We start from the raw sequence: 88139 nt of genomic DNA, 5'->3' as shown, positions 1-88139 counted from the left end.
CGTGTAGAAGTGACTCTAGTGGCCGTTCAGCCGGCTCAGCCCTTCGAGAGCGCCGCGAAGCGGAACTTGAACGAGGCGTCGAGCGTCGTGTCGACACCCTCGACATCGGTTCCCGCCACCGCGACCTGCGCGCCCTGGAGGTAGGGAACGGTCGAAAGGTCGGCCGCCTCCTTCTCCTGGATCTCCTCGATGAGCGCCGTGCGGGCCGCCACGTCGGGCGTGACCGCCTGCTCGAGAATGAGGTCGTTGATCTCCTGGTTCTCGTAGTGGTTGCCGAGGAAGTTGTTCGTGAGGAAGAACGGCGTCAGGTAGTTGTCGGCGTCGGAGTAGTCGGGGAACCAGCCGAGCTGGTACGCCGGGTACACGTCGGCCGTGCGGTCCTCGGAATACTGCACCCACTCGGTGGTCTGCAGGTTCACCGTGAACAGGCCGGTCGCCTCGAGCTGGTCCTTGATGAGCGCGTACTCATCGGCCGACGAGGGGCCGTAGTGGTCGTTCGAGTACTGCAGGTTGAGCTCGACCGGCATGGCGACACCGGCCGCCTCGAGACGCTCTGCGGCCTTGTCGGCGTCGGGGCCGCCCTCGCCGTCGCCGTAGAGGCCGAGCAGCGGCTCGACCGCACCTGCGAGACCCGCGGGCACGTAGGAATACAGCGGCGTGTAGGTGCCCTTGTAGACCTGCGTCGAGAGCTCGTCGCGGTCGATGAGGTCTGCGACGGCCTGGCGAACGGCGAGTGCCTTGGCCGGGTCGGCCTCAGCGGTCGTCGCACCGTAGGGCTGCGTGTTGAAGTTGAAGACGATGTAGCGGATCTCGCCACCGGGGCCTTCGATGACGTTGACCGCGTCATTGCCCTTCAGGTCGTCGATGTCGGTCGACGAGAGGCTGCGGGTGGCGACGTCGATGCCGCCCTCCTGCACGTCGAGCTTCATGTTCGACGACTCGGCGTAGTACTTCAGGTTGACCGTCTCGGTCTTCGCCTCAGCGAGCAGACCCTTGTAGTCGGGGTTCTTCTTGAACGAGATGAGGTTGTTGAAGTCGTAGCTCGCGATGACGTACGGGCCGGCGAAGGCGTTCGCCTCGACGATGTCTTCATCGGAGGTCAGCGCGTCGGCGGCGAAGACCTCGTCGTCGACGATGGCGCCCGGGAAGCTCGTGAGGATGAGCGGGAACACCTGGTCGTTCTCGGCCTTGAGGTGGAACACGACAGTCGTCTCGTCGGGCGTCTCGACGCTGTCGAGGTTGTAGAGCAGGCTCGACGCGCCGTTCGGGTCGGCGATCGCGAGGTTGCGGTCGAATGAGAACTTCACGTCGGACGAGGTGAGGTCGTTGCCGTTGGCCCACTTGAGGCCTTCGGGCAGGGTCACCGTGTACTCGGTGGGAGACGTGAACTCGGCGCTCTCAGCGAGGTCGGGAACCACCTCGGTGCTCTGGTAGTCGGTGTTGAGCAGGTAGGGGAAGACCTGCGTCTGCACGGCGAGCGAGCCGTTGTCGTACGAACCGGCCGGGTCGAGCGTCGTCACCTTGTCGGTCGTGCCGACGGTGATCGAGTCGGCGGTGCTGCTGCCGGTGTCGGTTCCGGCGGAGCAACCCGCGAGTGCGAGGGCTGCGACCGAAACCCCGGCCGCCGCGATGAGGCCGCGACGCCGGTTCTTGGATGCGGATGTCATATCCGTCTACCTCTTCCTGATCAGGACTGAAGCGCGCCACGAATCACGGGCGCGTTTCTCGTATCCCCAAGGACTAGCACACAGCCTCGAAAGGCTGCATGAGATGCCCGCTCGGCGGCGCAATGTTTACCGATCTGCAACCTTCGACGCAACCGATCCGCGTCGGAGCCGGTTCGGCGAGGATTCTGCGTCAGTCGTCGCGCAACGCCCGTCGCTCGTTCTCGAGTTCGACGAGGGCGCGCTGCAGCGTGGCGAACGTGGACCGGTCGGCGCGGTCGAGCCGCTGCAGCCTCCCGAGCAGTTCGGACTTCTGCCGCAGCAGTTCTCGATCGACGAGCGAGCTCACGACGCCACGCGCGTACACCTCGAGTTCGGCCTCGCTGCGTTGCGGCACCGGCGCGACCGCGAGTTGCTGCACAACGCCGACGAAGGGCTGCGGCACCTCGGCCATGACGCGGTCGACGCGCACGACCGGGTCGGGCGAGCCGAGCACCGACGCGATGCCGTCACGCACGACCGTGAGGGTGGGATCGCCGAATCGGCTGTCGATCGCGTGCCGCAGCAACTCATCGCCGACGCGGTCGGGATACTGCAGCATCACCTGCAGCGCGTCGCGTTCGAGTCGCGTCGACGGGTCGTTCGGCAGCGCCGTGATCGAGAACGGCCGCTCCGGGACATCGGTCGCCGGTGCGTTCGGCGCCGGGCCAGCGGATGACCCGGGCTGCGGCTTCTGCGCGCCCGAAGGCCTGCCTCGCGGCGAGGCGCCGCGCACTGCGCGAGTGACCTCGCCGAGTTCGACGCCGAGCATTCGGGCGAGCTCGCGCGTGTAGCCGGGTCGCAGGGCCGGATCGCGGATCTCGGCGACGACCGGCGCTGCCGCACGCAATGCGGCGACGCGTCCCTCGACGGTCTCGAGGTCGTAGCGGCCCACGATCTGCCGGATGACGAACTCGAACATGGGCGTGCGCGACTCGACGAGGGCGCGCACCGCGGCATCGCCGCGCGCGAGTCGCAGGTCACACGGGTCGAGCCCGTCGGGCGCGACCGCCACGAAGGTCTGCGCGGCGAACCGCTGCTCTTCGGCGAAGGCGCGCATCGCCGCCTGCTGTCCGGCGGCGTCGCCGTCGAACGTGAAGACGACCTCGCCGACCCCCGAGTCGTCGCCCAGTACGCGCCGCAGCACCTTGATGTGGTCGACGCCGAACGCGGTTCCGCAGGTCGCGATCGCGGTCGTCACGCCCGCGAGGTGGCACGCCATGACATCGGTGTACCCCTCGACCACGACGACGCGACGGCCTTTGGCGATGTCGCGCTTGGCGACGTCGAGCCCGTAGAGCACCTGCGACTTGTGATACACGGCGGTCTCGGGAGTGTTCAGGTACTTTGGGCCCTTGTCGTCGTCGAGCAGGCGCCGCGCGCCGAACCCGACGGTCTGACCGGTGACGTCGCGGATCGGCCACACGAGCCGGCCGCGGAATCGGTCGTAGATGCCGCGATCGCCCTGCGAGACCAGACCCGATGCAACGAGCTCGTCGGTCGTGAAGCCGCGACCCTTGAGATGGCCGGTCAGCGCGTCCCAGCTCTTCGGGGCGAATCCGACGCCGAAGCTCTTGGCCGCCGCGGCATCGAAGCCGCGCTCGCCGAGGAATCGCCGGCCCACCTCGGCCTCGGTCGTGCCGAGCCGCTCGACGAAGAACTCGGCGGCGGCCTGGTTTGCGGCGAGCAGGCGCGCCCGGTTGCCGTGGTCGGAGGCCTGGCCGCCGTCTTCGTAGTGCAGTTCGTAGCCGATGCGCGCGGCGAGGCGCTCGACGGCCTCGGTGAACGAGACGTGGTCCATGCGCTGCAGGAACGTGTAGACGTCGCCTGACTCGCCGCAGCCGAAGCAGTGGTAGTAGCCGACGCCCGGCCGCACGTTGAAGCTCGGGCTGCGCTCGTCGTGGAACGGGCAGAGTCCCTTGAGCGAACCGACGCCCGCGGATTTCAGGCTGACGTGGTCGCCGATGATGTCGGCGATGTTCGTGCGGGCCTTCACCTCGTCGACATCGCTCTGTCGAATTCGGCCCGCCATGGTCACATCCTATTCGTGGTCATCTGCTCGTCGGACGGTCTGGGGCGACGCGGCTCAGTGCTGCACGAGCCGCTCGGACCACGCGAGCGCCGACTGGTCGGTGAGGCTCGCGACCTGGTCGACGACGACGCGCTTGCGCGAGGCATCATCGGGTGCGGCAGCCCAGTCTTCGGCGAACCCCTGGTCGAGGTGCTGGTCGCCCGTCTTCAGCAGCACCTCGGCGAGCGAGGTGAGCACCTGCCGCTGCTGGTGGTAGATGGGCTGGCGGGTGTTCTTCGACATCACGAACGCCGCCACGATGCCCTTGAGCACCGCGATCTCGGCCTGGATCCCGCGCGGCACGATCACGTCGGCATCGAAGCGGATGAGGCTCGCGAGCGGGAACGCCGCGCGCGTGGCCACGGTCGCCTCGTGCGAGAACCTGCCGATGAGCTGGCTCGTGAGGTTCTTCAGGCGCGCCTGGTCGCGACGGCTGCCATCCCAGGAGTCCATCCAGACGTCGAGCGAGTCGAGTCGGTCGAACGCGGCGATGAGCTCGTCGTGCCCGATCGCACCACCGATCCACTCGTACATCGACGAGACGAGGTCGTCGTGGTCGACGCGGGCGCCGAGCGCCTCGACGTCGATGTAGCCGTTGACGACGGCGTCTTCGAAGTCGTGCACCGAATAGGCGATGTCGTCGGAGAGGTCCATGACCTGCGCCTCGATGCAGAGGCGGCGCTCGGGCGCGCCCGCGCGCAACCAGCGGAACACCGCGATATCGTCGTGGTAGAACCCGAACTTCTGCCGGCCAGACGGGTCGGCGACGCCCGATTCTTCGGCCCATGGGTACTTGCAACTCGCGTCGAGGCTCGCCCGGGTGAGGTTGAGCCCGTAACCGCGGCCGTCGGGGCCGAACACCTTGGGCTCGAGGCGCGTGAGCAGGCGCAACGTCTGCGCGTTGCCCTCGAAGCCGCCGATGTCGGCCGCCCAGGCGTTCAGCGCCTTCTCGCCGTTGTGCCCGAACGGCGGGTGGCCGAGGTCGTGCGCGAGGCACGCGGTGTCGACGACGTCGGGATCGAGGGCGAGGTTCGTGGCGAGTTCGCGGCCGATCTGGGCGACCTCGAGCGAGTGCGTCAGCCTGTTGCGAGCGAAGTCGAGGCCTGCCGTGGGGCTCAGCACCTGCGTCTTCGCGGCGAGGCGGCGCAGTGCGCTCGAGTGCAGCAGCCGGGCGCGATCGCGCGCGAAGTCGCTTCGGCGCGACGAATGCTCTTCGGGCAGCCAGCGCTCGGCGTCGGCGGCCTCGTAGCCGCCGAAGAGTCGCTCACGCATCTCAGCCGCCGCTCGTGTCGAGTTCGGCGCCGACGAGCGTCTCGCGATCGTCGCCGGCGAGCTCCTGCGAGGTGAGCCAGCCGTCGGGCAACGCGGGGTTCTTCGGCGTGCCGGCCCGGCCGCGCGGCCCTTCGGCGCCCTCGCCCGGGTACGGCATCGACCAGTCGAGCGTTCCGAGCAGCTCATCGAGCTGTGCAAGTGACTCGACGGTCGCGAGGCGTGCCCGCAGGTCGCCGCCGACCGGGTACCCCTTGAAATACCAGGCGACGTGCTTGCGGATGTCGCGGCACCCGCGCTCTTCGCTGTCGAAGAACTCGGTGAGCAGTTCGGCGTGCCGGCGGAACGTCTGCGCGACCTCGCCGAGGGTCGGGTGCGCGGTCGCGTCGTCGCCGCGGAACGCCGCCGCGAGATCGCCGAAGAGCCACGGGCGACCGAGGCAGCCGCGCCCGACGACGACGCCGTCGCACCCGGTCTCGGCGACCATGCGCAGCGCATCGTCGGCCGACCAGATGTCGCCGTTGCCGAGCACGGGCACACTCGTGACGGTCTCTTTGAGCTTGGTGATGGCCGACCAGTCGGCCTGCCCCGAGTAGAACTCGGCGGCGGTGCGGGCGTGCAGCGCCACTGCGGCAACACCGGCGCCCTCGGCGATGCGCCCCGCCTCGAGGTAGGTGAGGTGGTCGGCATCGATGCCTTTGCGCATCTTGATCGTGAGCGGAACGTCGCCTGCGGCCTTCACCGCATCCTCGACGATGCCGCGGAACAACCCGGTCTTCCACGGCAGCGCGGCTCCCCCGCCTTTGCGGGTGACCTTCGGCACGGGGCATCCGAAATTCAGGTCGATGTGGTCGGCACGGTCTTCGGCGACAAGCATGGTGACGGCCTCGGCGACCGTCTTCGGGTCGACGCCGTAGAGCTGGATGGAACGCAGCGTCTCGGACTCGTGGTGTGTGATGAGCCGCATCGACTCGGGCGTGCGCTCGACGAGCGCCCGCGACGTGATCATCTCGCTGACGTAGAGGCCCGCGCCGAACTCGCGGCACAGCAGGCGGAACGCCGTGTTGGTGATGCCGGCCATGGGTGCGAGCACGACCGGGGTGTCGAGCTCGAGGGGGCCGATCGTGAGCTGGCCGGGTGACAGGGTGGTGGAGGACATCACCGTCGATTCTCCCAGAGTTCGGGCCTGCCTCGCCCGCCAGCCGGTCACGCGCCTAGGATTCTCGCAGGACCGAGGCTGTGGAGGACGAGATGGCAGAGCTCACGGGTGCCGAACGAGTGCTGGCCGACGCCGAGGCGCGCGGCCTCGCAATCGAGGTCATCGAGCGACCCGCCGCCCGCAGCCTTGAAGAGGCGGCCGAGCTCATGGGCATCACGCCTGCCGACATCGTGAAGTCGCTCGTCGTGAAGCGCAGCGACGACACCTACGTGTTCGCACTCGTGCCCGGCGGGCGCAAGATCTCGTGGCCCAAGCTGCGGGCGCTGCTCAGCGTCAACAAGCTGCAGCTGCCCGACGCCTCGCACGCGCTCGCCGCGACCGGCTACGAGCGCGGCACCATCACGCCGCTCGGGTCGACGACGGCATGGCCCGTGGTCGTCGACGAGAGCGTCGTCGGCCGGCGCGTGTCGATGGGGGCCGGCGAGCACGGCCGCAGCCTCTTCGTCGACGCTGACGCGCTGATCGCCGCATTCGAGGCGACGGTGGCCGACATCAGCGATCCCGAGTAGCGCACGTCGATCGAGTAGGGCCCGACGGAGGAGGGCGCGTATCGAGGTCGTGTCACCGGGTCTCGATACGCTCGCTGCGCTCGCTACTCGACCGACGGCGTAGGGATACTCTCGCCGCGCTCGCGACTCGACCGACGGCGTAGGGATACTCTCGCCGCGCTCGCGACTCGACCGACGGCGTAGGGATACTCTCGCTGCGCTCGCTACTCGACCGACGGCGCCGGGATGTAGCAGACGTCGCCTTCGCACACCATCGCCGAGGCGTCGCCCGCGATCATCGCGAACGGAGCCGGTGCCGGGGCATCCGTCGCCGTGGTCTCAGTGAGCTCGCTCACGCGGCCTTCTCGCCTGCGACCTGGGTGATCGCCTGCGCGAACACCTCGCTCGGCTGCGCGCCCGAGACGCCGTACTTGCCGTCGATGACGAAGAACGGCACGCCGTTGATGCCGTAGGCCTGGGCCTGGGCGATGTCTGCCTGCACGGCCCCGGCGAAGCGGCTCGACTCGAGCGCCTCACGGGCTTCGTCAGCGTCGAGTCCGACCTCGGTCGCGAGCTCGACCAGCTCGTCGACACGACCTACGTGACGTCCTTCGGTGAAGTACGCGCGGAAGAGCCGCTCAGAGAGCTCGAGCTGGCGGCCCAGCTGCTTCGCGAAGTGCAGCAACTCGTGCGCCTTCAGCGTCTTGGTGTGCTGCAGCGTGTCGAAGTGGTAGTCGAGCCCGGCGTTCGCGGCGACGCCGGTGACGTGGTCGAGCATCTCGTGCACGCGCTCGGCGGGCAGCCCCTTGTGCTTCGCGAGGAAGTCGACCTCGGAACCCTCGAAGTCGATCGGCGTGTCGGGCGCGAGCTCGAACGAGTGGTACGTGATCTCGACGTCGGGCGCGTCGTCGCCGAGCGACGTGATCCCTTCTTCGAGGTGGCGCTTGCCGATGTAGCACCACGGGCACGCGATGTCGGACCAGATGTCGATCTTGATGGGTTCACTCACGATCAATGCAAACGGATGCATCGGCTCGGGTATTCCCAAACCCATTCCCCCGCGCGCAGCGCACGAGAACAGGAACTCGCGTCGGGAATCGGTCTGCGGCTCCTGTTTCTGGGGCCGTCGGGGCTTGGGCTCCTGTTCTCATGACGACGTCGGCGCGTCGACCGCGCCGCCGAAGCGACGATTGCGACCCGCGTAGAGGTCGATCGCCTGCCACAGGTCGGTGCGCGAGAAGTCGGGCCAGAGCGTGTCGAGGAACACCATCTCGGCGTACGCAGACTGCCACAGCAGGAAGTTCGAGGTGCGCTGCTCGCCCGAGCTGCGCACGAACAGGTCGACGTCGGGCAGTTCGGGCACGTACAGCCGGCGGCCGATCAGCTTCTCGCTGACCGCCGACGGCTTCAGGCGGCCCGCCGCCACGTCTTCGGCGATCGAGCGAACCGCGTCGGTGAGCTCGTTACGGCCTCCGTAGTTCACGCACATCGTGAGGGTCAGGGTGTCGTTGCCCGCGGTGAGCTTCTCGGCGAACTGCAGCTCGTTGATGACCGACGCCCAGAGTCGCGGCCGCCGCCCGGCCCACCGGATGCGCACGCCCCACTCGTTGAGCTGGTCGCGGCGGCGGTGCAGCACGTCGCGGTTGTAGCCCATGAGAAAGCGCACCTCGTCGGGCGACCGCTTCCAGTTCTCGGTCGAGAACGCGTACACCGAGAGGTGCTTCACGCCCGCCTGGATCGCTCCGGCGACCACGTCGAGCAGCGCCGCCTCACCGGCCTTGTGCCCCTCGATGCGCGTGAGCCCGCGGCGGTTCGCCCAGCGGCCGTTGCCGTCCATGACGATCGCGACGTGCTCGGGCACCGCGCCTTTCGGGTAATCAGGCGGATAGAGCCCGGTCCAGTCGACGGGCTTGTAGGGCACCGCGTCGCGGTGCGTGTAGGGCTTGGGGCTCACGTGGTGGTCGTTTCTCTCGAGACGTGCGGCAGTGAGCGCAATCCCCGTTCGAGGTGCCACTGCGTGTAGGCGGCGATGATGCCGCTCGCCTGGTTGCGGTCGGTCGTGCTCGCCGCATCGGCGAAGGCCCAGTCACCGGCGAGCAACGCACCGAGCAGCACGACCGTCGAGGCCGCGATGCGCGGGGTTCCGGGCGGGGCGCAGTCGTCGCAGACGACGCCGCCGAGTTGCACGACGACCGCCGTGTGCTCGCCGACGCGGCCGCAGCGCGCGCAGTCCTGGAAGCTCGGAGCCCAGCCGGCCAGGGCGAGCGCACGCAGCAGGTAGGAGTCGAGTGTGAGCCCGGCGCCGTGCTCGCCGCGGGCGAGCGAGCGCAACGCGCCGACGAGCAGCAGGTACTGCTGCAGCGAGCCCTCGGCCTCGGTGAGCTTGTCGGCGGCCTCGACCATGGCGTTCGCCGCCGTGTACGACGCGTAGTCCTGCGAGATCTCGGCGCCGTACGAGCCGAGCGACTCGGCCTGCGTGACGATGTCGAGGCTGCGGCCCTCGTAGAGCTGCAGATCGGCCACCATGAACGGCTCGAGCCGCGCGCCGAACTTCGAGCCCGTGCGCCGCACGCCCTTGGCGACGGCGCGCACCTTGCCGTGCTGCCGCGTGAGCAGGGTGACGATGCGGTCGGCCTCGCCCAGCTTGTGGGTGCGCAGCACGACGGCTTCATCTCGGTACACGGGCACCCTTCGATTCTCCCACCACCTCAGGTGCGAACGGCGGCAGCGGATGTCCCGGCGGGGCGCTTCTCGCATGCCCGCCTCGAGACTCGTCGGCCCGACGGCGAGCGTCTCGCCCCGGGGCATCCGCGCATGGTTCACTGATGCGGTGACCACCGCGCTCTTCGTCATCCCGCTCTGGCTCGACCTCACCGCGGTCGCCATCGGGGCCATCCAGGGTGCGATGTTCGCCGCGCGCCTCACCGGGCGGCGCATCGACCTGCTCGGGGTCGCCCTCATCGGCGTCATCGTCGGCCTCGGCGGAGGCCTCATGCGCGACCTGCTGCTCAACCAGCTGCCCGCCGCGATCAGCGACAACTGGTACATTCCGGTCGCCACGGCGGCCGCGCTCGTCGGCATGCTGCTGCTGCGCGTGTTCACGCGGCTCAACGGGCTCATCATCGCGCTCGACGCCGTGACGATCGGGCTCTTCGGCGCGATCGGCACGTCGAAGGCGCTCGCCTACGGGGTGCCGGTCGTGCCTGCCGTCTTCATCGGCGTCCTCGCCGCCGTCGGCGGTTCGATCCTGCGTGACGTGGCCCTGAACCTGCCGATCGCGCTCATGCACGTCGGCTCGCTCTACGCCGTCGCGGCGACGGCGGGCACGGTGCTGCTCGTCGTGCTGGTCGCGTTCGGCGTGAACATCGTCGTGGCCGCGAGCGCCTGCGTCGTGGTGACGACGCTCACCCGCCTCGGGTCGGTGCGCTTCGGCTGGAGCCTGCCCGAGCAGCGCGCGCTGGGCAGCTGGAGGGTCTGGCGCCGCGCCTGAGCGCGCCGTCGGTCGAGTCGCGACGCGCGCAGCGCGACGCGTATCGAGACCCCGCACCTTGGTCTCGATACGCCGCTGCGCGGCTACTCGACCGGCGAGCAGTCTCGATACGCCGCTGCGCGGCTACTCGACCGACGGGTGAGGTCGTCAGACGCTCGCGAGCGCGGCCTCGACCGGGGCGTGGCGCAGTGCCCGGTTGACCGCCGAGACCACGGCCTTCAGCGACGCGGTCGAGATGTCGGCGTCGATGCCGACACCCCACAGCACCCGACCCTCGACCTCGAGCTCGACGTAGGCGGCCGCCTGCGAGTCGCCGCTCGCCGAGAGCGTGTGCTCGACGTAGTCGCGCAGCTTGACGTCGACACCTTCAGCGCCCAGGACCGCGAGGAACGCCGAGATCGGACCGTTGCCGCTCGCATCGGCCTCGACGCGCTCGTCGCCGTCACGCAGGCCGACCCGCACGTTGACGACGCCGTCGAGCGCGCTCTCGGTGCGCAGCGACATGAGCTCGAAGCGGCCCCACTTCTCGTTCGGGCGGTCGGCCGCGGCCGGCAGGTACTCGTCGTTGAAGACGCGCCAGATCTCGTCGCTCGAGACCTCGCCGCCCTCGGCGTCGGTCTTGGCCTGCACGACGCCCGAGAACTCGATCTGCAGGCGACGCGGCAGGTCGAGTGCGTGGTCGGTCTTCAGCAGGTAGGCCACGCCGCCCTTGCCCGATTGCGAGTTCACGCGGATGACGGCCTCGTAGCTGCGGCCCAGGTCTTTCGGGTCGACCGGCAGGTAGGGCACCGCCCACTCGAGGTCGTCGACGGCGACGCCGCTGCGCTCGGACTCGGCCTCCATGGCCTCGAAGCCCTTCTTGATCGCGTCTTGGTGCGAGCCCGAGAATGCGGTGTAGACGAGGTCGCCGGCCCACGGCTGCCGCTCGGGCACGGGCAGCTGGTTGCAGTACTCGACGGTGCGCTTGATCTCGTCGATGTCTCCGAAGTCGATCTGCGGGTCGATGCCCTGGGTGAACATGTTGACGCCCAGCGCGACGAGGTCGACGTTGCCGGTGCGCTCGCCGTTTCCGAACAGGCATCCCTCGATGCGGTCGGCGCCTGCCATGTAGCCGAGCTCGGCGGCCGCGATCGCGGTGCCCCGGTCGTTGTGGGGGTGCAGCGAGAGGATGATGTTCTCGCGGTGCGCCAGGTGGCGACTCATCCACTCGATCGAATCGGCGTAGACGTTGGGCGTCGCCATCTCGACCGTCGCCGGCAGGTTGATAATGACCTTGCGCTCAGGCGTCGGCTCGAAGACCTCGATGACCTGGTTGCACACGTCGAGCGCGTACTCGAGCTCGGTGCCGGTGTAGCTCTCTGGCGAGTACTCGTAGTAGACGGTCGTGCCGGGGATCGTCGCCTCCTGCTCGCGACATTTGCGCGCACCGTGCAGTGCGATGTCGATGATGCCCTGCTTGTCGCTGCGGAACACCACCTCGCGCTGCAGGATGCTCGTCGAGTTGTAGAGGTGCACGATGGCCTGTTTGGCGCCGCGGATGGACTCGTAGGTGCGCTCGATGAGGTGGTCGCGCGCCTGGGTCAGCACCTGGATGGTGACGTCGTCGGGGATCGCGCCCTCGTCGATGAGGCTGCGCACGAAGTCGAAGTCGGTCTGGCTCGCCGACGGGAACCCGACCTCGATCTCTTTGTAGCCCATGCGCACGAGCAGGTCGAACATGATGCGCTTGCGCTCGGGGCTCATGGGGTCGATCAGCGCCTGGTTGCCGTCGCGCAGGTCGACGGCGCACCACCGCGGTGCCTGCTCGATGCGCTTGGACGGCCAGGTGCGATCGGGCAGGTCGACGCGGATCTGCTCGTGGAACGGGCGGTACCGGTGAATGGGCATCGCCGAGGGCTTCTGGGTGTTCTGCATGGGGTGCTCTTCTCGCTTGTTCGGATGTCTTTCAGCCGACGACGAACTCCGCAGCGAGGGAGGCCTGGGTTAGGACTCGCTGCGGCAGCTAAGGAGAAGCAGGCCGTGAAGCACGTGACAAGGCTAACACCGAGCTGTCACGTGCGCGCAAACATGACGAGCGAGCGGATGCCTCCCCCGGGCATCCGCTCGCTCGCCGGTCGATCACGGTGTGCGCACTCGTCGGCTACTCGACGGCGAGGGCGACCACCGGTGAGACCCGCATCGCGCGGCGCGCCGGGGCGATCGACGCGACGATCGTGAGCACGGCGGCCGCGACGAGCAGTCCGCCGAAGAGCGCCCACGGGATGCCAGGCACCACGATCGCCGGCGTGCCCTGCGCGCTGCCGAGCAGCGACTGCGCACCCGCCCAGCCGTACCCGAACCCGAGCACGACGCCTGTGAGCGTGGCGGCGAGGGTGAGCGCGGCGCTCTCGGCGACGATCATGCCGCGCAGCTGCCGGCGGTCGAATCCGAGCGCACGCAGCAGGCCGAGCTCGCGGGTGCGCTGCATGACGCTCAGCGACAGCGTGTTCACCATGCCGACCGCGGCGATGAGCGCACTGAAGCCGATCAGCACGGTGAACACGCCGACCGTGACGTTCAGCATCTCGTCGATGCCGGCGTAGGCCTCGGGCTGCGCGCGCTGTGCCTCGAGGAGGATGTCGCGGTACGAGGCCATCGTCACCGAGAACGTCGTCACGAGCGTCACGCCGATGACGAGGCCGATCGTCATGCGTGAGCTGCGCTCGGGGTGTCGCACAGCGTTCTCGGCCGCGAGCCGCGCCGCCGGGGTCGCCCCGAAGACTCGGCCGACGAGCCGCAGCACGGGCGGCATGACGACGTCGGCGCCGAGCACGATGCCGGTGAACGAGACGATGCCGCCGACGAGGCCGACCAGCACGCCGAACGGCGAAACCAGACCGAGAACGACGCCGAGGACGAGCAGCAGCGTGCCCAGCACGAAGAACACGAGCGCGGTGATGTTGCGGCCGCGTCGACTGCCGAGCTCGTCGCGGTCGTGCTCGTTCGCGTTGCCGATCGCCTGGATCGGCCGCACTTTCAGCACGCGGCGCGAACCCACCCACGAGGCGAGCCACGTCGTGAGCACGACCGCCACGGCGGGCAGCGCGATCCACGGGTTCGCGTAGCCGTAGGCGGTCTCGGGCATCAGATCGGTTGCGACCGCGACGCGCTCGAGTGCGAACGCGACGCCGGTGCCTGCCACGACGCCGATCGCAGCGCCGGCGACACCGATCACGAGCCCCTCGCGGGCGATCTGCGCACGCTGCGAGCGAGCGCTCGAGCCGATGAGTCGCAGCAGGGCGATGAGCCGCGTGCGCCCCGCCACCACGGTCGAGACCGTGTTGGCGGTGACGACCGAGCTCACGTACACGGCGATGACGATGAACACGGTGGCGACGAGGCCGAGCATCAGCGCGACCGTGGCGCTCTCGCCCGTGACCGAGTCGGCCGCGATCGCGGCGGCGAGCAGGCCCGTCACGTGCAGCAGGGCGCTGCCGAACGTGCCCGCGAGGGCGGCGACGAGCAGCGTCGGCCATTGGCCGGTGAACGTGGCGCGCATCAGGCCGCACGCTCCATTCCCAGCATGAATGCCGAGATCTCCTCGGCGGTCGAACTGCCGGCGTCGCGCAGGATGCGCCCGTCGGCGAGGAACAGGATGCGATCGGCGCGGCTCGCGGCGATCGGGTCGTGCGTGACCATCGCGATCGACTGGCCGTAGCGTGCACTCGCCGCCGCGAGCAGGCCCAGAACCTCACGGCCGGTGCGCGAGTCGAGGTTGCCGGTGGGCTCGTCGGCGAACACCAGGTCGGGCCGGGTCGCGAGCGCACGTGCGATCGCGACGCGCTGCTGCTGGCCGCCCGAGAGCTCGTGCGGTCGGTGGCCGATGCGGCCGGCCAGTCCGAGCACGTCGACGAGTTCGTCGATCCACTCCTGCTCGTCGCGGCTCGGGCGGCGTCCGTCGAGCTCGAACGGCAGCATGATGTTGCCGCGCACGTCGAGGGTGGGCACGAGGTTGAACGATTGGAAGACGAACCCGATGCGCCGCCGGCGAAGCACCGTGAGCGCGCTGTCGGAGAGCTCGGTGATGTCGGTGTCGCCGAGCCACGCTCGACCCGACGTCGGCGAGTCGAGCCCCGCCATGATGTGCATCAGGGTCGACTTGCCCGAGCCCGACGGGCCCATGATGGCCGTGAACTCGCCGCGGCGCAGGCCGAGCGACACGTCGTCGAGTGCGGTGACGGCGCCTGAGCCGCTTCCGTAGCGCTTGCCGAGTTCGGCGACGCGGGCGATGAGGCCGAGGTCTGAGGGTTGGATCTGCATGCCTACGACGCTACGGATGCCCCATGGCCCGGGTCATCCGACGGCCGGATGGTTCGCCGTCATCCTCTGGGATGACCCGCCTGTCGAATAGGCGCGCCAGCGCCGTATCGAGACCTCGGGGTCTCGATACGCGCCCTCCTTCGTCGGGCGCTACTCGACCGGCGACAGGTCGTGCTCATAGGCGAACACGACGAGCTGCACGCGGTCGCGCAGGCCCAGCTTCGCGAGAATGCGGCTGACGTGCGTCTTCACGGTCGCCTCGCTCAAGAATTCGGATGCCGCGATCTCGGCGTTCGAGAGCCCGCGTGCCGCGAGCCCGAAGATCTCGCGCTCGCGGGGGGTCAGCTCGGCCCAGGCTGCCGGAGCGGGCCGACGTCCACTGCCGCGGCCGACGTGGGCGAACAGCTCGCGTGTCGCGCTGGCGGCGATCACCTGGTTGCCCTGGTGCACCGTGCGGATCGCGGCGAGGAGGAACTCGGGGTCGGCGTCCTTCAGCACGAACCCGCTGGCTCCCGCCCGGATCGCGCGGGCGGCGTTCTCGTCGAGGTCGAACGTGGTGAGCACGATCACGCGCGGCGCGAGGCGGCCGTCGCGGTCGGCATCGACGAGGATGCGCTCGGTCGCGTGGATGCCGTCCTGCAGCGGCATCCGAACGTCCATCAGCACGACGTCGGGCCGCGAATCGGCGACCAGCGACACCGCAGCGACGCCGTCGCCGGCCTCGCCGACGACCTCGAGGTCGGGCTGGGATTCGACCAGCATGCGGACGCCGGCGCGGAACAACGCCTGGTCGTCGACGAGCGCCACCCTGATCGGTTTCACGCGGCACAGCCTTGCTGGGCCGGGATGCGCGCGCGTACGCGGAACACGGCGTCGTCGCCGGCCTCGGCGAACAACGAACCGCCGGCGAGCTGGGCGCGCTCGCGCATGCCCGGGATGCCGTGGCGGAACGCGTGCGACTCGGGCGGCGGTGCATCGGCTCGCATCGCGTTCGCAAGCGTCACGTCGACGCCCCTCTCGTCCCAGGCGAACCCGAGCTCGACCGGCTTGGTCGTGTCGCCGTGCCGCAGGGCGTTCGTGAGCCCCTCCTGCACGATGCGGTAGACCGCGATCTGGTTGCCGGTGCCGAGCTGCAGCGGCGCACCGGCCTCGGTGAACCGCACATCGAGACCGGCGGTGCGCACTTGCTCGAGCAGCACGTCGAGGTCGTCGAGCGCCGGCTGCGGCGAGTCGGATTCGGCGTGCCGCAGTTCGGCGAGCAACAGGCGCACGTCGCCCAGCGCCCCACGCGCGACACCGGCGATCGTGCCGAGCCCCGCGGTCGCCGCCTCGGGGTCGGTGCGAGCGGCGAACCGGGCGCCGTCGGCCTGCGCGATGACGACGGCGAGCGAATGCGCCACGACGTCGTGCATGTCACGGGCGATGCGGTTGCGCTCCTGCTCGACGACGTAGCGATATTCGACGAGCTCGCGCTCACGGGTCGCGATCTCTTCGCGGCGCCGGATCTCGCGGGTGTCGCGCACCGAGCGCACCAGCAGGCCGGTCGTCCACGCCAGCACGAGGACCGCGATCGACGCGACGAAGAGTATTCCCGACATCGTGAGCATGCCGATTGCGTCGGTCGGGCCCACGAACGCGGCCCCGGCGAGCGGCTTCACGATCGCGAGGTAGCCGGTCGCGACGAGCGCACCGACGCCGGCCGACGCGAGGCCGAGCCACTTGACGAGTGGCCGGCCATGCGCGGCGGTCGAGTACAGCACACCGAGCACGGCGGCATCGTAGAGCTGCAGGTCGCGCAGCATCAGCATCTGCGCGAGCGCGGCCGCCCACGCCATGCCGAGCGACCAGGCCGGCGACCACCGACGCACCGCGAGCGCCGCCGCGAAGACCGCCAGCACGATCAGGTCGGGCCAACCGCCGAGGATCGCGAACGGCAGGCAGACGACCGCGAACACGCCGGCGAGCACGATGTCGGTCGTGAGCTGGGCGCGGGTGATGGTCGTGGGCACCGATCCACCGTACGCGCTCTCGCCGGTGCGGGCCGATCGGGCGCGGCAGAATCATCCGCTGGTCGTACGGTCACGTCGCGTCGCCGGCCGACGTTGCCGCGGAGCCGCGGCGACCTCGCGTCAGAACCCGAGCCGGCCCAGCTGCTTCGGGTCGCGCTGCCAGTCCTTCGCGACCTTCACATGCAGGGCGAGGTAGACCTTGCGGCCGAGCAACTGCTCGATCTGCGCCCGCGCCGTGGCGCCCACTTCGCGCAGGCGGGCGCCGCCCTTGCCGATGATGATGCCCTTCTGGCTGTCGCGCTCGACGAAGAGGTTCGCGTACACCTCGACGAGGTCTTTGTCGTCGCGTTCGATCATGTCGTCGACCGTGACCGCGATCGAGTGCGGCAGTTCGTCGGAGACGCCCTCGAGCGCCGCCTCACGCACGAACTCGGCGATGCGCTCGGTGACGTCTTCATCGGTCAGCGTCTCGGCCGGGTACAGCGGCTGGTCGGATTCGGGCATCAGCTCGAGCAGTTCGTCGACGAGCACCTCGAGCTGTTCGCCGCGCGGCGCCGAGACCGGCACGATCGTCGCCCACTCGCGCAGCTGCGACACCGCGAGCAGCTGCTCGGCGACCTTCGCCTTCGACGTGGCGTCGGTCTTCGTGACGATCGCGACCTTCTTGGCACGCGGGTACTGGTCGAGCTGCTCGTTGATGAAGCGATCGCCCGGGCCGATCGGCTCATTGGCCGGAACGCAGAACGCGATGACGTCGACGTCGCCGAGGGTCGACTGCACGAGGGAGTTCAGGCGCTCGCCGAGCAGTGTTCGGGGCCGATGCAGCCCCGGGGTGTCGACGAGGATGAGCTGGCCGTGCCCACGATGCACGATGCCGCGGATGGCACGCCGCGTCGTCTGCGGCTTCGAACTCGTGATCGCCACCTTCTCGCCGACGAGCGCGTTGGTCAGGGTCGACTTGCCCACGTTCGGCCGGCCCACGATCGAGACGAATCCGGCACGGTACTCAGCCACGGCTGTTCCTTTCCACTGCGTCGACATCGAACGCCGAGTGGGCGTCGATGAGCGCCTGGTCGGCCTCGACGAGGATTGTCGAGATGCGCTTGCGCCGGCCCTCGGTGCGTTCGGCCGACAGGTGCAGGCCCGAGACCGTCGCCTGCTCGCCGGGTTGCGGCAGACGTCCGAGCTCTTTGGCGAGCAGGCCGCCGGCCGAGTCGACGTCTTCGTCTTCGAGGTCGAGTCCGAAGAGCTCCCCGAGCTCGTCGATCGGCAGACGCGCGTTCACCCGGTAGCGCCCGTCGCCGAGCGGCTCGACCCGGGCGGCCTCGCGGTCGTACTCGTCGGAGATGTCGCCGACGAGCTCTTCGATGAGGTCTTCGAGGGTGACGAGCCCCGCGATGCCGCCGTATTCGTCGACGACCATGGCGAGGTGGTTCGACTCGAGCTGCATCTGGCGCAGCAGGGCGTCGGCCTTCATCGAGTCGGGCACGAAAACGGCCGGCCGCACGAGCTCGCCGACCGTGAGCGCCTCGGCGTCGATCGGCCGCTCGAAGCTGAGCCTCGCAATGTCTCGCAGGTAGAGGATGCCGATCACGTCGTCGGCGTCTCGGGCGATCACGGGAATGCGCGAGTAGCCGGCCTTGAGGAACAACGCCATCGCCTGCGGCAGGTGTGCTGCGGAATCGATGGTGACCATGTCGGTGCGCGGCACCATGACCTCGCGGGCGACCGTGTCGTTGAACTCGAAGATCGAGTGGATGAGCTCGCGGTCGCCCTCTTCGAGCACGTCGAGTTCGGTGGCCTCGTCGACCATGCTGAGCAGCTGCTCTTCGCTCGAGACCCCGGCGAAGCGAATGCGCCCGGGCGTCACCCGGTTGCCCAGTGACACGAGTGCGTTCGCGAGTGGGCCGAGCAGCACGCGCAGGAAGTGCACGAGCGGCGCAGTGAGTCGCAGCACGGCTGCCGCATGCGCCCGGCCGACGCTGCGCGGGCTCGCGCCGACGAGCACGAATGACGCCGCGGTCATGATGAGCGCGGCGTACAGCAGCACCAGCCAGATGTTGTCGATGAAGAACGTGAACGCGAGCGTGACGAGCACCGCGGCCGTGGTCTCGGCGATGATGCGCACGAAGTTCACGGCGTTGACGTGTGCGCCGGTGTCTTCGGCGATCGCGATCAGTGAGCGTCGCGCCCGCGACTCGAGTGCGAGCTGGGTGACGTCGGCACGCGAGCTGACGCCGATCGCCGAGTCGACGGCCGCCATGAGGCCGCCGAATGCGACGAGCACGAAGGCTGCCGCGAGGAAGAGCCAGGGCAGCATGGTCAGCGGCGGCGCTCCTGCATCGAGAATCCGACGAGGATGTCGCGCTGGACGCCGAACATCTCTTTCTCTTCGTCGGGCTCGGCGTGGTCGAATCCGAGCAGGTGCAGGATTCCGTGCGTCGTGAGCAGCAGCAGCTCATCGATGAGCGGATGTCCCGCGGTGCGGGCCTGCGCCTCGGCGACCTGCGGGCACAGCACGACGTCGCCGAGCAGGCCCGGCGGCGTGGGCTGGTCTTCGGTGCCGGGTCGCAGCTCGTCCATGGGGAAGCTCAGCACGTCGGTGGGGCCGGGCTCGTCCATCCACTGCACGTGCAGCTGCTCCATGGCGCCCTCGTCGACGAGCACGATCGCGAGCTCGGCGTCGGGGTGCACGTGCATGACGTCGAGGGCGTACACGGCAAGCCGCTGGATTGCCGCCTCGTCGACCTCGATCGCCGACTCGTTGTTGATCTCGATGCTCACGACTTGCCCTTCCTCGGCAGGTGGTCTCGGGGTCCGGCGTGGCCGCGCCGCTCGGCGCGATTGGCGAACTCCCGGGCCTGCTCGCGTTCGAAGCGCCGCGCCTGCGCGCGCTCGTCGTACTCGGTGTAGGCATCGACGATGCGCCCGACGAGCGAGTGCCGCACGACGTCATCGCTCGTGAGCCACGCGAAGTCGATGTCGTCGACGTGGTCGAGAATCCGCGTCACGAGCCGCAGGCCGCTCGCTCCACTGGGCAGGTCGATCTGGGTGATGTCGCCGGTGACGACCATCTTCGAGCCGAACCCGAGCCGGGTCAGGAACATCTTCATCTGCTCGGGTGTGGTGTTCTGGGCTTCGTCGAGCACGACGAACGAGTCGTTCAGGGTGTTGTGGGTCACCAGGTAATCGTCGGTGACGTACAGCGAGTCTTCGGCCGCAACTTGAATGCACACGGTCTCCGCCTCCCCGAGTGGCACGATCTCGTCGATATAGCGCTGCGGTCGGCCCGCCTCGGTTGAAGCGTAGAGTTCTCGTTTGCGAGTCAACCGGAACGGCTCCACCCCTGCCGGCAAACGGATGTCCAGCACGTACGCGTCATGACGGTAGGGCACCGCGCGTCCGTTTGCGTGCCCCGGCGTCCGCCCGGCGGCCTGCCGTGTTCTCCAGTAGACGATTCCGCCCAACGAACGGACAAGCTGCACAACGTCATCGCGCAGCCTGGGCGAGGTCGTCGAGTACTGCGCGCGACAGGTGCGTCCGCGCTGCACCACCGGTCCACCGTCGGTGTCGAGAAGGCCCTGCAGAACCGCGAGCCGAACGTCGTCGGAGTTGATGAGGTAATCCGCCGGAATGAACTTCGTCGCCGACGTCGCCCCGTCGAGACCGAGTTCGCGGATGGCGGCAGTCACGGGATTCGCCACGATCACGCCGCCGCGTGCGCCATCCGTGCGCTTCAGCACATAGTCGTACCGATCCTTGTGGGTCACGGTGACGCCCGGAAGGCAGGCTTGCAGGCGGTCCACCAGCTCAAGATCGGCCGTGCTGAATGTCGGCGTGGTCTGGCACGTGATGGAGCCGTCGCCGAGCAACAGCCCGAGCGCGTATGGATCGAGCGGAACCGCTCGCGTCGGCATCTGCACAGGTTGCACGATCGGCAACTCGAACCGGTGGAAGTGGCTCTGACGGAGGCGACCGATCATATCCGTCGTCTGCACGACGCGTGACTTTCCACGCCTCTTGTCATCCCGCGTCGTCACGGTCCACAGATGCTCACCGCAGCAGCGTGTCGACGCGCCGTCCTGGGTTGTGACGCGGTATATGGGCTTGCGCCCCTGTGGAAACACCCCGAGCACAGGCGTCGGCTCGCCATTCGCACCGATCACGAGATCGCCGACCTCCAGCGACCCGATCGCGACGAATCCATCTGGCGTGAGCACTTGTGCATCGAGCGGTTGCGCGCGACCACGCATATACGCCAGCGGGGCGACCTCGACGGTGCCCGAGGCGAGCAGCTTCGGCACGAGCTCGGGGTCCATCATCTCGTTGAGCGCATCGTACAGCGGCCGCAGGTACGGGTCGATCTTGTCGGTGAGGGTGCCCGGCAGGAACCCGAGTCGCTCGCCCGCCTCGACGGCCGGGCGCGTCAAGATGATGCGGCTCACCTCTTTGCGCTGCAGCGCCTGCACCGCCTTGGCCATGGCGAGGTAGGTCTTGCCGGTGCCGGCAGGGCCGATGCCGAAGACGATGGTGAACTCGTCGATGGCGTCGACATAGGCGCGCTGGCCCTCGGTCTTCGGCCTGATGGACTTGCCACGGCTCGAGACGATGACCTGCCCGAGCAGTTCTGACGGCTTCGCATTGGGATCGGCTTCGAGCATGCGTGCCGAGCTCCTCACTTCGGTTGGGGTCGGATCTTGGCCCGAGCGCACGAGCTCGAGCAGTTCTTCGATGAGCCGGCGCACCCGCAGTCGCGACTCGGCGTCGCCGCGGATCGCGATCTCGTTGCTGCGCACATGCACCTCGACACCGGGATACTCGTGCTGGATCGACGTCAGCAGCCGATCTTGCGGGCCGAGCAGGCGCACCATGGCGATGCCGTCGATGCGCAGTAGCTCTTCGTCGACGGCGGCCGACTCGGAGGATGGGCCGAGCTGCTCAGGCTCGGCCAAGCGTGGCCTCCTCGAGACCGCCGGCCAACACGTGCGCGTGCACGTGGAAGATGGTCTGCCCTGCGCTCTCACCGGTGTTGAACACGAGCCGGAACTGCCCGTCGGCCAGTTCTGACGCGACCGACCGGGCCACTGCGACGAGTTCGGCGAGCAGCGCCGGGTCACCCGACGCGAGCTCGACGACATCGCGGTACTCGCCGGTCTTGGTGGTGACCACGACGTGCACGGGCGCCTTCGGCGCGATGTCGTGGAAGGCGATCACACGGTCGGTCTCGGCGACGATGCGCGCGGGGATCTCATGAGCGGCGATGCGCTCGAAGAGGGTCGGCTCGGCGCTGGATGAGGTCATGTCACCATCGTAGCGAGGGATGTCTCACCACCGCCCGAGCCGCGCGTTCAGCACGGCGATCGCCGCTGGGCCCGCCGTCGAGGTGCGAAGCACTGATGCCCCGAGGCGAACCGGTTCGGCACCGGCGGCGATGAGGCGCTCGAGCTCGGCGGGCGCGATACCGCCCTCGGGGCCGACGACGAGCGCGAGGTCGCGCCCGTCGGGCTCGAGATCGGTCAGCGCGGTCGTCGCGGTCGGCTCGAGCAGGAGCATCCGCACGCCTGCCAGGCGATCGGGCAACTCGGCGGTCGTCGCCAGCGACCCCACCGGCGGCAGCCATGCGCGGATCGACTGCTTGACCGCCTCGCGCACGATCGCGGCCCAGCGCAGCCGGCCCTTCTCGGCCTTCGGGCCCTCCCACCGCGAGACCGAGCGGGCGGAGGCCCACGGCACGATCGCATCGACGCCGATCTCGGTGGCCGCCTGCACCGCGAGCTCGTCGCGGTCGCCCTTCGCGAGCGCCTGCACGAGCGTGATGCGCGGCGACGGCGGTTCTTCGACGAACACCTCGTCGGCCTCGATCGCGAGCCGCTTCGGCCCCGTCTCGGTGACCGTGCCGCGCACGAGCACGCCGCGGCCGTCGCCGATCGAGACCCGCTCGCCCGGGCGGATGCGCGAGACCGTCACCGCGTGGCGCGCCTCGTCGCCCGTGAGCTCGACGGCGGCACCGGGCGCGAGCGCGGCGAGGTCGAGCGACTCGTCGAGGTAGAGGTGGCTCATCGCGACGCCGTGCTACCCGAGGAACCGATCGCGCAGGCGCGCGAAGATGCCCTGCTGGAAGTGGCTGAGCTCGGGCGCCGGCGACTTCTTCGACGACGCGAACTGCTGCATGAGGTCACGCTCTTTCGACGAGAGCTTGGTGGGGGTGACCACCTGCACGCCGATCTTCAGGTCGCCGCGCCCGGTGCCGCGCAGCCTCGTGACGCCCCGCTCGCGCACCGTGAGGATCTCGCCGCTCTGCACGCCCGGGCGCACCTCGACCGCGACGTCGCCGTCGAGCGCGGGGATCGTCGCCGTCGTGCCGAGCACCGCGTCGGTCATGGCGACCTCGAGCGTCGCGAGCAGGTCGTCGCCGTTGCGGCTGAACACCTCGTGGTTCTTGACCTTGATCTCGAGGTAGAGGTCGCCGTTCGGGCCACCTGCGGGGCCCGCCTCGCCGGAGCCCGGCATCTGCAGGCGCACGCCCGTGTCGACGCCTGCGGGGATGTCGACGGGGACCGTGCGGCGTGCGCGCACGCGGCCTTGGCCCTGGCATGTGATGCACGGGGTGGCGATGATGGTGCCGTAGCCGCGGCAGGTGCCGCACGGGGTCGAGGTCATGACGTTGCCGAGCAGTGATCGCACCGAGCGCTGGATCGAGCCCGTGCCGCGGCAGATGTCGCAGGTCACCGGTGAGGTGCCGGGCTGGCAGCACGAACCCTGGCAGGTGTCGCACCGCACCGCGGTGTCGACCTCGATGTCGCGGTGCGTGCCGAAGATCACCTCGTCGAGGCCGACCTCGACCCGGATGAGCGCGTCTTGGCCTCGCTCGCGACGCGACTTCGGGCCGCGGGTCTGCTGCCCTGCTCCGAAGAACGTCTCGAAGATGTCGCCGAACCCGCCGAACCCCTGGCCGCCGAACCCGCCCTGGCCTCCGCCGAGGTCGTACTGCTGGCGCTGCTTCGCGTCGGAGAGCACGTCGTAGGCGTGCGTGACCTCTTTGAAGCGCTCGGATGCCTCGGCCCCCGGATTCACGTCGGGGTGGAGTTCGCGGGCGAGGCGACGGTACGCCTTCTTGATCTCGTCGGGGGTGGCGTCGCGTGAGACGCCGAGGACCTCGTAGTGGTCGGCCACGGAGGGCTTGTCCTTTCGGTTGCCGGATGCCGGTCGGGTTGCGACGGGCGGCTGAGTCAGCTCTCGCCGAGGGTGCGGGAGAGGTAGCGGGCCACGGCGCGTACCGCGGCCATGCTGTTCGAGTAGTCCATGCGTGTGGGGCCGACGATGCCCAGTCGCGAGATGTCGCGCCCCGGGATCTCGAAGGCGCTCGACACGATCGAGGTCTCGCCGAGGCCGAACGCGGCGTTCTCGCGCCCGATGCGCACGGCGACCGCATGCTCGTCGGTCGCCATCTCGCCGAAGAGCTTCAGCAGCACGACCTGCTCTTCGATGGCCTCGATGACGCCGAGGATCGATCCGGCGAAGTCCTGCTCGGTGCGCACGAGGTTGGCGGCACCCGCGACGACCAGACGGTCGGTGCGCTGCACCTGCGCCTGCTCGGCGAGCGTGGCCGCGAGGGTGTGCAGCAGTGCGGCGTGCCGGCGGTCGGCCGCGTCGATCTCACCCGAGAGCAATGCCACGGCGTCGATCATGGTCGAGCCGGTGACCAGGTCGTTCAGCCGGATGCGCAGCTCGGCGAGCGTCTCGTCGTCGACGGGATGGTCGAGCTCGGCGAGTCGCTGTTCGACCTGGCCGGAGTCGGCGATGAGGATGCACAGCACGCGGGTCGGAGCGAGCGAGACGAGTTCGACGTGTCGCACCCGGGCGCTCGAGAAGGTCGGGTACTGCACGACGGCGAGTTGCTTGGTGAGCTGGGCGATCAGCCGCACGGTGCGTGCGAGCAGTTCGTCGAGGTCGCTGGATTCGCCGAGGAACGTCTCGATGGCGTGCCGCTGCGCCGCGGTGAGCGGGCGCACGTCGGTGAGCCGGTCGACGAACACCCGGTAGCCCTTGTCGGTGGGGATTCGACCTGACGAGGTGTGGGGCGCTGCGATGAGCTCTTCTTCCTCGAGCAGCGCCATGTCGTTGCGGATGGTCGCTGCGGAGACGCCGAACGCGTGTCGTTCGACGATCGTCTTCGAGCCGACCGGCTCCCGCGACGCGACGTAGTCCTGCACAATGGCGCGGAGCACTGCGAGGCTGCGTTCGGAGACCATGTCCCTCGCTTCCCGTGCCGCGCTTAGCACTCGACTTGACTGACTGCTAATCATATCGTGACAACTCTCGGTATCGGCCGTTGCCACCCGAGAGTCGGCGACGCTAGCGTATGCATGATCCGCGAGTCTCGCTGCCCTCCCCGTTCACGGCAGCTGCGGTTCATTCGAGAACCCCTCCCCGAAAGGCACGAACATGACCGACCCGAATGCCCAGAACCCCGACGCCGGTCGCCCGCCCGCCGCAGGCGCCCCCCTCTCTCATGAACAAGACGTGCAGTGGGGCTCGTTCGCCCACCTCGGCGGTGTGCTCGGTTTTCTGCCGTCGCTGATCATCTGGCTCGTGTTCAAGGACCGCGGTTCGTTCACCGACACCGAGGCGAAAGAGGCGCTCAACTTCCAGATCACGATCGCGTTCGGCTACGTGCTCTCGTTCATCCTGCTCTTCGTCGCCATCGGCGCGCTGCTGTGGTGGGCGTTCTGGATCGTCAGCGTCGTGTTCTCGATCATCGCGTTCCTGCGCGCGAAAGACGGCAACCACTACCGCTACCCCTTCGCGATCCGCCTCATCAAGTAGTCCGCTCCGGCCGCGCCCCGGGATTCCATCGCCGGGCGCGGCCGTCTGTGCCAGCATGAAGTCAACAGCTCGCCCACGGGCGACGACACCAAGGAGCCATCATGTCCGACGCACCTCCTCCTCCCCCGCCGCCGCAGGATCCGAATCAGCCGCCGCAGAACCCCTACCAGCAGCAGCCGCAGAATCCCTACCAGCAGCCGCAGCAGCTGAGCCCGGCCGATGAGAAGCTCTGGGCCACGCTCATCAATGTGGGCGGCATCTTCTTCTACTTCGTGCCGGCCCTCATCGGCTACCTGCTCCTGAAAGACAAGGGGCCGTTCGTGCGGGCGCACACCGCGACCGCGTTGAACTTCCAGATCACGATCGCCATCGCACTCGTGGTGAGCTACGCGCTGATCGCCGTCTTCATCGGCATCCTGCTCGTGATCGCGGTCGAGGTCGTCAAGATCGTCTTCAGCATCATCGCCGCGGTCAAGGCCAACCAGGGCCAGCCCTACACCTACCCGCTCTCGATCAAGTTCGTCAGCTGACGGTCGAGCCGTCGAGTAGGCGCCGCACCACGGCGTCGGCGAGCAGCCGCCCTTTTCGCGTGAGCACCAACTCACCCGAGAGGGCGGCTTTCGCGTCGACGAGCTCGTCGGCGATCAGGCCCGCCACGGCGTGACGCCCGCCCGCGTGCAGCGATTCGACGGCGATGCCCTCGCGAATGCGGGTGAGCAGCAGCACGCGCTCGATCTCGCGGGTCGGCGCATCGAGCACCTCGCGACCGACCGCGGGTGAGATTCCCGCCGACACGCGCTCGGCGTACGCCGAGGGGTGCTTGGCGTTCCACCAGCGCACGCCGCCCACATGGCTGTGTGCCCCCGGGCCGACACCCCACCAGTCATCGCCCCGCCAGTAGCCGAGGTTGTGGCGAGAGCGATGCGAAGCGTCGGTCGCCCAGTTGCTGACCTCGTACCACTCGAACCCGGCCCCGGCCAGCAGGTCGTCGGCCAGCTCGTACATGTCGGCCTCGAGATCGTCCGACGGCGTGGCCAGCTCGCCGCGCCGGATCTGCCGCGCGAGCTTCGTGCCCTCCTCGACGATCAGCGCGTACGCGCTCAGGTGATCGGGCCGCTGCGCGATGGCGTGCTCGACGCTGCGCTGCCAGTCGTCGAGCGACTCGCCCGGCGTGCCGTAGATGAGGTCGAGGCTCACGTCGAGTCCGGCGTCGCGCGCCCACCCGACGACGAGTGGCACGCGCTCGGGGTCGTGCGTGCGGTCGAGTGCCGCGAGCACGTGCGGCACAGCCGACTGCATGCCGAATGAGACTCGGGTGAATCCGCCCGCTGCGAGCTGAACGAGGTCTTCAGGGCCGACCGAATCGGGGTTCGCCTCGGTGGTGACCTCGGCGCCCTCGGCGAGGCCGAACTCGTCACGTACCGAACCGAGCATCGCGACCAGGTCTGATGCCGGCAGCAGTGTGGGCGTGCCGCCGCCGAAGAAGACCGTCTGCACCGGTCGCGACGGCACGCCCGATGCCTCGAGCATGCGGCGGGACATCCGCACCTCGCTGATCGCCTGGCCCGCGTAGTCGGACTGACGTGCACCGCGCAGCTCGTCGGACGTGTACGTGTTGAAGTCGCAGTACCCGCAGCGCACGCGACAGAACGGCACATGCAGGTACACGCCGAACGCGCGATGCTGCGCGCCGTCGGCGGCCGACGCGGGGAGCAGGCCGTCGGCGGGCGCCGGCTCACCGAGCGGCAGCGCGGATGCCACTGCTACGCGCCGCCCGCAGGGTGCAGGGCGCGGAGCTCGACGCGCGTGAGCTCGCGCCGCTTGCGACGCCGACCGGGAGCGACGATGCCGCCCCGAGTGCTCAGTATCGATCGGATGGTGAGCCAGACCGTGTCGTCGTCGCGGTGTTCCAGAATGAAGGACTCCTCACCGCTTTCGGGGCCATCGGCGGTCGTGCCGTAGGCGAAGCCGATGCGTTTGGGCTCGTCGATCACATAGACGACGAGCACGGGCGTCTTGACGGTGCCGAACCGACGCTTGCGCTGCAGGGTCGCGGTCATACCCGCGGTGATGAACTGTGTGCCGTCGGTGCCGTAGCGCACCTCGGCGCGCGGCTCGGGCTGCTCGGTGAGCGGTGTGCCGTCGGGCGCGTAGACGATGCCGGGGTACTGCGCCCCGGTGCCCTCAGAGACGTCGTGCACGGTGAAGCCCGCGCCGCGCTGGATGCCCCAGGTCATGAGCGACTCGGCTGCGCGCTCGAAGCGCTCGGCGCCCGAGCCCAGACGCACCGCGTCTTCGGCGGGTCGATAGCCCGCGGGCGGGTACCGCAGGAAGTCGGGGTCGAGCGTCGCGCCGATCGCCCCGTAGGTGACCGACTGGTCGGTGAATGTGCTTCGTCGGGTCATCCGAACCTACTTCTTCTTCGCTTCCTTGCCCTCGGTGTCGCCCGAGAGCGCCGCGATGAACGCCTCTTGGGGCACCTCGACGCGGCCCACCATCTTCATGCGCTTCTTGCCCTCCTTCTGCTTCTCGAGCAGCTTGCGCTTTCGGCTGATGTCACCGCCGTAGCACTTGGCGAGCACATCCTTGCGCATCGCGCGGATCGACTCGCGAGCGATGATGCGCGCACCGATGGCGGCCTGGATGGGCACCTCGAACTGCTGGCGCGGGATGAGCTCGCGAAGACGCCCGGTCATGAGCACGCCGTACGCATAGGCCTTCTCGCGATGCACGATCGCGCTGAAGGCGTCGACCTGCTCGCCCTGCAGCAGGATGTCGACCTTCACGAGATCGGCGGCCTGATCGCCCGTCGGCTCGTAGTCGAGGCTCGCGTATCCGGCGGTCTTCGACTTCAGCTGGTCGAAGAAATCGAACACGATCTCGCCGAGGGGCATGTTGTAGCGGATCTCGACGCGGTCTTCACCGAGGTACTCCATGCCGAGCAGCGTGCCGCGCCGCGACTGGCAGAGTTCCATGATCGTGCCCACGTAGTCTTTCGGCGCGAGGATCGCTGCGCGCACCATGGGCTCGCGCACCTCGGCGATCTTCGCCCCGGTCGGGAACTCGCTCGGGTTGGTGACCGTGACGGTCTTCTTGTCTTCGGTCGTGACCTCATAGACCACCGACGGTGCGGTGTTGATGATGTCGAGCCCGAACTCACGGCGCAGGCGCTCGGTGACGATCTCGAGGTGCAGGAGGCCGAGGAATCCGGCGCGGAACCCGAAGCCGAGGGCGACCGAGGTCTCGGGCTCGTACACGAGCGCGGCGTCGGAGAGCTTCAGCTTGTCGAGCGCCTCGCGAAGCTCGGGATAGTCGCTGCCGTCGATCGGGTAGAGGCCCGAGAACACCATCGGCAGCGGCTCGGTATAGCCGGCGAGCGGCTCGGTCGCCGACTTCGCCGCAGTCGTCACGGTGTCGCCGACCTTCGACTGGCGCACGTCTTTCACACCGGTGATGAGGTAGCCGACCTCGCCGACGCCCAGCCCCTTCGTGGGTTGGGGCTCGGGCGCACTGACGCCGATCTCGAGGATCTCGTGCGTCGCCTTCGTCGACATCATCTGAATGCGCTCGCGAGGATTCAGCTTTCCGTCGATCATTCGCACGTAGGTGACGACGCCGCGATAACTGTCGTACACCGAGTCGAAGATCATGGCACGCGGCGGGGCATCGGCGTTGCCGACGGGTGCCGGGATGCGCTCGACGACCCGATCGAGCAGTTCTTCGACGCCGACGCCGGTCTTTCCCGAGACCTTCAGCACGTCGTCGGGCGAGCCGCCGATGAGGTCGGCGAGCTCGCGCGCGTATTTCTCGGGCTCGGCCGCAGGCAGGTCGATCTTGTTCAGCACCGGAATGATCTCGAGGTCGTTCTCGAGTGCGAGGTAGAGGTTCGCGAGCGTCTGCGCCTCGATGCCCTGCGCCGCGTCGACGAGCAGGATCGCTCCCTCGCACGCCGCGAGCGACCGCGAGACCTCGTAGCTGAAGTCGACGTGCCCCGGGGTGTCGATCATGTTGAGCGCGTACGAGGTGTCGCCGAGCTGCCACGGCATGCGTACGGCCTGGCTCTTGATGGTGATGCCGCGCTCACGTTCGATGTCCATGCGGTCGAGGTACTGCGCCCGCATGTCGCGGTCACTCACCACGCCCGTGATGCCGAGCATGCGGTCGGCGAGGGTCGACTTGCCGTGGTCGATGTGCGCGATGATGCAGAAGTTGCGGATCAGCGCGGGGTCGGTGGCGGCGGGCACCGGCGGGTTTACGGCTCGTGGGGACATCCTGACGATTCTCCCATGAGTTGCGTTCCGACTTTCGACGGATGCCTCGCGCGAAGCGCCCCGGCTACGCTCGGAGGCATCATGACCGTCATCGAGCCCTTCGACGAGCGCATCGCCGCATCTGCCCTGCGCCCCGTGTTCACGGCGCTGCGGCTCGGGCTGCACCTGCTCGTCGTCGGGCTCACGCTCTTCGTGGTCGTTCGTGCGCTGCTCGCCGACGACCCTGCCGAGGTGGCGATCACCGTGCTTGCCGTCGCGTTCCTCGCCTGTTACGGCGCCGGCATTGCGGCGGCCCGCCGGCACCTTCCCACGTGGGCGCGCGTGGTGTGGCTCGTCGTGCTGCTCGGGCTGTGGGTCGGCCTGTCGGCCCTCACCCCCGATGCCGCGTTCCTCGCGTTCCCCCTGTTCTTCCTCGAACTGCAGGTGCTCGCCGCCCCTATCGCGGTGCCGCTCGTCGTCGTCACGTTCGGGCTCTCGGTGTGGGGCACTGCGACGCACCTCGGGCTCGAGGTCGGCGCCATTCTGGGGCCGCTGATCAGCGCGGGCGTGGCGATCGTCATCGGCCTCGGCTACCGTGCGATGTCGCAGGAGACCCACGAACGCCAGTCGCTCATCCTCGACCTCGTCGCTACACGCGAAGAGCTGGCGACGGCCAGCCGTGAAGCCGGCACCCGAGCCGAACGCGAGCGCCTCGCCCGCGAGATCCACGACACGGTGGCCCAGGGTCTCTCGAGCATCCAGATGCTGCTGCACGCGGCCGAGCGCGACGTGACCGACGATCAGGTGCGCGAGAAGCTCCGGCTCGCGCGCGAGACCGCCGCCGAGAACCTGAGCGAAACGCGGCGGTTCATCCGCGAGCTCACTCCCCCGGCGCTCGACGCGCAGACGCTGCCCGCAGCCCTCAGCCGCCTCGCGCGCGCCACGACCACGCAGGCTGAGCAGGCCGCGTCGCCCGTGCGGGTCGACTTCGTGGTCAGCGGCGACGCCGTCATGCTGCCGATGGCCACCGACGCCGCGTTGCTGCGCATCGCCCAGGGGGCGCTCGCGAACGTGCTGCAGCACGCCGACGCGACCGTGGCGTCGCTGACACTCAGCTATCTGGGCGACGAGGTCGCCCTCGACGTCGTCGACGACGGGGTCGGGTTCGATCCCGCGGGCACCGCGGCGCGCGCCGCAGTCGACACCGGGTTCGGCGACTTCGGGCTCCGGGCGATCCGGCGGCGGGCTGAGCAACTCGGCGGCACGCTCGAGCTCGAGACCGCGCCGGGCGAGGGCACGGCGCTATCGGTGCGCATTCCGGTGGTGGCGCCGTGATCCGGCTGCTCCTCACCGACGACCACCCGGTCGTGCGCGCCGGCATCCGAGCCCTGCTCGAGAGCGAGTCCGACCTCGAAGTCGTCGCCGAGGCCGCCACCGCCGAAGACGCCGTTCGCCTCGCACTGACCGCCGATGTCGACCTCGTGCTCATGGACCTTCAGTTCCCCGGGGCACTACAGGGCGCCGAGGCGACCCGGCGCATCCGCTCACAGCCCGGCGCGCCGCGCGTGCTCGTGCTCACCAACTACGACACCGACGCCGACATCCTCGGCGCGATCGAAGCCGGCGCGAGCGGATACCTGCTCAAGGATGCCCCGCCGGCCGACCTCATCGCCGCCGTGCGCGCCTCGGCCATCGGTGAGTCGGCGCTTGCGCCGGGCGTCTCGTCGCGGCTCGATGCCTCGCGCACCTCGAACGAACGCCTCACCGCCCGCGAGGCCGAAGTGCTCTCGCTCGTCGCCGAGGGCCGCACCAACCGCGACATCGGGCGTGCGCTGTTCCTCAGCGAGGCGACGGTCAAGTCGCATCTCGTGCACATCTTCACCAAGCTCGGCGTCGGTTCGCGCACTGCCGCGGTCGCGAGGGCCCGCGAACTGGGCGCGATCAGGGCGGGTTGACGCATGCTCCGCGCCCGCGTCGTCCTCGTGCACGGCCTGCGCACCTCGGCGACGATGTGGCGCAGGCAGGTGACCGGTCTCGCCCGGCACGACATCGACGTGGTCGCGATCGACCTGCCCGGGCACGGCGTACACCTGGGCGAGCCGTTCACGGTCGAGGCAGCGATGCACGAGATCGATCGGGCGCTGAATCCCGACGACCCCGAGCCCGGAGCGGTGGCACCCGGTGGCAGGTCGACTCCTGCGGTGCCGCGGCTGCTCGTCGGGCTGAGCCTCGGCGGCTACCTCGCGATCGAGTTCGCGGCGAGGCATCCGAATCGCGTCGACGGCCTCGTGGCGGCATCGTGCGGCACCCGGCCGCGCGGAATCGGACTCACGGCGTACCAGCAGCTGGCCGCACTCATCGGGCGCCTCCCCGACAAGGGGCGCGGCATGAACGACGCTGTGGCGCGTCTGTTCCTCTCTGCCGATGCCGTCGACGACGTGCTGGCCGGCGGAGTCGCGCTCGACGTGATGGGCCCGGTACTGCGAGCGGTCGAGCAGTTCGAACCCGAAGCCTCGCTCGCGTCGCTCGACATTCCGGTCTGGTTCGTCAACGGGCAGTTCGATCACTTCCGCACCGAAGAGCGGCGGCTCCTGAAGGCGACCCGCGATGGCCGGCTCGTCATCATCCCCGGGGCGACGCACCTCGTCAGCCTCACCCGCCCCGACCACTTCACCGCGGTCGTCGTCGGCGCGGTCGCCGAACTCGACCGCCGCTGGGCGGCACGTCGCCGCGCACGCTTTGGCACCGCCGCGACGTAGCTGGTATCGTTGCCTGTTGGCTTACGTGTGGGTCCCACCCCGCACGATCGCCGGGCGCGGGCCCCTCTACCCCGCGACGGCACATCCGGTACCCCACACGAAACGAAAGACGAACCACGTGGCAAACATCAAGTCGCAGATCAAGCGCATCCGCACCAACCGCAAGGCCGAAGAGCGCAACAAGGCCGTGAAGAGCCAGCTCAAGACGGTCGTCCGCGCCGCGCGCGAGGCCATCGCCGCCGGTGACAAGCAGAAGGCGACCGAGGCGGTGCGCGTCGCGTCGCGCAAGCTCGACAAGGCCGTGTCGAAGGGTGTCATCCACCAGAACCAGGCCGCGAACCGCAAGTCGGCCATCGCGAAGCAGGCCGCAGCGCTCTGACGCCAGCCTGAACCAGCTCGACGGCCCCGCACTTCGGTGCGGGGCCGTCGTCGTCGGTGCGGGCGGCCCGTCCGTATGCGCCGAGAGTGCACTCGGCGCCCGGCGTTGGGCACCTGCCCGCTCGAATCCCGACTTCTCCGCGGCCCCCCGTCCCTTCGCCCAGAGTGCACTCCGCGCCCCCGAGAGGGCGCGATGCGCACACTCGACAGCGGCAACCGCGGCTCGGGGCAGTGCCGAGCCGCCCCTACGCGCGGCCGCGAGCCGCGATGACGCCGATGAGCCGCTCGAGCGCGAACACCGGATCGCGCTCGGCGCCCTTGACCGCCGCATCGGCCGCAGCGAGCGCCTCGATCGCAACGCCGAGACCGGCGTCGGTCCAGCCTGCGAGATCGCGCCGAGCGCGGTCGACCTGCCACGGTGCGAGACCGAGCGACGACGCGACCTGCGGCCCTCCGCCGCGCGCACCCGACACCTTGGCCATCGTGCGCACCTTCATGGCGAATGCCGCGACCATCGGCACCGGGTCGGCGCCGCTGTCGAGGGCGTGCCGCAGGGCGATGAGCGCCTCGCCGTATCGGCCGGCGATCGCCGCGTCGGCGACGGCGAACGCGTTGGTCTCGACCTGCCCGCCGTAGTACTTCGCAACGACGGCCTCGGAGATGTCGCCGGGGCTGTCGGCGATGAGCTGCCGGCACGCCGCCGAGAGTTCGCGCAGGTCGTCGCTGAACGCCGCGACCAGCGCACGCAGCGCGCCCGGGCTGATCTTGCGGCCCGCGGCACGGAACTCGGCGACCGCGAAGTCTTGCTTGTCGGAATCGCGCTTGAGTTCGGCGCAGACGATCTCAATGCCGCCACCGGTGCCCGCGCGGATCGCGTCGAGCAGCTTCTTGCCCCGCTGCCCGCCACGATGGCGCAGCACGAGGGTGGTGGCCTCGGCGGTCTGCTCGAGGTAGTCGAGCGCGTCGAGCAGGAAGTCATCGCTCGACTTCTCGACGGCGCTCACCCGGATGAGCCGCGGCTCGCCGAACAGCGACGGGCTCGCGAGCGTCATGAGCTCGCCGCGCCGGTAGCCGTCGGCCTCGAGATCGCTCACCTCGAGCGAGGGGTCTTCGGCGCGGAGGAAATCGCGCAGCATCGTGATGGCACGCTCGGCCAGCACGTCTTCGGCACCGGTGACGAGCACGATGGGGGCCGGCCGCACCGCGTTCCACGCCAACTGCGGGATCGCCGTCTTCGACCGCGCCGAAGCCTGTGCTGTGCGTGCTGCCATCCGTGCCTCCTGTCTGCGTCAAGTCTAGGGTCGGGCACCGACGCGATCGTCGGCGCGCTCGGTCCAGAGCGTGAACCCGTCGTCGGCGGCCGTGAGCAGCGCTGTGCCCGTTCGATCGGTTCGCACCGCGGCGGTTCCGGTGCGCGCGAGCAGGTCGAGCAGGCGGTCGGTCGGATGCCCGTACCCGTTCTCTGCGCCCACCCCGATGATGCCCACCGGAGCCTGCAGTTGCGCATAGAGCTCTTCGCTCTGGTCGGCCGACCCGTGATGGGCGACCTTGACGACATCCACGGCACCGATGGGCGCCGCCGCGAGGAGGCGCCGCTGGGCCCCTTCGCCGAGGTCGCCGAGGAAGATGCCGCGGTAGTCGGGCGTCTCGACGTCGAGCACGACACTGGCGTCGTTGCCGGGCGGGGCGCCCGGCTTCGGCCAGAGCACCCGCCACCGCGCATCACCCAGCAGCCCTCGATCTCCTGCGGTCACCTCGACGGCGCGTGCTCCGCCGGCGACGAGAGGGTCGCGTGCGCGGCTCGATCGCTCGTCGTCGAGCGGACCGTGGACCACCGTGTCGACGCGGCCGACGACCGCGGATGTGCCGCCCGCGTGGTCGGCGTCCCAGTGCGTGAGCACGAGCAGGTCGATGTGGTCGACCGCCAGAAAGTCGAGGCACCGGCGCAGCGCCGCCGGATCCGGCCCGGTGTCGATGAGCGCCGTGGCACCGCCCGAGCGGAGCAGCACCGCGTCGCCCTGGCCGATGTCGCATGCCGCGATCGTCCACGACCCGGGTCGCAGCGCCCTGCCGAGCGTCGGGGCGCCGAGGCTGATGCCGACCGGAAGGGCGACGGCGATCAGCAGCACCGCGATCGCGGCGGCACGAATCCGCGGCCTCGGCGTGCGATCGAGCACCAGCCAGAGCGCGAGCGCGGTGCACGCGACGAGCAGCGCCGCGCCCGCGGCATCTGGAATCCAGGGCAGCCGCCCGAACGGCAGGGCGGCTGCGGCGTGCGCGACGAGCGCGATCCAGCTCGCGGGCACCCATGCGATCTGGAGGAACGCGAAGCCGACCGACGGCAGCAGGGGCAGCAGCAGGCAGCCGACCAGGCCCGCGATCGTGCCGACCGGCGCGGCGGGGGCAGCGAGCAGGTTCGCGGGGACGCCGTAGAGCGAGAGGGCCGGGTCGAGCAGGATGAGCACCGGCTGGCAGGCGAGCTGAGCCGCGAGCGGTACTCCCAGAACGATCGCGAGCGGCGTGGGCATCACCCGCGCCATGGCCTTCGCCAACGGTCCGGCCAGCAGCAGCAGTCCGGCGGTGGCGCAGACCGAGAGCGCGAAGCCGTAGTCGCGCGCGTACCACGGGTCGACGCAGAGCAGGGCGATCACCGCGACCGCGAGCGCGGAGACACCCCCGTGAGGTCGACCCGACGCGAGCGCGATGAGCACGACGACCGCCATCGCGCCCGCCCGCACCACGCTGGACTCGGGCGTCACCAGCACGATGAACCCGACGAGTGCCACAAGCGCCACTCCGACGCGTGTGCCGCGCCCGAGGCCGGCGGCCGCTGCGAGGGCGAACGCTGCGGCGGTGACGATCGCACAATTGGCGCCTGAGACGGCGGTCAGGTGGCTGAGCGAGCTCGCCTTCATGGCGTCGTCGAGCGGGGCCCCGACGGCGCTCGTGTCGCCGATCGCGAGCCCGGGCACGAGCGCTCCTCCGTCGCCGCCGAGGGATGCCGCGGCGTCGCCGAAACCCGCACGCAGGGCCCCGCTCCACGCGAGCCAGAACGGCGGCGCGGCATCGTGGACGTCGTCTGCGACGCGCAGCCGGAATGCCGACGCCTCGGCCGCGGGCAGCCTTGCGGCGTTCGCCTCGAACGACAACGTCGTGCCCAGCTGCAGCCGCGAAGGTGCGAGATCGACGGTCACGGTGATGGGGACCGCGCCGACCCGGGCCCCGTCGACTGCGATGACTCTTCCCTCGACCCGTTGCGGCAGGTCGGCCGCGCCCGCGTCGCTCCCGTCGAACCAGGGCACCGACATCGCCTGCGGGGCACCCGTGAGTTCGACGACCACGCTCACCGTGGAACCGCTCGACGCCGCTTCGGCGAGGGGTGACCGGTCGCGCGCGTCGAGCGCAGCACCGGCTGATGTCGCCACCACCCCGGTCGCCGCGAGTGCGACCAGCACGGCCGCACACCACCGCATCGCGACGTGCGCCGCACGCACCCGCAGCACGACGAGCATCACGAGCACCGCCAACGCAGATGCCCAGACGCCCATGACCGCCGGCCATGTCGCGATGCCGGCATCGGGTGCCGCGACGACGAGCCAGGCGCCCGCCCAGGCCGCGACCGCCGGGATGGCGAGCCGCAGGTCGGGCATCACGGTGCCACCTTGTCGGCGAGCCCTGCGAACACCGCGTCGCCGATGCCCGCGACGTCGAGCAGCTGTTCGGCGCTGGTGAAGGGGCCGTTCGCCTCACGCCAGTCGATGATTCGCTGCGCGAGTGCGGGCCCGATGCGTGGCAGCGTGTCGAACTCGGCGACATCAGCCGTATTGAGGTGCACGAGCCCGTCGGCGACGGTGCCCGTGTTCGAACCGTCGGCGGCGGTCGCCCCCGGTGGTGGAACGGCGCCGACCACGGGAACGACCAGCTGCTCGCCGTCGACCACCGGTCGTGCGAGGTTCACCCCGGCGGGGTCGGCCTCGGGCGTGAGCCCGCCGGCCGCGGCCACGGCGTCGACCACACGCGCCCCGGCCTCGAGCTCGACGAGCCCCGGTCGAGACACCGCGCCGAGCACGTGGACGAGTACCGGCGCGCCGGAGACCGCGCCTTCGACCGCTTCGCCCTCGGCGCCTGCTGCGCCACCGACCTCACCGGTGACCGCCCCGCCGATCGTGCCCTGCGCGCCGCCGCCCGTCGCGGTGAACGAGAGCACGGCGGCGACGGCGACGGCGCCGATGAACAGCGCCACCGCCGCTCCGACCGTGACGCGGAGTCGCGGCGACGCTCGTCTGGAGCCTGGGTCGAGTGCCCCCAGCGGATCGGGGCCGGGGGCTGCGGGCATACCCGCACGCTAGGCGCGGCAACGATCACCGAGGTGTCGGGTCACCCGACCTGTCGATCGTTCACCCCGGTGCGGCCTCTGTCGAGGACGAGTGGCCCCGACGACCCGCTCATCTGCGGGTGGCGATGTTCACCAGACGGGGCGCGCGAACGATGACGTTCACGATCTCGCGTTCGCCGACCGACCGCGACACGGCTTCTGACGCCCGGGCCAGCGACTCGAGCTCGTCGGGCGAGATCTTCGGCGAGACCTCGAGCCGCTCGCGCACCTTGCCGTCGACCTGCACGATGGCCGTGACCGACTCCTCGACGAGGAGCGCGGGGTCGGCCTTGCGCCACGTGACGAGCGCGATGCTCGGCTCGTAGCCGAGTCGTTGCCACATGTCTTCGGCGGTGTACGGCGCGAACAGGTCGAGGACCATGGCCGTGACCTCTGCGGCTTCGCGCACAGCCGCATCGCCCGCGCCGGCGCCCGAATCGATCGTCTTGCGCGTCGCATTGACGAGTTCCATGAGGCGGGCGACGACGACGTTGAACTTGAACGCCTCGACGAGACCCGGCGCGTCGGCCAGCAGTCGGTGCGTGATGCGCCGCAGCGCGGCATCGCCCGTCTTCCACTCGATCTCGGGCGACGAGGTCACCTCGCCCGAGATTCGCCACGCGCGGGCGAGGAACTTCGCAGCACCCACCGGCGAGACATCCACCCAATCGATGTCGTCTTCGGGCGGACCCGCGAACGCGAAGGTCACCCGCAGCGCATCGGCGCCGTGCGCAGACAGTTCGCTCGCGAACTCGACGAGGTTGCCCTTCGATTTCGACATCTTCGCGCCGTCCATGATGACCATGCCCTGGTTGAGCAGCGAGGTGAACGGTTCGGTGAAGCTCACGTATCCGAGGTCGAAGAGCACCTTGGTGATGAAGCGCGAGTACAGCAGGTGCAGAATGGCGTGCTCGACGCCGCCCACGTACTGGTCGACGGGCAGCCATTTCTCGGCCTCGGCGACGTCGAACGCCTGGGTTTCGTCGTTGGGGCTCAGGTAGCGCAGGTAGTACCACGAGCTGTCGACGAACGTGTCCATGGTGTCGGAGTCGCGCCGCGCCGCGCCGCCGCAGTTCGGGCAGGCGACGTTCACCCACTCCTCTGCTGCGCCGAGCGGGCTCGAGCCCTTGGGCTTCAGGTCGAGTCCCGCGGCGTCGGGCAGCCGCACGGGCAGCTCGCTCTCGGGCACGGGCACCTCGCCGCACTCGGCGCAGTGGATGATCGGAATCGGCGTGCCCCAATAGCGCTGTCGCGAGATCAGCCAGTCGCGCAGCCTGAAGTTCTTGGCCGCGCGCCCCTGCCCACGCTGCTCGAGCACCTCGATGACGCGTCGGATCGCGTTGGACTTCGAGAGCCCGTCGAGCGGGCCCGAGTTGATGAGGCGCCCGTCGCCGCCGAGCGCGATGCCCGTGGAGGCGGGGTCGAGCAGCGGCACGTCGTCGGGCATGATCGGGTCGCCCTGCTCGTCGAGCTGGATCACCGGGATGACGCCGGTGACGGGCGCGTTCGTGTCGACGACCACGCGCACGGGCAGGTTGAACGCCCGGGCGAAGTCGAGGTCGCGCTGGTCGTGCGCGGGCACCGCCATGATCGCGCCGTGGCCGTACTCGGCGAGCACGTAGTCGGCGGCCCAGATCGGCAGGCGCTCGCCATTGACCGGGTTCACCGCGTATCGCTCGAGGAACACACCGGTCTTCGGACGATCGGTCGCGAGACGCTCGATGTCGCTCTCGGCCCGCACCGAGTCGAGGTAGTCGTTGAAGCGCTGCTGAACTTCGGTGGATGCCCCGGCGACGAGCTCGGCGGCGAGCTCGGCATCGGGTGCCACGACCATGAAGGTCGCCCCGTAGAGCGTGTCGGGGCGAGTCGTGAACACACTGACCCGCTCGTCACGGCCCTCGATCTCGAAATCGACGTCGGCGCCGGCCGAGCGGCCGATCCAGTTGCGCTGCATCGACAGCACCTTGCTCGGCCAGGCGCCCTCGAGCTGGTTGAGGTCGTCGAGCAGGCGGTCGGCGTAGTCGGTGACGCGGAAGTACCACTGCGTGAGGGCCTTCTTCGTGACGACGAATCCGCAGCGCTCGCAGTGGCCGTCGATGACCTGTTCGTTCGCGAGCACCGTCTGGTCGTTGGGGCACCAGTTGACCTGGCCGGCCTTGCGGTAGGCGATGCCCTTCTCGTAGAGCCTCAGGAACAGCCACTGGTTCCACTTGTAGTACTCGGGGTCGCTCGTGTGCAGTTCACGCGACCAGTCGAACGACGGCGCGTACTGGCGGAAGGCGCGCTTCTGCTGGTCGATGTTCTCGTACGTCCACCCGCGCGGGTCGACGCCGCGCTTGATCGCCGCGTTCTCGGCCGGCAGGCCGAACGAGTCCCAGCCCACGGGATGCAGCACGTCGAAGCCCTGGTGGCGCCAGTACCGCGCCACGGTGTCGCCGTAGCCGAACGCCTCGGCATGGCCCATGTGCAGGTCGCCCGACGGGTAGGAGAACATGTCGAGGATGTACTTGCGGGGCCGGGTGTCGCCTGCGCGGCCGGCGCGGAACGGCTCGAGCTCGTCCCACACGGGAAGCCACTTCGCCTGGATCTCGGCGAAGTCGTACGCGCCGTTCTCGGCGGGTGCAGGGTCGTGATCGTGTGCCACGTGACTCTCAATCGTGTGTCGGTGGGAGGGTCGCCCGAGGTTCAGGGCACGCCGCATCGCGGCGCGCTCGAGCATCAAGCCTACTCACTCCTCGCGCGGCGATGCCGCCCCGAGCACCGCGAGCAGCGCCCGCGCCTTCACCCGGGTCTCCTCGATCTCCTCATCGGGGTGCGAGAGCGCGGTGATGCCCCCACCCGTGCCGATGCTCGCCCCTGCCGGTGTCAGCACGATCGAGCGGATGACCATCGCCAGGTCGGCGCTGCCGTCGAGGCCCAGGCGCCCGAACGCCCCCGAGTAGATGCCGCGCGGGCCCTGTTCGAGCTCGTGCAGGATCGACATCGCGCTGTGCTTCGGGGCGCCCGTCATCGAACCTGCGGGGAAGGCCGCACGCACGACGTCGAGCGCGGTCGCGGGCGGGGCGATGCGGGCGCGCACCGTCGAGACGAGCTGGTGCACGTGCGCGTACTCCTCGACCTCGAGCAGGTTCGGCACGCTGACGCTGCCGAGTTCGGCGATGCGACCCAGGTCGTTGCGCATGAGGTCGACGATCATGAGGTTCTCGGCGCGCTCCTTCTCGCTCGCGAGCAGTTCGGCGCGCAGCGCTTGGTCGGTCGCCGGGTCGGCACTGCGTGGCCGAGTGCCCTTCATGGGCTTCGTCGAGACGACGCCGTCAGGCTGCACGAGCAGGAACTGCTCGGGCGATGCACTCAGCAGTGCCACGTCGCCGAAGCGGATGAATCCTCCATGGTGGCTCGGGCTCGAGGCGCGAAGGGCAAGGTAGGTCGACGCCGGGTCGGGCCGCACGTCGACGTCGATGCGGTTGGTGAGGCACAGCTGGTAGGCGTCACCGCGCACGATGGCGGCCTGGCACTCGGCGATGAGCCGGGCGTACTGCACGGGACCGTGCCGCCAGCGGACGAGCGGCGGATCGGCGGCCGCGCGCGCCGGCACACCGAACGGCGATGCGGATGTCCCGTGCGCCCGCTCGATCGTCGTCGCAAGCTCCGCGGCCCACGCGTCGGTCTCGGCTCGCCCGCCCTCGTCGTCGATCCAGACGAGCCGCACCGACCGCGCCGCATGGTCGAACACGATCGCACGGTCGACGAACATCAGCGCGGCGTCGGGCGTCTCCGCCTGCGACGTCGCGACGCCGTCGAGGTGTGCGCCGAGCTCGTACCCGAACCAGCCGTACCAGCCGAGGAATCCGCGGTCGTCGCCCGTTCCGGGCTCGGCGGGGGGTACCGACATGAGCCTTGCATCGTTCAATACGTCGTCGAGCACCCCGAACACTGATCGGCTGGCGGTCCGGCCGGCACCGTCGGGCGGACACGTGCGCGTCACGGTGCCGGCGATCGCGTCGGCCGTCACGAGTTCGCTGCCGCCGTGGCCGGCGGCCATGATGCTGACCCCCGCCGAGGCATCGGCACCGCCGTCGAGCCAGACGACGTGCGAAGCGTCGAGGTATGCCGCGCGGAAGACGAGTTCGGGGTCGCACCACACCGGCAACGGGCGGGATCGCACGCGACGACGGGGCATCCTCTCAGCCTAGGACGCGAAGGGGCGGCGCGGTCGCCCGCGCCACCCCTCGCTCACCGTGTACCGATCAGCGCAGTGCCTGGTGGCCCTTGAACGCCGGATCGAACTGCACGCCCTTGCCATTACCCTTGGCCGTGCCGTTGACCGCGGAGGTCGTCTCGGCGAAGGTCAGGGTGGAGTGCGCGATCGCGTCGGACATCAGGCCCAGCGTGTCGTCGTTGATGTTGTCGAACGTGTCGCACGCCGCGTGGTAGCAGGGGTCGTACGGTTCGCCGGCGGTGCCGCCGAAGATCCCCGCCTGTTCCGCGGACTTGATGCCCTCGGCACCGGTGAAGAGGCCGCCCGCCGGGATGCCCGCCTCGATGAAGCCGAAGTAGTCGCTGCGGCCGTCGAAGTCGGTCGGCGCCGACGGCTCGCCCTGGCTGTCGAAGAAGTCGACGAAGACGTCCTCGATCAGTCCCGATCCGTTCGGGCCCGCCACACCCAGAGCGTCGCCGTCGCCGTCGTAGACGAAGTTCACCGAGTTGAGCGAGCCCACCATGTCGAAGTTGAGGTTCAGCGCGGTTTCCTTGATCTCGCGAGGCGTCAGCTGCGAGACGTAGAAGCTCGAGCCGATGAGGCCGTCCTCCTCGCCGCTCCAGAACGCGAAGCGCACCCGGTTCTCGGGCTCGATCTCGAGCTCTGCCATTGCGAGCGCGGTCTCGAGGATCGCGGCGGTGCCCGACCCGTTGTCGTTGATGCCGGGGCCTTCGGCGACGCCGTCGAGGTGTCCGCCGACGACGACCGTGCGGTCGGTGCGACCGGTCGGGGTGTCCGCGAGCAGGTTCTCGGTCGTGACCTGCACGACCTCGGCCTCGAGGTTGAGACGCATCTGCAGGCCGGGGGTGGTCGCCCACTCCTCGCCCAGCGCGAACGGCGCGCTCACCACGGGGATGTCGCGCACCGGCTCGCCGAGCGTGCCGCCGAACAGGCCGAACCGGTCGTCTCCGGGAACGTCGTTGCCCTGGTTGAACACGATGACGCCCGATGCACCGGCGGCGTCGGCGTTGTCGGCCTTCACGGCGAAGTCGCACGAGCCGCGCTGGATGAGCGCGATGTCACCCGCCGGGAAGCCGGCGAAGTCGGCCGCCTCGCAACCGCTCGTGGAGGCGCGGTCGCCGACGAGGTTCACGTCGACTGCGGTGACGGCCGCAGTGGTGTCGCCCTCGCCCGAGAAGTCCATCGGGAAGTAGTCGACGCCCAGCACGTAGACGGCGGCGTTCGGGCTGAGCTGCTGCAGCGTCGAGTCGCCGAAGTCGGTGCGCTCGTACGAGAACTCCTGTCGCGTCGTGAGGTACCCGGCTGCATCGAGCAGACCCTCGACGTAGTCGACGGAGGCGTCGTGTCCCGCCGTGCCGGCGGCGCGGTTGTCGTTGTTCGCGTCGGCGATCGCCTGGAACTCGGCGAGGTGCTGTGTGACGCCCTCGACGGTGACGGCGGCGCGGAGCGCCGAGGTGTCGGTCGCCACGGCCGCCTGCGCGGGCACGGCGATGGCGACTGCTCCGCACACGGCGGCGGCGACGAGCAGGGCACCGGCCCTCGTCGTCGTTCGGGTTCGATGGTTCACAATTGCTCCTTCGTTGGAGGTCTGTGCTCGCGACATCCGCGGTCGGACATCGCAGTGGCACCGTCTGGGGATGCCCCGATCAGTGCCGTTCCCGGTGAGGCTACCTCAGGAACGGTGCAAACGATAGGGGTTCGCCGTGCACGACGCGACCGGCCTCGAGCGTGACGATCCGGTCGACCAGGTGTTCATCCACGCCCGCGTGCGCGATGAGCACGACCGAGCGGCCCGATCTGCCCGCGGCATCGGTGATGTCGCGGATGAGCGCACCTGCGCGCGCGGGGTCGACGCTCGCTGTCGGTTCGTCGAGCACGAGCACGGGGAAGTCGGCGAGCAGCGCTCGCGCGAGGGCGATGCGTTGCGCCTGCCCACCCGATACGAGGTTGCCGCGCTCCCCCACTGCGGCGTCGAGCCCGCCGCGTTCCTCGAGCCATTCGGCCAGGCCGACGCGGTCGAGCACCTCGCGCAGTTCTGCGTCGGTCGCGGTGTCGCGGGCGAACAGCAGGTTCTGGCGCACGTCTTCATCGAAGAGCCACGGCCGCTGCTCGACCAGCCCGACGACGCGGCGGATGTCGCGGGGTTCGAGGCTCGACGCCTCGACGCCTCCCAGGCGGTACGACCCCTCGTAGTCGAGGAACCGCACGAGCACATGGGCGAGGGTGGTCTTGCCGGCACCCGACGAGCCGCGCACGAGCACCCGCTCGCCGGGTTCGATCGTGAGGTCGACGCCCTCGAGCGCGACCGGTCGCGAGTCAGCCGCACCGGCCTCGCCCCCGATCGCCGGCCAGTGCGCGCGGATTCCGCGCAGTTCGATCGCGGGCGTCGGATGCCGCGACGGAGGCGTCGCCGCATCGGCGGGCGGCACCGGCAGTTCGGCGGGCACCTCGTCGGGCACCGCACTCGCGACACGCTGGGCGCTCGCCCGCGCGAGGCGAAGTGCGCTCACGGCGAGCGGCACCGCCCCGGCGACTTCGGCGATCGCGAGCGGCACGAGGCAGAGCACCGCGAACGTCGGTCCGTCGATGCGGCCCGCCTCGAGCAGCGGCGCCGCCGCCGCGAGGCTCGCAGCCGCGGCGAACCCGCCGACGGCCGCCATCGCGGCGGAGGCGGCGCCGGTGGCCACAGCCCGTGCGCGCGTCGCCGTCGCGAGCCTCGCCCCGATGGCGTCGATACGCCGTCGGCCGGCCTCTGCGGCGTCGAAGGCGACGAGCACGTCGAGCGACTGCGCATGCTCGACGACCGCAGCCTGCAGCTCACCTCGAAGCGGCGCGAGCGTACGCTCGGCGCGTCTCGCCGATCGGTGCTGTACGAGCAGGGTCGCCCCGATGCCGACGACGAGGCACACGAGCACCGCCCACGCCGACTCGGGCGCGATCAGCGCGACTCCGACCACGGCGAGCACGAGCACGATCGCGGCGCTCACGACGGGTTGCACGACGCGCAGCGGCACGTTCTGCAGCTCGTCGACGTCGTCGACGAACCGCGCCAGCAGGTCGCCTCGGCGGCTCGCGGCGAGTCCGTCAGGCGCGATCGGCAGCAGGCGTTCGAAGACCCCGGCGCGAATCGTCGCGAGCTGACGGAATGAGGCATCGTGGCCGGTCAGTCGCTCGAGGTAGCGGAATACCGCCCGCCCGAGGGCGAACGCCCGCACCCCCACGATGCCGAGCGAGAGGTACAGCACCGGGGGCTGTTCGGCGGCCCGCGCGATGAGCCAGGCCGAGGCGGCGAGCAGTGCGATGCTCGACCCCGCGGATGCGATGCCGAACAGCACCGACGGCAATAGCCGTGAGAAGCGCGGCACAGCACGGCGCAGCGTCTCGGTCGTTCGATCAGACATGCGTCACCGCCAGGTCGATGCTGTGGTCGGCGAGGTCGACGAGCCCGGTGCGGTGGGTGATCACGAGCACGATGCGTCCGTCGTCGGCGAGTTCACGCAGGCCGCGCGCGAGCCGCGCCTCTCGGCGCGGGTCCTGCGCCGATGCCGGCTCGTCGAGCAGCAGCAGGCGGCCGTCGCGGGCGAGCAGGCGATGGATGGCCCGCGCGGTGGCCACCCGCTGCGCCTGACCGCCCGAGAGTCCGGCGCCCGCCGGCCCGAGCACTCGCTCTGCGTCGAGTTCGACGCCGGCGAGGTCGAGGGCGCGCGCCAGCACTGCGGGGTCGGCGCTGTCGTCACCCAGCCGCACATTCTCGGCGACCGTGCCGGCGAGGAGCGACGGCACTTGCCCGGCCCACGCGATCTTCGACCGATCGCCGGGTTCGACGCGGCGGCCGTCGAGGGTCGCCCTGCCCGTGGAGTCGGCGAAGCCGAGCAGGGCCGCGAACAGGCTCGACTTGCCCGAGCCGCTCACGCCGGTGATCGCGACGACCTCGCCGGTCCGCGCCTCGAGGTCGAACCGGTCGAGCACGATTCGGTCGCCCCGGCGAACCGTCAGCCCCTCGATGACGAGCCCCGCCACGACGAGGCCTTCGGCGGATGCCGCGGCAGACGGCGACTCGCGCACGTCGACGGCTCGACCGCCACGAGCATCACGCGCCGCGGCGAGCAGGTCGAAGGCGTCGCTCGATGCCGCGACGCCGGCCGCCGACGAGTGGAAGGCCGCGCCGACGTTGCGCAGGGGCAGGAACACCTCAGGCGCGAGCACGAGCACGAACAGCCCCGCCACGAGCGTCATGTCGCCCCCGACCAGCCGCAAGCCGATCGATACGGCGACGAGCGCGACCGAGAGGCTCGCGGCGAACTCGAGCGTGAAGCCCGAGAGGAACGTGATGCGCAGCACCTTCATCGTTCGGGCGCGATACTCGTCGGTGACCGCGCGGATGCGAGCCGCCTGCCGTTCGGCACGATCGAACGCCACGAGCGTCGACAGCCCGCCGACGACTTCGAGAAACCCGTGCGACAGCGCGGCGAGACTCTGCCACTGCCGCCGCTGCACCGCCTCGGTGGCCATGCCGATGAGCGCCATGAACACGGGGATCAGCGGCAGCACGATCACGAGTACGAGGCCCGAGAGCGGATCTGCGATCCAGACCGTCGCGATCAGCAGAGGCGTCGCGATGACCGTGAGCACGAGTTGCGGCAGGTACGTTCCGAAATACGCGTCGAGCGCATCGAGTCCTGCCCCGAGCAGTGTTGCGACGCGCGTGGTCGAGAAGCCGGGCACGCCAGTTGGCCTCGATTCGAGCGCCGTGAGCAACTCGGCGCGCAGTTCGGCCTTCACGCGCATGGCGCCCGACGAACCGACGAGATCCCATGCCCACGCTGCAAGGGCGCGAACGGATGCCGCGACCACCAGCACTGCGAGAAGGGGCAAGGCCTGGGGCATCCGCATGCCGTCGATGAATCCCGTGACGAGCGCCGCGAGCGCCCAGGCGAACGCGATGATCGCGGCAGCCTGCACGAGGGCGAGCGCGCCGCCTGTGACGAGGAACGCACGGGCGGACCGTGAGCGGCGGATGAGCCTCGGATCGAGTGGCTTCACGTCAGTGCACTGCCGCCTCGATCGACGCCCTCGTCACGCGCTTGCGGAACACCCAGTACGTCCAGCCCTGATAGGCCAGCACGAGCGGCATGAACACGAGCGCCACCCAGCTCATGACCGTCAGCGTGTACGTCGAGCTCGACGCATTGGCGATCGTCAGGCTGTTCGCGGGGTCGTTCGACGCCGGCATCACGTCGGGGAAGAGCGAGGCGAACAGTGCGAACACAGCGGCGGCGACGGTGACCGCGAGGAGCGTGAACGCCACGCCCTCGGCGCCGCGGGCGTTCGCGAGCCAGCCGGCGATGAGGGCGACCGCGGCGACGGCCGCGAGGATCCAGAACCAGAGGCTCCCGTAGGCGAGGCCCGTCCAGACGAGGAACGCAGCGGCCACCACGATCGTGATGATGCCCGCACGCGCGGCGAGGCGGCGGGCGCGCTCGCGCAGTTCGCCCTCGGTCTTCAGCGAGACGAACACGACGCCGTGCGTGAAGAACAGCAGCAGGGTGGTGAGCCCGCCGAGCAGCGCATAGGGGTTCAGCAGGTCGAGCAACGTTCCCGTGTAGTTGTGGTCGGCGTCGAGCGGCACCCCCTGCACGATGTTGGCGAAGGCCACGCCCCAGAGCAGCGCCGGCACGGCCGAGCCGACGATGATCATGCGGTCGAACCACTGCTTCCACCGCGACTCGGGGCGCTGGTGTCGGTACTCGAACGAGACGCCGCGCGCGATGAGCGCGAGCAGGATGAGCAGCAGCGCGAGGTAGAAGCCCGAGAAGAGCGTCGCGTACCACTCGGGGAACGCGGCGAACAGCGCAGCCCCTGCCACGATGACCCAGGTCTCGTTGAGGTCCCAGACCGGGCCGATCGTGTTGATGAGCACGCGCCGGTCGACGTCGTCCCTGCCGAGGAAGGGCAGCGACATTCCGACGCCGAAGTCGAAGCCGTCGAGCACGAAGTAGCCGACGAAGAGGAACGCGACGATCCAGAACCAGAGCACCGTGAGATCCATGCTGATTGCCTCCTAGTACACCGTTGCTGCGGGTTCGTGACGACCGGTCTCAGGATCGGGCTCGCCGACCTCGGGTGGCCCCTTCTTGATGGCTCTGATCACGAGGCGTATCTCGACGACCGCGAGCGCGCCGTAGACGAGCGTGAATGCGATCAGCGAGATGAGCACCTCGAGGCCGGTCACGTTCGGTGAGACCGCCGACTCGGTGAACATCTGGCTGAACACGATCCACGGCTGCCGTCCCATCTCGGTGAAGACCCAGCCCACGATCATGGCGGCGAGTGAGAGCGGGAAGCTCCAGATCGCGATCTTCCACACCCAGCGCTGCTTCGGAAGCCGTCCCCTGCGGGTGAGCCACAGGCCGACCACGGCGACGAGCACGTGCGCCAGGCCGAGGCCGATCATCCAGCGGAACGACCAGTACGTGACCCAGATGATCGGCGTGTAGTCGCCCGGCCCGAAGAGCTCCTGGTATTGCGCCTGCAGGTCGTTGATGCCCTCGACGCACCCATCGAAGGTGTGCGTCGAGAGGAATGACAGCAGGTACGGCACGCGGATCGAGAACAGCTCGGTCGAGCCGTCGGGGGTTCCGAGCGTGAAGATCGAGAACGAGGCATCCGCACCGCAGACGGTGTCGTACGTCGCCTCGGCGGCAGCCATCTTCATCGGCTGTGTCGCGACCATGGCGAGACTCAGCTGGTCGCCGAAGATCGTGGTGAGCAGGCCCGAACCGACCATCACCCAGAGGCCGAACTTCAGGGCGGGCCGCATCGTGTCGAGGTGCTGGTTGCGGGCCAGGTGCCACGCCGCCGCGCTGATGACAAGGCCGGCCGCGACCATGAAGCTCGCCGCGATGGTATGCGGGAACGCGGCGAGGGCGACGGGGTTCGTGAGCAGGGCGCCGATGTCGACGAGTTCGGCACGGCCCTTCTCGGCGTTGATCTGGAACCCGACCGGATTCTGCATGAACGCGTTCGCCGCGATGATGAAGTACGCCGAGACGATCGACCCGATGGCCACGCACCAGATGGTCGCGAGATGCAGGCCGCGGGGAAGCTTGTCCCAGCCGAAGATCCAGAGGCCGATGAACGTCGCCTCGAAGAAGAACGCGAGCAGGCCCTCGAGGGCGAGCGGCGCGCCGAACACGTCGCCGACGTACCGCGAGTACTCCGACCAGTTCATGCCGAACTGGAACTCCTGCACGATGCCGGTCACGACGCCCATGGCGAAGTTGATGAGGAAGATCCCTCCGAAGAACCGCGTGATCCGCAGGTACTCGGCCTTGCCGGTGCGATACCAGGCGGTCTGGAACACCGCGGCCGTCGACGCGAGGCCGATCGTGAGGGGGACGAACAGGAAGTGATAGATGGTGGTGAGCCCGAATTGCCAGCGGGCGAGGAGGAGCGGGTCGAGCAATTCGTTCACGGATGCCCCTTTCACGACCTCAGTCGTCGAAGAATCGTTCTCTACACAGGGTAGGACACCTTTCTACACGGCGTAGAACAGTTCTCTCGATGACGATATTCTTGAGGCATGGCGAACCTCGGCGAACTCGAGCGCTCCGTGATGGACGTGCTGTGGTCGAGCGTCGCCGCCCTCACCGCCAACGAACTGCGCGACGCGCTCCCCGTGCGCGACGGCGAGCCGGGCAAGACGGTGGCCACGACCACGGTACTCACCGTGCTCTCGCGGCTCGAACGCAAGGGATTCGTCAGCCGGGCTCGCGACACCCGCCCGCACCGCTACCACGCGCTGCTCTCGCGTGAAGAGCACACCGCAGAGCTCATGCACGAGGTGCTCGACCGGTCGAGCGACCGCGACGCGGCGCTCGCGCGATTCGTCGGCACCGTCAGCGCCGGTGAGGCGGCGACGCTTCGCCGGCTGCTCGACGAACACGCCCGCCGCTGATCGTGCTCCTCGCCGCCGTCCTGCTCGGAATCCTCGCCGTCGCGCTGGCGTGGCCCGTGCCGGTCGCGCTTGCCCGCGCAGCCTGGCCCGCCCGCTTCCCCGCCGGTGCACTCGCGCTCTGGCAGGCCGTTGCGGTCGCCGGCGGCGTGTCGATGATCGGCAGCCTGCTGCTCTTCGGTGCAACGCCCGCCGGGTCGCTGCTCGGCGCGTGGGCGGTGCTTGCACCAGTGATCTTCACGGGACCCCTCCCGGCGGGGTTCGGCGTCGTGCACCTCGCGGCACTCACCCTCGCCGCCGGGCTCACGGTGCATCTCGCACTCAACCTCGCCGTCACGGCGGTTCGGGCCGAGCGCGAGCGACGACGCCAGCACCAGCTCATCGCACTCCTCGGAGACCCGATCCCGGGCCAGCCTCGCACCCGAGTGCTCGCGCATCCCGTGCCACTCGCCTATTGCGTGCCCGGAATCCGCACGGCCACGGTGCTCACCGACGGCTTGATCCAAGCCCTGCGCGCCGACGAACTCGCCGCGGTGATCGCGCACGAGCGCACGCACCTCGACCAGTTGCACCATCTCGTGCTCCTCGCCTTCCGTGCCTGGCACAGTGCGCTCCCCTGGTTCCCGATCGCGAATCGCGCCGAGCGTGCGGTCGCCCAACTGACCGAGATGCTGGCCGACGACGGCGCCCGGCGCGCAACGGGCGATGACGATTCGCTGCGCCGCGCCATCGTGCAGGTGGGCCTCGCCGGTGAGCCGGGCACCTACGCCGACGCGGGCGCGGTGAGCCCCGATCATGCGATGCTCGAGGCGCGGCTCGCCCGACTCGCGCCCTCGGCCGCGTAACCCTCGGAATCCCCCCACAGTGTGACGCGGCGCACCCGCGGCGTCGATACGCTCGAAGGATGAACGAGATCCTCACGTGGATCCTCGACACCGTCGAGAGCGTCGACCCGGTGATGCGCACGCTGCTCGCCGGGATCGGCATCATGCTCGAGACCTCGGTGCTCATCGGTCTCATCGTTCCCGGCGACACCATCGTGCTCGTCGCCTCGACCGCCGTCGACGGCGTCGCCGAGTACTTCGCCCTGACGTTCGCGGTCATCACGGGGGCGCTCATCGGCGAGAGCATCGGCTTCGCCATTGGACGATGGTTCGGCCCGCATATCCTGCATTCGCGGCTCGGCCGCAAGATCGGCGAAGACCACTGGCACCGTGCCCAGCGCTACCTCGACCGTCGCGGCGGGCCTGCGATCTTCATCTCGCGGTTCCTGCCGGTGCTGCACTCGCTCATCCCGCTCACCGTCGGCATGAGCACCATGCGATACCGGCGCTTCATCGCGTGGACCGTGCCGGCCTGCGTCATCTGGGCGTTCGCCTACGTCACGGTCGGATGGCTCGCCGCGGGCAGTTATCGCGAGCTGAGCCGCAGCCTGCACTGGGCCGGATACGTCTTCGTCGGCATCATCGCCGTGTTCCTGCTCATCGTGTGGGGCGCGAAGAAGCTGCTGATCCGCTCGGAAGCGAGGCATATGACGGCGATCGACGAGATCGGCCGACGCGACGACGACTTCGGCGACGATGTCGACGAACTCGACGTCGTCGGAATCGTCGCCGACGACGAAGGGCCGGATGCCGTGGCATCCGACCCTTCGAACCTCGACGCCGAGCGCTAGAAGAGCGATTTCTCGGCAAGCCAGTCGGTCGCGATCTGGTCGGCCGACTGCTGCTCGTCGACGCTGAGCGCGTTGAGCGCGACAAGGTCTTCGGCGGTGAGCGCGGCGCTCACCGTGTCGATGACCTCGGCGATCTCGTCGGTCACCTTCTCGCTCACGACCGGCACGACGTTCGAGGCGAGGAAGAGCCCCTCGGGGTCATCGAGCGTCACGAGATCGCTCGTGGCGATTGCCGGGTTGGCGCTGAAGATGTTGACGATCTGCACCTGGTCGTCTTGGAGGGCCTTGATGGTGAGTGGTCCGCCGCTGTCCTCGATCGGCGTGAACGCGACCTCGACGCCGTAGACCTCTTTCAGGCCGTCGGGACCGTAGGGTCTGGTCGCGAGCTCGGAGTTGCCGCCCAGGGTGAGCGGCGTCGTGACGTTCGCGAGGTCGGCGAGGCTCGTGACGCCGTTCGCGTCGGAGAACGCCTGCGTCACGTTGTACGAGTCCTGGTCGGTCGCGGGCGCCTGGTCGAGCACGCGCAGACCCTCGGGCAGCGACGTTTCGAGCTCGGCGTACACGTCGTCGCTCGTCGTGGCCGTGGTGTCGGGAACGTAGAACTGCAACAGGTTGCCCGTGTACTCGGGGAACACGTCGATCGCGCCGCTCTCGATGTCGGGGATGTACACCTCGCGCTGGCCGATGCGGAACTGGCGGTCGACCGTGTGGCCGTTCGCCTCGAGCGCCTGAGCATAGATCTCGGCGATGATCTCGTTCGAGTAGTAGTCCTGCGAGCCGACGACGATCGTCTCTGATGACCCGCCGCCGTCTGTCGATTCGCCGTCGAGCGGATCGCCGGACGCACACCCTGCCAGGGCCAGTGTCGCCCCGACCGCGACCGCCGCGATGGCGACGAGCCGGCCTCTTCCTGCTGTGATCATTCTGGATTCCCTTCATGGATGGGTTGCCCCACGACCGCTCGCGACCGGGTCGGCCGGGAGCGGAGATCGGTGATACGGCTCGCGCGCACTCCCGCAGGAACGACGCGCCGCTGCGTCAATGCGAGGATGCCGTCGGCCACGAGCGCGAGCAGGATGACGAGGATCGACCCCCCGAGCATCTCGGCGTAATCACGGGTCTTCAGGCCCGCGAAGATGAATCGGCCGAGCCCGTCGTCGGCGATGTAGGCCGCGAGGGTCGCGGTGGCGATGATCTGCAGCGTCGCCGAACGGATGCCGCCGACCACGATCGGCATGCCGAGCGGAAGCTCGACCCTGCCGACGATCTGCGACTCGCGCATGCCCACCGCACGAGCCGCGTCGATCGTGCGACGGTCGACCGACTCGAATCCCGCGTAGGCACCCGCGAGCAAAGGCGGGATGGCGAGGATGACGAGCGCGATGATCGGTGCGGCGAGGCCGATGCCGATCCAGATGCCGAAGAGCGTGAGCACGCCGAGCGTGGGCAGCGCCCGGAGCCCGCCCGAGATTCGCACAGCCGGCTCGCGGCCTCGGCCGGTGTGGCCGATGAGGGCGCCCGTGGGAAGCGCGATCGCCGACGCGATGAGCAGCACCACCGCGGTGATCCACACGTGCTCCCAGATGCGTTGCGGAATGCTGCCCGGGCCGCTCCAGTTCGCGGGATCGAGGATCCATGCGATGGCGTCGATGAAGAGGTTCATACGGTGTCCGCCTGTTTCACCGGCGTCGACAACCGAGCTCGACTCGTTGCGGCATCGGCGCGCGACCACGGCATGAGCAGACGCCCTCCCACGACGCACAGCCAGTCGAGCACGAGGGCGAGCACGATCGTCGCGACGATGCCCGTGAGGATCTCGGCCTGGATGCCGCGCTGGAATCCGTCGGTGAAGAGGCTGCCGAGACTCTCGACGCCGATCACCGCGCCGACCGTGGCCAGGCTCACGGTGCTGACGACGACCACCCGCAGGCCCGAGAGCAGCACGGGCCCGGCGAGCGGCAGTTCGACGCCCCAGAAACGACCGGCCGCCGAGTAGCCGATGGCGGTCGCCGACTGTCGCACATCGGGTTCGACCGCGTCGAAGGCGTCGGCGGCGGTGCGCACGATGACGGCGATGCCGTAGAGGGTGAGTGCGATGACCAGGTTCACGGGCGAGCGCAGGGCGAGCCCGGTGATCGGCGGGAGGGCGACGAACAAGGCCAGCGACGGAATCGCGTAGAGGAGCGCGCACAGCGACAGCAGCACACCGCGCGACCAACGGTAGCGGTGCGCGAGCCAGCCGATCGGCACTGAGATCACGAAGCTCAGTATGATCGCGGGCACCGACAATGCCAGGTGCACGAGTGTCAGTTCGCCGACCAGGTCGAGGTTCGACCAGAGCCACGTCACGAGGCGAGTACCCCAGCCGCCCGGCCGTCACCGTCGACGACGACGCGCCGCCCCCCGACATCGGTGATGTGCAGCGCACGCTTGCCGCGGTCGGCGCCGACGAACTCGGCGACGAACTCATCGGCGGGGTTCGCGAGGATCTCGGTCGGTGAGGCCGCCTGCAAGATCTTGCCGCCGTGCTGCATGATGACGACCTGGTCGCCGAGCAGGAACGCCTCGTCGATGTCGTGCGTGACGAACACCACCGTCTTGCCGAGCTCGCCCTGCAGTCGCAGCAACTCCTGCTGCAATTCGGCGCGCACGATGGGGTCGACGGCGCCGAACGGTTCGTCCATGAGCAGGATGTTCGGGTCGACCGCGAGGCCCCGCGCGACGCCCACGCGCTGCTGCTGTCCACCCGACAGCTGGCTGGGGTACCGATCGGCCAGCGACCGGTCGAGTCCCACCGTGTCGAGCAGTTCGCGCGCATGGTCGTAGGCCTCGCGCTTGCGGACACCCCGCAGCAGCGGCACGGTGGCGATATTGTCGATGACCTTGCGGTGCGGCAGGAGCCCCGAGTTCTGCATCACGTAGCCGATGCTGCGACGGAGCGCGACGGGCTCGCGCGTCGCAACGTCGGTGCCGTCGATGAGCACTTGTCCGGATGTCGGGTCGACCATGCGATTGATCATGCGAAGCAGCGTGGTCTTGCCCGAACCCGACGAGCCCACCAGCACCGTCGTCGTATGGGGTGGAATGACGATGTCGACGTCGGCCACGGCGAGCGTGCCGTCGCGGAACCGCTTGGACACGCTTCGGAATTCGATCATGCTGCCCCATCCCCGCCGGGCGACGTTCGCTCGATCGGCGGATACCAGCCAAACACCATTCGAACGCCGAGGCAACGCAGGAGTGGCGGCGTGGCGTTAGGCGCCGGGGCGCGACATCAGGCGCCGTCGGGCGCCCCGTCAGGCCGCGTTGCTCTCGGTGCGCACGGCGCCGAGGTGCTCTGCGAGGTAGTCGTGCACGAGGCGGCGGGCCTCTTCGAGGTATCGCTCGTCGCCTTCCTCGTCACGCTCGAACGCGCGACTGATCAAGGCGTCGCCGACCTCCATTGCCACTCCCAGCCGGAAGCGAAGCTCGTCGGCGTCGATGTCGCCTCCGAACTCCGCTTCGATGAGGCGGGTCAGGCGGTGAGCCATCTCAGGCTCGACGTCATTCTCGGCGAGTTCGCGCTGCCCGCCGTGCACGACGCTGAACCCCGGTTCATCACGGTACATTCCAGCGCCGACCGTCATCGAGAGGTCGATGACCGACCACCACGTCTCGAGTTCGGTGCGTGCGATCTCGTCGGCGAGGCGTTCGCGGAACCGGCGCACTGAGCGTTCGCGCAGGGCGTGCAGCACCGCGACGCGGTCGGGGAAGTAGCGGTAGACGGTGCCGATCGAGGCACCTGCGCGCTCAGCGACCATCTGCGTCGTCAGTCGCTCGAAACCTGACTCGTCGACGATCTCGGCGGCCGCGTCGAGCAGCGCGTCGAGCCGCTGACTGCTGCGGCGTTGCGTCGGCTCGGTGCGGACTGCTCGCTTGCGGCTCGGATCGGCCCCAAGGATCAGGTCGACATTAGACACGAAACCTCCTCAGTTGCGGCTTCATACTACTCGGAGGCGCGGGGCGCTTCGGACAACCCGCGGTTTCGCGCCCCACGGGGCGCCCATGACAGACTGAGTGGATGCCGGCGAGCTCCCCCAACCCGACCGGATCCCCCGAACCCCCGGTACGCCACCGTGCCGCGCGCATCGAGGACTGGATCCACGACATCAGGGAACGCTGGGCACGCCGGCGCGGTCACGTGCCGACCGTCGTTCCGTACACCGGGTACGGGTCGACCGAGTGGGTGCGCGTCTTCTGCCGAGTGCTGCTGAGCCGCCCGGTCGCGCCCGACGAGCGTTCGAAACGTCGCCGACGACGCGGCGAACAGGGCATCCGCGGCTGGCGCAGCTTCACGAGCGTGCCGGTCGGCGATGTGCCGGTCGTCATCGAGATCGGCGGCGCCCGCATCGAGGTGCTCGCCGACCGCGGGGGCGTCGTCGACACCCGTATCCCCGTGGTGCTGACCCCCGGATGGCACGAGGCGCGGTTGCACACCGAGGGATCGAAGGTCGCTGAGGCACCGATCCGCATCGTCGGGCCCGATGTCGACTTCGGCATCATCTCCGACGTCGACGACACGGTCATGGTGACCGCGCTGCCGAGGCCGCTGCTCGCGTTCTGGAACACCTTCGTGCTCGACGAGCACGCCCGGATCCCCACACCCGGCATGGCCGTGCTCTTCGAACGCCTCGCCCGCGCGCACCCGGCCTCGCCGGTCATCTACCTCTCCACCGGCGCGTGGAACGTGGCGCCGACGCTCACGCGATTCCTCTCACGAAACCTCTACCCCGCCGGCCCCCTGCTGCTCACCGATTGGGGGCCGACGCACGACCGGTGGTTCCGCAGCGGCCGCGACCACAAAGAACAGAACCTCCGGCGCCTGGCCGACGAGTTCCCCGATGTGCGCTGGCTGCTCATCGGTGACGACGGGCAGCACGACGAAGACCTCTACGCGCGCTTCGCCGCCGAGCACCCCGGGCGGGTCGCCGCGGTCGCGATCCGGCGCCTCTCCGCCGGCGAGGCGGTGCTCGCCGGCGGTCGTACCAAGGCCGAGCAGCACGGCGCCGACGTGCCCTGGGTGTCGGCGAGCGACGGCTCGCGCATCGCCGATCAGCTCGCCGAGGTCGGCGTGCTCTGACGCCGCCGGCGCGCCAGCCCGCGGTTGACCTGCCTCGCCCAGAGCGGGCCGCGATAGATGAATGCCGTGTAACCCTGCACGAGGGTCGCGCCCGCATCGAGCCGCTGCTGCACGTCAGCGGCCGTCTCGACGCCGCCGACCGAGATCACGCAGAGGTCGGCCGGCACGTTCGCGCGCACGACCTGCAGCACCTCGAGCGACCGCTGCGCGAGCGGCGCCCCAGAGAGACCGCCGGCGCCGATGTCGGCGACTACGGATGCCGCTACACGGAGCCGCTCGCGAGAGATCGTCGTGTTCGTCGCGATGATGCCGTCGAGCCCGAGTCGTACGACGAGTTCGCAGATGCGCACGATGTCGGCGTCGTCGAGGTCTGGCGCGATCTTCACGAGCAGGGGCGTCGTGCCTGCGGCCGCGCGCACGGCCTCGAGCAGGGGCGCGAGCGCGTCGAGTTCCTGCAGTCCGCGAAGTCCGGGAGTGTTGGGGGAACTCACGTTCACCACGAGGTAGTCGGCATACGGTGCGAGCAGTCGAGCACTGCGCTCGTAGTCGCCGATGGCGTCGTCGACCGCGGTCACCCTGCTCTTGCCGATGTTGATGCCGAGCACCGGCCGGTGGGTGCGGCGCGCGAGCCGCGAGAGACGCCCGGCAGCGGCATCCGCACCGCCGTTGTTGAAGCCCATGCGATTGACGAGGGCACGATCGCCGACCAGTCGGAAAAGTCTCGGAGCCGGGTTGCCGGGCTGTGCGATCGCGGTGATCGTGCCCACCTCGACGTGTCCGAAGCCGAGGTTGCCGAGGCCGCGCACCGCGACGCCGTCTTTGTCGAATCCGGCGGCGATACCGAACGGCGACGGGAACGTGAGCCCGAGCGCCTCGACCGCCAACGCGGGGTCGGGCCCGGTGAAGCGCTCGACCAGGCGGCCGACGCCCAAGGTCGGAAGGGCGCGGATGAAGCGGAACGCCAGGTGGTGGGCGGCTTCGGGGTCCATTCGCGAGAGGAACGCGGAGAAGAGGAGTCGATACATGCCGGACTCAGGCTATCGGAGCCGTCGAGGTGGTGGCGTCGCTCACTCGACGGGCCGCGCCGGAAGGCGCCCGTGCTCGGCCCGCAGCTGCTCGATCGCCCCCTCGAAGTCGTCGAGCGAGTCGAACGCCTGATAGACGCTGGCGAACCGCAGGTAGGCCACCTCGTCGAGCTCACGCAGCGGCGAGAGGATCGCCAGGCCGATGTCGTTCGCCTCGATCTGCGACGCCCCCGTCGACCGGATGGTCTCTTCGACCTTCTGTGCGAGCACCGCGAGGTCGGAGTCGGTGACGGGCCTGCCCTGGCAGGCCTTCTTGACCCCCAGCACGACCTTCTCACGACTGAACGGCTCGATGACGCCGCTGCGCTTGATGACCGAGAGGCTGGCCGTCTCGGTCGTCGAGAACCGTCGGCCGCATTCGGGGCACTGCCGACGACGGCGGATCGAGAGCCCGTCGTCGCTCGTACGCGAGTCGATCACGCGGGAGTCGGGGTGACGGCAGAACGGGCAATACATGGTGCCCCCAGCCTAGCGGCGAGCAGTCACGCGAAGCGCGCCGTGACCGCCTCGCCGTGCGCGGGCAGGTCTTCTTCGGCCGACAACGCCTCGATCACGGGAGCGACCTCGCGCAACGCGGCGGCGTCGTAGCGCACGACCTGTTGCGGACGGAGGAAGGTGGCCGCCGAGAGCCCGGCCGCGTACCGGGCCTGACCTCCGGTGGGCAGCACATGGTTGGAGCCCGCGGCGTAGTCACCGAGGCTCACCGGCGAGTACGGTCCGACGAAGATGGCTCCGGCGTTCTCGATGCCGGCGAGCACCGCGTCGGCGTCGCGCACCTGGATCTCGAGATGCTCGGGTCCGAACGCGTTCGCGAAGGCGACGGCCTGCTCGAGGTCGTCGACGAGCACCACGGCCGACTGCACACCCTCGACCGATGCCCGAACCCGAGCGGAGTGCTTCGTGGCGGCGACCCTCGCCGTCAGTCGCTCGACGACGCGAGCAGCGAACTCGGGCGAATCGGTGACGAGCACGGTTGCGGCGAGCTCGTCGTGCTCGGCCTGGCTCACGAGATCGGCGGCGACGAAGTCGGCGTCGGCCGAATCGTCGGCGATGACGAGGATGTCGGTGGGACCGGCTTCGGCGTCGATGCCCGTGACGCCCTGCACAAGCCGTTTCGCGGCCGCGACGTACACATTGCCGGGGCCCGTGACACGCTGCACGGGATCGAGCCCGAGGCTCGGCACCCCATAGGCGAAGGCACCGATCGCGCCCGCGCCGCCCATGGCGTACACCTCGGTGATGCCGAGGAGCGCCGCGACGCCCGCGACCGTGGGATGCACTCGCCCGCCGAACGCCGCCTGCGGCGGTGAGGCGAGTGCGATGGATCGCACCCCGGCGACCTGTGCCGGGACGACGTTCATGACGACGCTCGAGGGGTAGACGGCCTTGCCGCCGGGCACGTAGAGGCCCACGCGGCCGACAGGCTGCCAGCGCTGCTCGATGACGGCGCCGTTGCCGAGTTCGGTCGTCTCGGGGGCAGGCACCTGCGCGGCGCTCGCGGCGCGCACACGATCGATGGTGCGCTCGATCGCGGCGCGGATCTCGGGGGCGAGTTCGTCTCGCGCACGCTCGAGCTCACCGGCGGGCACGCGCAGATGCGGCGGGCGCACCCGGTCGAGCCGCTCGGCCTGCTCGATGAGTGCCGCCTCGCCGTGCTCGCGGACGGCGTCGATGAGCCCGCGCGCCGGCTCGAGCGCGGCCGAGACGTCGGTCGCGGCGCGCGGCACGAGGGCGAGCAGCTCGCTCGGCGACGGACGGGTTGCGCGCAGGTCGATCGTTCTCAGCATGACCGCTCCAGCCTATCGAGAGGCGCGACCCGGCGTGCCGAGCGCGTCACACGAGGCAGTTCGGCCCGAGCAGGCTCTTCAACTCGCCGTAGAAGTCGGCCGTGACGCGCACCGGATACGGCAGCTCGAACAGCCGAGCCGTTCGGCCGCGGATGAGCCGCAACCGCACCTCGGTGTCGCCCGCGTGGCGGATCAGCACGTCGCTCAGGGCGGTGATCGTGCCGGTCGTGGCGCGGATGTCGGGCAGCGAGATGACCACCGGACCCGATTCGTCTCCTTGGCCGAGGTCGGGCGTGAACACGCTGTAGGCGTGCAGGTTCATGCCGTCGTCGCGCATGCTCACCCGGCCGCGTACGACCGCGATCGAGTCGGCCTGCAGACCCGGCGCGAACTCCTGGTAGGCCTTGCCCATGAACATGACCGTGATCTCACCCGAGAAGTCCTCGACCTGGATCATGCCGTACTGGTTGCCGCTCTGCCGTGCCACGCGGTGCTGCACGCTCGTGACGAGCCCGGCGATCGTCACGGTATCGCCGTCTTGCGTGGCGTCTGAGCCCATGAGCTCGGTGATCGTCGTCGACGCGTGCTTCGCGAGCGGCACTTCGAGTCCGGCGAGCGGATGATCGGAGACGTACAGCCCGAGCATCTCGCGCTCGAATGCGAGCTTGTCGCGCTTCGACCACTCGGGCCGGTCGGGAACGAGCGACACGGGCGCCGAGTCGACCTCGGCGAGCAGCGAGTCGAAATCGAATCCGGCCTGGCCCGTCGCCTCGACACGCTTCTCGCCGACCGACGATTCGACCGCGCTCTCGTGGATCTCGACGAGCGCGCGCCGTGTTGCACCGAGCGAGTCGAAGGCGCCCGCCTTGATGAGCGACTCGACGGTGCGCTTGTTCGCGACCTGCAGGGGCGACTTCTTGAGGAAGTCGTGGAACGACTCGAAACGACCCTTCTCGTCGCGGGCGGCCCGGATGGCGTCGACGACGTTGAAGCCGACGTTGCGCACCGCGCCGAGGCCGAACCTGATGTCGTCGCCGACGGCGGCGAAGTAGCCGATCGACTCGTTGACGTCGGGCGGAAGCACCCTGATGCCCATGCGGCGGCACTCGTTGAGGTAGAGCGCGAGCTTGTCACGCGCGTCGCCGACGCTCGTGAGCAGCGCGGCCATGTACTCGGCCGGGTAGTGCGCCTTGAGGTAGGCCGTCCAGTAGCTGAGCACGCCGTAGGCGGCCGAGTGCGCCTTGTTGAACGCGTAGTCGGAGAACGGCAGCAGGATGTCCCAGAGGGTCTTGATCGCGGCCTCGGAGAAGCCGTTGGCCTTCATGCCGCCCGAGAAGCCCTCGTACTGCTTGTCGAGCTCGGACTTCTTCTTCTTGCCCATCGCACGGCGCAGGATGTCGGCCTGGCCGAGGGAGAACCCGGCGACGCGCTGTGCGATCGCCATGACCTGCTCTTGGTAGATGATGAGGCCGTAGCTCGTGTCGAGGATGTCTTTCAGGGGTTTCTCGAGCTCGGCATGGATCGGCGTGATGGGCTGCAGCCCGTTCTTTCGCAGGGCGTAGTTGATGTGCGAGTTCGCGCCCATCGGCCCCGGTCGGTACAGCGCGATGACGGCCGAGATGTCCTCGAAGTTGTCGGGCTTCATCTGCCGCAGCAGCGACCGCATCGGCCCGCCGTCGAGCTGGAACACGCCGAGCGTGTCGCCGCGTGAGAGCAGCGCGTAGGCCTCGGGGTCGTCGAGTGCGAGGTCTTCGAGCACGGGCCTGAAGCCGCGGTTGGCCTCGATGTTGTCGAGGGCGTCGTCGATGATCGTGAGGTTGCGCAGCCCCAGGAAGTCCATCTTGATGAGGCCGAGCGACTCGCACGCCGGGTAGTCGAACTGCGTGACGATCTGCCCGTCTTGCTCGCGCTTCATGATCGGGATGATGTCGATCAGGGGGTCGCTCGACATGATGACACCGGCGGCGTGCACGCCCCACTGGCGCTTCAGGTTCTCGAGGCCGAGCGCCGTCTCGAAGACCGTCTTGGCCTCGGCGTCGGTTTCGATGAGGGCACGGATGTCGCCGGCCTCTTTGTAGCGCGGATGCTTCGTGTCGAGGATGCCCGAGAGCGGGATGTCTTTGCCCATCACCGCCGGCGGCATCGCCTTGGTGAGTTTCTCGCCCATGCCGAACGGGAACCCGAGCACGCGCGACGAGTCCTTCAGGGCCTGCTTCGCCTTGATCGTTCCGTAGGTGACGATCTGGGCGACCCGCTCGTCGCCGTACTTGTCGGTGACGTACTTGATGACCTCCCCGCGACGACGCTCGTCGAAGTCGACGTCGAAGTCGGGCATCGAGACGCGGTCGGGGTTGAGGAACCGCTCGAAGATGAGTCCGTGCGCCAGCGGGTCGAGGTCGGTGATGCGCATCGCGTAGGCAGCCATCGAGCCGGCGCCCGAACCGCGGCCCGGCCCGACGCGGATGCCGTTGTTCTTCGACCAGTTGATGAAGTCGGCGACGACGAGGAAGTAGCCGGGGAACCCCATCTGCAGGATGACGCCCACTTCGTAGTCGGCCTGCTTGCGCACCTCGGCGGGGATGCCGCCGGGGTAGCGCGCCGCCAGTCCACGATCGACCTCTTTGACGAACCAGGTCTCTTCGCTCTCGCCCTCGGGCACCGGGAAGCGCGGCATGTAGTTGGCGTTCGTGTTGAACGCGACGTCGCAACGCTCGGCGATGAGCAGCGTGTTGTCGCATGCATCGGGGTGATCGCGGAACACGTGCCGCATCTCGGCGGCGGTCTTGAGGTAGAAGTCGTCGGCGTCGAACTTGAAGCGGTTCGGGTCGTCGAGCGTCGATCCCGACTGCACGCACAGCAGTGCGGCGTGGCTCTTGGCGTCGTGGGCGTGCGTGTAGTGCAGGTCGTTGGTGGCGACGAGGGGCAGGTCGAGTTGGTTCGCGAGGCGCAGCAGGTCGCCCATGATGCGCTTCTCGATGCCGAGGCCGTGGTCCATGATCTCGGCGAAGTAGTTGTCGCGCCCGAAGATGTCGCGATAGTCGGACGCCGCCTTCACGGCCTCGTCGTATTGCCCGAGCCGCAGGCGCGTCTGCACCTCGCCCGAGGGGCAGCCGGTCGTCGCGATGAGCCCCTCGGAGCACTGCGACAGCAGTTCACGATCCATGCGCGGCTTGAAGTAGTAGCCCTCGATCGACGCCCGGCTCGAGAGCCGGAACAGGTTGTGCATGCCCGCTGTCGACTCCGACAGCAACGTCATGTGGGTGTACGCGCCCGAGCCCGACACATCGTCGCCGCCGCCCGAACCCCAGCGCACGCGCGTCTTGTCACCGCGGTGGGTGCCGGGGGTGATGTAGGCCTCGGTGCCGATGATCGGCTTGATGCCGGCGTCGGTCGCCTGCTTCCAGAAGTCGTAGGCGCCGAACACGTTGCCGTGGTCGGTGACCGCGACCGCGGGCATTCCCTCGTCTTTCGCGGCCTGGATGAGTTCCCCGACCCTGGCTGCGCCGTCGAGCATCGAGTACTCGCTGTGCACGTGCAGGTGGACGAAGGAATCGGCGGCCACGGGGCTCCTCATGATGCTGCGAGGTGGGTGTTCGGGGGGGTGCTCCGAGTCTACGGTGAGCGACCCACGTCGCCGGCGGGTCTGGTGGCGCGTCGGCCTCAGTCGCCGCGCAACATCTCGAGCGCCCTCGCGAGGTCGGCCGGATAGTCGGACTCGAACGTGGTCCACTCCCCCGTGCCCGGGTGCGTCAGCGAGAGCGCCTTCGCGTGCAGCCACTGCCGCTCGAGGCCCAGCCTCGCTGACAGGGTCGGGTCGGCGCCGTACATCGCGTCGCCGGCGCACGGATGCCGCTGCGCAGCCATGTGCACCCGGATCTGGTGCGTGCGACCGGTCTCGAGGTGCACTTCGAGCAGCGACGCGTACGGGAACGCTTCGAGCGTCTCGTAGTGGGTGACCGCGTGCTTGCCGTCGGCGGTGACGGCGAACTTCCACTCCGACCGCGGGTGGCGGCCGACGGGTGCGTCGATCGTGCCGACCAGCGGGTCGGGGTGACCCTGTACGACCGTGTGGTAGATCTTCTCGACCTCGCGGTCGTGGAACTGGCGCTTCAGCTCGGTGTAGGCGCGCTCGGACTTCGCGACCACCATGAGCCCGCTCGTGCCGGCGTCGAGCCGGTGCACGACGCCCTGACGCTCGGGGGCGCCCGACGTCGAGATGCGGAACCCGGCGGCGGCCAGTGCACCGACGACAGTCGGCCCATGCCAGCCGAGCGAGGGATGCGCGGCCACACCGGCCGGCTTGTCGACGACGACGAGGTCGTCATCGTCGTGCACGATGCCGAGGTCGGGCACGGCGATCGGCTCGATCTCGAGCGTGCGGGGCGGCTCCCAGCTCACCTCGAGCCAGCTTCCGGCACGCAGCCGGTCGGACTTGTCGACGGGTGCCCCGTCGACGAGCGCCCCGCCGGCTGATGCGATCTCAGCCGCGAGCGTTCGCGAGAACCCGAGCAGCTTCGCGAGGCCCGCATCGACGCGTGTACCGTCGAGCCCGTCGGGAACGGGAAGCGACCGGTGCTGCATCAGGACTCGGTCGCGAGGTGCGGGTTCGCGGTCGGCGCGGGGCCGTCACCGGGGGCCGTCTCGCCCACCGGCTCGGTGGCGTGGTCGGCGCCCTGATGCTTCGCCGCCCTGACCTCACGCGTGCCGTCGAGCCCGACGCCGCGGATGGTGAGGAGCATGAACAGCACCATGCTCGACACGATGGCGATGTCGGCGATGTTGTAGATCGCCGGGATGAGCCACGGCGTCGCGATGAAGTCGATCACGTGGCCGAGTCCGATGCTCGGTTCGCGGAACAGCCGATCGGTGAGGTTGCCGAGTACGCCGCCGAGCAGCAACCCGAAGACGAGCGCCCACGCCACGGAATGGATGCGCCGCGCGAACCACACGATGAAGGTGATCACGCCGGCGGCGAGGATCGTGAAGATCCACGTCATGCCGCTCGCGAGCGAGAAGGCCGCCCCCGGATTGCGAACGAACTGCCACTGCAGCACGTTGCCCAGCACTGGAACGATCTCACCCTCGGTGAGATTCGTGACCACGAGGTACTTGCTCAACTGGTCGAGGCCGTACGCCGCAAGCGCGGCGCCGGCCAAGACCAGAAGCGCAGTGGTGGTGCCGACCTTGGCGGCGCGCTCAGCCTCCAAAGCCCTGGAAGGTCGGTGCCGGCTGCTCGGCGCCGACCGGCGACGAGAAGCCCTGGTTGCCCGAGACCGAGACCGGTGCGGCGGTGTCGAGCTCGCGCAGCTGACCCTCGATGTAGCTCTTCAGCTTCTGGCGGTAGTCACGCTCGAAGGCACGGAGCTCGTCGACGCGCTTCTCGAGCGACAGGCGCTCCTGGTCGAGGATGCCCATCTGCTGGCGCTGCTTGGCCTCGGCCTCGGCGACGACGCGTGCGGCGGTGGCGTGGCCCTCGGCGATGAGCGCGTCGCGCTTCTCGACGCCCTCGCGGACGTGCTCTTCGTGCAGTCGGCGCGCGAGCTGCAGCAGGTTGGTGGTCGACGTCTGCTCATCGAGCTCGGACTGCGACGAGCCGATCTGCGTCGGCACGGCGACCGTGGGCGGCGGCGAGGCCGGCTCGCTGTAGACCGCGGCGGGCGCCGGGGCGGGCAGTGCGACTGCGGGCGCCGACGAGGCGTCGGAGGCCCGAGCCTCGGCTGCGGCCACGCGCTGGCGCAGCTCGTCGTTCTCTTGGTTCAACCGGCGCAGCTCGACGACCACTTCGTCGAGGAAGTCGTCGACTTCATCTTGGTCGTAGCCCTCCCGGAACTTCGTCGCCTGGAAGCGCTTGTTGACCACATCTTCCGGAGTTAGCGCCATGGCTTCCCACCCTCAAATCTGTCGAACGGTTCGATCACGTTCTGCTAACGGTAGCAAAGAGATCCTGAGAGTCGTGAGAGCCGAGTGTCTCGGTCTGTCACGAACTCAGGAGATCTTCACGCTGCGGCGGCTGCCGCGGCCAACCATGACACGACGGTCATGGCGATGATGACGACGAGCATCGCCAGGCTCCACCCGAGGTCGAGTGCAACCTGGCCGATGCGTATCGGCGGAACGAGCCGCCGGAAGAAACGCACCGGCGGATCAGTGACACTGTAGACGGCCTCGACCACGACGAGCCAGAAGCCTCGCGGGCGCCACGAACGATTGAACGTGCGCACGAGGTCGAGCACGAACCGCGCCCACATCACGAAGAAGTAGATGAGCAGCAGCGCGTAGAGCAGGTTCCAGACGATCAGCAGTGCGCCCACGGCGACTACGCGTGCGTGAAGAACGACGCCTCGACGTCGCCCTCTGCGTCACCCGTCTCACCCGAGACCACGACGTGCGCCGGCGACAGCAGGAAGACCTTGCTCGTGACGCGCTCGATCTTGCCGTGCAGCCCCTGGGAGAGCCCACTGGCGAAGTCGATGAGCCGACGGGCATCGCCGTCGGACATCTGCGAGAGGTTGATGATGACCGGGACTCCCTCACGGAAGGACTCGGCGATCACCTGCGCGTCACGATATTGACGCGGGTGGACGGTCAGTATCTCGTTCATCTCCGCCTGCGGGGTGCTCGGTTGGACTTGGTGCTTTCGCAGCGGCGTCACCGCTGCGCCGGTCTTGGGTGCGGGCGCCGGCGCGGCGTGTACGACGGGCGTGGGAGCGGGGGCCGGCGTACTCGCCTGCTGGTTCTCGTTCTCGAACTCCTCATCGGCGAGTCCGAGATAGACCATGGTCTTCTTGAGCGGGTTCGACATCGATGCCTCCGTCTGGGTTCCGTCTCTTCGAGGTTAACCGGCGACCGGCCGATTCCCGGTGATTGCGGTGCCGATCCGCAGGTGTGTCGCACCCTCCAGAATCGCATCGCGAAAGTCGTGTGACATCCCCATGGACAACGAGCTCGCGCCGGGGGCGAGCCGTTGGACGCGCTCCGAGAGCGTTCGCACTCGTGCGAACGCGGAGCGAGCCGGCTCGTCGAGCGGCGCGACCGCCATGAGGCCGAGCAGCGTGAGACCGGGTGTGTCGAGCACGCGCTCGACGAGCGGTTCGAGCGCTTCGGGCGCGACGCCGCCGCGGCCGGGATCGTCGGTGAGATTCACCTGCACGAAACAGTCGACGGATGCCTCGTCGGAGCGCAGCGCGTCGACGAGGGCCGCACGATCGACGGAATGGATGGCCGTCGCGTACGCTCGCACGTGCTTCGCCTTCTTGCTCTGCAGTTGCCCCACGAAATGCCAGCGCACGCCGAGCCCTTCGAGCTCTGCCGCCTTGGCCTGCGCCTCCTGGTGGCGGTTCTCGCCGACGTCGAGCACACCGAGCGCGGCCAGTTCGGCGACGAGCGACGCCGGCTGGAACTTCGTCACCACGATGGTGGTGATTTCGGATGCCTCGCGCCCGGCCTCGGTCGCGGCATCCGCGATGCTCATACGCACGTCGGCGAGACGGTCGGCGAGGCCGCTCATGCGTCTCGCCGCCCGTCGTCGTCGCGCCGGCTCACTTGAGGAAGTCGGGGATGTCGAGGTCGTCGTTGTCGTTGCCGAACGCGGGGTCCGAGACGATCTGGTCGGCCGTCGAGGTCTCGACCTCGCCCCAGTTCGCCGTCTCGACGAGTTCGTCGATGTCGATCTCGCCGATGACATCGGCGGCCGAGTCGCTGCCGAGCGCGGAGCCGCCGCCCCCGCCGACCGTCGCCCCGACCACCGCAGGCACGAAGTTCGTGCGGCGCGCCTCGACCGGCTTGGCGTTCGGCTCGCCGCCGTCGAAGCCGGCCGCGATCACGGTGACGCGCACCTCGTCGCCGAGGGTGTCGTCGATGACGGCACCGAAGATGATGTTCGCCTCGGGGTGCACCGCCTCTTGCACGAGGCGGGCCGCGTCGTTGATCTCGAAGATGCCGAGGTTCGAGCCGCCCTGGATCGAGAGCAGCACGCCGTGCGCGCCGTCGATCGACGCCTCGAGCAGCGGGCTCGCGACCGCGAGCTCTGCCGCCTTGATGGCACGGTCGGCCCCACGCGACGAGCCGATGCCCATGAGGGCGGAGCCGGCGCCCTGCATCACCGATTTCACGTCGGCGAAGTCGAGGTTGATCAGGCCGGGCGTGGTGATGAGGTCGGTGATGCCCTGCACACCGGCGAGCAGCACCTGGTCGGCGGTGGCGAACGCCTCGAGCATCGAGATGCCGCGGTCGCTGATCTCGAGCAACCGGTCGTTCGGCACGACGATGAGGGTGTCGACCTCTTCTTTCAGGCGCGCGACACCCTGCTCGGCCTGCGTCTGGCGGCGCTTGCCCTCGAATCCGAAGGGCTTCGTCACGACACCGATGGTGAGCGCGCCGATCGACTTCGCGATGCGCGCGACGACGGGAGCACCACCGGTGCCCGTGCCGCCGCCCTCGCCCGCCGTGACGAAGACCATGTCGGCGCCGGCGAGCGCCTCTTCGATCTCCTCGGCGTGGTCTTCGGCGGCGCGACGGCCGACCTCGGGGTCGGCGCCCGCGCCGAGTCCGCGAGTGAGGTCGCGACCCACGTCGAGCTTGACGTCGGCGTCGCTCATCAGCAGCGCCTGTGCGTCGGTGTTGATCGCGATGAACTCGACTCCGCGCAGGCCGAGTTCGATCATTCGGTTGACGGCGTTGACGCCGCCGCCGCCGATTCCGACGACCTTGATGACGGCGAGGTAGTTCTGGTTTGTCGACATGACCGGCCTTCCGTGCGAACTCTGAACCCTGAACCTCTAGTCGAAGGTTAAAGTTTTGCTGAGTATGCAATTCCTGAACTTGACGGTAGGCGCCCCGACACACCCTCCTCACAAGGCGCGCCCGCGTGTCGCGAACCGCACCGCAGACTCGCCGCCCCGAGCCGCCGATTCGGGGTTGACGCAGCGATCAGTACGTCACGGCGCTCTCGGGAGACGACACGTCGTAACCCGCCACCGAGTCGGGCGGCGCGACGGCCATGAGCCGCGAGAGCACCACCGCCTTCACCACCGACTCGCTCGCGCTGCCCCACAGCACGGGTACACCCCCTGCGAGCTCGAGCCTCACATCGTCGGCCGTCTCGGCCGAGGCCGCGACGAGTTGCGCACGCACATCAGCCGGAAGGCTGCGGACGACCGCCGCGACCGCCCGGAACCCGTCGCTCGCGGTGCCGCCGTCGACGGTGATGAGCGGCTGGCCCTCGGGTCGCTCGGCGGGTCGCTCGATCACGACGCCGGCGCCGTCGACGAGCGCCAGCCCGTCGTCCGCCTCGATCACGCCGACCGGAGTGCGCTCGACGATGCGCACGACGAGCGTGCCCGGCGGAATGGTCTCGGTCGAATAGGTCTCGATGAGCGAGAAGTCCGCGAGGGCGTCATGCACGGCATCGCGGGCGATCAGAGGCAGCGGAGTGCCGAGCTCGCCCTCGAACGCAGCGACGATCTGGGCCGCCGGGATGCGCTGCGCGCCCTCGACACGCACCTCGCGGAGCGCCATCAGCGGCGAGTACGCGCCCGCCACGACGCCGATGGTGACGAGCGCCACCGCTCCCCCGGCCACCGCCCACGCCATACGACGGCGGCGTGAGCGCTTCGTGAATCGACGCACCTCTTGGCGTTCGTAGCGGCGTCGCTCGCGCGCGGCCGCGGCGAGGGCGCGCTTGGCCGCCCTCGAGGCGCCCGGCGGGCTGGACGCCGCGCCATCGGCCGGCTCGCCCGCGCCGCCGTTCAGCGGGCCGAGCTCGATCGGTTCGGTCGTCACCCGGTCGGCATCGGAGACGCTCGCCTGATCGCGCGAGCGCACGGGCTGCGGCAGCGTTGGGATCGCCGACGAGGGCGCGGCCTCTGGCGGGACATCCGATCGCGTCGGCGACGGCGCAGACCCCGCGCCGGCGGGCCGCGGCCGTACCGCAGGCCGGTCGAATCCCTGCGGCCGTTTCACCGGCGGCTCACGGTCATTCGCGCTCCCGCTCGAGCGACGCGAGCAGCTGCGGCACGATGCGGTACACATCACCGCAGCCGAGCGTGATGACGAAATCGCCCTCGCGCGCGAGCTTCGCGGTGAGGTCGGCGGCCTGCTGCCAATCGGGCACGAATGCGACATGCGACGTGTCGGCGAACCGCTCGCTCACGAGCGCGCCGGTCACGCCGGGCACAGGGTCTTCACGCGCGCCGTACACATCGAGCACGACGGTCTCGTCGGCATACTGCTCGAGCACGTCGGCGAACTCTTGCGCGAACGCCTGCGTGCGGCTGTAGGTGTGGGGCTGGTGCACCGCGATGATGCGCCCCTCGCCCACCACGGTGCGCGCCGCAGCCAGGGCGGCGGCGACCTCGGTCGGGTGGTGCGCGTAATCGTCGTATACGCTCACGCCGCCGACGGTGCCGTGCAGCTCGAACCGGCGGCCGGTGCCGGCGAAGCGCGCGATGCCCGCGAGGGATGCCGCGGGGTCGAAGCCGAGGCCGACGAGCACCGCGAACGCACCGGCGGCGTTGATGGCGTTGTGGCGCCCGGGAATGCGCAGCGTCGCGCCATGATCGACACCGTCGTACGAGACCACGAACGACACCGGCCCGTCGGTCTCGATGGAGTGCACCCGCACCGTCGCATCGGCCGCCTCGCCGAACGTGACGACGTGCTCGTGCGAGAGCCGCTCTGCGACCCGCTTCGCCCCGGCGTCGTCAGACGAGATGACGACGAGCTCGCGGGCGCGGTCGGCGAAATCGACGAACGCCTGCTCGAACGCGACGCGCGAGCCGTAGTGGTCGAGGTGGTCGGGGTCGACGTTCGTGATGAGCGCCACCGCGGTGTCGTAGAGCAGGAACGAGCCGTCGGACTCGTCTGCCTCGACGACGAACAGGTCGTCGCTGCCTGCCGCCGACGAGACGCCGAGCTCTTCGATGACGCCGCCGTTCACGAAGCTCGGGTCGGCGCCGAGTGCCAGCAGGCCGGTGATGATCATGCCGGTCGAGGTGGTCTTGCCGTGCGCCCCCGCGACCGACACGAGGCGCTGCCCGGCGATCAACCAGGCGAGCGCCTGCGAGCGGTGCAGCACCGGCATCCCCCGCTCGAGGGCGAGCTGGTACTCGGGGTTGTCCTGCCAGAGCGCGCCGGTCACCACGAGCGCCTCGGCGTCGCCGACGTTCGCGGCGTCGTGGCCGATCGCGATCTCGGCCCCGAGTTCGCGCAGTGCGGCGATGTTCGCCGAGTCGCGCACGTCTGACCCGGTGACCCGATGCCCCGCGTCGATGAAGAGGCGCGCGATGCCGCTCATGCCCGATCCGCCGATGCCGACGAAGTGCACGGCGCCGAGCTCGGCGGGGATCTGGGCGGTGAGGTCGGGCTTGATGGTCACGTGGGGCGTTCTTCCTCGGGGTGCGGTCGCTGCGGGGGTCGGGTGGCCGGCGGGCCGATTCGTCGATCGGGCGGATATCGCGACATCCGCTCACTCCAACGTTACGCGCCTCGCGACCGGTCGCCGGCTGCCCCGCCGAGCGCGTCGTCGACGAGCGCCACCATGCGGTCGGTGCCGTCGAGCATGCCGGCGGATGCCGCGGCGCGCGCCATGCGGTCGACGCGTGCCGAATCGGCGGCCAGCGGCACGAGCTCGTCGCGCACCCACCCGGGCAGGAACCGGGCATCGTCGACGAGCACGCCGCCGCCGGCCTCGACCACGCCCGCGGCGTTGAACCGCTGCTCGCCGTTGCCGACGGGATACGGCACGTAGACGGCGGGAATGCCGAGGGCCGCGAGCTCGCTGACGGTCGCGGCGCCGGCGCGAGACACCGCGAAGTCGGCGATCGCGAGTGCGAGGTCCATGCGGTCGGCGTACTCGACCATGCGGTAGTCGGCGATGCCGGGGTCGGTCACCTCGGACTTCGCCCCCGTGATGTGCAGCACCTGCCACCCGGCACCGGTCAGCATGTCGGCGCTGTCGACCATCGTGCGGTTGATGCGGCGTGCGCCGAGCGATCCGCCGGTCGCGAGCAGCACCGGGCGAGCGGCGTCGAGCCCGAAGAACGCGGCGGCCTCGTCGCGCAGGGCGCCGCGATCGAGCTGCTCGATCTCGTGACGCAGCGGCATGCCGACGACGGTGGCGTGCGGCAACGGCGTTCCCTCGAACGCGACCCCGACGGCTGCTGCCGAGCGGGCGCCGAGCCGGTTGGCGAGCCCGGGCTTCGCATTGGCCTCGTGGATCGCGACCGGGACACCGGCGCGACGGGCAGCGAGGTAGGCCGGGGTCGAGACGTAACCGCCGAAGCCCACCACGACGTCGACGCGGCGCTCGTCGATGATGCGACGCACGTCGGCGACCGACGTTCGGAATCGTGACGGGAAGGCGACGGCCGCACGGTTCGGCCGCCGCGGGAACGGTACCTTCGCAATGGTCAGGAGCTCGTAGCCGCGGGCCGGAACAAGACGGGCCTCGAGTCCCTCGGCGGTGCCGAGCACGAGCACCTCGGCTTCGCGGTCGCGCTCGCGCAACCGGTCGGCGACCGCGAGCAACGGGTTCACATGGCCGGCGGTGCCTCCGCCGGCGAGCAGGTAGACGGTCATCTCGCCGCGCGCCCTGCCTTCGCCGCCTTGCGTGCAGCAGCGCGGGCGGCGGCGCGCGCCGGGGCGCCCGGGTCGCGCGCGACCGAGAGCACGATGCCGATCGCGAACAACGTCGTGAGCAGGGCCGTGCCGCCGGCCGAGACGAGCGGCAGCGGAACGCCGAGGATGGGGAAGACACCGAGCACGACACCGATATTGACACACGCCTGGCCGATGACCCAGACGAGCACCGCGGCCGTCGCGGCCTTCGCGAACGGCGTGCGCGCCGAGCGCAGCACACGTGCGAACGCGACGGCGAGCAGCACGAAGAGCCCGATCACGACGACCGCCCCGATGAGCCCGAGCTCTTCACCGATGATCGCGAAGATGAAGTCGTTGTCGGCAGCGGGCAGCCACGACCACTTGGCCGCCGAGTTGCCGAGGCCGACCCCGAATACGCCGCCGTTCGCGAGGGCATAGGTGCCGTGCTGGATCTGCCAGCACTCGTTGATCGCGTCGCCCGTGCCGCCCGCCTGGCAGTTGGCGTCGAGGAACGACATGATGCGGCGCATGCGGTTCTCGCTCGAGAGCGCGACAACGGTGAAGAGGGCGGCGGCGACGAGGATCGGCAACAGCAGCAGGCGCAACCGAACGCCGATGAGAAAGAGTGCGCCGAGCAGCATGCCGCCCATGATCATGACGGTGCCGAGGTCGCCACCGAGCAGCACGAGGCCGATCGCCGCACCGCCGACGAGCACGATCGGCAGGATTCCTCTCGTGAAGTCGTCGAGGTACTCCTGCTTCTTCGTCACGATGAGCCCGAGCCACATGACGAGCGCGACCTTGATGAACTCGGAGGGCTGGAACTGCACCGGTCCGATGGCGAGCCAGTTCGTGTTGCCGCCGACCTCGATGCCGAGCGGCGTGGCGACGACGAGCAACTGCAACGCGCACGAGGCGATCAGCACCGGCCACGCGATGCGCATCCACAACCGCTCGGGCATGCGGCTCGCGAGCAGCATCGCCGGCACGCCGACGACCGCGAAGACGGCCTGCCTGATGGCCTGGTCGAGGAACCCGCCGTCGACGATGTACGACTCCACGAGCGACGATGACAGCACCATGACGAGTCCGAAGACCACGAGGAAGAGCGTCGTGCCGAGCAGCAGGAAGTAGTCGGCCGACTCGACCCGGAAGACCCGGCCCAGTCGGATGCGGGCAGCCGAGATGCCCGAGGCCTCAGACTTCGCCGGGCGGGTCGTGCGGGGCGGAGTCGCCATCCGCCTCACCTCCCAGCATCGATCTGACCGCTTCGTGGAACCGCCTGCCGCGATCGCCGTAGTCGGCGAACTGGTCCATCGACGCCGCCGCGGGCGCGAGGAGCACGGTGTCGCCGTCCTCGGCGACCCCCGCGGCCAGCGCGACCGCGTCGGGCATCACCTGATCAGTGTCGGCCGCGGCGACCTCGAACACGGGCAGTTCGGGCGCGTGTCGCGCGAACGCGGCGACGAGCGCGGCCCGATCGGCCCCGATCACGATCGCCGCACGAAGCCGCGCGACATGAGCCGCGACGAGCGCGTCGACGTCGACGCCCTTCAGCAGGCCGCCGACGATCCACACGACCTTGCCGAACGCGGCAAGCGAGGCCTGCGCGGCGTGGGGATTCGTCGCCTTGGAGTCGTCGATCCAGCGGATGCCGCCGGCGAGGGCCACCGTCTCGATGCGGTGCGCGTCGAGCCGGAACTCGCCGAGCGCGTCGTGGATGACGCCTACCGGCACGCTGAACGACCGTGCGAGCGCCGACGCGGCGAGGATGTTCGCGACGACGTGCGGCGCAGTGAGGCCGCGTGGCTCGAGCTCGTCGAGCGACGTGATCTCGAGCGCTGCGTTGCGCCGGTCGTCGAGGAACGCACGGTCGCAGAGAATGCCGTCGACGACGCCGAAATCGCTCGGCCCCGGGACATCCAGCCCGAATCCGATCGCGCGGGCGCCCTCTTCGACCTCGGCGTCTTCGACCATGCGGCGCGTCGCCTCGTCGGCGCGGTTGTACACGCACGCGACCTTGGTGTTCTCGTAGACGGTCGCCTTCGCCGCCTTGTACGCGTCGAACGAACCATGCCAATCGAGGTGGTCGTCGGCGACGTTCAGCACGACGCTCGACCACGGGTGCAGCGCGCCGGGCCCGGTCTTCGGCAGGTGGTGCAGTTGGTAGCTCGAGAGCTCGACGACGAGCACGTCGAAGCCGCCCGGATCGCGCACCGCGTCGAGCACGGGCACGCCGATGTTGCCGCAGGGCGCTGCGCGCAGCCCGTTGGCGGCGAGGAACGTGGCGGTCATCTGCACCGTCGTGGTCTTGCCGTTCGTTCCCGTGACGAGGATCCACTCGGCGGTGTTCACCTTGTCGCGCACGCGCCAGGCGAGCTCGATGTCGCCCCACACGGCGACACCGGCGCCGGCCGCCCACTCGAGCGCGGGGTGGTCGGGGTGGAATCCGGGTGAGACGACCATCACCTCGGGTGCGAACGCCACGAGTTCGGCGGGCACGACGTCGAGCGGATGCCGCAGCAGGCGCGCCCCGATGACGTCGAGGATTCTCGCCCGGTCGTCGTCGACCTCGGGCGCGATGACGAGCACGTCGGCCCCGAGCTCGGTGAGCGTGTCGGCGACGGCGAATCCGGTGACCCCGAGGCCGAGCACGGCGACCCTGAGGCCGGCCCAGTCGGCGTGCCAGCTGGTCAGCGCGTCGAGCCGCGACGCGTTCGAGGCGGGCGTATCGCCCATCAGCGCTGCAGCCACTCGAAGTAGAACGCGCCCACGCCCGCGGCGACGAACAGGCCGCCGATGATCCAGAAGCGCACGACGATCGTGACTTCGGCCCAGCCCTTCAACTCGAAGTGGTGATGGATGGGGCTCATCAGGAAGATGCGCTTGCCGCGCGTGAGCTTGAAGTACGCCCGCTGCACGATGACCGAGCCGGTCTCCATGACGAACAGGCCGCCGATGATGACCACGAGCAGCTCGGTGTGGCTGACGATCGCGAGAGCGGCGAGCGCGCCGCCGAGGGCGAGTGAGCCGGTGTCGCCCATGTAGATCTTGGCCGGGTTCGTGTTCCACCAGAGGAATCCGATGAGGCCGCCGACGATCGCGGTCGCGACGATGGCGATGTCGAGGGGGTCGCGCACGTCGTAGGCGCGATAGGCGTCGCTCGGGTTCAGGTTCGGGCTGAAGAGCGACTGGTTGAACTGCCAGAAGCCGATGATGACGAACGACCCGATCGCGAGGATCGAGGCGCCGCCGGCGAGGCCGTCGAGCCCGTCGGTGACGTTCACGCCGTTCGAGGCGGCGACGGTGATCAGGCAGATCCATGCGACGTAGAGGATGATGCCGACGACCGTGCCGAACACCATGAAGTCGAGCGGCAGGTCGCGGATGAACGAGATCTTCGTGTTCGCCGGCGTGATGCCCTGCTCACTCGGGAACTGCAGCGCCAGCAGCGCGAAACCCGCGGCGATGACCACCTGCCCGAGCACCTTCGCCCAGCCGCCGAGTCCGAGGCTCTGCCGCTTGCGGGTCTTCAGGAAGTCGTCGACGAAGCCGACGAGCCCGAGCCCCACCATCATGCCGAGCACGAGCAGGCCTGACGCGGTCGGACGCTCGCTCGAGAAGAGCAGTGTCGCCCCGAAGTAGCCGAAGAGGGCGCCGAGGATGAAGATGATGCCGCCCATGGTGGGCGTGCCGCGCTTGACGTGGTGGCTCTGCGGCCCGTCGTCGCGGATGAACTGACCCCAGCCGAGCCGCGTGAACAGCCGGATGAAGAGGGGGGTCAGGAACAGCGTGAAAGCGAGCGACAACGCCCCGGCGGTCAACAGTGCTCTCACGCGAACCATTCTCCCAGTCGATCGCCCAGCAGACGCAGACCCGCCGCGTTCGACGATTTCACCAACACCGTGTCGCCCGGGCGCACGGAGGACACGACGAGGTCGAAGGCCTCGTCCTGCGTCTCGACGTAGGCGGACTCGCCGTCCCACGAACCCTCGTTGATCGCCGTGATGTGCAGGCGCCTCGCGCCCTTGCCCACCACGACGAGTTGCGAGATGCCGAGCCGCACCGCGAGCAGGCCGATGCGATCGTGCTCTTCACCCGAGAACTCGCCGAGCTCGCTCATCTCGCCGAGAACGGCGATCGTGCGCGTGCCCGGCGCCTTGACCTGCGCGAGCGTCTTCAGCGCCGCCGACATCGAGTCGGGGCTCGCGTTGTAGGCGTCGTTGATGACGGTGATGTCGTCGCGGCCGCCCATGAGCTGCATGCGCCAGCGCTCCGCCAGAGTCACCTGTTCGAGCGCGGCGACGATGTCGGCGAGCGGAACCCCGAGTTGAAGTGCCGCAGCGGTCGCAGCGAGGGCGTTCGAGACGTGGTGCTCGCCGAGCACGCCGAAACGCACACGCGCGACGGCGTTGGCATCCGCCGGCGCGGCGGGGGCGGTGATCGTGAAGTCGGTGCCGCGCGCGTGCACGACGAGGTCGGTCGCGCGAACCTCGGCCCGCTCGCCGAGGCCGAACCAGACGACCCGTGCCGCCGTGCGTTCGGCCATCGACACGACCCGCGGGTCGTCGGCGTTCAAGACCGCGACCTCGTCGGCCGCGAGCTCGGTGACCATCTCGGACTTCGCGAGCACGGTCTGCTCGATGCCGCCGAACTCTCCTGCGTGGGCGAGGCCGACCTTCAGCACGATGCCGACGTCGGGGTGCGCCATGCGCACGAGACGCGCGATCTCGCCGACCGCCGAGGCGCCCATCTCGGCGACGAGGAACTCGGTGTCGTCGGTCAGCTCGAGTGCGGTGATCGGCCCGCCGACCTCGTTGTTGAAGGACTTGCGCGACGCGACGGTGGCGCCATGCCCCTGCAGGATCGCGCGCAGCAGGTTCTTGGTCGTCGTCTTGCCGTTCGATCCGGTGACGCCCACGACCTTCAGGTGCCCGCGTGCTCGCACACGGCGCACGACCTCGGTCGCGAGCGCGCCGAGGGCGTCGACCGTGTCGGCGACCACGACCTGCGCCGCGGCGAGGTCGAGCGGGTGCTCGACGACGAGCAGTGCCGCACCGTGCTCGGCTGCGGCCGGGGCGAACCGGTGCCCGTCGTCGAACTCGCCGCGCTTGGCGAAGAACACGTCACCCGGGCCGACCTCGCGCGAGTCGGTCGTGACCGAGCCTGAGACCACGGTCTGTGGCGAGGAATCGGTGTCGACGAGGTGCAGCGTGCCGCCGGTCGCCGCTGCGATCTCTGCCAGCGTGAGGGCGATCACTCGAGCCACCCCGCATCGCGCAGCGCCTGTTTCGAGTCCTCACGCGCCGAATACGGCAGCTTGACGCCGCGCACCTCGTGGTAGTCCTCATGTCCGGGGCCTGCGTACAGGATCGCATCTCCTTCTTCGGCGAGGGCGAGCGCGGCGCGGAAGGCTTGGCGCGGGTCGGCGATCTCGTGGATCTCGCGATCGGGCACCGCTGCGCGGGCGCCATCGATGAGGGCGGCGCGGATCGCGGCCGGGTCCTCGAATCGCGGGTGGAAATCGGTGACGACGACCACGTCGGCGCCGCGCGCGGCGATGGCCCCCATCTCAGCCCGCTTCGTGGTGTCGCGGTCGCCGTCGGCGCCGAAGACCATGAGCACCCGGCCGGTGGTGAACCGGCGGATCGCGGCGAGCGTCTGCAGGAACGCGTCGGGACTGTGGCCGTAGTCGATGTAGACGATCGGACCGCGGTCGCCTGAGATGCGTTCGGCGCGCCCGGGGATGTACGCGTCGATGCCGCCATCGCGCTCGAGCACGTCGGCGATGCGGTCGAGCTCATAGCCGGTGTCGACCAGCATGACGATCGCGAGTGCCGCGTTCGCCGCCATGTACCAGCCGAGCAGCGGCACCCGCGTCTCGAGGCGACGGCCGTCGGCGGCTTCGAGCACGAACGACGTGTAGGCGGCCTCTTCGTCGAGCACGGTGAGGCGCCAGTCGGCCGCGATGTCGCCGCGGGTCGTGAGCGTCGTCACCGGGATGCCCGACTCAGCGGCCAGCCGCACGCCCCACGCCGAGTCGACCGTGACCACGCCACGTCGTGCACGACCGGGCTGGAACAGCTCGAGCTTGGCCTCGAAGTACTCCTCGAGCGTGGCGTAGTCGTCGAGGTGGTCGTGGCTCAGGTTCGTGAAACCCGCGATGTCGAAGACGAGGCCGTCGACCCGGTGGCGCGAGAGCGCCTGGGCCGAAACCTCGATACCGACCGCGCGCACGTCGACCTCGCGCATGCGGGCGAGCAGGGCGTGCAGCTCGCTCGCCTCGGGGGTCGTCAGCGAGCTCGTGACGGCCTCGTCGCCGATGCGGCGCTCGGCGGTCGACGTGAGCCCGGCGACCACGCCGAGCTGGCGCAGGATGCCGTAGAGCAGATACACGACGCTGGTCTTGCCGTTCGTGCCGGTGACGGCGAAGAGCGTCGCCGGGTTGTCGGCCGTGCGGTGGATCCACGCGGCGACATCGCCGAGCGAAGCCCGCGCGTCGGCGGCCACGAGGATCGGCAGGCCGGCGTCGGCCGCGAGGGCGGCACCGGCCTCATCGGTGAGCAACGCGACCGCGCCCGCCTCGCGCGCGGCTGCGGCGAACTGCGCGCCGTGCGCATTGCGGCCGGGAACGCCCACGTAGAGGTCACCAGGGCGTGCCGCCGACGACGAGAGGCCGACGCCCGTCACCTCGAGGTCGCCGAGGTCGCCGCGCACGTCGAACCCGAACTCGTCGGCGAGGCCGCGGAGGGGTCGGGGGCTCGGGTGCTGCGGCCGGAGGGCCGTGGGAGGCGATCCGGTCACGAACCCAACTTTCTCACCAGGTGGCTGGCAGTTCAGGCGCCGGGGCGCCGGATGGAACGGTCCGATACTTCTTCAGCACCTGGCTCATCACCTCTTGGAAGACGGGCGCGGATGCGGCGGACGAGTTCATCTTAACGGGATTCATGATGCTCACCGAAACGACGAACTCGGGGTCGTCGGCCGGGGCGAAGCCCGACACCGACACGAGATAGCCGCTCAGGTAGCCGCCCTGCCCATCTGGAACCTGGGCCGTGCCGGTCTTCGCGGCGACCCTGTAGCCCGGAATGTTCCACTTGTCGGCGAGCCAGCCTTCGAGGTGCACCCGCTCGAGCATCTGGCTCGTCTCGTCTGCGGCCTTCTCGGAGACGACGCGAGTTCCCTCGGACGCGGTCTCGGTGGTCTCGCCGTCGGCGGTCTCGCACCCGTCGACGAGCGACACCGGCATGCGCACGCCGCCGTTCGCCAGAGTCTGGTAGACGCTGGCGATCTGCACCGCGGTGGTGGTGAGGCCCTGCCCGAACATCGTCGCGTACTTGGTCTGGTTGTCCCACTCGGCCGGGTCGCCGTGCAGATCGCCGGGCTCCTCCCCGGTGAAGCCGACCTCGGTCTCGGCACCGAGGCCGAACTTCACCATGTCGTCGTAGCGCGCCTGGTCACTCAGCCGCTCGCCGAAGATCGACATGCCGGTGTTCGACGAGTCGATGAGCACGCCGGTCAGGGTGTACGGAGTGGGGCCGTGGAAGAAGCTGTCGTTGATGTTCGCCCCGTTGGGCGGCAGGTACCGGTAGTCAGCGGTGATGCGGCTCCGCGGGTCTGCCTTGCCTGCATTGATGACGGATGCCGCAGTCAGGGCCTTGAAGGTCGAACCCGGCTCGAACGGTGCGGTGAACGACCGCGAGCCGCGGTCGCCCTCTGCCGTCGCGTCGCGGTTGTTCGGGTCGACCGTCGGCACGTCGGCGACGGCGAGCAGGCGCCCGGTCTTCGCCTCCATGACCGTCACGGTCGCCCAGTCGGCGCCGACCGCGCGACGCTGCTCCTCGGCGATGCGCTGCACGAAGAACTGCAGGTCGGCGTCGATCGTGAGCCTCAGCGTGCCGCCGTCGTGCGCCTGCTTGTGCACGACCTCGGTGCCGGGGATCCGCACCCAGTCCTTGAGGCTGTGCAGGTAGCTCACCTCGCCGTTCTCACTCGCCAGGCATTCATTCTCAGAGAGTTCGAGACCGGCGAGCGGTTCGCCGTCGTCTTCTTGCACGAAGCCGAGCAGGTTGCCCCCGACCGCGCCGTTCGGATAGCGGCGGCTCGGGTGCTCGTATGGCACGACCCAGGGGATGTCGAGCTTCTTGACCGCCTCGTAGGTGGCCGTGTCGACGAGTTTCGCGACATAGGCGAAGTCGGAGTCGGGGTCGTCGGCGAGGGCGTTCGCGATGATGCCCTGCACCTGGTCGCCGCTGAGCCCGACGACGGCGCCCAGTTCGGCAGCGACCTGCTCGAGCGGCACATCGACGTCACGGGTCTTGTCGGGGTCGGCCGGATCGGGCTCCTCGCGTGATACCGGTCCCTTCATCGCCTGCTTCGGCGAGAGGGCGATGTCGTATCGCATGACGGTGTCGGCGAGCACCTGGCCGTTCGCGTCGACGATGTCGCCGCGAGCTCCGTAGACCTTGACCGGCACCGACCGGGCGTCTTGCGCCTGCACATTGAGTTCGGACGCCCGCACGATCTGCACGTCGACGAGTTTCACGACGAACACGCCGACCAGTACGACCATCACGACCGCGAAGACGAGGATGCGCCGCATCGGGTACCGGCTGGTTCGGTTCATCCGCGTCAGGTTCCTTGCTCGTGCTCGTTCTCGTTCTCGGTCGTCAGTGCGTCGCGGGGGTCGGCAGCGCCCCATCGACCGGTGGCGGTACCGGTGCCACGGCGGGAATCGCCCCGCCCGCATTGCCGGCCGCGCCCGGCGAGTTCCCCTGTGTCGGAGTCTTCCCCGTCTGCTGCTCGGTGACGAGCGGCACGCCGTCGATCAGCGCATTCGGCACCAGCGGCGCGGTCGACCGTGCTGCGCCATCGGCAGCAGAAGGTTCGCCGAGTACGGCGCCGTCAGACAGGCGCAGGTACACGGGGTCGGCGTTCGGCACCATGCCGAGTGCCTCGGCATTCGCCGCGAGGTATTGCGGTGACTGCACCCGGTCGAGGTCTTCACGCAGCTGTTGCTGCTGGCGGGCGAGCTTCGTCTGGGCGACCTGGTACCCGTCGACCTCGTACGCGCCCTGCGTCACGGCGATCGAGAGCAGCATCTGGGCCACGATGATCGCCGCGACGCCCGTGACCGCGGTAATCGCGTAGGCGAGGCGCGGCTTGGCGCGGCCGACGACCTCGGGGGCCGGGCGCAGGACTCGCAGGCGGTCGATGGCCCGCCGCGGTGCCGGGATCGACTGGGCCGGCAATGCACTCATGACGGCCTCCTCACTCGTTCTGCGGCGCGCAGTCGCACCGGTTTCGCACGGGGGTTCTCGGCCTGCTCGGTTTCACTCGCGAGCTCAGCGCCCCGCACGAGGAGCCTGAACTGCGGGCGGTGCTCGGGCAGCTCCATCGGCAACCCGGCGGGCGCGGTGGAGCTCGAAGCGGCCTGCAGCACGCGCTTGACGATGCGGTCCTCGAGCGACTGGTAGGCGAGCACCACGATGCGGCCGCCGACGGCGATGGTGTCGAGTGCCGCCGGCATCGCACGCTCGAGCACCGAGAGCTCTTCATTCACCTCGATGCGCAATGCCTGGAACACGCGCTTCGCGGGATGCCCCTGCCGCTGCACGGCCATGGGGGTCGCCGACTGGATCACCGCGACGAGTTCCGAGGAACGCGTGATCGGGGCCTCCGCTCGTGCCCGCACGATGGCGCGCGCATATCTGGCCGCGAGCTTCTCTTCGCCGTAGTCGAGGAAGATGCGTCGCAGTTCGTCTTCGCTCGACTCGGCGACGACGTCGGCGGCGGTGCGCCCGCTGGTCGAGTCCATGCGCATGTCGAGCGGCGCGTCTTTCGAGTAGGCGAACCCGCGCTCGGCGCGGTCGAGCTGCAGCGAGGACACACCGAGGTCGAAGAGCACCCCTTGCACCTCGCGGAACCCCTCGGACCGCACGGCCCGCGCGATGCCGTCGTAGACCGTGTGCACGAACCGGGCCCGGCCGCCATACTTCGCCAGGCGCTCGCGGGCGATGCCGAGCGCATCGGTGTCGCGGTCGAGGCCGATGACGGTGAGCTTCGGGAATCGCTCGAGGAACGCGGCCGCGTGCCCGCCCATTCCGAGCGTGGCGTCGACGAGCACCGCGCCGTCGGCCGAGATCGCGGGTGCCAGCAGCTCGAGGGTGCGCTCGAGCATCACCGGGGTGTGGATGCGTTCGATGTCCATGATTCCGCCTTGTCTTCGTGGGCCTCGGGTCCCGATCCCCATCCGTTCGTCCTGATGCGGGGAAGTGCACCAGGCCCGGCCGGCTGGGAGTCGGGGCCCGAGGATCAGAAGAGCCCGGGGATCACCTCCTCCGCCGTTTCCGCGAAGGCCGCCTCCTGCTCGGCGAGGTAGCTGTGCCACGCCGCCGCATCCCAGATCTCCACCCGACTGCCGGCGCCGATGACCGTGAGGTCTCGATCGAGCCCCGCGTAGCCGCGGAGATTGGCTGGGATGGTGACCCGATGCTGCTTGTCGGGGGTCTCCGCGGACGCCCCCGAGAGGAAGACGCGCATGTAGTCGCGCGCCTGCTTGCTCGTCACCGGGGCTTGGCGGATCTTGTCGCTCATGCTCTCGAACTCACGTGCGCTGAACACGTAGAGACAGCGCTCCTGCCCCCGTGTGAGCACGAGTCCGTTCGAGAGCTCGTCCCGGTACTTCGCCGGAAGAATGACGCGGCCCTTCTCATCGAGCTTCGGCTCGTAGGTCCCGAGGAACACCGCACCACCCCCTTTCCTCCGGCCAGGATCCAGGTGCGCCCCACTTTACTCCACATCCATCCACTCTTCAACGACAGTCGGCCATTTTCCTCGGGAATGCCGCGCGCAAGGCCCAGAAAATCAACGATTCCAGGCGGTGGAGCGCGGTGGAGGGAATTCACCGAGAACGCGGCGACAGCGCGAGTCATCACCTTCGGCATGAACGACGGATGTCCCGCGCCGGGCGTTTCCCCCCGTCGAACGAGGCGCCGCGGACGACGAAACGGGCCGATCCGGCGATCGGCCCGTTCAGGTGGTGCGAAGTGGAGGCGGCTGCCGGCGAGATGTGGAGGGAAATGCGAAACGGGCCGATCTGGTGATCGACCCGTTCAGGTGGTGGGTGGTGGAGACTCTACTCGCGGCCCTCTTGGCGGCGATCCCAGCGATCGTTCATGCGGTCCATGAACCCCCCGCCCGATCGGCCTTTGCCCTGCGGCGCCGGCCCCTCGCTCGGCGCGGGTGCGGCGGCACCGCTCTTGCCGGGAGTGATGGCGATGAGTACGCCGGCGAACATGAGTGCGAAGCCGACGATGCCGATGACGAGGAGCTGGAGTGCGACACCCGCGATGAGTGCGCCGACACCCGCGACGGCGAGCAACACGCCGAGCACGATCGCGCGGTAGTTGGGTCGTCGACCACGAACCCCACCGACCGCGTGCACGAAGTCGGCATCGTTTCGGTAGAGGTTGCGCTCCATCTCTTCGAGAAGACGTTGCTCCTGCTCTGAAAGCGGCATCTCATTCCCCTCAGGCTCGGGACCGGCGCATCCGAGTCCATTCTAGCCCCGCCTCGCCTCGGTAGGCTAGGCGGGTGGCTCATGGTTCCCGTCTGGTCGATCTGGTGCACGAACGCATCGAGGAGTTCCTCGCCGAACGTACCTCCATTCTCCGCTCGATCAGTCCCGACCTCGACCCGCTCGACGCGTTCTCACGGCGGTTTCTCAGCGGTGGCAAGCGCTTCCGGGCGCTGTTCTGCTATTTGGGCTGGCAGGGGGTGCGCACGCACGCGTTCGACCCGTTCGAACCCGATGGCGCAGGCGACCGCCTCCCCGTCGTGTCGGCGGCGGCCGCACTCGAGCTCTTCCACGCGGCAGCGCTCGTGCACGACGACATCATCGACCGTTCCGACACGCGCCGAGGCGCACCCTCGGCGCACCGGCTCTTCGAGGGGCTGCACGCCGACAGTGGCTGGGCCGGCGACGCGGCCGAGTTCGGCACCGATGCCGCGATCCTGCTCGGCGACCTGCTGCTCGGCTGGAGCGACGAACTGCTCGACGAAGGACTCGACCCGCTCGCCGACCGCCGTGCGGCCCGGGCAGCTCGCGCCGAGTACACGCGCATGCGCACCGAGGTGACCGCCGGGCAGTACCTCGACATCCTCGAGGAGCGGGCCTGGCTCACGAAGCCCGCCGACGAGCAGCGGCTGCGCGCCGAGCGCGTCATCACGTTCAAGTCCGCGAAGTACAGCATCGAGGCGCCACTGCTCATCGGCGCGGCGATTGCGGGCGCGAATTCCGCCCAGCTCGAAGCGCTGCGCCGATTCGGACTCCCCCTCGGAGTCGCCTACCAGCTTCGCGACGACCTGCTCGGCGTGTTCGGCGACCCCGAGGTCACCGGCAAGCCCAGCGGCGACGACCTTCGCGAGGGCAAGCGCACAATGCTCGTCGCGAGCGCTCGCGAGCGCCTCGCGCCAGGGCAGCGCCGGCTGCTCGACGAACTGCTCGGCGACGCCGCTCTCACCCCAGACCAGGTGCACATGCTGCAACGCACCATCGTCGAGTGCGGGGCGGTCGACGAGGTCGAGCGCATGATCGCCGACAACGTCGCACGCGCGACCGCCGCGCTCGACGACGCGCCGCTCGGCCGTGCCGCGCGCGACGAACTCGGCGAGCTCGCCAAGACGGTGACCCGGCGCGCCCACTGAGTCGCGTAAGCAATGACCGATCCGACGCGCGGCCTGGCCTTCTCGAGGTGGGATCAGGCGAGCGCCTGGGCGACCCGACGCACCTCGGCCTTGCGACCGGCTCTCAGCGCGGCGATCGGCGTGGTGCCCAAGCTGTCTTCTTCGGCGAGGAACCAATCGAGCGCCTCGGCATCGCTGAACCCGGCATCGGCGAGCACGATCGCGGTGCCATGCAGCTCGGGCACCGGCGCGTCGTCGCGCAGGAACACCGACGGCACCTTCAGCACGCCGTCGACGCGCGCTGCGAGAAGGTGTCGGTCGTCGATGAGACGACGGATGCGGCTGGGGCTCTGCCCGGTCAGCTCGACGAGGTCGGGAACAGTCAGCCAGGTGGTCTCGGCAGCATCGGTCACGCATCCAAGATTGCCATGTCGGATGCCGCTGCGAAAGCATTCGCGCGTCGAGTCGCCGCTCGCCCGCGCGGCAAATTGACTGACCCCGTCTCCTGTGCGACGGTGACGCGAAGGGCCGATGCACGCATCGGTGAAGGGGGCACCATGGTCGACCAGGTCGACGGCGTCGGGGGGCGCACGACGCATGATGCGAACGGGCGACGCCGGCCACGCGGCATCCGTGGCGCACTCGCGCTGCCGCTCGCGATCGTGAGCACGATCGCGGTGACGCTCGGCATCGCCCAGCCCGCCGAAGCAGCGACGCACCAGGTCAAGCGTCAGCCGAAGGCCAAGGCGCAGACCGGCGGTTCCGCGCCGACGTCGAGCGTTGCGATGGCCGCGGTACCCGCCGAGATCGTGGTCGCCGACGGCGACACCGTGAGCGGCATCGCCGAACGCCACGGGCTCTCGACCGCCGAGGTGCTGGCCCACAACGGACTCAGCTGGTCGAGCCTGATCTTCCCGGGACAGCGGCTCGCCCTGCCGGGTGGCGCGTCTCACGCCGCGCCGCCGCCGAGCCCCGCCGCCGAGATCGCGAAGCACACCGTCGTCGCCGGCGACACGATGAGCGGCATCGCCGCTGCGCATGGACTCGATCTCGACGTGGTGCTGCGGGCCAACGGGCTCGGCAGACAGTCGCTCATCTTTCCGGGCGAGACGATCGTGCTGCCGTCGTCGGCGGCGGCCCCGGTCATCGACGTGCCGTCGGCTGCGCCCGCGCCATCGCCGCCCACGACCCCCGCCGGCTCGCACGTCGTCGTCGCGGGCGACACGCTGTGGGACCTGGCCGAACGCCACGATGTCGCGGTCGGGCAGCTCATCGACGCGAACGGGCTCGACAGCGCCGGCACCATCCACCCCGGTCAGAAGCTCACCATCCCGAAGCGGGCCGCGGTGCTGCCGGTGGCGTCGGTGAGCATGCCGCTCACCGACGAGATGCGCGCGAACGCCAGGATCATCGTCGAGACGGGCCGGCGCCTCGGCGTGCCCGATCAGGGAATCGTGGTGGCGCTCGCCGCCGCAGCGCAGGAGTCGAGCCTCCGGAACCTGCACCGGGGTGATCTCGACTCGCAGGGGCTCTTCCAGCAGCGACCGAGCGAGGGCTGGGGCACCGTCGACGAGGTGCTCGATCCTACGCGCGCGACCACGGCGTTCTACGGGGGCGAGTCGAACCCGAACCCCGGGCGCACCCTAGGCCTGCTCGACATCGAGGGCTGGCAGGCGATGACGGTCACCGAGGCCGCCCAGGCTGTGCAGTTGAGCGCTCATCCCGACCACTACGCCAAGTGGGAGGCGTCGGCACGGGCCTGGCTCGCCGAGCTCGGCTGACGCATCACGATGCCGTTGCGATCGGTGTGGCGTCGGCGTTTGCACCGGCTGCGGCATATGGACTTTCGTAGACTCGCATCGTGACCACCGCGCCCGTCGACCCGATGATCGGCCGTCTGATCGACGGTCGCTATCAGGTGCGCTCGCGGATCGCGCGCGGCGGCATGGCCACGGTGTACCTCGCGACCGACCTGCGCCTCGAGCGACGCGTCGCGCTCAAGATCATGCACGGGCACCTCGCCGACGACAACACGTTCAAGACGCGCTTCGTGCAAGAGGCTCGCTCAGCGGCCCGTCTCGCCCATCCCAACGTCGTGAACGTGTTCGACCAGGGTCAAGACGCCGACATGGCGTACCTCGTCATGGAGTACCTGCCCGGCATCACGTTGCGCGACCTGCTGAAGGACTACAGGCGCCTCACCGCCGAGCAGACGGTCGACATCATGGACGCGGTGCTGTCGGGGCTGGCGGCCGCGCACAAGGCGGGCATCGTGCATCGCGACGTCAAGCCCGAGAACGTGCTGCTCGCCGACGACGGCCGCATCAAGCTCAGCGACTTCGGACTCGCTCGGGGGGCGAGCGCCAACACCGCCACCGGGCAGGCGCTGCTCGGCACCATCGCCTACCTCTCCCCCGAGCTCGTCACTCGCGGCATCGCCGATGCCCGCAGCGACATATATGCCGTGGGCATCATGATGTACGAGATGCTCACCGGCGAGCAGCCGTACGTCGGCGAGGCACCGATGCAGATCGCCTACCAGCACGCCAACGACTCGGTGCCGGCGCCGAGCTCGAAGAACCCGGCCGTGCCCGCCGAAATCGACGAGCTCGTCGCGTGGGCGACGTCGCGCGATCCTGACGAACGACCTCGCGACGCGCGCGAACTGCTCGATCGCCTGCGCGAGGTCGAGCCCGGAATCCGGGCCTCCCACCTTCCGATCACCACGCAGGCCACGATGGTGCTTCCCGACGCCGCGGCCATGGCCGCGGGCGCGACAGCTGAAACGCGCGTGCTGGGCGGCCCGCTCGTCGCGACAACTGCGCACGAGGCATCCGGCGTCGACGACACCGTCGCCCTTTCGGCGAGTGCCGATCGCCGACGGCGCCGCGGATACTGGCTCTTCGCGCTCGTGCTGCTGCTCACCGGACTGGCCGCGGGAACCGGGTGGTACTTCGGCGCCGGCCCCGGCTCGTTCGCCACCGTTCCGACCACCTCGACGCTCACGCCCGAGGCGGCGACTGCATCGCTCGAAGACGCCGGGTTCGTCGTCGAGCAGGCGTCGCGCACCGACCCGGTGGTTCCCGAGGGGCAGGTGGCAGACACCGACCCGCCCGGCGGCAGCCAGGCTCAGCGCGGCTCGACGGTCACGCTCTTCGTGTCGGAGGGGCCGCAGATCCTCGACGTCGCCGATGTCGTCGGCAAGCCGGTTGCCGAGGCGAACGAACTCCTCGCGGAGTTCACACTGCTCGACCCCGTGAAGCAGTTCGACGCCGAGGTGCCCGCTGATTCGGTGATCGCGACACTCGGTGCCGACGGCAAGCCGTTGCCCGCGACCTACCCCGAGCGCGGCGAGGTCACGCTCATCGTCTCCGTCGGCCGCGTGCCGCCCGTCGAGGGTCTCCCCGTCGGCGAGGCGGAGGCTGCGCTGAAAGCAGCGGAACTTACCGTCGAGCACGCGGCGCCCGAGTTCAGCAATGACGTCGCGATGGACAATGTCATCACTGCTGACTGGCTGAGCGATCCGATGCGACCCGGCGACGTTGTTCGGCTCACGGTTTCGAAGGGACCCGATCTCGTCGAGGTACCGAACGTGGTCGACAAGACCTGGGATGAAGCACGCAAGATCCTCGGGGACGCGGGATTCGAGCTCGATTACAGTGCAATCGCAGATGTTGCGCCAGGCGCGTTCGTCGTCTCGAAGACGAGCCCGGCGGCCGGTGAAACCGCGCTCAGGGGCTCCACTGTCACGGTCAATTTCGCCGGGTTCTGACCCAAGCAACTCGTCGTGACGCCGACAGTCTGGACTTCCCCTGCGCGCGGCAGCCGGCCTGCTCACGCAATCGAGTGGGCGAAGAACAACCTTCCTCGACGTATGAAG

General features: G+C 69.5%; 78 protein-coding genes and 3 pseudogenes. 15 read left to right on the top strand and 66 right to left on the bottom strand.

All coding sequences use genetic code 11. The features are described from left to right. Window positions 1-35 precede the first annotated feature (35 nt). The 4 genes from ABD164_RS11025 to dusB all read right to left on the bottom strand — a co-directional run bounded on the left by ABD164_RS11025 (window position 36) and on the right by dusB (window position 6202). A complete protein-coding gene (locus ABD164_RS11025; protein WP_344296103.1) occupies window positions 36-1667 on the bottom strand; it encodes an ABC transporter substrate-binding protein in 1632 nt (543 codons plus the stop codon). A gap of 190 nt (window positions 1668-1857) precedes the next feature. After that, window positions 1858-3735 carry a DNA primase gene (gene dnaG, locus ABD164_RS11020; protein ID WP_344296101.1) on the bottom strand — a complete coding sequence of 626 codons (1878 nt, stop codon included), beginning with the start codon at window positions 3733-3735 and terminating at the stop codon, window positions 1858-1860. Between the two features lie 54 nt (window positions 3736-3789). Continuing rightward, window positions 3790-5046, bottom strand: coding sequence for a deoxyguanosinetriphosphate triphosphohydrolase (locus ABD164_RS11015; protein ID WP_344296099.1), 1257 nt, complete (start codon window positions 5044-5046; stop codon window positions 3790-3792). 1 nt (window position 5047) lies between these two features. Then, the gene (gene dusB, locus ABD164_RS11010; protein ID WP_344296097.1) at window positions 5048-6202 is read right to left on the bottom strand and encodes a tRNA dihydrouridine synthase DusB; all 1155 of its coding nucleotides are present in this window, start codon (window positions 6200-6202) and stop codon (window positions 5048-5050) included. Window positions 6203-6294: 92 nt separating this feature from the next. On the opposite strand from dusB, the gene ABD164_RS11005 reads away from it, so the two are divergent. Next, window positions 6295-6771 (top strand): aminoacyl-tRNA deacylase, encoded by a 477-nt coding sequence (locus tag ABD164_RS11005; RefSeq protein ID WP_344296095.1) that lies wholly within the window; start codon window positions 6295-6297, stop codon window positions 6769-6771. Window positions 6772-6974: 203 nt separating this feature from the next. On the opposite strand, the gene ABD164_RS11000 is transcribed toward ABD164_RS11005, so the two are convergent. From ABD164_RS11000 to recO, 4 genes are all read right to left on the bottom strand, one after another. Beyond that, on the bottom strand, window positions 6975-7106 hold the full coding sequence (locus tag ABD164_RS11000) for a hypothetical protein (protein ID WP_344296093.1): 132 nt from the start codon (window positions 7104-7106) through the stop codon (window positions 6975-6977). Further along, a complete protein-coding gene (locus ABD164_RS10995) occupies window positions 7103-7759 on the bottom strand; it encodes a DsbA family oxidoreductase (RefSeq protein ID WP_344296091.1) in 657 nt (218 codons plus the stop codon). Before ABD164_RS10995 ends, ABD164_RS11000 begins: the two co-directional genes overlap by 4 nt. A gap of 138 nt (window positions 7760-7897) precedes the next feature. Next, window positions 7898-8704 carry an isoprenyl transferase gene (locus ABD164_RS10990; RefSeq protein ID WP_344296088.1) on the bottom strand — a complete coding sequence of 269 codons (807 nt, stop codon included), beginning with the start codon at window positions 8702-8704 and terminating at the stop codon, window positions 7898-7900. Further along, window positions 8701-9438, bottom strand: coding sequence for a DNA repair protein RecO (recO, locus tag ABD164_RS10985; protein ID WP_344296087.1), 738 nt, complete (start codon window positions 9436-9438; stop codon window positions 8701-8703). Before recO ends, ABD164_RS10990 begins: the two co-directional genes overlap by 4 nt. Before the next feature lie 142 nt (window positions 9439-9580). Between recO and ABD164_RS10980 the strand changes: the two genes are divergently transcribed. Then, a complete protein-coding gene (locus ABD164_RS10980; RefSeq protein WP_344296084.1) occupies window positions 9581-10240 on the top strand; it encodes a trimeric intracellular cation channel family protein in 660 nt (219 codons plus the stop codon). Window positions 10241-10387: 147 nt separating this feature from the next. Here the strand turns inward: ABD164_RS10980 and leuA are convergent, their stop codons facing one another. The 15 genes and pseudogenes from leuA to hrcA form a co-directional block, all read right to left on the bottom strand. Next, window positions 10388-12154 carry a 2-isopropylmalate synthase gene (gene leuA, locus ABD164_RS10975; protein ID WP_344296083.1) on the bottom strand — a complete coding sequence of 589 codons (1767 nt, stop codon included), beginning with the start codon at window positions 12152-12154 and terminating at the stop codon, window positions 10388-10390. Window positions 12155-12380: 226 nt separating this feature from the next. Further along, window positions 12381-13778 (bottom strand): ABC transporter permease, encoded by a 1398-nt coding sequence (locus ABD164_RS10970; RefSeq protein ID WP_344296082.1) that lies wholly within the window; start codon window positions 13776-13778, stop codon window positions 12381-12383. Beyond that, window positions 13778-14539 carry an ABC transporter ATP-binding protein gene (locus ABD164_RS10965; RefSeq protein ID WP_344296080.1) on the bottom strand — a complete coding sequence of 254 codons (762 nt, stop codon included), beginning with the start codon at window positions 14537-14539 and terminating at the stop codon, window positions 13778-13780. The genes ABD164_RS10970 and ABD164_RS10965 overlap by 1 nt, the downstream gene beginning before the upstream one ends. Window positions 14540-14689: 150 nt before the next feature. Then, a complete protein-coding gene (locus tag ABD164_RS10960) occupies window positions 14690-15361 on the bottom strand; it encodes a response regulator (protein WP_344296078.1) in 672 nt (223 codons plus the stop codon). Then, on the bottom strand, window positions 15358-16548 hold the full coding sequence (locus ABD164_RS10955) for a sensor histidine kinase (protein WP_344296077.1): 1191 nt from the start codon (window positions 16546-16548) through the stop codon (window positions 15358-15360). The genes ABD164_RS10960 and ABD164_RS10955 overlap by 4 nt, the downstream gene beginning before the upstream one ends. A gap of 120 nt (window positions 16549-16668) precedes the next feature. Next, window positions 16669-17562 carry a GTPase Era gene (gene era, locus ABD164_RS10950; protein WP_344296075.1) on the bottom strand — a complete coding sequence of 298 codons (894 nt, stop codon included), beginning with the start codon at window positions 17560-17562 and terminating at the stop codon, window positions 16669-16671. Then, the gene (locus tag ABD164_RS10945) at window positions 17555-18868 is read right to left on the bottom strand and encodes a hemolysin family protein (RefSeq protein ID WP_344296074.1); all 1314 of its coding nucleotides are present in this window, start codon (window positions 18866-18868) and stop codon (window positions 17555-17557) included. The genes era and ABD164_RS10945 overlap by 8 nt, the downstream gene beginning before the upstream one ends. Before the next feature lie 2 nt (window positions 18869-18870). Beyond that, the gene (gene ybeY / locus ABD164_RS10940) at window positions 18871-19332 is read right to left on the bottom strand and encodes an rRNA maturation RNase YbeY (RefSeq protein ID WP_344296072.1); all 462 of its coding nucleotides are present in this window, start codon (window positions 19330-19332) and stop codon (window positions 18871-18873) included. After that, window positions 19329-19718: pseudogene (locus ABD164_RS10935) on the bottom strand (PhoH family protein); the annotation flags it as partial. The gene ybeY and the pseudogene ABD164_RS10935, both read right to left, overlap by 4 nt. A 273-nt stretch (window positions 19719-19991) precedes the next feature. Beyond that, window positions 19992-20465: pseudogene (locus tag ABD164_RS10930) on the bottom strand (LAGLIDADG family homing endonuclease); the annotation flags it as partial. Between the two features lie 324 nt (window positions 20466-20789). Next, a pseudogene (locus ABD164_RS10925) lies at window positions 20790-21419 on the bottom strand (PhoH family protein); the annotation flags it as partial. Between the two features lie 67 nt (window positions 21420-21486). Continuing rightward, a complete protein-coding gene (locus ABD164_RS10920; protein ID WP_344296070.1) occupies window positions 21487-21849 on the bottom strand; it encodes an HIT domain-containing protein in 363 nt (120 codons plus the stop codon). Between the two features lie 24 nt (window positions 21850-21873). Further along, complete coding sequence (locus ABD164_RS10915) at window positions 21874-22608, bottom strand: 16S rRNA (uracil(1498)-N(3))-methyltransferase (protein ID WP_344296069.1); 735 nt, start codon at window positions 22606-22608, stop codon at window positions 21874-21876. 12 nt (window positions 22609-22620) lie between these two features. Continuing rightward, complete coding sequence (gene dnaJ, locus ABD164_RS10910) at window positions 22621-23721, bottom strand: molecular chaperone DnaJ (RefSeq protein ID WP_344296068.1); 1101 nt, start codon at window positions 23719-23721, stop codon at window positions 22621-22623. A 56-nt stretch (window positions 23722-23777) separates the two neighbouring features. After that, window positions 23778-24800 carry a heat-inducible transcriptional repressor HrcA gene (gene hrcA / locus ABD164_RS10905; RefSeq protein ID WP_344296067.1) on the bottom strand — a complete coding sequence of 341 codons (1023 nt, stop codon included), beginning with the start codon at window positions 24798-24800 and terminating at the stop codon, window positions 23778-23780. 193 nt (window positions 24801-24993) lie between these two features. On the opposite strand from hrcA, the gene ABD164_RS10900 reads away from it, so the two are divergent. Continuing rightward, window positions 24994-25374, top strand: coding sequence for a DUF4870 domain-containing protein (locus tag ABD164_RS10900; RefSeq protein WP_344296065.1), 381 nt, complete (start codon window positions 24994-24996; stop codon window positions 25372-25374). 101 nt (window positions 25375-25475) lie between these two features. Continuing rightward, window positions 25476-25904 carry a DUF4870 domain-containing protein gene (locus ABD164_RS10895; protein ID WP_344296063.1) on the top strand — a complete coding sequence of 143 codons (429 nt, stop codon included), beginning with the start codon at window positions 25476-25478 and terminating at the stop codon, window positions 25902-25904. Here the strand turns inward: ABD164_RS10895 and hemW are convergent. The 3 genes from hemW to lepA are packed head-to-tail and all read right to left on the bottom strand — an operon-like array spanning window position 25897 to window position 29645. Continuing rightward, a complete protein-coding gene (hemW, locus tag ABD164_RS10890; RefSeq protein WP_344296061.1) occupies window positions 25897-27135 on the bottom strand; it encodes a radical SAM family heme chaperone HemW in 1239 nt (412 codons plus the stop codon). The genes ABD164_RS10895 and hemW overlap by 8 nt on opposite strands. A 2-nt stretch (window positions 27136-27137) precedes the next feature. Further along, window positions 27138-27779: a DUF1990 domain-containing protein gene (locus ABD164_RS10885; protein WP_344296059.1), complete on the bottom strand. Its 642-nt coding sequence runs from the start codon at window positions 27777-27779 to the stop codon at window positions 27138-27140. A gap of 6 nt (window positions 27780-27785) precedes the next feature. Continuing rightward, complete coding sequence (gene lepA, locus ABD164_RS10880) at window positions 27786-29645, bottom strand: translation elongation factor 4 (RefSeq protein ID WP_344296057.1); 1860 nt, start codon at window positions 29643-29645, stop codon at window positions 27786-27788. A gap of 81 nt (window positions 29646-29726) precedes the next feature. On the opposite strand from lepA, the gene ABD164_RS10875 reads away from it, so the two are divergent. The 4 genes from ABD164_RS10875 to rpsT all read left to right on the top strand — a co-directional run bounded on the left by ABD164_RS10875 (window position 29727) and on the right by rpsT (window position 32762). Beyond that, window positions 29727-30959 (top strand): sensor histidine kinase, encoded by a 1233-nt coding sequence (locus tag ABD164_RS10875; RefSeq protein WP_344296055.1) that lies wholly within the window; start codon window positions 29727-29729, stop codon window positions 30957-30959. Continuing rightward, window positions 30956-31579 (top strand): response regulator, encoded by a 624-nt coding sequence (locus ABD164_RS10870; protein ID WP_344296053.1) that lies wholly within the window; start codon window positions 30956-30958, stop codon window positions 31577-31579. Before ABD164_RS10875 ends, ABD164_RS10870 begins: the two co-directional genes overlap by 4 nt. A 3-nt stretch (window positions 31580-31582) precedes the next feature. Then, complete coding sequence (locus ABD164_RS10865) at window positions 31583-32383, top strand: alpha/beta fold hydrolase (protein WP_344296052.1); 801 nt, start codon at window positions 31583-31585, stop codon at window positions 32381-32383. Window positions 32384-32501: 118 nt separating this feature from the next. Next, entirely contained in the window at window positions 32502-32762 is a 261-nt protein-coding gene (gene rpsT, locus ABD164_RS10860) for a 30S ribosomal protein S20 (protein WP_344296050.1), read from the top strand. 244 nt (window positions 32763-33006) lie between these two features. Here rpsT and holA read toward each other — a convergent pair whose 3' ends face one another. From holA to ABD164_RS10810, 10 genes are all read right to left on the bottom strand, one after another. Further along, window positions 33007-34032, bottom strand: a complete 1026-nt coding sequence (gene holA / locus ABD164_RS10855) for a DNA polymerase III subunit delta (protein ID WP_344296048.1) — start codon at window positions 34030-34032, stop codon at window positions 33007-33009. Between the two features lie 24 nt (window positions 34033-34056). Next, on the bottom strand, window positions 34057-36411 hold the full coding sequence (locus ABD164_RS10850; protein WP_344296046.1) for a ComEC/Rec2 family competence protein: 2355 nt from the start codon (window positions 36409-36411) through the stop codon (window positions 34057-34059). Next, window positions 36411-37097: a ComEA family DNA-binding protein gene (locus tag ABD164_RS10845; protein ID WP_344296045.1), complete on the bottom strand. Its 687-nt coding sequence runs from the start codon at window positions 37095-37097 to the stop codon at window positions 36411-36413. Before ABD164_RS10845 ends, ABD164_RS10850 begins: the two co-directional genes overlap by 1 nt. Before the next feature lie 109 nt (window positions 37098-37206). Then, complete coding sequence (leuS, locus tag ABD164_RS10840) at window positions 37207-39780, bottom strand: leucine--tRNA ligase (protein WP_344296043.1); 2574 nt, start codon at window positions 39778-39780, stop codon at window positions 37207-37209. Window positions 39781-39864: 84 nt separating this feature from the next. Beyond that, window positions 39865-41316, bottom strand: a complete 1452-nt coding sequence (pabB, locus tag ABD164_RS10835) for an aminodeoxychorismate synthase component I (protein WP_344296041.1) — start codon at window positions 41314-41316, stop codon at window positions 39865-39867. Between the two features lie 67 nt (window positions 41317-41383). Beyond that, window positions 41384-42922: a M20/M25/M40 family metallo-hydrolase gene (locus ABD164_RS10830; protein ID WP_344296039.1), complete on the bottom strand. Its 1539-nt coding sequence runs from the start codon at window positions 42920-42922 to the stop codon at window positions 41384-41386. Between the two features lie 100 nt (window positions 42923-43022). Beyond that, entirely contained in the window at window positions 43023-44756 is a 1734-nt protein-coding gene (cydC, locus tag ABD164_RS10825; RefSeq protein WP_344296037.1) for a thiol reductant ABC exporter subunit CydC, read from the bottom strand. Next, a complete protein-coding gene (gene cydD, locus ABD164_RS10820; protein ID WP_344296036.1) occupies window positions 44749-46398 on the bottom strand; it encodes a thiol reductant ABC exporter subunit CydD in 1650 nt (549 codons plus the stop codon). Before cydD ends, cydC begins: the two co-directional genes overlap by 8 nt. A 1-nt stretch (window position 46399) precedes the next feature. Next, window positions 46400-47404 carry a cytochrome d ubiquinol oxidase subunit II gene (gene cydB / locus ABD164_RS10815; protein WP_344296035.1) on the bottom strand — a complete coding sequence of 335 codons (1005 nt, stop codon included), beginning with the start codon at window positions 47402-47404 and terminating at the stop codon, window positions 46400-46402. 12 nt (window positions 47405-47416) lie between these two features. Next, window positions 47417-48829, bottom strand: coding sequence for a cytochrome ubiquinol oxidase subunit I (locus ABD164_RS10810; RefSeq protein WP_344296033.1), 1413 nt, complete (start codon window positions 48827-48829; stop codon window positions 47417-47419). Window positions 48830-48937: 108 nt separating this feature from the next. Between ABD164_RS10810 and ABD164_RS10805 the strand changes: the two genes are divergently transcribed. The 3 genes from ABD164_RS10805 to ABD164_RS10795 are packed head-to-tail and all read left to right on the top strand — an operon-like array spanning window position 48938 to window position 50984. Next, window positions 48938-49312: a BlaI/MecI/CopY family transcriptional regulator gene (locus ABD164_RS10805; protein WP_344296032.1), complete on the top strand. Its 375-nt coding sequence runs from the start codon at window positions 48938-48940 to the stop codon at window positions 49310-49312. A gap of 2 nt (window positions 49313-49314) precedes the next feature. Further along, window positions 49315-50154 carry a M56 family metallopeptidase gene (locus ABD164_RS10800; protein ID WP_344296030.1) on the top strand — a complete coding sequence of 280 codons (840 nt, stop codon included), beginning with the start codon at window positions 49315-49317 and terminating at the stop codon, window positions 50152-50154. 59 nt (window positions 50155-50213) lie between these two features. Beyond that, window positions 50214-50984 (top strand): DedA family protein, encoded by a 771-nt coding sequence (locus ABD164_RS10795; protein WP_344296028.1) that lies wholly within the window; start codon window positions 50214-50216, stop codon window positions 50982-50984. On the opposite strand, the gene ABD164_RS10790 is transcribed toward ABD164_RS10795, so the two are convergent. From ABD164_RS10790 to ABD164_RS10770, 5 genes are all read right to left on the bottom strand, one after another. Continuing rightward, window positions 50981-51907, bottom strand: coding sequence for an ABC transporter substrate-binding protein (locus tag ABD164_RS10790; RefSeq protein ID WP_344296027.1), 927 nt, complete (start codon window positions 51905-51907; stop codon window positions 50981-50983). The genes ABD164_RS10795 and ABD164_RS10790 overlap by 4 nt on opposite strands. Then, window positions 51904-52647, bottom strand: a complete 744-nt coding sequence (locus ABD164_RS10785) for an ABC transporter permease (RefSeq protein WP_344296025.1) — start codon at window positions 52645-52647, stop codon at window positions 51904-51906. The genes ABD164_RS10790 and ABD164_RS10785 overlap by 4 nt, the downstream gene beginning before the upstream one ends. Then, the gene (locus ABD164_RS10780; RefSeq protein WP_344296023.1) at window positions 52644-53333 is read right to left on the bottom strand and encodes an ABC transporter permease; all 690 of its coding nucleotides are present in this window, start codon (window positions 53331-53333) and stop codon (window positions 52644-52646) included. The genes ABD164_RS10785 and ABD164_RS10780 overlap by 4 nt, the downstream gene beginning before the upstream one ends. After that, window positions 53330-54142 carry an ABC transporter ATP-binding protein gene (locus ABD164_RS10775; RefSeq protein ID WP_344296022.1) on the bottom strand — a complete coding sequence of 271 codons (813 nt, stop codon included), beginning with the start codon at window positions 54140-54142 and terminating at the stop codon, window positions 53330-53332. The genes ABD164_RS10780 and ABD164_RS10775 overlap by 4 nt, the downstream gene beginning before the upstream one ends. 138 nt (window positions 54143-54280) lie before the next feature. Next, window positions 54281-54943 (bottom strand): TetR/AcrR family transcriptional regulator, encoded by a 663-nt coding sequence (locus tag ABD164_RS10770; RefSeq protein ID WP_344296020.1) that lies wholly within the window; start codon window positions 54941-54943, stop codon window positions 54281-54283. Between the two features lie 101 nt (window positions 54944-55044). On the opposite strand from ABD164_RS10770, the gene ABD164_RS10765 reads away from it, so the two are divergent. Then, window positions 55045-56103 (top strand): App1 family protein phosphatidate phosphatase, encoded by a 1059-nt coding sequence (locus ABD164_RS10765; protein ID WP_344296019.1) that lies wholly within the window; start codon window positions 55045-55047, stop codon window positions 56101-56103. Here ABD164_RS10765 and ABD164_RS10760 read toward each other — a convergent pair. The 24 genes from ABD164_RS10760 to ABD164_RS10645 all read right to left on the bottom strand — a co-directional run bounded on the left by ABD164_RS10760 (window position 56076) and on the right by ABD164_RS10645 (window position 83093). Then, a complete protein-coding gene (locus ABD164_RS10760; RefSeq protein WP_344296017.1) occupies window positions 56076-57128 on the bottom strand; it encodes a quinone-dependent dihydroorotate dehydrogenase in 1053 nt (350 codons plus the stop codon). The two genes, ABD164_RS10765 and ABD164_RS10760, sit on opposite strands and share 28 nt — an antisense overlap. A gap of 42 nt (window positions 57129-57170) precedes the next feature. After that, window positions 57171-57644: a transcriptional regulator NrdR gene (gene nrdR / locus ABD164_RS10755; protein ID WP_344296016.1), complete on the bottom strand. Its 474-nt coding sequence runs from the start codon at window positions 57642-57644 to the stop codon at window positions 57171-57173. Between the two features lie 26 nt (window positions 57645-57670). Further along, window positions 57671-58975, bottom strand: coding sequence for a histidinol dehydrogenase (hisD, locus tag ABD164_RS10750; RefSeq protein WP_344296014.1), 1305 nt, complete (start codon window positions 58973-58975; stop codon window positions 57671-57673). A gap of 46 nt (window positions 58976-59021) precedes the next feature. Continuing rightward, window positions 59022-62549 (bottom strand): DNA polymerase III subunit alpha, encoded by a 3528-nt coding sequence (gene dnaE / locus ABD164_RS10745; protein ID WP_425545940.1) that lies wholly within the window; start codon window positions 62547-62549, stop codon window positions 59022-59024. 86 nt (window positions 62550-62635) lie between these two features. Beyond that, the gene (locus ABD164_RS10740) at window positions 62636-63556 is read right to left on the bottom strand and encodes an RluA family pseudouridine synthase (RefSeq protein WP_344296012.1); all 921 of its coding nucleotides are present in this window, start codon (window positions 63554-63556) and stop codon (window positions 62636-62638) included. Then, window positions 63556-64182, bottom strand: a complete 627-nt coding sequence (gene lspA / locus ABD164_RS10735) for a signal peptidase II (RefSeq protein ID WP_344296010.1) — start codon at window positions 64180-64182, stop codon at window positions 63556-63558. Before lspA ends, ABD164_RS10740 begins: the two co-directional genes overlap by 1 nt. Further along, a complete protein-coding gene (locus tag ABD164_RS10730; protein WP_344296009.1) occupies window positions 64172-64855 on the bottom strand; it encodes a DivIVA domain-containing protein in 684 nt (227 codons plus the stop codon). The genes lspA and ABD164_RS10730 overlap by 11 nt, the downstream gene beginning before the upstream one ends. Before the next feature lie 116 nt (window positions 64856-64971). Next, window positions 64972-65286, bottom strand: coding sequence for a YggT family protein (locus ABD164_RS10725; RefSeq protein WP_231046426.1), 315 nt, complete (start codon window positions 65284-65286; stop codon window positions 64972-64974). A 5-nt stretch (window positions 65287-65291) separates the two neighbouring features. Further along, window positions 65292-65777 carry a cell division protein SepF gene (locus tag ABD164_RS10720; protein ID WP_344296005.1) on the bottom strand — a complete coding sequence of 162 codons (486 nt, stop codon included), beginning with the start codon at window positions 65775-65777 and terminating at the stop codon, window positions 65292-65294. Between the two features lie 33 nt (window positions 65778-65810). After that, the gene (locus ABD164_RS10715) at window positions 65811-66482 is read right to left on the bottom strand and encodes a YggS family pyridoxal phosphate-dependent enzyme (protein ID WP_344296004.1); all 672 of its coding nucleotides are present in this window, start codon (window positions 66480-66482) and stop codon (window positions 65811-65813) included. Window positions 66483-66513: 31 nt separating this feature from the next. Next, window positions 66514-67716, bottom strand: a complete 1203-nt coding sequence (gene ftsZ / locus ABD164_RS10710; protein ID WP_344296003.1) for a cell division protein FtsZ — start codon at window positions 67714-67716, stop codon at window positions 66514-66516. Between the two features lie 187 nt (window positions 67717-67903). Beyond that, window positions 67904-68755: a cell division protein FtsQ/DivIB gene (locus ABD164_RS10705; RefSeq protein WP_344296001.1), complete on the bottom strand. Its 852-nt coding sequence runs from the start codon at window positions 68753-68755 to the stop codon at window positions 67904-67906. 193 nt (window positions 68756-68948) lie between these two features. Then, the gene (gene murC, locus ABD164_RS10700) at window positions 68949-70349 is read right to left on the bottom strand and encodes a UDP-N-acetylmuramate--L-alanine ligase (protein ID WP_344296000.1); all 1401 of its coding nucleotides are present in this window, start codon (window positions 70347-70349) and stop codon (window positions 68949-68951) included. Window positions 70350-70450: 101 nt separating this feature from the next. Next, window positions 70451-71551, bottom strand: a complete 1101-nt coding sequence (gene murG, locus ABD164_RS10695) for an undecaprenyldiphospho-muramoylpentapeptide beta-N-acetylglucosaminyltransferase (protein WP_344295998.1) — start codon at window positions 71549-71551, stop codon at window positions 70451-70453. Then, on the bottom strand, window positions 71548-72810 hold the full coding sequence (gene ftsW / locus ABD164_RS10690) for a putative lipid II flippase FtsW (protein WP_344295997.1): 1263 nt from the start codon (window positions 72808-72810) through the stop codon (window positions 71548-71550). The genes murG and ftsW overlap by 4 nt, the downstream gene beginning before the upstream one ends. Further along, window positions 72770-74311 carry a UDP-N-acetylmuramoyl-L-alanine--D-glutamate ligase gene (murD, locus tag ABD164_RS10685; RefSeq protein ID WP_344296293.1) on the bottom strand — a complete coding sequence of 514 codons (1542 nt, stop codon included), beginning with the start codon at window positions 74309-74311 and terminating at the stop codon, window positions 72770-72772. The genes ftsW and murD overlap by 41 nt, the downstream gene beginning before the upstream one ends. Next, entirely contained in the window at window positions 74311-75408 is a 1098-nt protein-coding gene (mraY, locus tag ABD164_RS10680; RefSeq protein WP_344295995.1) for a phospho-N-acetylmuramoyl-pentapeptide-transferase, read from the bottom strand. Before mraY ends, murD begins: the two co-directional genes overlap by 1 nt. Further along, window positions 75405-76832, bottom strand: a complete 1428-nt coding sequence (locus tag ABD164_RS10675; protein WP_344295993.1) for a UDP-N-acetylmuramoyl-tripeptide--D-alanyl-D-alanine ligase — start codon at window positions 76830-76832, stop codon at window positions 75405-75407. The genes mraY and ABD164_RS10675 overlap by 4 nt, the downstream gene beginning before the upstream one ends. After that, window positions 76829-78376 (bottom strand): Mur ligase family protein, encoded by a 1548-nt coding sequence (locus ABD164_RS10670; RefSeq protein WP_344295991.1) that lies wholly within the window; start codon window positions 78374-78376, stop codon window positions 76829-76831. The genes ABD164_RS10675 and ABD164_RS10670 overlap by 4 nt, the downstream gene beginning before the upstream one ends. Before the next feature lie 13 nt (window positions 78377-78389). Further along, entirely contained in the window at window positions 78390-80198 is a 1809-nt protein-coding gene (locus ABD164_RS10665) for a peptidoglycan D,D-transpeptidase FtsI family protein (protein WP_344295990.1), read from the bottom strand. Window positions 80199-80241: 43 nt separating this feature from the next. Further along, entirely contained in the window at window positions 80242-80832 is a 591-nt protein-coding gene (gene ftsL, locus ABD164_RS10660) for a cell division protein FtsL (RefSeq protein ID WP_344295988.1), read from the bottom strand. Then, entirely contained in the window at window positions 80829-81782 is a 954-nt protein-coding gene (gene rsmH, locus ABD164_RS10655; RefSeq protein WP_344295986.1) for a 16S rRNA (cytosine(1402)-N(4))-methyltransferase RsmH, read from the bottom strand. Before rsmH ends, ftsL begins: the two co-directional genes overlap by 4 nt. 104 nt (window positions 81783-81886) lie before the next feature. Beyond that, window positions 81887-82318, bottom strand: coding sequence for a division/cell wall cluster transcriptional repressor MraZ (gene mraZ / locus ABD164_RS10650; protein ID WP_344295984.1), 432 nt, complete (start codon window positions 82316-82318; stop codon window positions 81887-81889). A 391-nt stretch (window positions 82319-82709) separates the two neighbouring features. Continuing rightward, complete coding sequence (locus ABD164_RS10645) at window positions 82710-83093, bottom strand: DUF3040 domain-containing protein (RefSeq protein ID WP_344295983.1); 384 nt, start codon at window positions 83091-83093, stop codon at window positions 82710-82712. A gap of 74 nt (window positions 83094-83167) precedes the next feature. On the opposite strand from ABD164_RS10645, the gene ABD164_RS10640 reads away from it, so the two are divergent. Next, window positions 83168-84280, top strand: coding sequence for a polyprenyl synthetase family protein (locus ABD164_RS10640; protein ID WP_344295982.1), 1113 nt, complete (start codon window positions 83168-83170; stop codon window positions 84278-84280). A gap of 53 nt (window positions 84281-84333) precedes the next feature. Here the strand turns inward: ABD164_RS10640 and ABD164_RS10635 are convergent, their stop codons facing one another. After that, window positions 84334-84672, bottom strand: a complete 339-nt coding sequence (locus ABD164_RS10635; protein ID WP_344295981.1) for an Rv2175c family DNA-binding protein — start codon at window positions 84670-84672, stop codon at window positions 84334-84336. Between the two features lie 144 nt (window positions 84673-84816). Here ABD164_RS10635 and ABD164_RS10630 point away from each other — a divergent pair, with 144 nt between their 5' ends. Further along, on the top strand, window positions 84817-86040 hold the full coding sequence (locus ABD164_RS10630) for a muramidase family protein (protein ID WP_344295979.1): 1224 nt from the start codon (window positions 84817-84819) through the stop codon (window positions 86038-86040). A gap of 80 nt (window positions 86041-86120) precedes the next feature. Continuing rightward, the gene (pknB, locus tag ABD164_RS10625) at window positions 86121-88031 is read left to right on the top strand and encodes a Stk1 family PASTA domain-containing Ser/Thr kinase (protein ID WP_344295978.1); all 1911 of its coding nucleotides are present in this window, start codon (window positions 86121-86123) and stop codon (window positions 88029-88031) included. Window positions 88032-88139: the final 108 nt, after the last annotated feature.

The organism is Agromyces neolithicus, from assembly GCF_039529735.1.
Lineage (GTDB): Bacteria > Actinomycetota > Actinomycetes > Actinomycetales > Microbacteriaceae > Agromyces > Agromyces neolithicus.
Note: the sequence above shows the minus strand (reverse complement) of the source record. Positions and strands in the feature narration are given on the sequence as shown.

What these genes read in the sequence shown, in the direction of transcription:
- ABD164_RS11025 (WP_344296103.1), bottom strand. Translation starts at nt 1,667, where the DNA reads ATGACATCCGCATCCAAGAACCGGCGTCGCGGCCTCATCGCGGCGGCC.
- dnaG (WP_344296101.1), bottom strand. Translation starts at nt 3,735, where the DNA reads ATGGCGGGCCGAATTCGACAGAGCGATGTCGACGAGGTGAAGGCCCGC.
- ABD164_RS11015 (WP_344296099.1), bottom strand. Translation starts at nt 5,046, where the DNA reads ATGCGTGAGCGACTCTTCGGCGGCTACGAGGCCGCCGACGCCGAGCGC.
- dusB (WP_344296097.1), bottom strand. Translation starts at nt 6,202, where the DNA reads ATGTCCTCCACCACCCTGTCACCCGGCCAGCTCACGATCGGCCCCCTC.
- ABD164_RS11005 (WP_344296095.1), top strand. Translation starts at nt 6,295, where the DNA reads ATGGCAGAGCTCACGGGTGCCGAACGAGTGCTGGCCGACGCCGAGGCG.
- leuA (WP_344296083.1), bottom strand. Translation starts at nt 12,154, where the DNA reads ATGCAGAACACCCAGAAGCCCTCGGCGATGCCCATTCACCGGTACCGC.
- ABD164_RS10970 (WP_344296082.1), bottom strand. Translation starts at nt 13,778, where the DNA reads ATGCGCGCCACGTTCACCGGCCAATGGCCGACGCTGCTCGTCGCCGCC.
- ABD164_RS10965 (WP_344296080.1), bottom strand. Translation starts at nt 14,539, where the DNA reads ATGCAGATCCAACCCTCAGACCTCGGCCTCATCGCCCGCGTCGCCGAA.
- ABD164_RS10945 (WP_344296074.1), bottom strand. Translation starts at nt 18,868, where the DNA reads ATGCTGCCCTGGCTCTTCCTCGCGGCAGCCTTCGTGCTCGTCGCATTC.
- ABD164_RS10920 (WP_344296070.1), bottom strand. Translation starts at nt 21,849, where the DNA reads ATGACCTCATCCAGCGCCGAGCCGACCCTCTTCGAGCGCATCGCCGCT.
- ABD164_RS10915 (WP_344296069.1), bottom strand. Translation starts at nt 22,608, where the DNA reads ATGAGCCACCTCTACCTCGACGAGTCGCTCGACCTCGCCGCGCTCGCG.
- hrcA (WP_344296067.1), bottom strand. Translation starts at nt 24,800, where the DNA reads ATGGTCTCCGAACGCAGCCTCGCAGTGCTCCGCGCCATTGTGCAGGAC.
- ABD164_RS10900 (WP_344296065.1), top strand. Translation starts at nt 24,994, where the DNA reads ATGACCGACCCGAATGCCCAGAACCCCGACGCCGGTCGCCCGCCCGCC.
- ABD164_RS10895 (WP_344296063.1), top strand. Translation starts at nt 25,476, where the DNA reads ATGTCCGACGCACCTCCTCCTCCCCCGCCGCCGCAGGATCCGAATCAG.
- ABD164_RS10885 (WP_344296059.1), bottom strand. Translation starts at nt 27,779, where the DNA reads ATGACCCGACGAAGCACATTCACCGACCAGTCGGTCACCTACGGGGCG.
- lepA (WP_344296057.1), bottom strand. Translation starts at nt 29,645, where the DNA reads ATGTCCCCACGAGCCGTAAACCCGCCGGTGCCCGCCGCCACCGACCCC.
- ABD164_RS10875 (WP_344296055.1), top strand. Translation starts at nt 29,727, where the DNA reads ATGACCGTCATCGAGCCCTTCGACGAGCGCATCGCCGCATCTGCCCTG.
- ABD164_RS10865 (WP_344296052.1), top strand. Translation starts at nt 31,583, where the DNA reads ATGCTCCGCGCCCGCGTCGTCCTCGTGCACGGCCTGCGCACCTCGGCG.
- holA (WP_344296048.1), bottom strand. Translation starts at nt 34,032, where the DNA reads ATGGCAGCACGCACAGCACAGGCTTCGGCGCGGTCGAAGACGGCGATC.
- ABD164_RS10850 (WP_344296046.1), bottom strand. Translation starts at nt 36,411, where the DNA reads ATGCCCGACCTGCGGCTCGCCATCCCGGCGGTCGCGGCCTGGGCGGGC.
- ABD164_RS10845 (WP_344296045.1), bottom strand. Translation starts at nt 37,097, where the DNA reads ATGCCCGCAGCCCCCGGCCCCGATCCGCTGGGGGCACTCGACCCAGGC.
- pabB (WP_344296041.1), bottom strand. Translation starts at nt 41,316, where the DNA reads ATGCCCCGTCGTCGCGTGCGATCCCGCCCGTTGCCGGTGTGGTGCGAC.
- cydC (WP_344296037.1), bottom strand. Translation starts at nt 44,756, where the DNA reads ATGTCTGATCGAACGACCGAGACGCTGCGCCGTGCTGTGCCGCGCTTC.
- cydB (WP_344296035.1), bottom strand. Translation starts at nt 47,404, where the DNA reads ATGGATCTCACGGTGCTCTGGTTCTGGATCGTCGCGTTCCTCTTCGTC.
- ABD164_RS10805 (WP_344296032.1), top strand. Translation starts at nt 48,938, where the DNA reads ATGGCGAACCTCGGCGAACTCGAGCGCTCCGTGATGGACGTGCTGTGG.
- ABD164_RS10795 (WP_344296028.1), top strand. Translation starts at nt 50,214, where the DNA reads ATGAACGAGATCCTCACGTGGATCCTCGACACCGTCGAGAGCGTCGAC.
- ABD164_RS10790 (WP_344296027.1), bottom strand. Translation starts at nt 51,907, where the DNA reads ATGATCACAGCAGGAAGAGGCCGGCTCGTCGCCATCGCGGCGGTCGCG.
- ABD164_RS10785 (WP_344296025.1), bottom strand. Translation starts at nt 52,647, where the DNA reads ATGAACCTCTTCATCGACGCCATCGCATGGATCCTCGATCCCGCGAAC.
- ABD164_RS10775 (WP_344296022.1), bottom strand. Translation starts at nt 54,142, where the DNA reads ATGATCGAATTCCGAAGCGTGTCCAAGCGGTTCCGCGACGGCACGCTC.
- ABD164_RS10765 (WP_344296019.1), top strand. Translation starts at nt 55,045, where the DNA reads ATGCCGGCGAGCTCCCCCAACCCGACCGGATCCCCCGAACCCCCGGTA.
- ABD164_RS10760 (WP_344296017.1), bottom strand. Translation starts at nt 57,128, where the DNA reads ATGTATCGACTCCTCTTCTCCGCGTTCCTCTCGCGAATGGACCCCGAA.
- nrdR (WP_344296016.1), bottom strand. Translation starts at nt 57,644, where the DNA reads ATGTATTGCCCGTTCTGCCGTCACCCCGACTCCCGCGTGATCGACTCG.
- hisD (WP_344296014.1), bottom strand. Translation starts at nt 58,975, where the DNA reads ATGCTGAGAACGATCGACCTGCGCGCAACCCGTCCGTCGCCGAGCGAG.
- dnaE (WP_425545940.1), bottom strand. Translation starts at nt 62,549, where the DNA reads ATGAGGAGCCCCGTGGCCGCCGATTCCTTCGTCCACCTGCACGTGCAC.
- ABD164_RS10740 (WP_344296012.1), bottom strand. Translation starts at nt 63,556, where the DNA reads ATGCAGCACCGGTCGCTTCCCGTTCCCGACGGGCTCGACGGTACACGC.
- ABD164_RS10730 (WP_344296009.1), bottom strand. Translation starts at nt 64,855, where the DNA reads ATGGCGCTAACTCCGGAAGATGTGGTCAACAAGCGCTTCCAGGCGACG.
- ABD164_RS10720 (WP_344296005.1), bottom strand. Translation starts at nt 65,777, where the DNA reads ATGTCGAACCCGCTCAAGAAGACCATGGTCTATCTCGGACTCGCCGAT.
- ABD164_RS10715 (WP_344296004.1), bottom strand. Translation starts at nt 66,482, where the DNA reads ATGAGCGGCCTCGCCGACCGTCTCGCCGACGTGCGTATGAGCATCGCG.
- ftsZ (WP_344296003.1), bottom strand. Translation starts at nt 67,716, where the DNA reads ATGTCGACAAACCAGAACTACCTCGCCGTCATCAAGGTCGTCGGAATC.
- murG (WP_344295998.1), bottom strand. Translation starts at nt 71,551, where the DNA reads ATGACCGTCTACCTGCTCGCCGGCGGAGGCACCGCCGGCCATGTGAAC.
- ftsW (WP_344295997.1), bottom strand. Translation starts at nt 72,810, where the DNA reads ATGGCGACTCCGCCCCGCACGACCCGCCCGGCGAAGTCTGAGGCCTCG.
- murD (WP_344296293.1), bottom strand. Translation starts at nt 74,311, where the DNA reads ATGGGCGATACGCCCGCCTCGAACGCGTCGCGGCTCGACGCGCTGACC.
- ABD164_RS10665 (WP_344295990.1), bottom strand. Translation starts at nt 80,198, where the DNA reads ATGAACCGAACCAGCCGGTACCCGATGCGGCGCATCCTCGTCTTCGCG.
- ftsL (WP_344295988.1), bottom strand. Translation starts at nt 80,832, where the DNA reads ATGAGTGCATTGCCGGCCCAGTCGATCCCGGCACCGCGGCGGGCCATC.
- rsmH (WP_344295986.1), bottom strand. Translation starts at nt 81,782, where the DNA reads ATGGACATCGAACGCATCCACACCCCGGTGATGCTCGAGCGCACCCTC.
- ABD164_RS10645 (WP_344295983.1), bottom strand. Translation starts at nt 83,093, where the DNA reads ATGCCGCTTTCAGAGCAGGAGCAACGTCTTCTCGAAGAGATGGAGCGC.
- ABD164_RS10630 (WP_344295979.1), top strand. Translation starts at nt 84,817, where the DNA reads ATGGTCGACCAGGTCGACGGCGTCGGGGGGCGCACGACGCATGATGCG.